Source organism: Phytobacter diazotrophicus, from assembly GCF_052061655.1.
Lineage (GTDB): Bacteria > Pseudomonadota > Gammaproteobacteria > Enterobacterales > Enterobacteriaceae > Phytobacter > Phytobacter diazotrophicus.
Genome location: NZ_CM125428.1, coordinates 4,574,659 through 4,690,001, shown reverse-complemented (window position 1 = coordinate 4,690,001; position 115,343 = coordinate 4,574,659). Strand labels below are relative to the sequence as shown.

The window sequence follows — 115,343 nt, the reverse complement described above, 5'->3', positions numbered from 1 at the left end:
TTCACCTGGCGCGGCGGTGTTAACTACCTGTTCGACAATGGTGTAACACCGTACTTTAGCTATAGCGAATCCTTCGAACCGGCATCCACGACGGGCCAGAATGGCAAGATTTTCGCACCGTCTAAAGGTAAGCAGTACGAAGCGGGCGTGAAATACGTACCGAAAGATCGTCCTATTGTGCTGACCGGTGCAGTGTATCAGTTGACCAAAACCAACAACCTGATGGGCGATCCGGCAGGATCTTTCTACTCGGTTGAAGGCGGCGAAATCCGTGCGCGCGGCGTTGAGCTTGAAGCGAAAGCGGCACTCTCTGCCAGCATCAATGTGGTCGGTTCTTATACCTATACCGACGCTGAGTACACTACCGATACCAACTACAAAGGCAACACCCCTGCCCAGGTGCCAAAACACATGGCATCTCTGTGGGGCGATTACACCATCTTTGATGGCGCGCTCTCTGGTTTGACGCTGGGTACCGGCGCTCGCTTTACCGGTTCCAGCCAGGGCGACCCGGCGAACTCTTTCAAAGTGGGAAGCTACACGTTAGTTGACGCACTGGTGCGTTACGATCTGGCGCGTGTAGGCCTGGCGGGCTCGAATGTGGCGTTACATGTGAATAACCTGTTCGATCGCGAGTACGTCGCAAGCTGCTTTAATACCTATGGTTGCTTCTGGGGGGCTGAGCGCCAGGTGGTGGCGACAGCAACCTTCCGCTTCTAATCTCTCTTCGGGCACGGTTCGCCGTGCCCTTTTAAAAGTTGGCACTCATGCAGGAAAACAACGCGCTTCCCGATACCACGTTTCAACTCACCGACGTCACATTCAGTGTGCCTGGCCGCACGCTGCTGCATCCCCTTTCTCTGACCTTTCCGGTTGGCAAAGTCACTGGCCTTATCGGGCATAACGGTTCAGGGAAATCCACACTGCTTAAAATGCTGGGGCGTCATCAACCGCCTTCGCAGGGAGATGTTCTGCTTGACGGACAGCCGCTGGCAAGTTGGAGCAGTAAATCCTTTGCCCGTAAGGTGGCCTATCTGCCGCAGCAGTTGCCGCAGGCAGAAGGTATGACGGTACGTGAACTGGTGGCGATTGGTCGGTATCCGTGGCATGGCGCGCTGGGCCGTTTTGGCGTGGCTGACAGAGAGAAAGTGGAAGAGGCGATAGCGCTGGTTGGACTCAAACCACTGGCGCATCGTCTGGTTGATAGTCTGTCCGGCGGCGAACGTCAGCGTGCATGGATTGCCATGCTGGTGGCACAGGATAGCCGTTGTCTGCTACTGGATGAACCGACCTCGGCACTGGATATCGCTCATCAGGTGGACGTGCTGGCGCTGGTGCATCGTTTAAGCCAGCAGCGCGGGCTGACGGTAATTGCCGTGTTACACGATATCAATATGGCGGCGCGCTATTGCGATTACCTTGTTGCATTACGCGGCGGTGAAATGATTGCCCAGGGGACCCCGGATACACTCATGCGTGCGGAGACTCTCGAACAAATTTACGGTATCCCGATGGGGATTCTTCCTCACCCGTCAGGTGCTGCCCCGGTGAGCTTTGTCTATTGATGGATGGCCTGAACCTGATTAGCCGTCGTCGCCTGTTGACGATGATGGCGCTCTCTCCTTTGCTGTGGCAGATGCGCAGCGCGCAGGCCGCGGAAATCGACACGCAGCGGATTGTCGGTCTGGAGTGGCTGCCGGTCGAACTGCTGCTGGCGCTGGGGATTAAACCTTACGGCATTGCCGATATTCCCAATTACAACCTGTGGGTGAATGAACCTGCGCTCCCCGCCGGAGTGATTGACGTTGGGCTGCGCACGGAGCCCAATCTGGAACTGCTTACGCAGATGAAACCTTCTTTCCTGGTCTGGTCTGCCGGCTATGGCCCCTCTGCCGATGTACTGGCGAGAATCGCGCCGGGGCAGGGGTTCAATTTTAGCGACGGTAAGAAACCGCTGGCGACGGCAAGAAAATCCCTCAACGAGATGGCACAGCTGTTCCATATGGAAGCGGCGGCGAAAGCGCATCTGGATACCTTCGATAGCTTTATTGCCGACAGAAAACCGCACTTCAGACCGCGTGGCGAACGCCCGTTGCTGATGATGACGCTGCTGGATGCACGCCACATGCTGGTCTTTACTCGCAACTGCCTGTTCCAGGAAGTCCTGGATGAGTTTGGTATTCAAAACGCCTGGCAGGGGGAAACCTCGTTCTGGGGGAGCACCGCCGTGGGGATTGATCGCCTGGCGATGTATAAAGACGTCGATGTTCTCTGTTTTGACCACGGTAATGATGCTGATATGCGTAAGTTGATGGCGACTCCGCTGTGGCAGGCGATGCCATTTGTTCGCGCGGGCCGATTCCAGCGCGTACCTGCCGTCTGGTTCTATGGCGCGACGCTCTCTGCCATGCACTTTGTGCGTGTTCTGGATAACGCACTCGGGGGCAAAGCATGAGAAGACCGTTTGCGTTACTGCCGGGCCTGCTACTGGCAGTGTTATTCATTGCTGGCGCCTGGCTAACCTGGCTGAATTTAAATGCCGCGCTTCCCCGCGTACAGTGGGGACAGGCTATCTTTTCGCCCAACGTTGATGTGATTGAACAGATGCTGTTCCATTACAGCCTGCTGCCACGACTGGTGATTTCGCTGTTAGTCGGGGCTGGCCTGGGGCTGGTGGGGGTACTGTTCCAGCAGGTCTTACGTAACCCGCTGGCAGAACCTACAACGCTCGGGGTTTCTACCGGCGCGCAACTGGGCATCACCGTCGTCACGCTCTGGGCGCTTCCGGGCGCGTTAACCACGCAGTTTGCCGCGCTGGCCGGCGCCTGTGTGGTTGGCGCGCTGGTGTTTGGGGTTGCCTGGGGCAAACGGCTTTCTCCGGTGACGCTCATTCTGGCAGGGCTGGTGGTGAGCCTCTACTGCGGGGCGGTCAACCAGTTGTTGGTGATTTTCCACCACGATGCGCTGCAAAGTATGTTCCTGTGGAGCACCGGTACGCTTACCCAGACCGACTGGAGCGGCGTGCAGCGCCTGTGGCCGCAGCTGATCGGCGGCGTGGTGCTCACCCTGCTGTTGCTGCGACCATTAACGCTGATGGGGCTGGATGATGGCGTTGCCCGCAATCTTGGTCTCGCGTTATCAATGGCGCGTCTGGCCGCGCTTACGCTTGCGATCGTACTCAGCGCACTGCTGGTGAATGCGGTCGGGATTATCGGCTTTATCGGCCTGTTTGCACCTTTGTTGGCGAAAATGCTCGGTGCGCGGCGTCTGTTGGCGCGTCTGATGCTCGCCCCCCTGATTGGCGCCCTGATTCTTTGGCTATCTGACCAGCTTATCCTGTGGCTCGCCCGCGTATGGAGAGAGGTCTCCACAGGATCTATGACGGCGCTGATTGGTGCGCCGCTGTTACTGTGGCTGCTGCCGCGTTTGCGCAGCATGAGCGCGCCTTCGATGGATGTCGGGGACAATGTCCCCACGGAACGGCAGAACGTGCAATGGTTTGCGCTGGCCGGGCTGGTTGTATTGCTACTGGGCGTACTGGTGGCTCTTTCGTTCGGACGCGACGCGGAAAGCTGGCGCTGGATTAGCGGTACGATGCTCGACGATCTAATGCAGTGGCGTTTGCCGCGGATTATCGCCGCGCTGACCGCCGGGATCATGCTGGCGGTAGCCGGGTGTATTATTCAGCGCCTGACGGGGAACCCGATGGCAAGCCCGGAAGTGCTGGGGATCAGCTCCGGAGCGGCCTTCGGTGTTGTGGTCATGCTGTTCTTCGTGCCGGGGAATGCGTTTGGCTGGCTGATGCCAGCCGGCAGTCTCGGTGCGGCCATTACGCTGCTGATCATTCTGATTGCCGCCGGTCGCGGGGGCTTTTCGCCGCACCGTATGCTACTGGCCGGGATGGCGCTCAGTACCGCGTTCACCATGCTGTTGATGATGTTGCAGGCAAGCGGCGATCCGCGTATGGCGAAGATCCTGACGTGGATTTCCGGTTCGACCTATCACGCGACCTTTGAGCAGGTGATGCGTACGGGGCTGATGATGGTCGTGCTCCTGGCGCTGGTGCCGTTATGTCGTCGCTGGCTGACGGTATTGCCGCTGGGCGGTGATACGGCGCGTTCGGTGGGGATGGCGTTGACCACATCACGTATTGGGTTGTTGCTGCTGGCGGCGGCGTTAACGGCAACCGCAACGATGACCATTGGCCCGCTGAGTTTTATCGGCCTGATGGCACCGCATATCGCGCGTATGATGGGTTTTCGCCGTACCATGCCGCATATCGTTATGTCTGCGCTGACGGGGGGGCTTCTGTTGGTGTTTGCCGACTGGTGCGGGCGGATGATGATGTTTCCCTATCAGGTCCCGGCAGGACTGCTGTCGACCTTTATCGGCGCGCCGTATTTTATCTATTTGCTGAGAAAGCAGAGCCGATAAGCGGTGGATCGTCGGTGCGGCCCTAATTAGTAGCCCCGGTAAGCGTTGCGCCACCAGGGCGTGTCCCGGGTGACGGCGCAAGCGCCTTCTCCGGGCTATGATTCTGACTGAACAGGTGCCACGCAAGGCGACACCTGTTTCGTCAGGGATTACAGTTTCGCAAACACGCGGCGTGCTGCATCAACCGTATTGCGGATATCTTCTTCGCTATGCGCGATTGACATAAAACCTGCTTCGAAGGCTGACGGCGCAAAATAGACACCCTCTTCAAGCATCAGATGGAAGAAGCGCTTAAAGCGTTCCACATCGCAGGCCACCACATCCTGATAACAGGTGACTTCCGGCGCATCGGTAAAGAACAGACCGAACATGCCGCCTACGTGGTTGACCACCAGTGGAATACCCTGGCCGCGCGCCGCATCAATCAAGCCATCCGCCAGCAATGCCGTCAGATCATTGAGAGTTTCATGCACGCCCACTTGCGACACTTCGGTCAGGCAGGCATAACCAGCGGCCATGGCAATGGGGTTGCCAGAAAGCGTACCGGCCTGATAGACCGGGCCTGTCGGCGCGAGGGCTTCCATAATGTCGCGGCGGCCACCAAATGCGCCCACCGGCATCCCGCCACCGATGATTTTACCCAGGCAAGTCAGGTCCGGCGTGACGTCATAGTAAGATTGCGCCCCCGCCAGCGCGACGCGGAAGCCGGTCATCACTTCGTCGATAATCAGCAACGCGCCAAACTCATCACAGAGCGCGCGCAGGCCCGGCAGGAAGTCATCTTTCGGCGGAATACAGTTCATGTTACCTGCGACCGGCTCAACGATGATACAGGCGATATCCTGCGGATATTGCTCGAAAGCGTCGCGGACGCTCGACAGATCGTTATAGGTGCAGGTCAGAGTATGTTTGGCGAAATCCGCCGGCACGCCCGGAGAGTTTGGCTGGCCCAGCGTCAGTGCGCCGGATCCCGCTTTGACCAGCAGGCAGTCTGCGTGACCGTGGTAGCAGCCTTCAAATTTGATGATTTTGTCGCGACCGGTAAAACCGCGAGCCAGACGAATCGCACTCATGGTGGCTTCGGTACCGGAGTTCACCATACGCACCATATCCATGGTCGGTACCAGTTGAGTCACCAGTTCGGCCATTTTCACTTCCATCTCGGTCGGCGCACCAAAACTCAGACCGCGCTGGGCGGCTTCAATTACCGCATTGCGAATAGCCGGATGGTTGTGACCCAGCACCATCGGACCCCAGGAGCCGACGTAATCAATGTAAGCTTTGCCATCGGCGTCGTAGAGGTAAGCGCCGTCAGCGCGCTCAATAAACAGCGGCGTGCCTCCTACGCCGGTGAAGGCGCGTACCGGCGAGTTAACGCCGCCGGGGATAAGTCCGCGTGCGGCGCTGTAGAGGTTTTCTGACTTACTCATGAAATCGTTCCTGGTTTGTTAAAAACAATGGGGGTTATTCTAAGGGATTCCTCGAAGAGGATAAAAGTATTGCGCACGGAAAGGATAGCCACCCCAGAGGGAGAATACTTGAACGAATAACCAGGGTAATAGATAATAGCCAAAATGATCGGGTTATTATTTGCCCAGATCGCAGTATGAATGGGAGCGAAAAATGAGTGACGATGTAGCGCTGCCGCTGCAGTTTACCGACGCAGCAGCCAGTAAAGTGAAAAACCTGATTGCGGATGAAGACAATCCGAACCTGAAACTGCGTGTCTACATTACGGGCGGCGGTTGCAGTGGCTTCCAGTATGGCTTCACGTTTGACGACCAGATCAACGATGGCGACATGACCATTGAGAAACAGGGCGTAGGCCTTGTTGTTGACCCGATGAGCCTGCAATATCTGGTGGGTGGTTCGGTTGATTATACCGAAGGTCTGGAAGGTTCCCGTTTTGTGGTGACCAACCCGAACGCAACAAGCACCTGCGGTTGCGGATCCTCATTCAGCATCTGATCCCTGTTCGGATGCCACAAAAAAGCCGTGTCAGTGACACGGCTTTTTGCTACCTGCCATTCTCATCCAGCGCGAATGTCGGTAGCTTGAGATGCCAGCGTATGGCGGCAAGGCGAATGCCCAATGTGACCACCATTCCAAGCATCGCGGCGTTTTCCAGCGGTACATCAAAAGAATAAGCCGCTGTTGAATGGACAATACCGCCAATGATACAAGCGGTGGCGTAGATTTCCGTTCGCAGGATCATCGGTACTTCGCGTGCCAGCACATCACGAATAATCCCACCGCCAACACCGGTCAGCACCCCCATACCCGTTGCGACCAGCGGCCCGGTGCCAGCCATAAACGCTTTGTTTACCCCAATACCGACAAATACGGCCAGCCCGACGGCATCAAGCACTGGCAGCACCCACTTCGGCAGACGTCTTGGCTGGCGAACCAGCAAAATCGTCAGCATACAGGTGACCATTGCCACCACCAGGTCGGTTGGATCTTTCACCCAGAATACAGGGCCATGGGCGAGCGCCATATCGCGGATCGTGCCGCCACCGACGGCGGTTACCACGCCTAATACCAGCACACCAAAAGGATCCATCCGGAGTTTTCCGGCAAGCAGCACACCTGAGATGGCAAAAACAGCGGTACCGACAATATCCAGCCAGTAGACGAGCATGGTTTAATCCCCGGTTATTTCACCTGCGCCAGGGCAGGGCAGAGTTGTTGAGCGGCGAGGATAATACGCGGACCGGCGCGCTCAAACCAGTCGCTGGTTAGCGGAATGACCGGAATATCGAGCTGTTTGTGCCAGAATTGTTCGATTTTAGGAATTTCGCTCACATTTCCTGCTACCACGATCGCATGGGGTTCGCGCGCCAGCACTTGCTCACGACTCACCTGTGGCCAGGGAACCCGGCTGGCGGCAAAGATATTCTCGCCTCCGCACAGTTCCAGCACTTCGTTTTGCAGCGAGCCTTTACCGCTGGTGAAAAGCGGTTCTCCGCCAAACTGCAGAAACACCCGTTTTTTCGTCTGCCCGGCATACTGTTTTTTCAGCGCCTGATACTGGGCCAGCAGCTCAGTTGAGGCCTGCTGTGCTTGTTTGGGGTGTGGACTGTATTGTGCGAGCCCGGCTAAAGATTCTGCGACTTGTTCGATGGTTACCGAATCCAGCCACAGCACCTTGATACCCAGCCGTTCCAGCTGATCGACCTGACGTTCCGCATTGCCGCCGCGCCAGGCGAGGACGACGTCGGGTTTTAACGCCACAATCCGCTCGATGTTGAGCCCTTGCCAGGTGGCAACCTGCTCGATTTTTTTCGCCTCAGGGGGAAAGTCTGAATAGCTGCTGACGCCCACAGGCGTGATGCCAGCGGCAAAGGCCATTTCCGTATTCGCAGGAGAGAGGGAGATCACGCGCGGCGCGGCGTTAAGCCACGCCGAAGCAAAAATAAGCAGGGCGGCCAGCGCCCTGAACAAATATTTAGCCACGTGCCAGGTTCTGCACCAGTGTCTCAACCATCAGGCTGGACTGTTTCGCGGCAACCACGAGGAACTCATCAAAGCTCAGGTGGGATTGCTGGTCGGCCACGTCAGAGATGGCGCGCACCACCACAAAGGGTACGCCAAAGTTATGGCAGACATGCGCAATGGCGGTTGCTTCCATTTCAACGGCTACGGCTTGCGGGAAGTTATGGCGAATTTTGGCCAGACCCACGGAGCCGTTAATAAAGGCATCGCCGCTGACAATCAGACCGCGAACCGCGTTCAGATTGAGCTGCTTAATGCAGCTTTCTGCCGCAGTAACCAGTTTTTCATCTGCTTTAAAGCCAGCCGGGCAACCGGGCAACTGGCCGAACTCGTAGCCAAATGCTGTGACGTCCGCGTCGTGATAGCGTGCTTCGTCAGAGACCACGATATCGCCGACTTTCAGGGTTGACGCCAGACCACCAGCGGAACCTGTATTGATAATCACATCCGGCTTGAAGCGTTCCAGCAACAGTGTTGCGCCCATTGCGGCGGCCACTTTGCCGATGCCTGATTTCAGCAGGGCGACTTCTGTACCATTCAGCGTACCGGTGTAAATTTCACAGCCGCCAATGGTCAGCGTCTGACGATTTTCGATTTTGTCACGCAACAGCGTAACTTCTTCTTCCATTGCACCAATAATGCCAATTTTCATGGAGATACTCGCTAATGTGATAAGACAGGGTTACGTTTACAGGGCATAGTCTATCATGGCATACACAATTGCATGATACCCCGTGACGCCTCGCTGACAGGAGAGGAAATGGCTGAGATCGATTTTCGCAAAAAAATAAACTGGCATCGTCGCTACCGTTCGCCACAAGGCGTGAAAACTGAGCGCGAAATCCTGCGCATTTTTGAAAGCGATCGCGGGCGGATAATCAACTCGGCGGCCATTCGCCGTCTGCAGCAGAAAACGCAGGTCTTTCCTCTGGAGCGTAACGCGGCGGTGCGCACGCGGTTGACCCATTCGCTGGAAGTGCAGCAGGTTGGGCGTTACATCGCCAAAGAAGTGTTAAGCCGCCTGAAAGAGCTTCGTCTGCTTGAAACCTATGGCCTGGATGAACTTACCGGGCCTTTTGAAAGCATTGTTGAGATGGCGTGCCTGATGCACGACATTGGTAATCCGCCATTTGGTCATTTTGGCGAGGCGGCAATCAATGACTGGTTTCGTCAGCGCCTGGCGCCAGAGGATGCTGCAAGCCAGCCGCTGACGGATGATCGCTGCGAAGTGGTGGCGCTGCGTCTGCGAGAGGGGGAAGATGCCCTCAATGCGCTACGCCGCAAGGTGCGCCAGGATCTTAGCCATTTTGAAGGAAATGCGCAGGGTATTCGTCTGGTTCATACCCTGATGCGCATGAATCTGACCTGGGCACAGGTGGGCTGTATTTTAAAATATAACCGGCCTGCCTGGTGGAGTGGTCCACCGCCATCCACCCACAGTTATTTAATGAAAAAGCCGGGTTTTTATTTTTCCGAAGAGACGTATGTCGCCCGGCTGCGTAAAGAACTTGAGCTTGATACTTACAGTCGTTTTCCACTGACCTGGATAATGGAAGCCGCTGATGATATTTCCTATTGCGTTGCTGACCTTGAAGATGCGGTGGAAAAGCGCATTTTTACCGCAGAGCAACTCTATCAGCATCTCTACGACGCCTGGGGTGAACACAGTAAAGGTTCGTTGTTCTCTCAGGTAGTGGAGAACGCCTGGGAGAAATCCCGCGCAAATTCATTAAGCCGCAGCGCCGAAGATCAGTTCTTTATGTATTTACGTGTAAATACCTTAAATAAACTTGTGCCTTATGCCGCGCAGCGATTTATTGAAAACCTACCGCAAATATTCAGCGGAGAATTCAATCACGCCCTGCTGGAAGATGACAGCGATTATAGCCAGCTCCTTGAACTTTATAAAAATGTCGCCATTAAAGAGGTGTTTAGTCATCCCGATGTTGAACAACTGGAGTTACAGGGATATCGCGTAATCAGTGGGCTGCTGGAGATTTATCGTCCGCTACTGCAATTATCGCTGGCGGATTTTTCAGAGCTTGTGGAAAAAGATCGCGTGCGACGTTTGCCGATTGAATCACGCTTGTTCCAGAAGTTATCTACGCGCCATCGACTGGCTTACGTTGAAGCTGTGAGCAAATTATCCCGGGAAGGGACCGACTTCGCGATAATGGAATATTATCACCGTTGTCGGCTCATCCAGGACTATATCAGCGGAATGACAGATTTATATGCATGGGATGAATACCGCCGCTTGATGGCGGTGGAATAATCGGTTGGGAATTGTAAAGACGGACAATAAATTTTTACTTTTTCCAAAAACTTAATCCCGGAACTTCACGCTATAAAGCGACTCTGAGTGATACATACACAGCCGTTTGCGTTACCAGTAAAGAGATTGAGAGACATGAAAAAAACGACTTTAGCAATGAGTGCACTGGCGTTGGCTTTAAGCCTGGCGCTGTCCCCTGTTTCCGTGATGGCTGCTGAAACCGCCTCATCGGTGTCGACTTCGCAGCAGATGCCAAGCCTGGCGCCCATGCTGGAACAGGTCATGCCATCCGTTGTAAGTATTAACGTAGAAGGCAGCACCACGGTTAATACGCCGCGTATGCCGCGGAATTTCCAGCAGTTCTTCGGTGATAACTCCCCGTTCTGCCAGGACGGTTCCCCCTTCCAGAGTTCGCCTTTCTGTCAGGGCGGTGGTGCTCCGGGCGGTCAGGGTGGCCCCGGGGGGGATGGCGCTCAGCAACAGAAATTTATGGCCCTGGGTTCCGGTGTCATCATTGACGCAGCTAAAGGCTATGTCGTGACAAACAACCACGTGGTGGATAATGCGACCTCTATCAAAGTTCAGTTGAGCGATGGTCGTAAGTTCGATGCCAAAATCGTTGGTAAAGACCCGCGTTCCGATATCGCACTGGTGCAAATTCAGGATCCGAAAAACCTGACGGCTATTAAGCTGGCTGACTCTGACGCTCTGCGCGTCGGTGATTATACCGTCGCTATCGGTAACCCGTTTGGCCTGGGTGAAACCGTGACCTCAGGTATTGTCTCTGCGCTGGGTCGCAGCGGCCTGAATGCGGAAAACTATGAAAACTTTATCCAGACCGATGCGGCGATCAACCGGGGTAACTCCGGCGGTGCGCTGGTTAACCTGAATGGTGAACTGATCGGTATCAATACCGCCATCCTCGCTCCGGATGGCGGCAACATCGGTATCGGCTTTGCTATCCCAAGTAATATGGTGAAAAACCTGACGGCGCAGATGGTGCAGTATGGCCAGGTACGTCGTGGCGAGCTGGGAATCATGGGTACTGAACTGAACTCTGAGCTGGCGAAAGCGATGAAAGTCGATGCGCAGCGCGGTGCCTTTGTCAGCCAGGTCATGCCAAATTCTGCGGCTGCGAAAGCAGGTGTGAAAGCCGGTGATGTGATTACTTCGCTGAATGGCAAACCGATCAGCAGCTTCGCCGCGCTGCGTGCGGAAGTGGGTTCTATGCCTATCGGCAGTAAAGTGCAACTTGGTCTGGTTCGCGACGGTAAACCGGTGAATGTGAGCCTTGAACTGCAGCAGAGCAGCCAGAATCAGGTCGAGTCCGGCAATATTTTCAGCGGCATTGAAGGCGCTGAAATGAGCAACAATGGTAAAGATGAGGGCGTTGTCGTGAACGTGGTGAAAGCCAACACGCCTGCTGCGCGCATTGGCCTTAAGAAAGGGGATATCATCGTGGGGGCTAACCAGCAACCGGTGAAAAACCTTGGCGAGTTGCGCAAAATCATCGACAGCAAGCCTTCGGTCCTTGCTTTGAATATTCAGCGTGGTGATACTTCAATCTATCTGCTAATGCAGTAACCCGCTTAAGCCCTCTTCTTCCATCCGGGAGAAGAGGGCGCTCTCCTCAGATTTTGTGAGGCCTTCCACAACTCCATACTTCCACCGCCTGCTTTGTGCATTTGCACAGTGCGCACCGTAATTATCTCCCATATGCTTGTGCTCTGCTCACGGGAGGGTTACATGGCTGGCTGGCATCTTGATACTAAAATGGCGCAGGATATCGTGGCGCGCACTATGCGCATCATAGATACAAACATTAACGTGATGGATGCTCGTGGCCGCATTATTGGTAGCGGCGATCGCGAGCGAATTGGGGAATTGCACGAAGGCGCGTTGCTTGTGCTGGCGCAGGGGCGCGTGGTGGATATCGATGATGCGGTGGCCCGTCACCTTCATGGAGTCCGTCAGGGCATCAACTTGCCGTTGCGTCTGGAAGGTGAAATCGTCGGCGTTATTGGCCTGACGGGGGAGCCTGAGTCGCTGCGCAAATATGGCGAGCTGGTGTGCATGACCGCCGAAATGATGCTGGAACAATCCCGGCTGATGCACCTGCTGGCTCAGGACAGTCGTCTGCGCGAAGAACTGGTAATGAACCTGATTCAGGCAGAAGAGCATACGCCAGCACTCACCGAATGGGCACAGCGTCTGGGTATCGATTTAAATCAGCCGCGTGTGGTTGCCGTGGTGGAGGTCGATAGCGGGCAGTTGGGGGTGGACAGCGCGATGGCGGAACTCCAGCAACTGCAAAATGCCCTGACCACGCCTGAGCGTAACAACCTTATAGCGATTGTCTCGTTGACCGAAATGGTGGTGCTTAAACCGGCCCTGAATCAGTTTGGTCGCTGGGATGCCGAAGATCATCGTAAGCGCGTTGAACAACTGATTCAGCGTATGAAAGAAAACGGTCAGTTGCGTTTTCGCGTTGCGCTGGGTAACTACTTTACCGGGCCGGGCAGTATCGCTCGTTCCTACCGTACTGCGCGCACCACCATGATGGTGGGGAAACAGCGTATGCCGGAAAGCCGTAGTTACTTCTATCAGGATTTGATGCTGCCGGTGCTGCTCGACAGTTTACGCGGTGGCTGGCAGGCGAATGAGCTTTCCCGCCCTCTGCAGCGTCTCAAAGCGATGGATAATAATGGCCTTTTGCGCCGTACGCTTTCTGCATGGTTCCGCCACAATGTTCAGCCGCTGGCGACGTCAAAGGCGTTGTTTATTCATCGTAATACGCTGGAATATCGTCTGAACCGTATTTCTGAACTCACCGGGTTGGATCTGGGGAACTTTGACGACAGGTTGCTGCTTTATGTAGCACTGCAACTGGATGAACAGAGGTAAATGAAAGCAAAAAGGCAACCTGAGTTGCCTTTTTAGTGTTTGCGCCCTTTCCAGCCAGGAGAGGGACGGGGTGAGGGCATCAGAATGCATCACTCCCGCATTATTTATTGCGCGTCAGTTTTTCCAGATCGGATTCAATTTCGCTGATCTTATTCGCGACAACGCTTTCCAGATGGCGGAGATCGTCCAGGATCTTCCGTTTCAGATCCACGTCTGTCCGATCACGCTGACAGATTTGATCTAACTCGTCTATCACGTAGCGCAGGTTTGGACTGATCTCCTGCACTTCTTTATATCCCTGACCGATACCATCCGCGACCACCGTTTTGCGCTGACGAGGATATTTAAACTTTACGCTTTTCGCAAAAAACTCGCCTTTGTCCTTGTGGAAATAGATTTTCAGAATGTCGTTGTTTGCTTCCTGACGAAGGCTGTAGCGATCGATTTCATCAGGATTGGTGATGCCTAAACTTTTCAGATTATCGTACATAGCGGTACCCTTAAGCTCAACATAACCTATGAATAATTAACGAAAAAATCTATTTTCGCCACCTGGAAATGCAAAAAAGGCGGGATATGTCACCCTCTCCCGAATCAGGAGAGGGTATGACTTAGTCGATGGTGCGCAGCAGTTCGTTGATGCCGACTTTACCACGCGTTTTGGCATCGACTTTTTTCACGATGACAGCGCAGTACAGGCTGTATTTACCGTCTTTAGACGGCAGGTTGCCTGAAACAACAACGGAACCCGCTGGTACGCGGCCATAGTGAACTTCGCCCGTTTCGCGGTCATAAATACGCGTACTCTGACCAATGTACACGCCCATGGAGATCACCGAACCTTCTTCAACGATAACACCTTCTACTACCTCGGAACGTGCGCCGATAAAGCAATTATCTTCGATAATGGTCGGATTCGCCTGCAATGGCTCCAGAACGCCACCAATCCCGACACCGCCAGAGAGGTGAACGTTTTTACCGATCTGCGCGCATGAACCGACAGTCGCCCATGTATCGACCATGGTGCCTTCGTCGACGTAAGCGCCGATATTCACATAAGACGGCATCAGCACGGTGTTACGGGCAATGAACGCGCCCTGACGCACCGCCGCGGGTGGCACGACGCGGAAGCCTTCTTTCTGGAAACGCGCTTCGTCGTAGTCAGCGAACTTCATCGGTACCTTATCGAAGTAGCGGCTTTCCGCACCTTCGATAACTTTATTATCGTTAATGCGGAAAGAGAGCAGCACGGCTTTCTTCAGCCATTGGTGAGTGACCCACTGACCATCAATTTTCTCTGCGACGCGCAGCGCGCCGGAATCTAACAGGGCAATAACCTGGTTAACCGCTTCACGGGTAACGGTATCTGCGTTTGCCGGGGTGATCTCTGCGCGACGCTCGAAAGCGGCTTCAATAACGTTCTGTAACTGCTGCATTGTTAAACTCTTTCCATATAAAAAAACACGTCACCCTTTATCGTTTGGATTGAGGGCCTCTGTCAACCGTTGTTGTACCTCCTTTTGCAGCTCATTATTAAGGCCACGCCGGTCGGCAGTCGCGATTATAAATAAATCTTCTACTCGCTCACCAATTGTCGTAATTCTCGCCCCGTGCAGCGAAATACCAAGGTCCGCAAACACTTTGCCCACGCGGGCCAGCAGCCCTGGCTGATCCAGCGCGATGAGCTCCAGGAAACTTTTTCGGTCTGTATGCGTCGGCAGGAAATTCACTTCCGTATCGACGGTAAAGTGGCGCAACTTTGCCGGTTGACGACGCGGCTGCGGTGCCTGCCAACTGGGCTGTGTAATCGCCTGTTCCAGGCCAAAGCCGATGGCGTCATGACGATCCGGCGACAGCGGGCTACCGTCTGGCTCCAGGACGATAAATGTATCCATCGCCATGCCATCACGGGTCGTGAAAATCTGTGCGTCGTGTACGCTCAGGTTGCGCCGGTCCAGCTCGGCGCAGACGGCGGCAAACAAATAAGGCCTGTCCGGACTCCAGATAAAAATCTCCGTACCGCCGCGCGTGGCCTGCGGGCTGAGCAGGATCAATGGTTTACTCAGGTCGTGTTGCAACAGATGCCGCGCGTGCCAGGCAAGCTGGTTTGGACTGTGGCGGACGAAGTAGTTGGCGCGACAGCGTCCCCAAATCTGATGCAGTTGTTCTTCATTTATATTGTCCATACGCAGCAGCGCCAGTGCCTGGAGCTGATGGTGCCGCACGCGTTCGCGCATATCCGGCGTGTTTTGCATGCCGCGACGCAATTGTTTTTCCGTGGCGAAATAGAGTTCGCGTAGCAGGCTTTGCTTCCAGCTATTCCAAAGGGTTTCATTAGTGGCGCAAATATCAGCCACTGTCAGGCACACCAGGAAGCGCAGACGGTTTTCTGTTTGTACTTCTTCGGCGAACTGTTTGATCACCTCCGGATCCTGGATATCACGGCGCTGTGCGGTGACAGACATCAGTAAGTGGTGACGCACCAGCCAGGCAACCAGTTGTGTTTCCCTGGAGTTGAGGCCGTGTAATTCGGCGAATTTCAGCACATCCTGTGCGCCAAGTACGGAGTGGTCGCCTCCGCGTCCTTTGGCGATATCGTGGAACAATGCAGCGATCAGGATAAGCTCGGGATGTGTCAGGCGAGGCCACAGTTCCACGCAAAGTGGATGGCGCTGCCGCGTCTCTTCACTGGCGAAACTTTCCAGTTTCAGCATTACCCGGATGGTGTGCTCGTCTACGGTATAGGCATGGAACAGGTCGAACTGCATTTGCCCGACAATGTGCGACCACTGCGGCATATAAGCCCACAAAACGCTATGACGATGCATTGGCAGCAGGCCACGCTTCACGGCTCCGGGATGGCGGAGCATGCTGAGAAATATTGACCGCGCTTCGGGGATATAGCACAACGGCTGCGTCAGGTGGCGTCGCGCATGGCGCAGATGGCGCAAGGTGGTCGAATAGATACCGGTGATACTGCTGTTACGCACCATGATGTAGAACATACGCAGGATGGCCTGCGGCTCGCGGATAAACAGATTGTCATCGCGCAGGTCAATCAGCGTGCCGCGTAGTTGGAATTCATCATCAATAGCGCGCGGCTTTTCATCTTCGGTGAGCGCCAAAATCGCTTCATCAAAGAGCTGTAACAGCATATGGTTCAGTTCGGTCACGCGACGAGTGACGCGGAAGAAATCCTTCATCATATGCTCGACCGGTTGATTCCCCTCACCGATGTAATTCAGCCGTTGAGCGACGCTGAGCTGGCGGTCAAATAGCAGACGGTTGTCATAGCGGTTGAGTTCAAGGTGCAGGGCGAAGCGAATACGCCAGAGCAGGTGCAAACACTCATTAAGTTCGTTGCGTTCGGCTTCGGTTAAAAAGCCAAACCCAACCATCTCATCCAGGGACGTTGCGCCAAAGTGGCGACGTGCGACCCATTGCAGGGTGTGGATATCGCGCAGGCCGCCAGGGCTGCTTTTGATATCGGGCTCCAGATTGTAGCTGGTGCCGTGATAACGCTGGTGGCGCTCATTTTGTTCGGCCACTTTTGCCGGGAAGAATTTTTCCGATGGCCAGAAATCTTCGCTGAAAATATGCTTTTGCAGTTCAAGAAACAGGGCAACATCGCCAATTAACAGGCGGGATTCAATCAGGTTGGTGGCGACCGTTAAATCGGAAAGCCCTTCCTGTAGACACTCGCTTAGCGTACGCACGCTGTGGCCGACTTCCAGTTTCACATCCCATAAGAGCGTGAGCAGTTCACCGATTTTTTGTGCCTGCTCGTCAGGCAATTTCGTGCGGCTCAAAATAAGGAGGTCGATATCCGACAGCGGGTGCAGTTCGCCGCGACCGTAGCCCCCCACGGCAACCAGCGCGGTATCGCCGATGTCGCCGAAACCATACTCCAGCCACAGGCGTTGCAGGAGCTGATCGATAAATTCCGTGCGGGCTTCTATCAGTTGTTCGGCAGAAAGGCCGGCGTCAAAAACATGCCCCAGCCATTGCTGAAATGTATCGATATGCGCCTTGATGGAGGCGCAATTCAGTTCGTCCTGTGGCCAGTTCCCGGGATAGTCCGGTTGGCCCGGAAGGGTGGGTTTCACCGTACTGATGAATTGTTCAGAAAATGTATTGCTCATTAACAGGCCACCCATAAGTTGAAGGCAGGACGCGACATAGCCGAACCAGAGAGCGTTCGGGATGCGAAGACATATGCGACAAATTAGAAGAGATAACGAGAAATGAAAAGTCGTTTATATCTATGACGTAGAGCGGGGCGGGGGGAGAAAACAACGGCCCGCGACGCGGACCGTTAAATACTATCAAGCGGCGGTTAACACAGCGTCGATAGTGTCATCTTTACGCAGGGTCAGAATTTCGCACCCTGTATCGGTAACCACAATCGTGTGCTCGTATTGTGCGGAAAGGCTGCGGTCTTTGGTTTTTACCGTCCAGCCATCTTTCATGGTACGAATGCGGTAATCGCCTGCGTTAACCATCGGTTCAATGGTGAAGGTCATACCGGCCTGCAGCACCACGCCACCGTCATCCGCATCGTAGTGCAGCACCTGCGGCTCTTCGTGGAAAACGCGACCAATACCGTGGCCGCAATATTCGCGGACGACAGAGAAACCTTCCGCTTCCACGAATTTCTGAATGGCTGCACCGAGGGTACGCAGACGGATGCCTGGTTTCACCATTCTCAGCGCCAGATAGAGGCTCTCCTGCGTGATACGGCACAGACGCTCGCCCAAAATAGTGGGTTTGCCGACGATAAACATTTTCGACGTATCGCCATGGTACTCATCTTTAATCACCGTCACGTCGATGTTGACGATATCGCCATCTTTGAGCTGTTTTTCGTCGTCCGGAATGCCGTGACAAACCACTTCATTAATAGAGATGCAAACGGATTTCGGGAAGCCGTGATAGCCAAGGCAGGCGGAGATGGCGTGCTGTTCGTTAACGATATAGTCATTACAGATACGATCCAGCTCACCGGTGCTTACGCCGGGCTTAATGTACGGCTCGATCATTTCCAGCACTTCGGCGGCGAGACGGCCGGCGATGCGCATTTTTTCAATTTCTTCTGGAGTCTTTATTGAGATAGCCATGAATTCTGTCCATCAGTGTCGAATTTTTCGACAATACTAGTCTAAGTGCTGTCAATGGTAACAGTCTGACGAGTCCTGTGCCAAATTGAGAATCATTCTGAACTTCGTCTTTCGTGCCGCTCGTGTACTGAAATGCCCCTGTAACAGGAAATTCATCGTTCAGTACCGTGCGTAGCGCCAACAATTATTGGAGTCTGGCGCCTGTTTATGGTATAAAGCGCGCCGGACTTCCGTTCCTCTTCGGAACTGAGGCGACCAAATCTCACTTTGTGTAATAACACACACGTATCGGCACATATTCCGGGGTGCCCTTCGGGGTCGGTAATATGGGATACGTGGAGGCTTAACCCCAACTTTATCTATAGAGGTTTTTACCATGGCAACTGTTTCCATGCGCGACATGCTCAAGGCTGGTGTTCACTTCGGTCACCAGACCCGTTACTGGAACCCGAAAATGAAGCCTTTCATCTTCGGCGCGCGTAACAAAGTTCACATCATCAACCTTGAGAAAACTGTACCGATGTTCAACGAAGCTCTGGCTGAACTGAACAAGATCTCTTCTCGTAAAGGTAAAATCCTTTTCGTTGGTACTAAACGCGCTGCAAGCGAAGCGGTAAAAGAAGCTGCAAACAGCTGCGATCAGTTCTTCGTGAACCATCGCTGGTTGGGCGGCATGCTGACTAACTGGAAAACCGTTCGTCAGTCCATCAAACGTCTGAAAGACCTGGAAACTCAGTCTCAGGACGGTACTTTCGACAAGCTGACCAAGAAAGAAGCGCTGATGCGTACTCGTGAGCTTGAGAAACTGGAAAACAGCCTGGGCGGTATCAAAGACATGGGCGGCCTGCCGGACGCACTGTTCGTTATCGATGCTGACCATGAGCACATTGCTATCAAAGAAGCGAACAACCTGGGTATCCCGGTATTCTCTATCGTTGATACCAACTCTGATCCAGATGGCGTTGATTTCGTTATCCCGGGTAACGACGATGCAATCCGTGCTGTGACCCTGTACCTGAATGCTGTTGCTGCGACCGTCCGTGAAGGCCGTTCTCAGGATCTGGCTACCCAAGCGGAAGAAAGCTTCGTAGAAGCTGAATAATAAGGTTTGCTCTTTTAGAGCCCTTATTAACCAGGTAGTTACAAGTTTGGTTAGGGGGCCTGTCTCAGGCCCCTTTTTTACTTTCATATCTGTGCGGTTCTTCGAACCGGGCAGGTCAAATTCTCCCGAGGAATAAAGAATGGCTGAAATTACCGCATCCCTGGTAAAAGAGCTGCGTGAACGTACTGGCGCAGGCATGATGGATTGCAAAAAAGCACTGACTGAAGCTAACGGCGACATCGAGCTGGCAATCGAAAACATGCGTAAATCTGGTGCAATCAAAGCTGCGAAAAAAGCAGGCAACGTTGCTGCTGACGGCGTGATCATCACCAAGATCGACGGCACCTACGGTATCATTCTGGAAGTTAACTGCCAGACTGACTTCGTTGCGAAAGACGGTGGTTTCCAGGCATTTGCTAACAAAGTTCTGGACGCAGCTGTTGCAGGCAAAATCACTGACGTTGAAGTTCTGAAAGCACAGTTCGAAGAAGAACGTGTAGCGCTGGTTGCTAAAATCGGTGAGAACATCAACATCCGTCGTGTTGCTTCTCTGGAAGGCGAAGTGCTGGGTTCTTACCTGCACGGTGCACGTATCGGTGTTCTGGTTGCGGCTAAAGGCGCAGACGAAGAGCTGGTTAAACAGCTGGCTATGCACATCGCTGCAAGCAAACCAGAATTCGTTAAGCCAGAAGACGTGTCTGCTGAAGTGGTAGAAAAAGAGTACCAGGTTCAGTTGGACATCGCCATGCAGTCTGGCAAACCGAAAGAAATCGCTGAGAAAATGGTTGAAGGCCGCATGAAGAAATTCACCGGCGAAGTTTCTCTGACGGGTCAGCCTTTCGTTATGGATCCGAGCAAAACCGTTGGCCAACTGCTGAAAGAGCAGGGCGCTGATGTGACTAACTTCATCCGCTTCGAAGTGGGTGAAGGTATCGAGAAAGTTGAGACTGACTTCGCAGCAGAAGTTGCTGCAATGTCCAAGCAGTCTTAATTGTTAAAGCAGCCGCCTGAGGGCGGCTTCTTTTTGTTCCCGTCAGAGTAAAATCAGCCGATCGCTATAGTGTTTGCGCTGACAGGCGACGTATCATATCGCCGGATTTAAACCCGTCTAATTGTTGACAGTCTCAGGAAAGAAACATGGCTACCAATGCAAAACCCGTCTATAAACGCATTCTGCTTAAGCTGAGCGGCGAAGCCCTGCAGGGTTCCGAAGGTTTCGGTATTGATGCAAGCATCCTTGACCGCATGGCGCAAGAAATCAAAGAACTTGTTGAACTGGGTGTTCAGGTTGGGGTGGTAATTGGTGGCGGTAACTTGTTCCGTGGGGCTGGCCTGGCGAAAGCGGGTATGAACCGCGTGGTGGGTGACCACATGGGCATGCTGGCTACGGTCATGAATGGCCTGGCAATGCGCGACGCGCTGCATCGCGCCTATGTGAATGCCCGCCTGATGTCCGCATTTCCGCTGAACGGTGTGTGTGACAATTACAGCTGGGCTGAGGCGATCAGCCTGCTGCGTAACAATCGTGTTGTGATCTTTAGTGCCGGTACGGGTAACCCGTTCTTTACGACTGATTCCGCTGCCTGCCTGCGCGGCATTGAAATAGAAGCGGATGTCGTACTGAAGGCCACCAAGGTTGATGGCGTGTTTACTGCCGATCCGGCAAAAGATCCGGCTGCGACCATGTACGATCAACTTAGTTATACCGAAGTTCTTGATAAAGAACTGAAAGTAATGGATCTTGCCGCCTTTACCCTGGCTCGCGACCATAAATTACCTATCCGCGTGTTCAACATGAACAAGCCGGGCGCACTGCGTCGTGTGGTAATGGGTGAAAATGAAGGCACTTTGATTACGGAATAATTCCCGTAAGCAACAAATAAGGGTAAGATTCCGCCTTAATTTATTTAGCAGTTCTGTCAGGCATCTTCACGGTGCCTTGTACTGAACGAGACTATACTAACCACTCAAGTGGCGTATGGTTTGCCTGAGACAAGATTTCAAGGATTCGTAACGTGATTAGCGATATCAGAAAAGATGCTGAAGTGCGCATGGAAAAATGCGTAGAATCATTCAAAACCCAAATCAGCAAAGTGCGCACTGGCCGTGCTTCCCCGAGCCTTCTGGATGGTATCGTCGTTGAGTATTACGGTACTCCGACGCCGCTGCGCCAGTTGGCGAACGTAACGGTAGAAGACTCCCGTACGCTGAAAATCAACGTGTTCGATCGTTCTATGGGCCCGGCCGTTGAGAAAGCCATTATGGCGTCCGACCTAGGTCTGAACCCAAGCTCAGCCGGGACCGACATTCGCGTTCCGCTGCCACCGCTGACTGAAGAACGTCGTAAAGATCTGACTAAAATTGTTCGTGGCGAAGCTGAACAAGCGCGCGTTGCTGTTCGTAACGTCCGTCGTGATGCGAACGATAAAGTCAAAGCGCTGCTGAAAGATAAAGAAATCAGTGAAGATGATGACCGTCGTTCTCAGGAAGACGTGCAGAAACTGACTGACGCTGCAATCAAAAAAGTCGATGCGGCGCTGGCGGATAAAGAAGCAGAACTGATGCAGTTCTGATTCGAAAACCGACGAAAAACGCCGTACAGAGAGCCGCCAAGGGGGCTTTGCTGGCGGCGTTTTGCTTTTAATCTGCACAATATTGTGAGCGTTTCATGAAGCATTTAACCCTTCTGGGCTCAACAGGTTCTATTGGTTGCAGCACGCTCGATGTGGTTCGCCACAATCCCGATCGCTTTTCCATTACTGCCCTGGTTGCGGGTAAAAATGTTACCCGTATGGTGGAACAATGCCTGGAGTTCACCCCGCGTTTTGCGGTGATGGACGATGAAGCCAGCGCGCGTCAGCTAAAAGCTGAATTACAGCAACAGGGCTGCCCGACGCAGGTCATGAGTGGTCAGCAGGCGGCCTGTGAGATGGCTGCGCTCGATGATGTCGACCAGGTGATGGCGGCGATTGTTGGCGCTGCTGGCCTTGTGCCTACGCTTGCGGCTATCCGCGCGGGTAAAACCGTGCTGCTTGCCAATAAAGAGTCGCTGGTGACCTGCGGACGTCTTTTTATGGACGCAGTGAAAGAGAGCAGGGCGCAGCTCCTCCCGGTGGATAGCGAACATAACGCTATTTTTCAGAGTTTACCGGAAACAATCCAACACAACCTGGGGTACGCTGATTTAGAGCAGAATGGCGTTTCGTCTATTCTGCTTACCGGGTCTGGTGGCCCGTTCCGTGAAACGCCTATGTCCGAACTGGCCTCAATGACGCCGGATCAGGCATGTCGTCATCCGAACTGGTCGATGGGGAGAAAGATCTCCGTTGATTCCGCCACCATGATGAACAAAGGTCTGGAATACATTGAAGCGCGCTGGTTATTCAACGCATCTGCCCGCCAGATGGAAGTGCTTATTCACCCGCAATCGGTGATCCACTCCATGGTGCGTTATCAGGACGGCAGTGTTTTAGCGCAGCTTGGTGAACCGGATATGCGTACACCGATTGCACATACTATGGCCTGGCCTGAACGTGTGCCCTCCGGCGCCAATGCCCTCGATTTTTGTAAATTGAGCGCGTTGAGTTTTGCCGCACCTGACTATGACCGCTACCCTTGCCTGAAACTGGCGATAGATGCGTTTGCACAGGGGCAGGCAGCAACGACGGCGCTGAATGCGGCTAATGAGGTAACGGTGTCAGCATTTCTGGCTTCCGCTATCCGTTTTACGGATATTGCTGCGCTGAATCTGTCTGTTCTGGAACAGATGGTATTAAGCGAACCACAAAGTATTGATGATGTATTGGCTGTAGATCGGCTTGCACGTGACGTAGCGCAAAAACAAGTGACGCGCTTCGCAAGCTGGTGATAATCCAGCCACTAACAGTCATGCTATTTGTTAGCGTTGGGCTTCGGTGATATAGTCTGCGCCATCCATCAGCCTGTTTAATTTCGGGCTGTCAGGGGAAGCCGTGGTTGACACGGCTTTTTTGCGTAAAGGCTTTTGTATTCCTGAGTACCGCTAAATCCTTTTCAGGGACTAAAACGCGTTATGTTGTCTGCGAATCAACCAATGAGCGAAAATTTGCCAGCACATGGCTGTCGCCATGTAGCAATCATTATGGACGGCAATGGTCGCTGGGCGAAAAGACAAGGAAAGATACGGGCATTTGGACACAGAGCGGGTGCGAAATCAGTCCGCCGGGCCGTTTCTTTTGCTGCCAACAGCGGGATTGATGCGTTAACGCTTTACGCGTTCAGTAGTGAGAACTGGAATCGTCCAGCGCAGGAAGTCAGTGCGCTAATGGAATTATTTGTCTGGGCGCTGGACAGTGAAGTTAAGAGCCTGCACCGACATAATGTGCGTTTGCGCATTATTGGTGATACCAGCCGTTTCAACGCGCGTCTGCAAGAGCGTATTCGTAAAGCAGAAGCGTTGACTGCCCAGAATACGGGGCTGACGCTAAATATCGCGGCGAATTATGGCGGACGCTGGGATATCGTACAGGGAGTACGGCAATTGGCCGTTCAGGTTCAGGAAGGGGTATTGCATCCTGACCAAATTGATGAAGATTTGCTGAGTCAGCAAATCTGTATGCATGAACTGGCACCTGTAGATTTAGTGATTAGGACGGGTGGGGAACATCGCATAAGTAACTTTTTACTTTGGCAAATTGCCTATGCCGAACTTTACTTTACGGATGTTCTTTGGCCCGATTTTGATGAACAAGACTTTGAAGGTGCGCTGCATGCCTTTGCCAATCGAGAGCGTCGTTTCGGCGGCACCGAGCCAGGTGGCGACAAAGCCTGATGGGGGTAGCTTTTGCTGAAGTATCGCCTGATTTCTGCGTTTGTATTAATACCCATTGTCATTGCTGCATTGTTCTTATTGCCGCCTGTGGGTTTTGCGATTGTTACGCTTGCCGTTTGCATGCTGGCAGCATGGGAATGGGGACAACTGAGCGGTTTTACGTCACGGACACAGCGTGTCTGGCTGGCGGTATTATGCGGGCTAGTGTTGGCACTGATGTTGTTTATGCTGCCGGAGTACCATCATAATATTCATCAGCCAGTAGTCGAGGTTTCACTTTGGGCTTCGCTTGTCTGGTGGGTTATCGCTCTGGTGCTGGTGCTGGGTTATCCTGCATCTGCAGCAATTTGGCGTAATTCGAAACCTATACGGTTGATTTTCGGCATTCTCACAATTATTCCTTTTTTCTGGGGTATGCTGGCGCTGCGGTCATGGCATTACGCTGATAATCACTACAGCGGGGCGTTATGGTTGCTGTATATCATGATCCTGGTATGGGGCGCAGATTCCGGTGCGTACATGTTTGGCAAACTGTTTGGCAAACATAAGCTGGCACCGAAGGTGTCACCGGGAAAAACCTGGCAAGGCTTTATTGGTGGCTTGTTTACCGCAGGAATTATTTCCTGGGGATACGGTGCGTGGGCAAATCTCGAAGTTGCGCCATCAACATTATTACTCTGTTCTGTGATCGCGGCGCTGGCCTCGGTGTTGGGCGATCTGACGGAAAGCATGTTTAAGCGTGAAGCCGGTATTAAAGACAGTGGTCATTTAATCCCTGGTCACGGTGGTATACTTGACCGCATCGACAGCCTGACGGCGGCGGTTCCTGTATTTGCCTGTCTGCTGTTACTGGTTTTCAGGACGATTTAACGGACGGTTTTATGCTGAGCTTTCTCTGGGATTTGGCGTCGTTCATTGTTGCGCTTGGTGTTCTTATCACCGTGCATGAATTTGGCCATTTCTGGGTTGCTCGCCGTTGTGGCGTGAAAGTCGAGCGTTTTTCCATTGGTTTCGGCAAAGCGCTCTGGCGTCGCAAGGACAAGCAAGGTACGGAATTTGTTATTGCCGTCATTCCGCTTGGTGGTTACGTCAAAATGCTGGATGAGCGTGTTGAGCCGGTGACGCCGGAAATGCGCCATTACGCCTTCAACAATAAAACCGTTGGCCAGCGTGCCGCGGTTATCGCGGCGGGACCGATCGCCAATTTTCTCTTTGCTATCGTGGCTTACTGGCTGGTGTTTATCATCGGTGTACCGGGTGTTCGCCCGGTTATTGGTGAAATTGCGCCCAATTCCATCGCGGCAAACGCGCAAATTACGCCAGGAACGGAACTTAAAGCGATTGATGGCATCGAAACGCCTGATTGGGACGCAGTGCGTTTGCAACTGATCGCCAAAATTGGCGACAAGCAAACCACACTCAGCGTGGCTCCGTTTGGGAGCAATAACCGCCAGGACAAAGTTCTCGATTTACAACAGTGGAATTTTGCACCTGATAAAGACGACCCGGTAGCGTCATTAGGGATTCGTCCTCGCGGTGCGCAGATTGAACCGGTATTAGCTGAGGTACAATTAGGCTCGGCTGCAAGCAAAGCAGGTTTGCAAGCTGGCGACAGGATCGTTAAAGTCGATGGTCAGCAACTAACGCAGTGGATGACGTTTGTCACCCTGGTGCGCGATAATCCGGGCACACCGTTAGCACTGGACATTGAAAGGCATGGGAGTCCCTTGTCTTTAACGCTAATACCGGATGAGAAACCCGGTAACAAGGCGGAGGGTTTTGCCGGCGTTGTGCCGAAAATTATCCCGCTGCCGGATGAATATAAGACAGTACGCCAATACGGACCATTTAGCGCCATCGCTGAAGCTACGGATAAAACGTGGCAATTGATGAAGCTGACGGTCAGTATGTTGGGGAAATTGATAACCGGTGACGTAAAACTGAACAACCTCAGTGGGCCGATCTCGATCGCTCAGGGGGCTGGGATGTCAGCAGAGTTCGGGTTGATTTACTACCTGATGTTCCTCGCGTTGATAAGCGTGAACTTAGGTATCATCAATCTGTTCCCATTACCTGTCCTTGACGGGGGGCATCTGCTGTTTTTAGCGATTGAGAAGCTGAAAGGCGGACCGGTATCCGAGCGGGTTCAAGACTTTAGTTATCGCATTGGCTCGATTTTGCTGGTGTTGTTAATGGGGCTTGCACTTTTCAATGATTTCTCTCGGTTGTAAGAGAGTTTGTTAGGAAGAACGCATAATAACGATGGCGATGAAAAAGTTGCTCATAGCGTCGCTGCTGTTTAGCAGCGCCACCGTATACGGTGCTGACGGGTTCGTAGTGAAGGACATTCATTTCGAAGGCCTGCAGCGTGTCGCCGTTGGTGCGGCCCTCCTCAGTATGCCGGTTCGCCCAGGCGACACGGTGAATGATGAAGACATCAGTAACACCATCCGCGCCCTGTTTGCCACTGGTAACTTCGAGGATGTTCGCGTACTCCGCGACGGTGATACCCTTCTCGTTCAGGTAAAAGAACGTCCGACAATCGCCAGTATCACTTTCTCCGGCAACAAGTCGGTGAAAGATGACATGCTCAAGCAGAACCTTGAAGCTTCAGGCGTACGTGTTGGTGAATCTCTGGATCGGACCACACTGTCTGATATCGAAAAAGGTCTGGAAGATTTCTATTACAGCGTCGGTAAATACAGTGCCAGCGTGAAGGCGGTCGTTACGCCTCTGCCACGTAACCGTGTTGACCTTAAACTGGTCTTCCAGGAAGGCGTATCAGCCCAGATCCAACAGATCAACATCGTCGGGAACCATGCGTTCAAGACCGAAGAACTGATCTCCACCTTCCAGTTGCGCGATGAAGTGCCATGGTGGAACGTGGTGGGCGATCGCAAGTACCAGAAACAGAAGCTGGCGGGCGACCTTGAAACCCTGCGTAGTTACTATCTGGATCGCGGTTATGCGCGTTTTAATATTGATTCCACGCAGGTGAGTCTGACGCCGGATAAAAAAGGTATCTACATCACCGTCAACGTGACCGAAGGGGATCAGTACAAACTCTCTGGTGTTGAAGTCAGCGGCAATCTGGCGGGTCACTCCGCTGAGATTGAAAGCCTGACCAAAATCCAGCCGGGCGAGCTGTATAACGGCACCAAAGTGACCAAAATGGAAGATGACATTAAAAAGCTTCTTGGTCGCTATGGTTATGCCTACCCGCGCGTTCAGTCGCAGCCGGAAATCAACGATACAGATAAAACCGTTAAGCTGCATGTAAACGTCGATGCGGGTAACCGTTATTACGTGCGTAAAATTCGCTTCGAAGGTAACGATACTTCGAAAGATGCCGTTCTGCGCCGCGAGATGCGTCAGATGGAAGGTGCCTGGCTGGGCAGCGACCTTGTAGACCAGGGTAAAGAGCGTCTGAACCGTCTGGGTTACTTCGAAACGGTAGATACCGATACGCAGCGTGTGCCGGGCAGCCCGGACCAGGTTGACGTCGTGTACAAAGTTAAAGAGCGTAACACTGGTAGCTTCAACTTCGGTGTCGGCTACGGTACAGAGAGCGGTGTGAGCTTCCAGGTGGGTGTCCAGCAAGACAACTGGCTGGGTACGGGCTACTCCGTGGGTATCAACGGTACGAAGAACGACTACCAGACCTATTCCGAATTCTCGGTGACCAACCCGTACTTTACGGTGGATGGTGTGAGTCTCGGCGGGCGTATCTTCTACAATGACTTTAAAGCAGACAATGCTGACCTGTCCTCCTACACCAACAAAAGTTATGGTCTGGATGGCACGTTAGGTTTCCCGGTTAATGAATACAATACCCTGCGTATGGGCTTAGGCTATGTCCATAACGATCTGTCGAAGATGGAACCGCAGGTGGCGATGTGGCGTTATCTGGACTCCATTGGTCAAAGTGCCGGTAAAACCGACGATAATAACGGTTTCGCGGCAAACGACTTCACCTTCAACTATGGTTGGACATACAACAACCTTGACCGTGGTTACTTCCCGACCAAGGGATCGCGTGTCAACCTGAACGGTAAGGTGACGATTCCAGGCTCTGATAATGAGTTCTACAAAGTTACGATTGATACGGCTTCCTACTTCCCGATCGATGACGATCATAAATGGGTTGTTCTGGGACGTACGCGTTGGGGTTACGGTGACGGCCTGGGTGGTAAAGAACTGCCGTTCTATGAGAACTTCTATGCCGGTGGTTCAAGCAGCGTTCGTGGCTTCCAGTCCAACAACATTGGTCCGAAAGCCGTTTACTACGGTCACGCTGGTCTTGATAACTGTAACCAGAATGGCGGCTATTGTCGTTCTAATGACGCCGTGGGCGGTAACGCAATGGGCGTGGCAAGCGTAGAGTTCATTACGCCGACGCCATTTATCAGTGAAAAATATGCGAATTCTGTGCGCACATCGTTCTTCTGGGATGCAGGTACCGTTTGGGATACCAACTGGCAAAATACTGCTGATATGAAAGCGTTAGGCGTACCGGATTACAGTGACCCGAGCAATATCCGTATGTCCGCGGGTATCGCCTTACAATGGATGTCCCCATTGGGGCCGTTGGTTTTCTCCTACGCCCAGCCGTTTAAGAAATACGATGGAGACAAGGCAGAGCAGTTCCAGTTTAACATTGGTAAAACCTGGTAACTTGCCACAGCGAAGGAATGCATAAGTAGTGTCGTGATGGTGAGGCAGTGCGCTTCGTACTGCCTGCCAACGCAAAGAACGGTACCTCCGGGTACAAACGGGATGGTGAGGAGTTAATTGTGAAAAAGTGGTTATTAGCTGCAGGTGTAGGTTTGGCAATGGCAACGTCTGCTCAGGCGGCCGATAAAATTGCGGTCGTAGACATGAACAGCCTGTTCCAGCAGGTTGCGCAGACTTCTGGCGTTTCTCAGACAATGAAAAACGAATTCAGTGGCCGTGCCAGCGAACTGCAGCGTATGGAATCTGACCTGCAGACTAAAATGCAGCGCTATCAGCGTGACGGTTCCACAATGAAAGCGGCCGATCGTACTAAGCTGGAAAAAGATATCCAGGCTCAGCGTCAGGATCTGGCACAGAAAGGTCAGGCTTTCGAGCAGGATCAGGCTCGTCGTTCTAACGAAGAACGTGGCAAGCTGATGACCAAAATCCAGGCTGCTGTGAAGAAAGTTGCTTCCGATCAGGGCGTGGATCTGGTTATTCCTTCTAACGCCGCTATCTACAACAGCAATGACGTTAAAGACATCACTGCTGATGTACTGAAACAGGTTAAATAAGTAATGCCTTCAATTCGACTGTCTGATTTAGCTCAACAGTTGGATGCAGAGTTACACGGTGATGGCGATATCGTCATCACCGGCGTTGCGTCCATGCAATCCGCTAAAGCAGGGCAAATCACCTTCATGGTAAATCCAAAATACCGTGAAAGCTTAGCTGCCTGTCAGGCGTCTGCTGTCGTCATGACGCAGGACGATCTTCCTTTTGCCACGAGTGCGGCACTGGTAGTGAAAAACCCCTACCTGACATACGCACGCATGGCCCAAATTCTTGATACCACGCCGCAACCGGCCCAGAACATCGCCCCAGGGGCGGTGATCGATCCCGATGCGACGCTGGGAAACAACGTGGCGATTGGCGCAAACGCGGTCATCGAATCCGGCGTGACGCTTGGCGATAACGTCGTTATCGGCCCGGGCTGCTTCGTTGGGAAAAATACGAAAATTGGTGCGGGCTCCCGTTTATGGGCCAATGTGACCATTTACCATGAAATCGAGATCGGTGAGAATTGCCTGATTCAATCGGGCACAGTGATCGGTTCTGATGGTTTTGGTTATGCCAACGATCGCGGCACCTGGGTTAAGATCCCACAGCTTGGTCGTGTCATCATCGGCGATCGCGTTGAAATTGGTGCATGTACCACTATCGATCGCGGTGCGCTGGATGATACCCGCATTGGTAACGGTGTCATCATTGATAACCAGTGCCAGATTGCACATAACGTCGTGATTGGCGACAATACCGCGGTTGCTGGTGGCGTCATCATGGCGGGTAGTTTGAAAATTGGCCGTTATTGCATGATTGGCGGTGCCAGCGTTATCAACGGGCATATGGAAATCTGCGATAAAGTCACCGTGACGGGAATGGGGATGGTGATGCGTCCTATCACCGAGCCAGGAATTTATTCCTCCGGCATCCCGCTACAGCCGAACAAGGTGTGGCGTAAAACCGCAGCCCTGGTGATGAACATTGATGACATGAGCAAGCGCCTCAAAGCTATTGAGCGTAAAGTCAATAAAGAAGACTAATAGCTCGCTCGCTACGTTTAAACTTCCCGGCCTGTCGGCATTCTTACGATTGCCGCGGGCCGTGTTATTATGGCCTTTTAGTATATTTAGACAGGAAGAGTATTTTGACTACTGACACTCATACTCTGCACATTGAAGAGATTCTGGAGCTTCTGCCGCACCGTTACCCGTTTTTGCTGGTAGACCGTGTGCTGGACTTTGAAGAAGGTCGTTTTCTGCGCGCAGTTAAAAATGTTTCGGTAAATGAACCGTTTTTCCAGGGGCATTTCCCAGGCAAACCGATTTTACCTGGCGTGTTGATTCTGGAAGCGATGGCGCAGGCAACCGGTATTCTGGCGTTCAAAAGCGTCGGTAAACTGGAACCAGGCGAGCTCTACTACTTCGCAGGTATTGATGAAGCGCGCTTTAAGCGTCCGGTTGTGCCAGGCGATCAAATGATCATGGAAGTAACTTTCGAAAAAACGCGCCGTGGCCTGACTCGCTTCAAGGGTGTCGCGCTGGTAGACGGTAAAGTTGTTTGTGAAGCTACTATGATGTGTGCACGTAGCCGGGAGGCCTGATACGTGATTGATAAAACCGCCTTTATTCATCCTTCTGCCATTGTTGAAGACGGTGCCGTTATTGGTGCTAACGCTCACATTGGTCCGTTTTGTATTGTTGGCGCTAACGTCGAAATCGGCGAAGGCACCGTACTGAAGTCTCATGTTGTTATTAATGGCCATACCAAAATTGGTCGTGATAACGAGATTTATCAGTTCGCTTCTATCGGCGAGGTTAACCAGGATCTGAAATATGCTGGTGAACCGACCCGCGTGGAAATTGGCGATCGCAACCGCATCCGCGAAAGCGTCACCATTCACCGTGGCACGGTACAAGGCGGTGGGTTGACGAAGGTGGGCAGCGACAACCTGCTGATGGTCAATGCGCACGTTGCGCATGATTGCACCGTTGGCAGTCGCTGCATTCTGGCGAATAACGCCACACTGGCAGGCCACGTTTCCGTTGATGATTTCGCGATCATCGGCGGTATGACCGCGGTGCACCAGTTCTGCATTATCGGTGCGCACGTTATGGTTGGCGGCTGTTCTGGTGTCGCACAGGACGTTCCACCGTTCGTGATTGCTCAGGGTAACCACGCCACTCCGTTTGGTGTGAATATTGAAGGTCTTAAGCGTCGTGGCTTTAGCCGCGAAGCGATCACCGCAATCCGTAACGCGTATAAACTGCTGTACCGCAGCGGAAAAACGCTGGATGAAGCGAAACCTGAAATTGCCGAGCTGGCAGAACAGCATCCGGAAGTGAAAACGTTCATGGCGTTTTTTGAACGTTCCACGCGTGGTTTAATTCGGTAATGGTCGAACGTCGTCCGTTAACGATTGCCCTCGTCGCCGGAGAAACCTCCGGCGATATTCTTGGTGCGGGTCTCATCCGCGCACTGAGAGCGCGTATGCCCGATGCGCGCTTCGTAGGCGTTGCCGGGCCACGTATGCAGGCCGAAGGCTGCGAGGCCTGGTACGAAATGGAAGAGCTGGCGGTGATGGGGATTGTCGAGGTGCTTGGTCGCCTGCGACGTCTGTTGCATATCCGTGCCGACCTCACGCGTCGCTTTAGCGAGCTTAAACCCGATGTCTTTGTCGGCATTGATGCACCCGATTTCAATATTACCCTTGAAGGGAACCTGAAAAAGAAGGGCATCAGGACCATTCATTATGTCAGCCCTTCGGTATGGGCCTGGCGCCAAAAACGCGTTTTCAAAATAGGCAGAGCCACCGACCTGGTGCTCGCATTTCTGCCTTTCGAAAAAGCGTTTTACGATAGATTCAATGTTCCCTGCCGTTTTATCGGTCATACCATGGCGGATGCGATGCCGCTTGATCCGGATAAAAATGCAGCGCGGGACACATTAGGCATTCCCCATGATGCGCACTGCCTTGCGTTACTTCCGGGCAGCCGTGGCGCAGAGGTTGAGATGCTGAGCGCTGACTTTTTGCGTACGGCGCAACTGTTGCGTAAGCATTATCCGGACCTGGAAGTTGTTGTGCCGTTGGTGAATGCAAAGCGTCGCGAGCAGTTTGAACGCATCAAAGCGGATGTTGCCCCTGATCTGCGCGTGCATATGCTGGATGGCCAGGCGCGGGAAGCGATGATTGCCAGTGATGCTGCATTGCTGGCATCCGGCACAGCCGCGCTGGAGTGCATGCTGGCGAAATGCCCGATGGTGGTGGGGTATCGGATGAAGCCGTTTACCTTCTGGCTGGCGAAGCGTCTGGTTAAAACCGATTACGTTTCGCTGCCCAATTTACTGGCGGGGCGTGAGCTTGTTAAAGAGCTGCTGCAGGATGACTGTCAGCCTCAGGCGCTGGCTGATGCGTTACTCCCCCTGTTGGCAAATGGCAAAACCAGCCATGCGATGCACGATATTTTCCGGGAACTGCATCTGCAGATCCGCTGTAATGCCGATGAGCAGGCCGCAAATGCCGTACTGGAGTTGGCACAATGATGGAATTTATTTACCCCCATACACACCTGGTTGCCGGTGTGGATGAAGTTGGACGCGGCCCGTTGGTTGGCGCAGTGGTGACTGCTGCTGTTATCCTCGATCCGGCGCGTCCTATTATCGGTCTTAATGACTCGAAAAAATTATCTGAGAAACGCCGTCTGGCATTGTTTGACGAGATCAAAGAGAAGGCGCTGGCCTGGAGTCTGGGCCGTGCAGAGCCGCACGAAATCGACGAGTTAAATATTCTGCATGCCACGATGCTGGCAATGCAGCGTGCGGTCGCTGGTTTGGGTATTATTCCGGAGTATGTTCTCATTGATGGCAACCGTTGCCCCAAACTGCCGATGCCTTCGCTGGCGGTTGTAAAAGGTGACAGTCGGGTGCCTGAAATCAGCGCCGCCTCCATTCTGGCGAAGGTCACCCGTGATGCAGAAATGGCCACGCTCGATCTGACTTTTCCTCAATACGGCTTCGCGCAGCATAAAGGCTATCCAACCGCTTTCCATCTGGAAAAACTGGCTGAGCATGGCGCAACGGAACATCATCGGCGCAGCTTTGCGCCCGTTAAACGTGTGCTGGGCCTTGTGTCCTGATTCTGTGACGTGAAGAGATCTGAAAATGGCTGAACCACGTTTCGTACACCTGCGGGTGCATAGCGACTACTCCATGATAGACGGGCTGGCGAAAACCGGGCCGCTGGTGAAAAAGGCGGCCGCGCTCGGCATGCCAGCGCTGGCGATCACCGATTTTACCAACCTGTGTGGCCTGGTGAAGTTCTACGGAACGGCCCATGGCGCGGGGTTAAAACCGATTGTGGGGGCCGATTTTCATGTTCAGAGCGAACTACTCGCGGACGAACTGACGCAGCTCACTGTACTGGCAGCAAACAACGTCGGCTATCAAAACCTGACGCTGCTAATTTCTCGTGCCTATCAGCGTGGATACGGGGCGGCAGGGCCGTGGATTGACCGCGACTGGCTGGTTGAGCTGAAAGACGGGCTGATCCTGTTGTCTGGTGCCCGGATGGGGGATGTTGGTAAAAGCCTGATGCGCGGTAATAGCGCGCTGGTTGAGCAGTGCGTGGCGTTTTACGAAGAGCATTTCCCCAACAACTATTATCTCGAACTGATTCGTACCGGTCGCGCGGACGAAGAGAACTATTTGCATGCGGCGGTACGGCTCGCCGAAGAACGCGGTCTGCCTGTTGTGGCGACCAATGACGTGCGTTTTATCGATGCGGGCGACTTTGATGCCCATGAAATCCGTGTCGCGATTCACGACGGCTTTACCCTTGATGACCCCAAGCGTCCGCGTAATTACTCTGCGCAGCAATATATGCGCAGCGAAGCCGAGATGTGTGAGCTTTTCTCTGACATCCCGGAAGCGCTCGAAAACACGGTAGAAATCGCCAAACGTTGTAACGTCACGGTGCGTCTGGGCGAGTACTTCCTGCCCCAGTTCCCGACCGGGGATATGACCACCGAAGATTTTCTTGTTGCGAAGTCAAAAGAGGGCCTGGAAGAGCGTCTGGCATTCCTTTTCCCGGATGAGGCGGTCCGTAAAGAGAAACGCCCTGAGTATGATGAACGTCTGGATATTGAACTCCAGGTGATTAACCAGATGGGGTTCCCGGGCTACTTCCTTATCGTTATGGAATTTATCCAGTGGTCGAAAGATAACGGTGTGCCGGTAGGCCCGGGGCGAGGCTCCGGTGCGGGTTCGCTGGTAGCCTATGCGCTGAAAATTACCGACCTCGACCCACTGGAATTCGACCTGCTGTTCGAACGTTTCCTTAACCCGGAACGTGTCTCCATGCCCGACTTTGACGTCGACTTCTGTATGGAAAAACGCGATCAGGTTATCGAGCACGTAGCAGATATGTACGGGCGTGATGCGGTATCGCAGATCATCACCTTCGGTACGATGGCGGCAAAAGCGGTTATTCGCGACGTAGGCCGCGTTCTGGGGCACCCGTACGGCTTTGTGGATCGTATTTCTAAGCTGGTTCCACCTGATCCTGGTATGACGTTGGCGAAAGCCTTTGAAGCGGAACCGCAACTGCCAGAAATCTACGAGGCTGACGAGGAAGTCAGAGCGCTAATTGATATGGCGCGTAAGCTGGAAGGCGTCACGCGTAACGCCGGTAAACACGCCGGCGGTGTGGTTATCGCGCCGACCAAAATCACCGATTTTGCACCGCTCTATTGCGATGAAGCGGGGCAACATCCGGTCACCCAGTTTGATAAGAACGACGTGGAATACGCGGGTCTCGTGAAGTTCGACTTCCTGGGGCTGCGTACGCTCACCATCATCAACTGGGCTCTGGAGATGATCAACGCCCGCCGTGAGAAGAACGGCGAGCCACCGCTTGATATCGCCGCTATCCCGCTTGATGACAAGAAAAGCTTCGACATGCTGCAGCGCTCGGAAACCACAGCGGTCTTCCAGCTTGAATCCCGCGGCATGAAAGACTTGATCAAACGTCTGCAGCCTGACTGCTTCGAAGATATGATAGCCCTGGTGGCCCTGTTCCGTCCGGGCCCACTGCAATCGGGAATGGTGGATAACTTTATCGACCGTAAGCACGGGCGCGAAGAGATTTCCTACCCGGACGTACAGTGGCAGCATGAGAGCCTGAAACCGGTACTGGAGCCGACCTACGGCATCATCTTGTATCAGGAACAGGTGATGCAGATAGCTCAGGTGCTTTCTGGCTATACCCTCGGCGGCGCGGACATGCTGCGTCGTGCGATGGGTAAGAAAAAGCCGGAGGAGATGGCCAAGCAGCGTGGGACCTTCGAGGAAGGGGCGAAGAAAAACGGCGTTGACGGCGAGCTGGCGATGAAAATCTTCGACCTGGTGGAGAAATTCGCCGGGTACGGATTTAACAAATCGCACTCTGCTGCCTATGCTTTAGTCTCATACCAGACGCTGTGGCTCAAAGCGCACTATCCGGCAGAGTTTATGGCGGCGGTAATGACCGCCGATATGGACAACACCGAGAAGGTGGTAGGCCTGGTGGACGAATGCTGGCGCATGGGGCTCAAGATCCTGCCGCCGGATATCAACTCTGGTCTGTACCATTTCCACGTGAATGACGACGGTGAAATTGTTTACGGCATTGGGGCTATCAAGGGTGTAGGTGAAGGCCCGATTGAAGCGATCCTCGAGGCTCGTAATAACGGTGGCTATTTCCGGGAACTGTTTGATCTCTGCGCCCGTACCGACACCAAAAAACTCAATCGCCGGGTGCTGGAAAAACTGATAATGTCCGGGGCGTTTGACCGCCTTGGGCCGCATCGTGCCGCGCTGATGAACTCGCTGGCCGACGCGTTGAAAGCCGCCGACCAGCATGCGAAAGCGGAAGCGATTGGTCAGGCGGATATGTTCGGTGTCCTGGCAGAAGAACCCGAACAGGTGGAACAGTCTTACGCCAGTTGCCAGCCGTGGCCAGAGCAGGTGGTGCTGGACGGTGAACGTGAAACCCTGGGGCTGTACCTGACCGGGCATCCGATCACCCAGTATTTGAAAGAGATCGATCGTTACGTCGGTGGTTACCGACTAAAAGACATGCACCCGACCGAACGTGGCAAGGTCACCACGGCGGCGGGGCTGGTGATTGCTGCGCGGGTTATGGTCACCAAGCGCGGCAATCGTATTGGCATCTGTACTTTGGATGACCGTTCCGGGCGTCTGGAAGTGATGTTGTTCACGGACGCCCTGGACAAATATCAGCAACTGCTGGAAAAAGACCGCATACTGATCGTCAGCGGACAGGTCAGCTTTGATGACTTCAGCGGGGGGCTTAAAATGACCGCCCGCGAAGTGATGGACATTGACGAAGCTCGTGAAAAATATGCGCGCGGGCTTGCTATCTCGCTGACGGACAGGCAAATTGATGACCAGCTTTTGAACCGACTCCGTCAGTCTCTGGAACCCCATCGCTCGGGGACCATTCCAGTACATCTCTACTATCAGAGGGCGGATGCACGTGCACGATTACGTTTCGGCGCAACGTGGCGTGTCTCTCCGAGCGATCGTTTATTAAACGATCTCCGTGGCCTCATTGGTTCGGAGCAGGTGGAACTGGAGTTTGACTAATACAGGAATACTATGAGTCTGAATTTCCTTGATTTCGAACAGCCGATTGCCGAGCTGGAAGCGAAAATCGATTCTCTGACGTCAGTAAGTCGTCAGGATGAAAAACTGGATATTAACATCGATGAAGAAGTGCATCGTCTGCGTGAAAAAAGCGTAGAGCTGACGCGCAAAATCTTTGCCGATCTTGGTGCATGGCAAGTCGCTCAGCTGGCACGCCATCCGCTGCGTCCATACACCCTGGATTATGTCCGCCTCGCATTTGATGAATTCGACGAGCTGGCTGGCGACCGCGCTTATGCGGACGACAAAGCTATCGTCGGTGGTATCGCTCGCCTTGACGGTCGCCCGGTGATGATTATCGGCCACCAGAAAGGACGTGAAACCAAAGAAAAAATTCGCCGCAATTTTGGTATGCCGGCACCGGAAGGGTATCGCAAAGCGCTACGCCTGATGGAAATGGCTGAACGTTTCAATATGCCGATCATTACCTTTATCGACACCCCAGGCGCATACCCTGGCGTGGGCGCGGAAGAGCGTGGTCAGTCTGAGGCGATCGCGCGTAACCTGCGTGAAATGTCCCGTCTGAGCGTACCGGTCATTTGTACCGTTATCGGTGAAGGTGGTTCTGGTGGTGCGCTGGCCATTGGCGTGGGTGATAAAGTGAATATGCTGCAATACAGCACCTATTCGGTTATCTCGCCGGAAGGCTGTGCGTCCATTCTGTGGAAAAGCGCAGACAAAGCCCCATTGGCTGCCGACGCAATGGGTATCATTGCACCGCGTCTGAAAGAGTTGAAACTGATCGACTCGATCATTCCGGAACCGTTAGGCGGCGCACACCGTAACCCGGAAGCCATCGCGGCCTCTCTGAAAGCGCAGTTGATTGCGGATCTGGCGGATCTGGACGTGTTGAGCAAAGACGATCTGCGTAATCGCCGTTACCAGCGTCTGATGAGCTACGGTTACGCCTGATAAGCATTGAAAGATCATTCTGAAAAGCCACACAGTGTTGTGGCTTTTTTTATACCCCCTGTTTACCTCAGCTATGATTAACTTAGGTTTTTTTCAGGAGGTAACCGTGAATATTATTGCCATCATGGGGCCGCACGGCGTCTTTTACAAAGATGAGCCGATCAAGGAGCTTGAGAAGGCGCTCCAGGCACAAGGGTTTCAGATAATCTGGCCACAAAACAGCAGTGACCTGCTGAAATTCATCGAACACAATCCGCGTATCTGCGGCGTCATTTTCGACTGGGACGAGTACACGCTCGATTTATGCAGCGATATCAACCAGCTTAACGAATATCTTCCCCTTTATGCCTTTATCAACACCCATTCGACGCTGGATGTTAGCGCACAAGATATGCGGATGGCGCTGTGGTTTTTTGAATATGCCCTGGGGATGGCCGATGACATTGCAACACGTATCGGGCAGTACACAAAAGAGTATCTCGATAACATCACGCCGCCCTTTACCAAAGCGCTCTTTACCTATGTGAAAGAAGGAAAATACACCTTCTGCACGCCAGGCCACATGGCGGGTACGGCCTACCTGAAAAGCCCGGTTGGCTGCCTGTTTTATGATTTCTTCGGCGGCAACACACTAAAAGCGGATGTGTCTATCTCGGTCACGGAACTGGGCTCGCTTCTGGACCATAGCGGGCCGCATCTGGAAGCCGAGGAGTATATTGCCCGCACCTTTGGCGCTGAGCAAAGTTATATGGTCACCAACGGCACCTCCACCTCCAATAAAATTGTGGGTATGTACGCCGCACCGGTGGGCAGTACGCTGCTGATTGATCGCAATTGCCACAAGTCACTGGCCCATCTGTTAATGATGAGCGACGTTACGCCGCTGTGGTTAAAGCCGGGACGTAACGCGCTGGGGATTCTGGGCGGTATTCCGCGCCGGGAATTCACCCATGCCAGCATTGAACAAAAGATTGCTGCAACCGCAGGTGCAACCTGGCCGGTGCATGCGGTAATCACCAATTCCACTTACGATGGGCTGCTATATAACACTGACTGGATTAAAAAAACGCTGGATGTGCCTTCTATTCATTTCGATTCCGCCTGGGTGCCGTACACCAACTTTCATCCGATTTATGCCGGGAAGAGCGGCATGAGCGGTGAGCGGGTACCGGGGAAAGTGATTTTCGAAACGCAATCGACGCACAAAATGCTGGCGGCGTTTTCGCAGGCCTCGCTTATCCATGTGAAAGGTGAGTATGACGAAGATACTTTTAACGAAGCCTTTATGATGCACACCTCCACCTCTCCAAGCTACCCGCTGGTGGCCTCCATTGAGACCGCGGCGGCAATGTTGCGCGGTAACCCCGGTAAACGGCTGATTAACCGTTCGGTTGAGCGCGCTTTGCATTTCCGCAAAGAGGTACAGCGGTTAAAAGATGAAGCCGATGGCTGGTTCTTTGATATCTGGCAGCCCGAGGAGATCAATGAGGCCGATTGCTGGCCGGTAGCGCCGGGAGAAAGCTGGCACGGCTTCCGCGATGCTGACGAAGACCACATGTTCCTCGACCCGGTCAAGGTGACTATTCTGACGCCGGGTATGGATGAGCAAGGCAATATGAGTGAAGAGGGGATCCCGGCGGCGCTGGTGGCGAAGTTTCTTGATGAGCGCGGCGTGGTAGTTGAAAAAACGGGTCCTTACAATCTGTTGTTCCTGTTCAGTATCGGGATCGACAAAACCCGTGCCATGGGCCTGCTGCGTGGGTTAATGGAGTTCAAGCGTGCCTACGATCTCAATTTACGCGTGAAGAACATGCTGCCGGATCTGTATGCCGAAGATCCCGACTTCTACCGCAATATGCGGATCCAGGATCTTGCGCAGGGCATCCATAAATTGATCCGCCAGCACGATCTGCCGCAACTGATGCTGCGGGCGTTTGATGTGTTGCCGGAAATGAAGCTGACGCCGCATCAGGCGTGGCAGCAGCAAATCCGTGGTGATGTTGAAACCATTGAACTGGAAAGACTTACGGGGCGTATCTCCGCCAATATGATCTTACCTTACCCGCCGGGCGTGCCGTTATTGATGCCAGGGGAGATGATCACCGAAGCGAGCCGCTCGGTTTTGGATTTCCTCTTAATGCTCTGTGCGATAGGGCGGCACTATCCGGGTTTTGAAACGGATATCCATGGCGCGAAGCGGGGAGAAGATGGCGTCTATTGGGTACGTGTCTTAAAAAGACCGTAACCTCTTGCGGGTTACCTGTCACAACGGTAACGTGCGCAAAGACAAAAGGAGACACTATGCTGGGTTTAAAACAGGTACATCACATCGCCATCATCGCGACGGATTATGTAAAGAGTAAAGCGTTCTATTGCGATATCCTGGGTTTTACGCTGCAAAGCGAAGTTTATCGTGAAGAGCGTGACTCCTGGAAAGGAGACCTGGCGCTGAATGGCCAGTATGTCATTGAGTTGTTTTCGTTTCCCTTTCCGCCAGCACGTTCGAGTGGGCCGGAAGCCTGCGGATTACGTCATCTGGCCTTTAGCGTTGTGGATATCGATCAGGCGGTTGCTCACCTGCAAGCGCACAATGTCTCGTGCGAAGCGATTCGTGTTGACCCTTACACCGGTAAGCGCTTTACCTTTTTTAAAGATCCTGACAACCTTCCGCTGGAACTCTATCAGCAGTAAGCCTTGCCAGTCACAGGAATGCCCGGTAACGTGCCGGGCATGATTTCCGTTTCGGTTAATGCCATGATCATGCCCTTACTTTCTCGCTTGCCTGCCCATCAACGCCAGTTTTTGGTGGCGTTTAGCGGCGGGCTCGATTCGACAGTACTGTTGCACCGTCTGGTGCAGTGGCGTCGTCAGCAGCCGGGCATTTCCCTGCGTGCGATTCATATTCACCACGGATTAAGCCCCAATGCGGATGCCTGGGCTGCTCATTGTCAGCAGGTCTGCGATGGCTGGCAGGTGCCGATTGTTATTCATCGGGTACAACTGGTGGATGAAGGCAATGGAATTGAAGCGCAGGCGAGAAAAGCCCGCTATGCCGCCTTTACTCAGGCGTTAGTCCCTGGAGAATTGCTGCTCACCGCCCAGCATCTTGATGACCAGTGCGAGACGTTTTTACTGGCGCTTAAGCGGGGGAGTGGTCCAGCCGGTCTTGCGGGTATGCCAGAAACGCTGCCGTTTGCCGATACTATGCTCCTCAGACCGTTGTTGAACGAAACACACGAAGCCCTTCTTCGCTGGGCGCAGCAATATGGGTTGTCATGGATTGAAGACGAGAGTAATGCTGATGATGCCTATGACCGCAACTTCCTGCGTTTACGCGTTCTGCCTGCATTGAATGCCCGCTGGTCGCATTTTGCCGATGCGGTCGCCCGGAGCGCGGCCTTGTGCGGCGAGCAGGAGCAATTGCTGGATGAACTGCTGGCAGACGAGCTTGCGGCGGCGACGCACCGTGACGGTGGGCTGTCGATTGCGGCGCTGGAAACGTTAAGTGCGGCACGGCGTGCCGCTATCTTACGGCGTTGGCTTTCCGCGCAGCAGGCACCGATGCCTTCCCGGGAAATGTTGCTACGGGTCTGGCAAGAGGTGGCGTTAGCCAGAGAGGATGCAGCGCCATGCTTGCGTCTTGGCGATCATGAAATCCGCCGTTATCAGGGTTATTTGTGGTGGGTTAAGGCGCTTGCGGGCCAGCGCGAAAAAGTTCTGCAGTGGACTGATCCTTTTTTGCCGCTGACGTTGCCGGATGGGCTTGGCGTTCTGCGCCTTGTACCGGGCGATGAACTGAGGCCACCGGGCGCTGACGAAGTGGTATCGGTACGCTTTCAGGCGACGGGAACCTTGCACATCCAGGGGCGTAACGGTGGCCGTAAACTTAAAAAGATCTGGCAGGAGTTGGGCGTGGCACCCTGGCGTCGGGATACAACACCACTACTGTTTTACGGTGAGTCGCTGATTGCTGCGGCAGGCGTGTTTGTCACGCAGGAGGGGAAAGCAGAAAATGGGCAGCCTGGCGTACGGCTAATGTGGCAGAAGTAACGGGCAGTCAGCGCTGCCCGAAAGTGCTGTCAGGATTCGCTCACCACGACGGTGCCGATTTCCGGATGACTAAAGCTGGCAATTTTGTCGAGACGCAGTTCGCGCGTTGTTCCTGCAATTTCAACAACCAAATATTCCACATTTTTGCGAGATACTAAATCGCTGGCCTTTGCCTGCAAAGTTTCGCCATCTTTGAGCTCGAGCGTCAGTAGGAGATGATGCTGACAGGCGAGTTCCAGGTTGTCATAGTCGTCGCAATTGATGGGTTGATAGGTATCATTCATTGACATAATCGCTCACCAGTAAGTTCGCGGCAGCATACGCCGCCTTTTCCCTGACCGACTCTGAAACGGCATCGTCCGAAGCCACTTCATTCAAAACTTTCAATACGCACCCCAACGCATCCGGGATATACCCTAAGTCTCCGCTGGCAATTTCCGCATACCGCTGGCGTATTAACTCACAATAATTTCCCACACGTCCTCCTGTCAGCACCCTGGCTTTACTGTGAGATACCATTAAGCCTACGAAGATTAACTCTGTTTAGCAAGGTGACTATACCATACCCGTCGGGTCATTATCAGAGTGATGAATTAACCGCAGAATAAGAGATAACAGCACGTTATATCTTTATTCGCTACAATAGCCGCTGTTATGCAAAGGAGGCGGTATGGCGCTCAAAGCAACCATTTATAAAGCTACTGTGAATGTGGCGGATTTAGACCGGAATCAATTTCTCGATGCCACATTGACGCTTGCCCGTCATCCTTCCGAGACGCAGGAGCGCATGATGCTGCGCCTGTTGGCATGGATTAAATTCGCCGATGAACGGCTACAGTTCACCCGTGGGCTGTGTGCGGATGACGAGCCCGAAGTGTGGCTGCGCAACGATCATCTGGGTATCGATCTGTGGATCGAACTCGGATTGCCGGACGAACGGCGATTAAAGAAAGCCTGTTCGCAGTCGAAAGAGGTGGCGCTATTTACCTATAACTCGCGTGCGGCACAAATCTGGTGGCAGCAGAACCAGAGCAAACTCGCTGGATTTAAAAATCTGAGTATCTGGTACCTGGATGATGAGCAACTGGCAATGCTGAGTGGTCTGGCGGAGCGGACAATGTCGCTGCAAGCTACTCTCCAGGAAGGAACTATCTGGCTGAGCGACACTCAAACCAATCTGGAAATCCACCTGACGACCTGGCAACAGCACGCATGATTGAGATATCCCGCCAGGTCAGTATTCCTGATGAAGAATTGGAGATTACGGCGATTCGTGCGCAAGGGGCGGGTGGGCAGCATGTAAATAAGGCCTCTACGGCGATCCATCTTCGTTTTGATATTCGTGCGTCCAGCTTGCCCGAGTTTTATAAAGAGAGGCTGCTTTCAGCGACGCATCATCTCTTAACGGCCGAGGGCGTCGTGATCATCAAGGCGCAGGAATACCGCAGCCAGGAAATGAATCGCGAAGCGGCGATTGCCCGGCTGGTGGCGTTAATCAGGGAACTGACGGTGGTGCAAAAAAGCCGTCGGGCCACCCGTCCAACGCGGGCATCGAAAGAGCGGCGTCTGGCAGGAAAAGCGCAGAAATCTTCTGTAAAAGCGCTACGAGGGAAGGTCCGTCGCCCACAGGAGTGACGGACGAGATAAGAACTGTTTATAAGGAAGAAAGAGTGAATAAAGCGATTGTATCTTTGGCTGTGGCAATGACACTCTTTGTGCTGATGGGGTGCAACAATCGGGGAGAGGTGGAAACCGTCTCCCCCGTGCGAGCTGAAAAGCTCAAGCCAATGCAACAGAGCTGGCGCGGTATTCTGCCGTGCGCAGATTGTGAAGGCATCGAAACCTCACTGTTCCTTGAAAAAGATGGCACCTGGGTGATGAATCAGGACTATCAGGGTGGCAAAGCGCCATCAAATTTTGCCTCCTACGGGCGATGGGCACGCACCGCGGACAAGCTGGTGCTGACAGATGCAAGTGGCGAGAAGCTTTACTTCCGCGCGAAAGGCAGTGCGCTGGAAATGTTGGATCGTGAAGGGAACCCGATTCACTCACAGCTAAATTATGTCTTGCAGCCTGTCAAGGCGACCTTACCGACAACGCCGATGGCGATGCGTGGCATGTATTCGCGTACTGCTGGTGTGGCAGAGTTCGCTGATTGTATGACGGGCAAACGGATTGCAGTCCGCAACGATGCGCGGCTCGAACAGCAATATAAAGCAGCGGCAGGTCAGGCTTCGCAGCCGGTATTGCTGGAGGTAGAAGGACATTTCACGCTACAGCCGAAAACGGATAACGGTGCGATGGAGAAGGCGCTGGTGGCGGATAAAAACGCGAAATTTATAGCCGGAAAAGATTGTAATCACCAATAAAAAAAGCCTCGCATTTGCGAGGCTTTTTACTGTTAGCCCTTGATGGCGCTGACAAGGTAATTCAGGATATCACCCGTCTTGATCATCTGTTTTTCGCCAGTGCGACGGTATTTGTATTCGATATCGTCGTTGTCGAGGTTACGGTCGCCCAGCACGATGGTGTGCGGAATACCGATCAGCTCCATATCAGCGAACATCACACCCGGACGCTCTTTACGGTCGTCCATCAGCACGTCGATACCCTGTGCGCGCAGTTCGTTATAGAGCTTCTCTGCCAGTTCCTGAACACGGTAAGATTTGTGCATGTTCATTGGCAGAATTGCCACCTGGAACGGTGCAATCGCTTCAGGCCATACAATACCGCGGTCGTCGAAGTTCTGTTCAATCGCCGCAGCCACAACACGCGTTACCCCGATCCCGTAGCAGCCCATGGTCAGGATCTGGTTACGACCATCTTCACCCTGAACGGACGCCTTCAGCGCTTCAGAGTATTTGGTACCTAACTGGAAGATGTGACCCACTTCGATACCGCGTTTGATCAGAAGCGTACCCTGACCGTCCGGGCTTGGGTCGCCGGCAACCACGTTACGGATATCGGCGATTTCCGGGGTTGCTACATCGCGGTCCCAGTTGATACCGAAGTAGTGCTTACCATCAATGTTAGCGCCAGCGGCAAAATCGCTCATTGCCGCAACGGTACGGTCGATAACGACCGGAATCGGCATGTTTACCGGCCCCAGCGAACCCGGACCCGCATTTACCACGGCGCGAATTTCAGCTTCGGTCGCGAAAGTCAGCGGGCTGGCAACCTGTGCCAGTTTTTCGGCTTTTACTTCGTTCAGTTCGTGATCGCCACGCACCAGCAGGGCGACCAGCGGGTAGCTGCTGCCTTCAACGGCTTTGACCAACAGTGTCTTGACGGTTTTTTCAATCGGCAGGTTGAACTGCTCAACCAGCTCGGCGATGGTTTTCGCGTTCGGCGTATCAACCAGCGTCATCTCCCGAGTTGCCGCCGCACGCGGTGCTTTCGGCGCCACAGCTTCTGCCAGTTCGATGTTGGCGGCATAGTCAGAGGTATCAGAGAAAACGATGTCATCTTCACCGCTTTGCGCCAGTACCTGGAACTCATGAGACGCGCTACCACCGATAGAGCCGGTATCTGCCTGAACCGGGCGGAACTCCAGCCCGATGCGGGTAAAGATCTTGCTGTAGGCAGCATACATCGCGTCGTAGGTTTCCTGCAGCGATTCCTGAGAAGTATGGAAAGAGTAGGCATCTTTCATCAGGAATTCACGGGAACGCATCACGCCGAAACGCGGACGTACTTCGTCACGGAACTTGGTCTGGATCTGGAAGAAATTCAGCGGTAGCTGTTTGTAAGAACTGAGCTCGTTACGAATCAGATCGGTGATCACTTCTTCGTGAGTCGGGCCGAGTACGAACGGACGCTCGCCACGGTCAGAAATACGCAGCAGTTCCGGGCCGTACTGCTCCCAACGACCACTCTCTTGCCACAGTTCAGAAGGCTGAACGACCGGCATTAACACCTCAATTGCACCGGCGTTGTTCATCTCTTCACGCACGATGTTTTCGACTTTTTTCAGGACGCGCACGCCGGTCGGCAGCCAGGTATACAACCCGGAGGCCAGCTTGCGGATCATCCCGGCGCGCAACATCAACTGATGGCTGATGACTTCGGCGTCGGCAGGTGTCTCCTTCAGAGTGGAGAGCAGGTATTGGCTAGTACGCATGTTGTTACGGTTCCATTTGGACGATTGGAACAGACTCAAAAGGAGCCTGATTCAAAAAAAGTGATTCAGTTTACCAGCGAGAAAGAGATGCCAAAAGTAGAGGGAGGAGAAATTAACGGCCTTCCAGCGCAAACACTTCAAAACCTGCTGCAGTCACGCGCCAGCGCACGTTGAAATCCACCAACAAGACCGCGTACGTTTTCCCCATTTCCTCATCTTTACGGTATGCCGGGCGCGGATCCTGCGCCAGGACGTCAATAATAAACGATCTTAGCTGCGGGTAACGCTTTTCTAACTGTGGAAATGCCGCTTCGAGCTCCGGCGTGAAGTACACCGCCATCTCCGCGACGGGGGCCTGCTGCGCATAACTGGCGCTGGCATGCGGCAGAGCCTCAGCAAAGGGTAAATAGGGTTTGATATCCACGACGGGCGTGTCGTCGACGAGATCAAGACTGCCCAGTTGCAAAATGACACGCTCTTTCTCGCAGTGAATGCCTTTAAGCTCCACCAAAGACATACCAATTGGATTAGGACGGAAGGTTGAACGCGTGGCAAAAACTCCCATCCGCGCATTACCCCCGAGCCGGGGAGGGCGTACCGTAGGACGCCAGCCGCCAGCCATCGTCTGGTGGAAAATGAACACAATCCAGAGATGGCTGAACGCCTCAAGCCCGCGGACGGCTTCGGCCTGATTATAGGGAGGCAGCAGATGAAGTTCGCCGCCTCCATGTTTAACCAGACCAGGCTGGCGGGGAACGGCAAACTTTTCTTTATAGGGGGAGCGGATGACACCTATCTGCTCAATGGCAAATGTGGTCATTTCGCCGTGACGTTCAGCGCTGAACCTACGCATACAGCCTGACGGTAGCAACCCGGCGTGCCGCTGGTGATTTCACAGCTGTGGAGCAGAACCGCATTCGCTTTCATTTTTGATGCGTTGATTTGCATGCGTTTACGGGCGGTCGGGATGTTCGGTGGTGAATCCTGATTGGTTGCCTGGCAAGAGTCACCGGTTACTTCACCTAAATCACGGAACGGTTTACCCACCAAATCTTCAGCATTGGTAATGATTCGAACCGGAGTCGGACGCGGCGGTTTCGGTTTTGCTGGTTCTGTTTTAGGCGGGGTTGCTGTGCTTTGAACAGGTTCGACAGGAGATCTGCTTAGCATTGAACAGCCGCTCAGCATGAGTGCTAAAAAACAGATCGGTAAAGCACGCATAATATATCCTCAAAAAATGATCTTAACGCCGCTTATTGAATCAGGAGCTTGCACAAATGACAAGACGGGCATGAGCCCGTCCTGAAGGATATTACTGACGAGCCGGATTACCAGCCTTTCACCGCACCGCCATTGAAGACTTTGTTCGCTGCTTCGTAGACTTCGTCAGACTGATAGGCCTGAACGAATTTCTTCACGTTTTCTGCGTCTTTGTTGTCTTCGCGGGTAACGATCAGGTTAACGTACGGAGAGTCTTTATCTTCGACAAAGATACCATCTTTTGCTGGCGTCAGATTGATCTGGCTGGCGTAGGTAGTGTTAATAACGGCCAGCGCGATTTGTGCATCGTCCAGAGAACGCGGCAGTTGCGGGGCTTCAAGCTCAACAATTTTCAGGTTTTTCGGGTTCTCTGTAATATCCAGAGCGGTCGGCAGCAGGCCAACACCATCTTTCAGTTTGATCAGGCCCTGTTTCTGCAACAGCAGCAGGGAACGGCCGAGGTTAGTCGGATCGTTCGGTACAGCGACCTGAGCGCCTTCCTGCAATTCATCAATAGATTTAATTTTTTTGGAGTAGCCTGCGATCGGGTAAACAAAGGTATTGCCAACAGCAACCAGTTTATAGCCACGATCTTTGATCTGCTGATCCAGGTACGGTTTGTGCTGGAAGGCGTTCGCATCAATGTCGCCTTTGCTCAGCGCTTCGTTCGGCAGAACGTAGTCATTAAAGGTTACCAGCTCAACGTCCAGACCGTATTTCTCTTTTGCGACTTTTTGTGCAACTTCGGCAACCTGCTGTTCAGCACCGACGATGACGCCGACTTTAATGTGGTTCGGATTCTTTTCGTCCTGACCACAACCTACCAGAGCCAGAGAACCAATCAGGGCACCCACTGCCGCAAAGGTCTTGAATTTAAAAGCCATGTGTTTTTTCCTTTCTTTCAGAGTCGTTGTGTTGTGAGCAACGTTATTTATGCGTAACAGAGCGAACGATACGATCGCCTGCAAACTGAATTAAGTAAACCAGAATCACCAGCAGTGCCAGGACGGTATTCATCACAATAGCGTTATAGCCAATGTAACCGTACTGGTAGCCAATCTGCCCCAGACCGCCAGCACCCACGGCACCACCCATTGCGGAATAACCCACCAGGGTAATCAGGGTAATTGTTGCTGCATTGACCAGACCCGGCAGTGCTTCCGGCAGTAGCACCTTACGGATGATCTGCATCGGGGTTGCGCCCATTGCGCGGGAGGCTTCAATCAGGCCGGTCGGGATCTCCAACAGGGCGTTTTCCACCATGCGGGCAATAAAAGGTGCTGCACCGACGGTCAGAGGCACAATCGCTGCCTGCAGACCGATGGACGTTCCCACGATAATACGGGTGAACGGGATCATCCAGACCAGTAAAATAATGAACGGGATCGAACGGAAAATATTCACCAGCGCCGAAATGGTACGGTAGAGTTTTGCATTCTCCGAAATTTGTCCAGGACGCGAGACATACAGCAGCACGCCAACCGGAAGACCCAGCACAAAGCCGAAGAAACCGGATACGAAGGTCATTGCCAGCGTTTCCCAGACGCCACGCGCCAGTAACCACATCATTGCCTCAGACATAACCCAGCACCTCTACTTTCACATGGTGTTCCTTAAGCCAGGCAATAGCGGCTTGTGTATCCTGCGGCTCACCGTGCATTTCTGTCAGCATAATGCCGAATTTCACGCCACCAGCGTAATCCATCTGCGCACTGATAATATTGTTGTTCACGTTATAGCGTCGTGCGGTCTCAGAAAGCAGTGGGGCATCGACCGATTGACCGGTGAATTCCATGCGTAACATCGGCACGCTGCCTGCCAGTGGCTGATCTTTCAGGCGCTGCTGGTAATCCTCAGGGATATCCAGGTGCAACGTTGACTGAATAAACTGCTGGGCCAGCGGCGTTTTGGGATGAGAGAACACTTCACTTACTGTGTCCTGTTCGATCAGTTCACCATTGCTGATGACGGCAACGCAGTCGCAAATGCGTTTTACGACATCCATTTCGTGGGTAATGAGCAGAATTGTCAGACCCAGGCGACGGTTGATGTCTTTCAACAACTCCAGAATGGAACGTGTAGTTGCCGGGTCCAGTGCACTGGTGGCTTCATCACACAGCAGTACTTTCGGGTTGCTCGCCAGTGCGCGGGCAATGGCCACACGCTGCTTTTGACCACCGGACAGATTCGCCGGATAGCTGTCGTGTTTGTCGCCCAGTCCAACCAGGTCCAGCAATTCTTTGACGCGACGGTTAATCTCTTCGCGCGGCGTGTTATCCAGCTCAAGTGGCAATGCGACGTTACCAAACACGGTGCGGGAAGAGAGTAAATTAAAGTGCTGGAAGATCATGCCAATCTGGCGGCGAGCTTTAGTGAGTTGTGCTTCTGAAAGGGCTGTCAGCTCCTGGCCGTCAACCTGGACGCTGCCCTGGGACGGGCGCTCGAGCAGGTTAACGCAGCGAATAAGCGTACTTTTACCGGCGCCAGAGGCACCAATGACGCCATAAATTTGCCCGGCAGGAACATGCAGGCTGACATTGTTCAACGCCTGAATGGTGCGAGTTCCCTGCTGGAATACTTTGGTTATATTGGAAAGTTTAATCATCAGATTATTTTTATCGTATGAGAGTTAGCCGTGGCATTTTGTTCTGCCTGTTACGGGTGATGACCGTAAACAAGGCGGATGTTAAGGCATCCAGACGTCTAAATCAATCGAACCCTGCGCGATGAGCACTTTCCTGTGCGGTGAAACATGAGATACTACGCCCACATGCCTTTTTCAGGAGCAACCCGGTGGCAAAATCAGTACCCGCAATTTTCCTCGACCGTGATGGCACTATTAATGTCGACCACGGTTATGTGCACGAAATTGATAACTTCGAATTTATAGACGGTGTCATTGACGCCATGCGCGAACTGAAAACCATGGGTTTCGCGCTGGTGGTTGTGACCAATCAGTCCGGTATCGCGCGCGGTAAATTCACCGAAGCGCAATTTGAAACGCTCACCGAATGGATGGACTGGTCGCTGGCCGATCGCGATGTCGAGCTGGATGGTATCTACTATTGCCCGCACCACCCTCAGGGGACGGTAGAAGAGTTCCGCCAGGTGTGTGACTGCCGTAAGCCACATCCGGGCATGCTCATTTCTGCTCGAGACTATCTGCACATTGATATGTCTGCTTCTTATATGGTGGGTGACAAACTCGAAGATATGCAGGCGGCTACCGCTGCTGATGTGGGAACGAAAGTATTGGTGCGTACCGGCAAGCCCGTCACGCCAGAGGCGGAAAATGCGGCAGATTGGGTGATTAATAGCCTTGCGGACCTGCCTGCGGCTATCAAAAAGCAACAAAAGTAACCGTTATGATGAAAAGATGAGCGGTTGAAATAAAAATGCATTTTTTCGCTTGTCATTCATCGTGGGCTGCCTATAATGCGCCTCCATCGACACGGCGGATGTGAATCACTTCACACAAACAGCCGGGTCGGTTGAAGAGAAAAATCCTGAAATAACGGGTTGACTCTGAAAGAGGAAAGCGTAATATACGCCACCTCGCAACGGTGAGCGAAAGCCGCGTTGCACTGCTCTTTAACAATTTATCAGACAATCTGTGTGGGCACTCAAAGTGACATGGATTCTTAACGTCCTCGGACGATAAATGAATACCAAGTCTCAACGAGTGAACACGTAATTCATTACGAAGTTTAATTCATTGAGCATCAAACTTTTAAATTGAAGAGTTTGATCATGGCTCAGATTGAACGCTGGCGGCAGGCCTAACACATGCAAGTCGAACGGTAGCACAGAGGAGCTTGCTCCTCGGGTGACGAGTGGCGGACGGGTGAGTAATGTCTGGGAAACTGCCCGATGGAGGGGGATAACTACTGGAAACGGTAGCTAATACCGCATAATGTCGCAAGACCAAAGAGGGGGACCTTCGGGCCTCTTGCCATCGGATGTGCCCAGATGGGATTAGCTTGTTGGTGAGGTAATGGCTCACCAAGGCGACGATCCCTAGCTGGTCTGAGAGGATGACCAGCCACACTGGAACTGAGACACGGTCCAGACTCCTACGGGAGGCAGCAGTGGGGAATATTGCACAATGGGCGCAAGCCTGATGCAGCCATGCCGCGTGTGTGAAGAAGGCCTTCGGGTTGTAAAGCACTTTCAGCGGGGAGGAAGGCAGTACGGTTAATAACCGTGTTGATTGACGTTACCCGCAGAAGAAGCACCGGCTAACTCCGTGCCAGCAGCCGCGGTAATACGGAGGGTGCAAGCGTTAATCGGAATTACTGGGCGTAAAGCGCACGCAGGCGGTCTGTCAAGTCGGATGTGAAATCCCCGGGCTCAACCTGGGAACTGCATTCGAAACTGGCAGGCTTGAGTCTTGTAGAGGGGGGTAGATTCCAGGTGTAGCGGTGAAATGCGTAGAGATCTGGAGGAATACCGGTGGCGAAGGCGGCCCCCTGGACAAAGACTGACGCTCAGGTGCGAAAGCGTGGGGAGCAAACAGGATTAGATACCCTGGTAGTCCACGCCGTAAACGATGTCGACTTGGAGGTTGTGCCCTTGAGGCGTGGCTTCCGGAGCTAACGCGTTAAGTCGACCGCCTGGGGAGTACGGCCGCAAGGTTAAAACTCAAATGAATTGACGGGGGCCCGCACAAGCGGTGGAGCATGTGGTTTAATTCGATGCAACGCGAAGAACCTTACCTGGTCTTGACATCCACGGAATTTGGCAGAGATGCCTTAGTGCCTTCGGGAACCGTGAGACAGGTGCTGCATGGCTGTCGTCAGCTCGTGTTGTGAAATGTTGGGTTAAGTCCCGCAACGAGCGCAACCCTTATCCTTTGTTGCCAGCGGTCCGGCCGGGAACTCAAAGGAGACTGCCAGTGATAAACTGGAGGAAGGTGGGGATGACGTCAAGTCATCATGGCCCTTACGACCAGGGCTACACACGTGCTACAATGGCATATACAAAGAGAAGCGACCTCGCGAGAGCAAGCGGACCTCATAAAGTATGTCGTAGTCCGGATTGGAGTCTGCAACTCGACTCCATGAAGTCGGAATCGCTAGTAATCGTGGATCAGAATGCCACGGTGAATACGTTCCCGGGCCTTGTACACACCGCCCGTCACACCATGGGAGTGGGTTGCAAAAGAAGTAGGTAGCTTAACCTTCGGGAGGGCGCTTACCACTTTGTGATTCATGACTGGGGTGAAGTCGTAACAAGGTAACCGTAGGGGAACCTGCGGTTGGATCACCTCCTTACCTTAAAGAACCTGCCTTTGTAGTGCTCACACAGATTGTCTGATGAAATACAGCAGTAAAAAATCTCTGCAGGCTTGTAGCTCAGGTGGTTAGAGCGCACCCCTGATAAGGGTGAGGTCGGTGGTTCAAGTCCACTCAGGCCTACCAAATTCCTGCTGATGCTGCGTTGCGGCGACACTCACATACTTTAAGTATGCTTCGTGTCACCACGCCTTGCCTCAACAGTAATTAAGGTTGGTGAGATTTACCTACGATGGGGCTATAGCTCAGCTGGGAGAGCGCCTGCTTTGCACGCAGGAGGTCTGCGGTTCGATCCCGCATAGCTCCACCATCTTTTACTGCGAACACAAGAAAACTTCAGAGTGAACCTGAAAAGGTGCACTGCGAAGTTTTGCTCTTTAAAAATCTGGATCAAGCTGAAAATTGAAACGACACACAGTGTCTGTTCTCCGTAATAAGAACAGATGACGGTGTGTTCGAGTCTCTCAAATTTTTGCAGCGCGATGATGAATCGAAAGAAACATCTTCGGGTTGTGAGGTTAAGCGACTAAGCGTACACGGTGGATGCCCTGGCAGTCAGAGGCGATGAAGGACGTGCTAATCTGCGAAAAGCGCCGGCGAGGTGATATGAACCTTTGACCCGGCGATGTCCGAATGGGGAAACCCAGTGTGATTTGTCACACTATCATTAACTGAATCCATAGGTTAATGAGGCGAACCGGGGGAACTGAAACATCTAAGTACCCCGAGGAAAAGAAATCAACCGAGATTCCCCCAGTAGCGGCGAGCGAACGGGGAGCAGCCCAGAGCCTGAATCAGCTTGTGTGTTAGTGGAAGCGTCTGGAAAGTCGCGCGATACAGGGTGACAGCCCCGTACACGAAAGCACACAGGTTGTGAGCTCGATGAGTAGGGCGGGACACGTGGTATCCTGTCTGAATATGGGGGGACCATCCTCCAAGGCTAAATACTCCTGACTGACCGATAGTGAACCAGTACCGTGAGGGAAAGGCGAAAAGAACCCCGGCGAGGGGAGTGAAAAAGAACCTGAAACCGTGTACGTACAAGCAGTGGGAGCCTCTTAATGGGGTGACTGCGTACCTTTTGTATAATGGGTCAGCGACTTATATTCTGTAGCAAGGTTAACCGAATAGGGGAGCCGAAGGGAAACCGAGTCTTAACTGGGCGTTAAGTTGCAGGGTATAGACCCGAAACCCGGTGATTTAGCCATGGGCAGGTTGAAGGTTGGGTAACACTAACTGGAGGACCGAACCGACTAATGTTGAAAAATTAGCGGATGACTTGTGGCTGGGGGTGAAAGGCCAATCAAACCGGGAGATAGCTGGTTCTCCCCGAAAGCTATTTAGGTAGCGCCTCGTGAATTCATCTCCGGGGGTAGAGCACTGTTTCGGCTAGGGGGCCATCCCGGCTTACCAACCCGATGCAAACTACGAATACCGGAGAATGTTATCACGGGAGACACACGGCGGGTGCTAACGTCCGTCGTGAAGAGGGAAACAACCCAGACCGCCAGCTAAGGTCCCAAAGTCATGGTTAAGTGGGAAACGATGTGGGAAGGCACAGACAGCCAGGATGTTGGCTTAGAAGCAGCCATCATTTAAAGAAAGCGTAATAGCTCACTGGTCGAGTCGGCCTGCGCGGAAGATGTAACGGGGCTAAACCATGCACCGAAGCTGCGGCAGCGACACTAAGTGTTGTTGGGTAGGGGAGCGTTCTGTAAGCCGTTGAAGGTGTGCTGTGAGGCATGCTGGAGGTATCAGAAGTGCGAATGCTGACATAAGTAACGATAAAGCGGGTGAAAAGCCCGCTCGCCGGAAGACCAAGGGTTCCTGTCCAACGTTAATCGGGGCAGGGCGAGTCGACCCCTAAGGCGAGGCCGAAAGGCGTAGTCGATGGGAAACAGGTTAATATTCCTGTACTTGGTGTTACTGCGAAGGGGGGACGGAGAAGGCTATGTTAGCCGGGCGACGGTTGTCCCGGTTTAAGCATGTAGGCTGGTTATCCAGGCAAATCCGGATAATCAAGGCTGAGGTGTGATGACGAGTCACTACGGTGATGAAGTAACAAATGCCCTGCTTCCAGGAAAAGCCTCTAAGCATCAGGTAACATCAAATCGTACCCCAAACCGACACAGGTGGTCAGGTAGAGAATACCAAGGCGCTTGAGAGAACTCGGGTGAAGGAACTAGGCAAAATGGTGCCGTAACTTCGGGAGAAGGCACGCTGATATGTAGGTGAAGCCCCTGCGGGTGGAGCTGAAATCAGTCGAAGATACCAGCTGGCTGCAACTGTTTATTAAAAACACAGCACTGTGCAAACACGAAAGTGGACGTATACGGTGTGACGCCTGCCCGGTGCCGGAAGGTTAATTGATGGGGTTATCCGTAAGGAGAAGCTCTTGATCCAAGCCCCGGTAAACGGCGGCCGTAACTATAACGGTCCTAAGGTAGCGAAATTCCTTGTCGGGTAAGTTCCGACCTGCACGAATGGCGTAATGATGGCCAGGCTGTCTCCACCCGAGACTCAGTGAAATTGAACTCGCTGTGAAGATGCAGTGTACCCGCGGCAAGACGGAAAGACCCCGTGAACCTTTACTATAGCTTGACACTGAACATTGAGCCTTGATGTGTAGGATAGGTGGGAGGCTTTGAAGCGTGGACGCCAGTCTGCGTGGAGCCAACCTTGAAATACCACCCTTTAATGTTTGATGTTCTAACGTGGACCCGTGATCCGGGTTGCGGACAGTGTCTGGTGGGTAGTTTGACTGGGGCGGTCTCCTCCCAAAGAGTAACGGAGGAGCACGAAGGTTGGCTAATCCTGTCGGACATCAGGAGGTTAGTGCAATGGCATAAGCCAGCTTGACTGCGAGCGTGACGGCGCGAGCAGGTGCGAAAGCAGGTCATAGTGATCCGGTGGTTCTGAATGGAAGGGCCATCGCTCAACGGATAAAAGGTACTCCGGGGATAACAGGCTGATACCGCCCAAGAGTTCATATCGACGGCGGTGTTTGGCACCTCGATGTCGGCTCATCACATCCTGGGGCTGAAGTAGGTCCCAAGGGTATGGCTGTTCGCCATTTAAAGTGGTACGCGAGCTGGGTTTAGAACGTCGTGAGACAGTTCGGTCCCTATCTGCCGTGGGCGCTGGAGAATTGAGGGGGGCTGCTCCTAGTACGAGAGGACCGGAGTGGACGCATCACTGGTGTTCGGGTTGTCATGCCAATGGCATTGCCCGGTAGCTACATGCGGAAGAGATAAGTGCTGAAAGCATCTAAGCACGAAACTTGCCCCGAGATGAGTTCTCCCTTGTCCTTTAAGGACACTAAAGGAACGTTGAAGACGACGACGTTGATAGGCCGGGTGTGTAAGCGCAGCGATGCGTTGAGCTAACCGGTACTAATGAACCGTGAGGCTTAACCTTACAACGCCGAAGATGTTTTGGCGGATTGAGAAGATTTTCAGCATTGATTCAGCGTTAAGTACGCAATAATTTGCGCAGCAGCAAGGCGGCAAATGAAGCGACGGAAGGAGCATACATGAGTATGTGACTGACGTTCGCGAATGCAGCCAACGCGGCTGATGCGATAAAGAATTGCGTACCGAGCACAAAGAATTTGCCTGGCGGCTTTAGCGCGGTGGTCCCACCTGACCCCATGCCGAACTCAGAAGTGAAACGCCGTAGCGCCGATGGTAGTGTGGGGTCTCCCCATGTGAGAGTAGGGAACTGCCAGGCATCAAATTAAAAGACCTGCACCAGTCTTCGGGGCAGTTCGCTACTCGACAGAGAGTAGGACAAAAGCGAAAGCTTTTGAACGTTGCGCAGCAACGGCCCGAAGGGTGAATCACAACGTGATTCATAAACTGCCAGGCATCAAATTAAGAAGTAAACCGGTGCATTAATCCGGTGGTTACAAAAGTATTCGGTGGAGCGGTAGTTCAGTCGGTTAGAATACCTGCCTGTCACGCAGGGGGTCGCGGGTTCGAGTCCCGTCCGTTCCGCCACTCATTAAGAGCCGCATCTCAAACGAGATGCGGTTTTTTTTCGTCTGCTATTTATCACTAAAGCAGGCAAAACAAAGGGCACACAGCCCTTTGTTTCATTATTATTGTAAGACTTCCCATCGTTTTAACAGCAGGCTGGCATTCACGCCGCCAAAACCAAACCCGTTTGAAAGCGCGTATTCCATCGTTAGCGGCTGCGCAGTGAGCGCTACAAGGTGCATACCCACTGCAGCAATATCCGGATTATGCAGGTTCAGGGTAGGTGGGGCTACTTGATCACGTAACGCCTGAATGGTGAAGATCGCTTCAATACCGCCTGCCGCACCCAGCAAATGTCCGGTGGCAGATTTTGTTGATGTGATGGCAACCGGATGTTCAGCAAACAGTGCGCGTATTGCCGCCAGCTCGCCTTTATCTCCAACCTGAGTTGAAGTGGCGTGTGCGTTGATATGCTGCACTTGCTCTGGTGAAATCCCGGCCTGTTGTAATGCGGCTTCCATTGCGCGTCGTGCGCCATTGCCATCTTCCGGTCCTGCCGTAAGGTGGTAAGCATCTGCACTGGTGCCATAGCCCACCAGTTCTGCCAGCGGTGTTGCTCCACGGGCCAGCGCATGTTCAAGCGATTCAATCACCAGAAGACCAGCCCCTTCTCCCATTACGAAACCATCTCTGTCCTGGTCAAATGGTCGTGATGCCTCCGTTGGATTATCATTAAATCCACTCGAAAGCGCCCTGGCCGCCGCAAAACCAGCCAGACTAACGCGATGGATTGCGGCTTCACTGCCTCCACATAGTGCAATGTCTGCTTCACCGGCCCGGATTAACCTTGCCGCATCCCCGATAGCCTGCGCTCCGGCAGCACAGGCGGTCACCGGCGCACCAATGGGGCCGCGAAAACCATGCGCGATAGAAACATGGCCTGCCGCCAGGTTTGCCAGGAAAGAAGGGATCGTGAAGGGGGATAACTTGCGTGGACCGCGGTGCTCGGTTGTCTGGACTGCCTCGGCGATTTGATTAAAGCCACCAATGCCTGTCGCAATGATGGTCGCAGTACGATCTTTTAATGCCTGCTCTTGCGGAAACCATTTTGCCTGATGAAGCGCTTCCTGTGCCGCTACCAGCGCAAATTCAATGAAACGATCCATCTTCTTGCGCTCTTTTGCCTGAATGACGGATAGTGGATCAAAACCGTGTTGGGGATCATCTTCAATTCCTTGAACCTGTCCCGCCACTTTGCAGGCGATATCTTCGACAATCGATTCAGGCAGTGACCGGATACCCGACTTTCCTGCCAGTAGCGATTGCCAGACATGTTGGACGCCGCAACCCAGCGGGCTGACAATGCCCATCCCTGTCACGACAATGCGTCTTTGTAGACTGCTCATAAAACTCTCCTGATGTTGTCATGCTATGCCTGCGGTTTCTTCATAAAAGGAACCAGCGCAGCGGCAATTAAGAATCCGATCATGATCAAATAGAACGCGTCGGCGAATGCCTGCGTCCTTGCTTCTCTTAGTGCTAATGCGGCCAGATTTTTCAGGCCGGCTGTCTGTGCCGAACTGGCGTCCATCCCCTGAGCCGCTAATGCCGCGGCGCGGGTCTGAACAAAATCGCTTAAATTGAGGTTTGTACTATTAAGATGATCGGCAAGGCGGCTGTAATGAAGATTTGTACGATCATTGATAACGGTGCCGCAAAGCGCGATACCGATGGCACCACCCAAATTACGCATCAAATTAAACAGTCCTGATGCTAGTTTTAGACGTGCGGGAGGCAAACTGCCAAGCGTAAGCGTGACAGTCGGAGCAACGGCGAATTGCTGTGCGAGACCGCGAAACGCCTGCGGTAAAAGGAGTTCTTTCGCTCCCCAGTCGTGGGTGAGCGGAATAAAACTATACATCGAGAAGGCGAATCCCAGCAGCCCGACCATGAGCAGCCAACGCAAGTCTACTTTGTTGGCAAGCCAGGAGTAAAAAGGGATCGAAAGCACCTGAAACAAGCCAGTGGAGAAGATAGCAAGGCCTATATCCAGCGCGCTAAAACCGCGGACCGTACCCAGAAAAAGGGGTGTCAGATAAATAGTTGAGAAGATCCCGACCCCGGCCATAAATGAAAAGTAACAGCCCAGAGTAAATGTACTATCGGAAAGCGCGCGTAGATCCATGACCGGCTGGGAATGGCGCAATGTCCGTATGACAAACGCTATCCCACACAGTAAAGCCAGCCACCCCGTGATGGTCAGAGTGCCGTCATCAAACCAGCCCCAACGCGGTCCTTCCTCAAGTGTATATTCCAGGCAACCGAGCGATATAGCCAAAAGCACGATGCTAAGGTAGTCCGCGCCGCGCAATAACCCTGGGCTGGGCGTATCGATATTGACCAGCAAAGGTACCGTTACCGCAATATAAATGCCTGGCAAAATATTGATAAAAAACAGCCAGTGCCAGCTAAAATTTTCCGTGATCCAGCCCCCTACAGTAGGGCCCAGCGTCGGTGCCAGCGAAGCAAGACCACCAATCGTAGCCGCGGCGATAACGCGCTGTTTACCCTGAAAAAAGGCAAATGCAGTCGTGAATACCAACGGGATCATTGAGCCCCCGGCCAGCCCTTGCAATGCGCGAAAAGCAATCATGCTCTGAATATTCCACGCCCATCCACACAACAAACTCATCAGCGTAAAACCGGCAGCCGACGCGGCGAAAAGCCAGCGGGTTGACATCACCCTGGCAAGCCATCCCGACAGGGGAATGATAATGATCTCCGCGATCAGATAGCTGGTTTGCACCCAGACCGTTTCATCATCGCCAGCAGAAAGGCCCCCGCCGATATCCCGTAGCGATGCCGATACGATCTGAATATCCAGCAGTGCAATGAACATTCCCAGGCACATTGTGGCGAAAGCAAAGAGCTTTTGGTTCATTGGCAGCGCCGTACCCTGCAGCTGCGCTGGGGCTGTTGCGCTACTCATTGGCGACTCTTTTCATCCACGGTGACAGCGACAGACAAACCGGGGCGCAAGAGTCCTAATGTTGACGCTTCGCCATCCAGAGCGATGCGAACCGGGATGCGTTGAACAATTTTGGTGAAATTACCGGTCGCGTTTTCAGCAGGGAGAAGACTGAAGCGTGAACCGGTTGCCGGGGAGAGGCTCATGACATGCCCGGTAAAAGTGCGTCCTGGCATAACATCCGCAACCACAGTTGCTGCTTGACCGGGGCGCATATTCGCCAGCTGGTTTTCTTTGAAGTTAGCGTCTACCCACAAATCGTGGCTGGGGACCAGAGAAAGTAATTGCGTACCGCTACTAACGAATGAGCCAGACCATGCGCGCCGGTTGCCAACAATGCCATCAAAAGGGGCGCGGATCTCTGTATAACTAAGATTAAGACGGGCCATATCCAGCCCTGCCTGCGCCTGAGCGAGGGCCGCGCGGATTTGTTTTTCCCGTGCATCAAGCACCAGTAACTGGCGTTCGGCAACCGCTTTATCTGCCCGGGCTTTGCCTTCTTCTGCCCTGGCACGATGGTAGTCTGCCTCAGCATTTTCTCGCACCTGTGCCGAAATAGCGACCGTCTGCGCCAGCGCATTATAGCGGCGACTGTCGCCCGCCGTTTTTAGCGTGGTAGCCTGTGCGGCCCCGAGGCTGGCCGCCGAGCCTTCGATGGTCGCCAGTTGTAATTGTCGGGTAGCAATAAGGTCAGCCATCGCCGCTTGTTGAGCGGCAACTTCACCTTCCGCTTTTGCCAGCGCCGCCTGATAGTCCCTTGCATCAAGGCGAACAAGTAGCTCACCTTTTTTCACGGGCATATTGTCTTTTATGGCGATCTCCTGAATATAACCAGAGACTTTCGCCGAAATGGCGCTGATATCCCCTCCGACGTAGGCATCGTCCGTCGATTGCAAAAAACGCGCATTTGTATACCACCAGGCACCATAACCTACGACACCTAATACAGCGATAACGGATAACAATAAGGTAAAGGTGCGTTTTTTACTCTTGAGATTCATGATGCTGATCCAGATGTAATTGCGGCGCAAATTTTTGCGTGTTGTCACCCGCACGCTTGCGTTGCAGGTAGTCGTGGCGATAACGAATCATAGGGGAGGCGGCAGGGCCGGGAACCAAAGCGTATTTCTCGGGCGTCAGGGGATGGCCGGTTTCGGCATCAACCATAATGGCGTGAACCAGACGCTGGGTCTCTTTCTCGACCAACTGAATCTGACGGCCTTCAGTTGCAAAATGACGATTACCCCATTCGGCAAGCGCGATGATCACCGGTCGGAAATCACGTCCACGCTCAGTTAAATGGTACTCATAGCGGGGGGGCGTACTGCTGTAACAGACTTTCTCCAGTAAACCGTCATCCACCAACTCTTTCAGGCGTCGTGAAAGAATATTGGGCGCCACGTTTGCGCTTTTTTGAAATTCATCGAAACGGGTAAAGCCTGCGAAAGCATCACGTAGAATTATTATGCTCCAGCTATCACCAATGCGGCCAAGGCTTCTGGCGATGGGGCAAGGAGCTTCGCAAAGCGGTTCGTTTTTCATTTTTTCTCTCCAGAACTTATCTGGAAAGCACATTCGCACAGTAACTATCAAAATGCAAGTTACTATGGTTGAGCCGATTTATTCTGACAAAAAGGAACGAGATAAAGCGTTTGAATGCACGCACGAGGCGTACCGGAGGAGATCAGGAGAGATATTCGCTAATGAAATCAATAAAAGCACGTATGCGCGTACTAACGGCTCTGTCACTGTAATAAACCGCGCTGAATGGCGTTTCAACCGGTAGACGCTTGCTTGCCAGGACTTCCACCAGTTCACCGCTTTCCAGCTCTTTTTCGATCATAAAATCAGACAGGCTGGCGATACCGTTGCCGTTCAGGCAGAGATGTTTAAGCGTCTCACCGCTGTTAGAAGAAATATCACAGTTGATTTCATAGAGTTGGCCATCCTGGGCGGCGACGGGCCAGGTATTCAGCGAGACTGGCTCGGTAAAACCGAGACAGGTATGATTTTTGAGGTCTTCTGCGGTTTCGGGTACACCGCAGCGGGCGAGATAATCTGGTGATGCAATCAGTTTGCGGTAGCTGGTAAAAATTGGCCTGGCCCGTAGGCTGGAATCGGTCAGCTTACCCACGCGGATCGCAACATCCACTTTACGCTCAATTAAATTGATAAAGGTTTCACTGGAAACCAGCGACAATGTAATTTCCGGGTAGCGTTCGCGAAAAGGCTTAATCATCGGCATCACAAAATGCAGCATCACAGGGGTTGCGGCATCGATACGTAGAACGCCGCGAGGTGTCAGTTTCGCCTCCATTACCTCGGTCTCTGCAGCGGCCATCTCCTGCAGTACACCCTGAATGCGACGAAAATAGCGCTCACCTTCTTCCGTAAGACTCAACTGACGAGTTGTGCGATTAAGCAGGTTAACCCCCAGTTTACTCTCCAGTTTTTTTATCGCCCGGCTGATAGCTGAATTAGCCTGACCCAGGCGCTCTGCGGCACGGCTAAAGCTGCCGCTTTCCACGACTGCGACAAATATCATCATTTCTTCTGAGGTGGCTTTCATTCTTGCGCCTGTAGCAATAGTTGATATCGATTATGATCGTTTGGCTATTTAATCATCCCGCCAGCTTCCCTGCCATACTCTCTTTACTCATTATGGTTATTGAGTGCTTACTAACTTTTACTTGAGGCTTTTCTGCCCATTGCCGTTGAAACTCTGCGCTAAAATCCCTATAACTGAATGACCCCTTTTGTTGTTCCGGGGCTTAAAACGAAGAGGTTTAAAACCGAAAGTGCCCAAAAATACCTATGCCATGCGATATGTTGCCGGACAGCCTGCGGAGCGCATTATGCCGCCGGGGTCCTTCGCGAGTATTGGTAAGGCATTGCCAGCCGGTGTCCCCCTGAGTAGTGATGACAAAATCCGGGTTCTGGTATGGAATATCTTCAAACAGCAGCGCGCTGAGTGGCTCTCCGTTTTGCAGAGTTTTGGCAAAGACGCGCATTTGGTCTTATTGCAGGAAGCGCAAACCACGCCTGAGCTGGTCAGGTTTGCGACCACTAACTATCTCGCCGCCGATCAGGTTCCCGCGTTTGTTTTGCCTCAGCATCCATCTGGTGTGATGACGCTCTCTTCTGCTCATCCGGTCTATTGCTGCCCGTTGCGAGAACGGGAACCTATCCTGCGTCTTGCCAAATCAGCGCTGGTGACGGTCTATCCGCTGCCGGACATGCGAAACCTGATGGTGGTGAATGTGCATGCGGTGAATTTCAGCCTTGGTGTTGATGTTTACAGTAAACAGCTTCTGCCAATTGGTGATCAGATCATGCGCCACAATGGCCCTGTTATCATGGCCGGTGACTTCAACGCCTGGAGTCGTCCACGTATGAATGCGCTTTATCGCTTCTCGCGTGAGATGTCGCTGCGCCAGGTACGCTTTACTGATGACAATCGCCGCCGGGCGTTTGGTCGTCCTCTTGATTTCGTCTTCTATCGTGGTCTGAACGTGCAGGAAGCCTCCGTGTTGGTTACGCGCGCGTCCGACCACAACCCGCTACTAGTAGAATTCAGTCCCGGCAAACCTGATCAATAATGGTTGTGTCAGGTCTGCCGTGGGGCAGGCCTGATCCGAGGTGCTGCCCTTTATTTCAACTCAATTAAGGACAACACAATGACCACAGGTTCCCATCATGACAACGTCGAAAAGCAGTTTGGTGCACAAGCCAGTGCCTATTTAACCAGCGCAGTACATGCTTCTGGCCGTGATTTACAACGGCTGGCGGAACGGCTTAGCGCATTTCCAGAAGCCCATGTTCTGGATTTAGGCTGTGGAGCAGGACATGCCAGCTTTGTGGCCGCAGGGCAGGTTGCACAGGTCACGGCATATGACCTTTCCAGCCAGATGTTAGATGTCGTGGCCAAAGCAGCAAAAGAACGCAACCTGAACAATGTGACGACACGTCAGGGGTATGCTGAGATTCTGCCTTTTGATGACCGCGCGTTTGATGTGGTGATCAGCCGTTACTCTGCTCACCACTGGCATGATGTTGGGCAGGCGCTGCGCCAAGTAAAGCGTGTGCTTAAGCCCGGTGGAACGGTCATTATTATGGACGTGATGTCTCCGGGTCATCCGGTGCGGGATATCTGGCTGCAGACGGTCGAAGCGTTACGCGATACGTCACATGTACGCAATTATTCCAGCGACGAGTGGCTCTCTCTGTTTAATGACGCAGGCCTGACGACGCGTAATCTCATCACCGATCGCTTGCCATTAGAATACAATTCGTGGATTGCCCGTATGCGTACGCCGCAGGCGCTGAGCGAAGCCATCAGACTGTACCAGCAAAGTGCATCGCAGGAGGTGAAGCGCTACTTCGAATTGACAGAGGATGGCTCTTTTACCAGCGACACTATCATGGCAGAAGCGCAGAAAAGCGCATAACAAAAAAGGCACCGGGGGAAACGGTGCCTTTTTATATTTCTTGCTGTCAGGAGTCTGGCGACGCGCTGTTTTTGACAAACAACGTTAGCTGATCGCCAGGCTTCAGATTGTCGGTATCACTGTTCCAGCGCATGACATCACGGATATTAACGCCGTGGCGTTTAGCGATGCTGGAGAGTGAATCGCCTTTGCGTACGCGATAGGTAATGCTATCGCTATTATTCGCAAGGCGCGATGCACTGCTGCCTGCTCCAACCGTCAAGTTCTGGCCCACTTTCAGGTTAGCTCCGCGCAGGTTATTCCACTGCTGGAGATCTTTTGTCGTCACGCCAAGACGTGACGCAATGCCTGAAATAGTATCACCTGAGCGCACTTTGTAGCTGCGACTGGCAAGCGGCGTTGTGTCCGCAACCAGCGTTGGCTGAACGGCGGCGATTTCACCTGATGCCAGAGACTCACGCAGTTGGTCGGCGTGTTTCTGAGGCACCATGACATATTGCGGCCCGCTTTCACCTAAGGTTGAACCTTTAACGCCCGCGTTGAAGGTCTTAAGTTTGCTAACCGAAATACCCGCCATGTCCGCCAGCTGATCCAGTTCTACCGGATTGCTCAACCTGACACGCGCCAGCGCACGGCTTTCGTCTGACGTTGGCAGACTAACGCCGTACCGTTTGCTGTTCTTGAGTATGTCACTCAATGCCAGCATTTTTGGCACGTAAATTTTGGTTTCCTGTGGCAGTGAAAGTGACCAGAAGTCCGTGGGTTTACCCCGCGCCTTATTCACTTTCATTGCCTTCAGTACTCGCCCTTCACCGCTGTTATAGGCGGCAACGGTTAATAACCAGTCACCGTCAAACATACGGTTCAGACGCTGCATCATGTCGAGGGCAGCCGTTGTGGATGCAACCACGTCACGACGCGCATCGTAGCTGCGAGTCTGTTTTAAACCATAGTTACGACCCGTGCTTGGAATGATCTGCCAAATGCCTGCGGCATTGCGACCAGACGTTGCATGTGGGTCAAAAGCGCTCTCCACTATGGGTAGTAGTACCAGTTCCATGGGCATGTTACGTTTTTTAACTTGCCCTGCTATCCAGTACATATACGGCTCTGCCCGTAAAGTTACATCGTGGAGATAGCTCTTATTGCTTAAATACTTTAGTTTCTGTTCGCGAATCCGGGTATTTTCCGGAATTCCCATCTTTAGCTCGTCGCTTATGGAAGCCCACAAGTCTTGTTCCTGCCCGGAGAATGTTCCATCGTCCATCCACCGCGCCTGACTTGTAAACTTCCCTGCTTCCCCTTGACCAGCTGCAGAAAGGCTCTGTGCGTGCTGTTGTACGGTGCCGTCGTGCTTAGACGCCTGGCATCCCACAAGCAGGACAGAGGCGAATAATATCGCTTTTGCCTTCATGTGTGTGTCAATAGTTGCTTAAAAGACGAGCGATCATAACGGCGAAGTTTTAAAAAGGCAACCCGCAATTGTCAGAAGTTATCTTTCTTTGACCTTAACCAGGCAAAACGCGCACTAGCTTGTTGCAACGTTGTTTCTTTATTTATTACTTCAATTAAATCAGTATCTTGCGTGCGTAAAAAAACATTAATGCGACGCTCATTTTTCAGAGTTGTGGGGAGTGTTTTTTGGTTTTTTGCACGTAACTCATTAACTTTACGATAATATTCGTTAAGGTCAGGATCCTGAGGTAAAAGGCTAAGAGCAAACTTAATATTTCCTAAAGTATACTCATGTGCGCAACAAATCAGTGTATCTTCGGGAAGCGCATCAATCTTACAAAAAGAGTCAAACATCTGATCTGCCGTGCCTTCGAAGAGTCTTCCGCAGCCGCCAGAAAACATCGTATCGCCACAAAAAAGATAAGGTGCGCTAAAGTAACAGATATGTCCTAAAGTGTGACCTGGCGTGTGAAATACGCTGAATTCATGACCCAGAATCTGCAACCGATCCCCTTCACCGACGATTTTTGTCGCTCCCTTATGTTGTGTCTCTGCCGGTCCGTAAACCACAACATTCGGATATTTCTGGCTCAGTTCCTGCACGCCGCCAACGTGATCATTATGGTGATGAGTAAGCAGGATCGCAGTCGGCTGCCAGTTATTCTCTTCAATAGCGTTTAAAACGGGGGCAGCCTCGCCGGGATCGACGATCAGGCAGCGGCCGTCATCTTCACTTAACACCCAGATGTAATTGTCCTGAAATGCGGGAATACTGGTAAGATTCATAGTTACCTCTCAAAGCGTAATGGAAGGTTGTGATGAAACCGGCAAGGACTCCCCGTAAGTACATAGCACCGACGCATTGGGCTGAGTTGCCTAAGGGCGAGTATTACCGCGAAGCACTGGAGCAGGAGCTCAAGCCGTGGTTTGCAAAAATGTATGGATTTCATCTGCTTAAGATTGGCAATCTCAGCGCAGAAATCAATGCCGAAAGTTGCGCTATTTCACATCAGGTTAATGTTTCACTCACCGGCGACCCTGTTCACGTTCGCGCAGATCCGTTGCATCTTCCCTTTGCGGTAAAATCTGTCGATGCCTGTCTGCTGGGCCACACGCTACCCTGGTGCCCGGATCCGCATCGTCTGTTGCAGGAAGTCGACCGTGTGCTGATCGATGATGGCTGGCTGGTGATCAGCGGTTTTAATCCAGTCAGCTTGCTGGGAATAGGCAAAGCTATTCCATTTTTACGCCGTTCGCCTGCAATCAGCAGCCGTATGTTTACCCTGATGCGCCAGCTTGACTGGCTATCGCTGCTGAATTTTGAGGTGCTTCATTATAGCCGTTTTCGGGTCATTCCCTGGACGAAGCAGGGGGGGAAACTGTTAAACACCCACCTGCCCGCATTGGGTTGCATGCAATTGATTGTGGCGCGTAAACGTACGATCCCGTTAACGCTCAATCCGATGAAGATGCGCCGGGCAAAACCCAGCGTACGGCAAACCGTCAGCGCAACCCGCCAGACACGTCAGCCCTGATCGGTCAGATAGCCGATATCCTCCTGCGTTGGCTTCGATGCCGCAGCGCGTGCGAGTTCATCGCAGCGTTCGTTTTCCGGATGACCGGCGTGGCCTTTTACCCATTCCCAGCGGATTTTATGCTCGCCGAGGGCGGCATCCAGGCGTTGCCAGAGATCGACATTTTTCACCGGTTTTTTTTCTGCCGTTTTCCAGCCACGCTTTTTCCAGTTGTGGATCCACTGGGTGATCCCCTGGCGAACGTACTGGCTGTCGGTGCTAAGAATCACTTCGCAATGTTCTTTGAGGGCTTCCAGCGCGACAATAGCAGCCATCAGCTCCATCCGGTTGTTGGTGGTCAGACGATAGCCTTCGCTGAATGTTTTTTCGCGGCCGCGAAAGCGTAAAATCGCGCCATAGCCACCGGGCCCTGGGTTACCCAGGCAAGAGCCATCGGTGAAAATTTCTACCTGCTTAAGCATCTCTGGTAGACTTCCTGTAATTGAAATCGAACTGTAAAACGACAAGTCTGACATAAATGACCGCTATGAGCACTGCAATTACTCGACAGATCGTCCTTGATACCGAAACCACCGGTATGAACCAGATCGGCGCACACTATGAAGGGCACAAAATCATTGAGATCGGTGCCGTGGAAGTGATTAATCGTCGTCTGACGGGGAATAACTTCCACATTTATCTCAAGCCCGATCGTCTGGTGGACCCGGAAGCCTTTGGCGTCCACGGTATTGCTGATGAATTTTTGCTCGATAAGCCCACGTTTGGGGATATCGCCGATGAGTTTATTGAATATGTGCGCGGTGCTGAGCTTGTCATCCATAACGCATCGTTCGATATCGGCTTTCTTGATTACGAATTCAGCAAACTGAATCGCGGCATTCCGAAGACTGAGACGTTCTGCAAGGTGACGGATAGTCTGGCGCTGGCACGACGGATGTTCCCCGGTAAGCGTAATAGCCTCGATGCGCTTTGTTCACGTTACGAAATAGATAACAGCAAACGTACGCTACACGGAGCATTACTCGATTCCCAGATTCTGGCCGATGTGTATCTGCTGATGACCGGTGGCCAGACGTCCATGGCCTTTTCGATGGAAGGCGAGGGGCAACAGCAACAAGGCGAGGCCGGTATTCAGCGGGTTGTCCGTCAGGCAAGCAAGTTACGGGTTGTTTTAGCCAGTGATGCAGAGCTGGCGGAGCATGAGTCACGTCTGGATCTGGTGCAAAAGAAGGGTGGAAGCTGCCTCTGGCGCGCGTAACCCCTTAACTTTTGATGATAAAATGGCTCTTTGGGTGATTTTTGCAGCAAACGATACAAATCATCAGAAAAAGCGTTGACGGCTCTAAGCACAATCCGTAATATGCGCCTCGTTCCCCAACGGGAACATCGCGGAGCGGTAGTTCAGTCGGTTAGAATACCTGCCTGTCACGCAGGGGGTCGCGGGTTCGAGTCCCGTCCGTTCCGCCAACATTCAGTTCAGGTGTTTATGACATCTGATAAGTAAAAAAACCGCAACGTTGCAAAACGGATGCGGTTTTTTTTCGTCCCGTTGAGATCTCCCTTCCTGCTAAATGCTACGAATTTTATATAACTCGCCTGAATAATATTCATCTTCCTTTATGTCATAAGCTCTTGCGACGATTAGCTCAATTCATTCTGATTTATCGAGCTATTAAATATAGCTGATACGAGGAGCGAGGTATTTATAAAAAAATCAACAAGCATATTTCTTATACATATAAAAATATTATTGTTATTGTCTTGATTATAAATATTATATAAATTTTTCATATGAATGAATTTATAAGTTGTAAAGTCGATTTCCTAAAGTGTTTACTCTGTGAGTCTCATTGAATTTTTGACCTTTTAATGGAGATATTAACATCACCCCGTAATGTCGATTAAGCCTTACAGGCTCGCGTTTTCATGATTTTTATTGTTGTTGTCTTATTGTTTTTGTACTTTTCCGTACCTTGCCTTTTAATGGGGGAGAATGTTAGCTTTAAAAATGATTATTACGCTACATCATGTGATTCATTTAAGGAAAATATTAACCCAGGGAGAGATAAAATGGCAGACAGTTTTCAAAATGAAGTTCCACCCGCCCGCGTCAATATTAAGCTTGATCTTCATACCGGAAATACAAAAAAGAAAGTTGAACTACCGCTCAAGTTGCTCGCCGTTGGTGATTACAGCAATGGCAAAGAGCAACGACCGCTCTCAGAAAGAAGCCGGATCAACATTGATAAAAACAACTTCAATGGCGTCATGGCTGAACTGGCACCAGAAGTAAATTTTACCGTTGAAAATACGATAGCCGCAGAGGGAAGCGAGGAACGAATCAGGCTTAGTTTCTCTGATATCAAAGATTTCGAGCCTGAGCAGGTCGCCCGCAATATCCCTCAACTTCGCGCGTTGATTGCCATGCGCAATTTATTACGCGATCTCAAATCCAACCTTCTGGATAACACGGAATTCCGCCGCGAGCTGGAGAAAATCCTCAAAGATACTGAGCTGAGTAATGAGCTTCGGGCAGAGCTGACGGCACTGGTGCCTGAGTAATACATCTATTCAGTCGTATTCAGAAAGGACAATAAATAAGGACTTTAAGAAGGGAATGTTAATGTCTGTACAGGAAACCGCTTCACCGGGCGCATCAACGCAAACAGTCACAAAAGAGAATATCTACCAGTCGTTGTTTGAAAAAATTCACTTAACGCCCGTCACATCGTTAAAAGAAATTGGGGAATGGCAAAGTAATGAAGCGATGGCTGAAGCCAGCACCGATGAACGTGTCTCAGCTGCTATTCAGGTTCTACTTTCTTGCGTTGCCTCATCCGGTAAGAATATAGAGAAGTTGGATAAATCACTGCTGGATTTTCATATCAGTCAGCTTGACCGAAAAATTAGCGCGCAGCTCGATGCTGTCATGCATCATCCTGAATTTAAAAAGGTTGAATCCCTGTGGCGCGGGACATGGTCGATGGTTAGCGGTATCGATTTTCGTAAAAACGTCAAAGTTGAATTGCTGGATGTCAGTAAACAGCATCTGCGCGAAGATTTTGACGATGCGCCAGAAATCATTCAGAGCGGGTTTTATCGGCACACCTACATTGAAGAATATGACACGCCAGGCGGCGAGCCCATCGCGTCTGTCATCTCGAGCTATGAGTTTGACAATAGCCCACAAGATATTGCCTTACTGCGCAATATTTCCCGTGTAGCCGCGGCATCTCACATGCCATTTATCGGGGCCGTCGGGCCGGCATTTTTCCTCAAAAACTCAATGGAAGAGGTTGCCGCGATTAAGGACATCGGCAACTATTTTGATCGTGCCGAATATATCAAATGGAAAGCATTCCGCGAGACCGATGACGCGCGTTATATCGGCCTGACGATGCCGAATGTGCTGGGTCGTCTGCCTTATGGGCCAGATACCGTACCTGTTCGTAACTTTAATTATGTTGAGGCAGTCAAAGGGCCGGATCACGATAAATATCTGTGGACCAGCGCTGCATTTGCGTTTGCCACTAACATGGCAAAAAGCTTCATTAACAACGGCTGGTGTGTGCAAATTCGCGGGCCGCAGGCTGGTGGTGCCGTCACCGATTTGCCAATCCATCTGTATGATTTGGGCACGGGTAATCAGGTCAAAATTCCGACCGAAGTGATGATTCCAGAAACACGCGAGTTTGAATTTGCAAACCTGGGTTTTATCCCGCTTTCTTACTATAAGAATCGCGATTATGCCTGTTTCTTCTCCGCAAACTCCACCCAAAAACCTGCGCTTTACGATACTGCGGATGCCACAGCCAATAGCCGTATCAACGCCCGTCTGCCTTATGTTTTCTTGCTGTCGCGCATTGCCCACTACCTCAAAATTATTCAGAGAGAAAACATCGGTACAACCAAAGATCGTCGTTTACTGGAACTGGAATTAAACACCTGGATCCGCAATCTGGTAACGGAAATGACCGATCCTGGCGATGAATTGCAGGCTTCCCATCCGCTGCGTGATGGAAAAGTGGTAGTAGAAGATATCGAAGATAACCCTGGTTTCTTCCGTATCAGACTCTATGCGGTGCCGCACTTTCAGATTGAAGGGATGGACATCAACCTGTCGCTGGTTTCCCAGATGCCGAAAGCAAAAGCCTGATCTGCCGGTGGTATGATTTATGAAGATTTATCGTCCACTATGGGCTGAGGGGACATTCCTGTCCTCTCAGCAGTTTCAACAGCAGGCCCGCTGGGAAACATTCAGTAATTACAGCATTGCGCATATTGGTGCTCGCCATCCATGGGGCGTTGCTTGCGCTGAATTTGACGAAGGTGCCTTAGCCCTGGGAAAACTCAAAGCGCAATCCTTGCGTGTCCGTTTTCCTGATGGCGTGCTGGTGGATACCGCTGTATCTGATGTGCTGCCACCTGCCTGCGATTTGACCAACGTTGCCGGAATAAACGTGCTTACGGTATTGCTGGCATTACCGCTGGAGCATAGCAATGGCGGCAACCTGGGGCAGGATGCGTTAACGGACAGGCCGCTTCGCTATCGTCAGGAATGGCAAACTGTACAAGATATCTATGGCAGCGACAGCGAAGACATCGCCGTTGAACGCTATGCGCTGTCATTGCGTTTTGCACATGACAACAATGCCGATTATGTCACCTGTCCGCTGGCGCGCCTGATTCGGGATAGTCAGGGCAACTGGGCGCTTGATGACAGCTACGTCCCGCCGTTACTGGCGTTTAACGCGCACCAGGCCGGGATGCAATGTCTGGAAATGCTGCAACTGCAATTACAGGCCAAAAGCCGTCGCCTGATGGCGATGCGCCGGGAGAGCAACCAGCGTATGGCGGATTTTGCCGTAGCGGATGTGTCCCTGTTCTGGTTATTAAATGCGCTGAACTCCGTCGAACCTATCCTGGCTGATTTCCTGCGCTACCCCGCCGTTCATCCTGAGCTTGTATGGCGTGAACTGGCACGCCTTGCCGGATCGTTATTAACCTTTTCACTGGATCACTCAGTCAGCGCGATACCTGCTTATATCCATGATTCACCATCGCAGACGTTTCCACCTTTGTTTACCTTGCTTAACACCTTACTTGAAGCCAGTCTTCCGTCGCGCGTGATCGCACTGGAACTGGACGCGCTACCCGGCAACCGTTGGAAGGCCGATCTTCACGATCCGCGCTTGCGAGAAGAGGCTGATTTCTACCTGTCGGTACGTTCTTCGCTCGCCGCGCATCTGGTGATAAATCAGCTACCACGGGTGTGCAAAATTGGCGCGCCGGATGATGTCACCCATCTTATCAATGTGGCGCTCAACGGCGTCCCGATCGTGCCCCTGACTCAGGTGCCTGCAGCACTCCCGTTGCGGCTGGAAAATCACTATTTCGCTCTGGATATGCACTGTGCACCTGCCAAAGCCATGCTGGAGTCCGGGTGCTGCATGATTTACGTGCCTGGCACCATGGGTGATTTAAAACCCGAACTTTTTGCGGTGTTGCGCGCATGAAAAACGATACGGAAATCAACATAGACGTACTGCTCCGTGATACCTGGCTAACGGTTGTTGAGCTACGACAGGGGACACCTGCCCGACGGGGCGTGGCGTTATATCACCACTGTCAGCAACAGGTTGAGTGGGTTCGTCAGACGTTGCTCAATGCAGGGTTTAGCCAGCAGGACGCAGAACATATTACCTATGCCCAGTGTGCGCTGTTGGATGAAACAGTACTCAGCCGGAAGACGCCGGACGATGGGCAAAAGGTCTGGCTGGAAACCCCTCTCCAGGCGCATTTCTTCAATACCCTTCAGGCGGGCGAGTTGCTGTATGAGCGCATACGGCAGGTTCTGCATGAGCCTGCTCCTGTTCCTGCCGTGTTGACCTGTTTTCATCGGGTATTGCTGCTGGGGTTTCGTGGACGTTATCAGGAGCCGGTATCGACGGATCGTGAAAAACTGATTGCGATGCTGAGTGAGCGCGTCATCCCGTTTCGAGTTTCGCCGGAGACCGCGTTGCTCAATGCGGCGCGATCCACGCGAAAATCACGCGTGTGGTACTCGCCTCTGTTCTGGTTAAGCACGGCTGTGATTGTTCTTGTTGGTGTGTGGTGGGGACTTGATAGCTGGCTTGACATGCTGGTGGATGAACTTTTACCACCCAGGCAGCGTTGAGGGAGTGCAGAGTGAAAAACACGCACAAACAGGCTGTTTTGCTATGGGGATTGTTGCTGCTTCTCGCGCTGTGGACCGTTTTTTCTCCCGTTTCAACGGCAGTGAAATACAGCCTGGTGGCCGTGGTTCTCATCGGTGTCGTTATCGTCTGGTTCTTCTGGCGGCAGAAAACGCCACAAAAAGGGGCCGATGTTAGGTGGTTGGCCTGTCTGCCAGGGGAGAGTTACCAACAGCCCGTCGTGCTGGTCTGTGGTGACGGGGCGAGGCAACTTTTCGCTGACAGCACGCTGCGGCAGGTTCCTGTGGGGCTTTATCTGCATATCGCTGATGAAGAACAGCTTGTTTCATTCTCGGAATCCCTGTTGTCCCGCCGCCCGGCATGGGGCTCACAGCTCTGCGTGGCCCGTACGGTGATACCAGTTCAGCATCAGGACATCGCCGTCCTTGCCGGGCAACTGCAACGTTTTTCCCGAAATTTGGTGCAATTACGGCGCAGGGTGGGTGCGAAGGTGCCACTGATCCTCTGGAGTTATCAGACCGAACCTGCAATAGAGGAATCTTCGCCATGGTTGATCTGTACCGGACGTGATGTCCTGGTCATGACATCGGACGATGAGAACGCACCGTCTGAGTGGATTGCTCAGGGCAGTATAGCGACAGGCAGTCAACGGCTGGGCCAGGTACTTCGGGCTGAGAATCTGCTGCTTTGGATGAAGCAAATTGTGATGCCAGCGCTAAACAGGCAGGAGAGCGCAAGTTTACCGCTGGCGGTGGGGGCAGGCTTTGCGCCTTCTCTACCGGAAAAGGACGGCAATCTATGGCAGCAATGGATAACTGACAAAACGTGTCTGACGCCAGATGTATCGCAACAAACCGGTGCCAGTTACGCGTTGCACTTTCCGGACGCGATGTTGCCGTTACTGCCGCGTCAGTCGGGGCCTGGGCCCGTGCGGCGAGTATGGACGGCCTGGCTGGCAATGACTACCGTCGCCGGGCTTATCGCGCTTTGCCTGTCGGCAATGTCGAACCGCAATTTACTGCGGCAGGTCAGCGATGATCTGCACAAATACACCATTACCCCGATGTCCGACGCGGTGGCCAAAAGCCGTTATTTGTTGGTGCTAAAAGAAGACGCACAGCGGCTGGATGACTATTACCGCGAAGGAGAACCGCTGCGTCTTGGCTTTGGGCTTTACCCTGGCGAACGTCTACGCCAGCCAGTGTTGCTGGCGATACGTGGCTACCGCCCGCCGGAACCAAAGGGAGAAATTGTATCTGGTGGAGCGGTTCAGACTGTGCGCCTGGACGGTATGGCGCTGTTTGATGTGGGGCAGTCGAGGTTAAAAATCGGCTCGACAAAAGTACTGGTTGAGGCGCTGGTCAATATCAAAGCGAAGCCCGGATGGTTGATCCTGGTGGCTGGTTATACCGATTCCACCGGCGATGAAAAATCCAACCAACAGTTGTCGTTGCGGCGTGCCGAAGCGGTGCGTGACTGGATGTTGCAAACCAGCGATATCCCGTTCACCTGTTTTGCCGTGCAGGGGCTGGGCGAAAGCCAGCCTGCGGCGACGAACGATACGCCAGAAGGCAGGGCAACCAACCGGCGTGTCGAAATCAGTCTGGTTCCGCGTTCAGACGCCTGTCAGGACGCGAAACAGCAAATACCGCCGGAGTTGGCGGTGTCTCAATTCAATCAACAAGGAGAGTAATTCTCATGGCTATACCAGTTTATCTCTGGCTGAAAGATGACGGTGGTGCGGATATCAAAGGGTCCGTCGATGTTCAGGGGCGTGAAGGCAGCATCGAAGTCGTTGCGCAGGAACATACGCTCTACATCCCAACCGATAACAACACAGGCAAACTGACGGGCACCCGTATTCATACCCCGTTTCTTTTCACCAAAGAGATCGATTCGTCCAGCCCCTATCTGTACAAGGCAGTTACCACCGGTCAGACCCTGAAAACCGCTGAGTTCAAATGGTATCGCATCAATGATGCGGGCCAGGAAGTGGAGTATTTCAATACCACGCTTGAGAACGTCAAACTGGTGAAAGTTGCTCCGCTGATGCACGACATCAAAGATCCGGCGAAAGAGAAGCACAACCACCTGGAACGCATTGAATTGCGCTACGAAAAAATCACCTGGACCTACAAAGACGGCAACATCATTCATTCCGATTCCTGGAATGAGCGCCCCTCCGCCTGATAACTGCGGCAGACAGGAAACTGTCTGCCTTTTTATTACGTTTGCTGAATGCCGGATGGAGTCGGCACTGAGCAAACTCTGTCAATCCGCTGATGAAACCAGATGGGCCTGTGGTGATGGCTACGGGCGGTAGCATGGGGGAACGGCGGTTGCAGGAACTGAACATAAATACGTCAAGAAGGGACATCTATGACCGTAAACCACCCCGCGGCGCTGCTGCGCCGTCTTAACCCTTTTTGCGCACATGCGCTGGAAGCGGCCGCATCACTCTGCCAGACCCGTGCGCACGCAGAGATCACCATTGAGCACTTACTGCTGAAACTCCTGGAGCAAGGGGAAGGTGATCTCACCGTTATCTCCCGGCGTTATGAATGGGACCTGGACGGTGCCTGGCAGTCTCTACTGGCGCATCTGGCAACCCTTCAGCGCTCTGTTCATACTCGCCCGCGATTATCTGATCAACTCATCACACTGCTGACTCAGGCATGGCTAATTGCCTCTCTTGAGGTTGATGCTCCGCAAATCCGCAGCCAGCACCTGCTGATGGCGCTGACAGAAAAACCTGCGTTACTGGCGGCCAATGATCTATGGATCCTGCTCAGCCTCGGGCGTATGCAACTGGACCGGCTACGTCCCTTGCTTGATGCGCAATCGGAAGAAAACCCGGGGCGGCAACGTCAGGCCAATGAACCGCTTATGGCTGATTTACCCGGCATTGCTGCGAATGAGCCGGGTTTAACCGAAAACGGAAGCAGTGCTAAATACGACGATCAACACCGCGTCGTTCTGGATCGCTTTACGGAGAATCTCACGCAGAAAGCGCGTGATGGTCGCATTGACCCGGTATTTGGCCGCGACACGGAGATCCGCCAGATGGTCGATATTCTCTCCCGACGCCGCAAGAACAACCCCATCCTGGTTGGCGATCCCGGTGTGGGCAAAACGGCGCTGGTGGAGGGACTTGCGCTGCGTATTGCAGAAGGCAATGTGCCGGAGAGTCTGAGAAAGGTCCACATCCATACTTTGGATCTGGGTCTGTTGCAGGCAGGAGCTGGCGTCAAAGGTGAATTTGAACAGCGGCTAAAAAACGTTATTGATGCGGTACAAAAATCACCGGAATCCGTGCTGCTGTTTATCGACGAAGCGCATACCCTCATTGGCGCGGGGAATCAGGCGGGCGGTGCAGATGCGGCGAACCTGTTGAAACCTGCATTAGCCCGGGGCGAGCTGCGTACCATTGCGGCTACCACCTGGAGTGAATACAAGCAGTACTTTGAACGCGACGCCGCACTGGAGCGTCGTTTCCAGATGGTGAAAGTGGACGAACCGGACGACACCACCGCCAGTCTCATGCTCCGTGGCCTGAAAGCGCGTTATGCGCAACATCATGGTGTGCACATCACGGACGACGCGGTTCGTGCGGCGGTAACACTTTCCCGACGTTATCTCACTGGACGCCAGTTGCCGGACAAAGCTGTCGATCTGCTGGATACGGCTTCCGCCCGCGTGCGTATGAGCCTCGATACATTACCGGAACCCTTAACGCATATTCGTGCTTCACTCACCGCGCTGGCCCTGGAAAAACAGGCGTTACAGGATGATAGCACGGTGGGGGACTATTCTTGTGGTGAACGGCTTGCGGCTATCGAGCGGGAAGAGAACGCATTGATCGTGCAACTCGATACCCTTGAAACCCAGTATCAACAAGAGCAAGACCTTACCCGACAACTGCTGGCCTGTCGCAGCGACCTCTCGCGTCAGGCGGATATTGTCGCTTTACAGTCACAGCTTCACCTTGTGCAACATGCCAGCCCGCTGCTGGGGCTGGACGTTGATGCCCGAACCGTTGCCACAGTGATTGCTGACTGGACAGGGGTTCCGCTCTCGTCATTGCTGAAAGATGAGCAGACGGCGCTGTTAAGCCTGGAAGAGAATCTCGCAACACGGGTCGTGGGCCAGGATGCCGCGCTGGGTGCTATTGCCCGGCGATTACGTGCCGCGAAAACCGGTCTTACGCCAGAAAACGGTCCACAGGGGGTATTCCTGCTGACGGGGCCAAGTGGTACAGGTAAAACGGAAACTGCGCTTGCCCTTGCGGACACCCTCTTCGGCGGCGAGAAATCGCTCATAACTATCAACCTTTCCGAATATCAGGAACCCCATACTGTCTCTCAACTTAAAGGTTCTCCCCCCGGCTATGTGGGGTATGGGCAGAGCGGTGTACTGACCGAGGCTGTCAGAAAGCGTCCCTACAGTGTGGTGTTGTTGGACGAAGTAGAAAAAGCGCACCGCGACGTAATGAACCTCTTCTATCAGGTTTTTGACCGGGGATTTATGCGCGACGGTGAAGGGCGTGAAATTGATTTTCGCAATACGGTCATTCTGATGACCGCCAATCTCGGCAGCGAGCATGTGATGCAGTTGCTGGAAGAGAAGCCTGATGCCACGGAAAGCGAGATGCAGGCATTGCTCCATCCTCTTCTGCGCGACCATTTCCAGCCCGCATTGCAGGCGCGTTTCCAGACGATCATTTATCGCCCGCTCGGTCCTGCCGCGATGCGTGTCATTGTGATGATGAAGCTGGAACAGGTTATTCGTCGCCTGCGTGAACACTACGGCATGGAAACTGAGGTGAGTGAAGACCTCTATGACCAGCTCACCAGCGCATGTTTGCTGCCTGAGAGCGGCGCGCGCAATATCGATAGCCTGCTCAATCAACAAATTTTACCCGTACTGAGCCAGCAGTTGCTGGCACATCAGGCCGCGCAGCAGAAACCTGTACATTTGAGACTGGGCTGGAATGACGATGAGGGTATTTCCCTTGAGTTTGACCTGGACGCAGGAGGCACCGCATGAATGCGCTCAGTTTTGACCACTCCCACCACAAATTAAAAATTCGAGGCCTGAGCAGCCCGCCTGATGTGCTCTCCTTTGAAGGCCGCGAGCACCTGAGCCAGCCGTTCTGTTACGACATTCAGTTCACCAGCCGTGATAAAACCCTGGAGCCGGAAGCGCTGCTGATGCAGGACGGCGCGCTCAGCCTCTGCGCCCCGCCGGTTCAGGGGATGCCGGTACAGGTGCCGATGCGCACCCTGTACGGCGTCATCACTGGCTTTAAACAGCTTTCCACCTCGCGCGATGAATCGCGCTATGAAGTGCGCCTTGAGCCCCGTCTGGCGCTGCTCGCCCGCAGTCATCAGAACGCCATCTACCAGAACCAGAGCGTGCCGCAGATTGTCGAGAAAATCCTGCGTGAGCGCCACGGGATGCTCGGCCAGGACTTCGTATTCACCCTGAGGGGGGAATATCCGTCGCGCGAACAGGTGATGCAGTTCGGCGAGGATGACCTGACTTTTATCTCCCGGTTGCTGTCGGAAGTGGGGATCTGGTTCCGGTTCAGTACCGACGTGCGGCTGAAAATTGAAGTCATTGAGTTTTATGACGACCAGAGCGGCTATGAACGCGGTCTGATGCTGCCGCTGCGCCACCCTTCGGGGCTGAGCGACAGCGGCACGGGATTCGTCTGGGGGCTGAACACGGCATATCATGTGGTGGAAAAAGCGTCACCACGCGGGACTACAACTACCGTGGCGCGACCGCCGACATGACGTCGGCGTTTGATGCGACGGGCGGGGACAGCACCACCTGTGGCGAAGCCTGTCATTACGCGGACAACTTCCTGACGGCAGGCGACCCGGACACACCGGAAAGCGGGGCGTTTTACGCGCGTATCCGCCACGAACGTTACCTTAATGGCCGGGCCATTCTGCAGGGGCTGAGCACCAGCGCCCTGCTGATGCCGGGGCTGGAGATAAAGGTACCGGATGAAGACGCCCCGGCGGTGTTCCGCAGGGGCGCATTGATAACCGGGCTGACCGCCAGCGCGGCGCGAGACCGCAGTTATGAACTGACGTTTACCGCCATACCTTATTCGGAACGCTACAGCTTTCGCCCGGCTCGCATCGCGAAACCGGTGATGGCCGGAACGCTGCCCGCGCGGGTGACCAGCACAACGGCAAACGATATCTATGCCCATATCGATAAAGACGGGCGCTACCGGGTGAACCTCGATTTTGACCGTGAGACCTGGAAGCCGGGTTACGAGAGCCTGTGGGTACGGCAGTCCCGCCCTTATGCGGGTGATACGTACGGACTGCACCTGCCGCTGCTGGCGGGCACGGAGGTCAGCATCGCGTTTGAGGGAGGCAACCCGGACCGGCCCTATATCGCCGGCGTGAAGCATGATTCCGCCCACCCCGACCACGTGACGATTCAGAACTACAGACGCAACGTGCTGCGTACCCCGGCAAACAACAAGCTGCGCCTCGATGACGAACGCGGCAAAGAGCATATCAAAATCAGTACGGAGTACGGCGGCAAGAGCCAGCTCAATCTCGGCCATCTGGTGGATGCGGGAAAACAGCAGCGCGGGGAAGGTTTTGAGCTGCGCACGGACATGTGGGGTGCCATCCGGGCGAAAAAGGGGATATTCATCAGCGCTGACGGTCAGGAGCGGGCGCAGGGGCAGGTGCGGGAGATGGCGGCCATTATCAGTGAGCTGAACAGCCTGAGCGACAAAATCAAGAAACTGTCTGATGACGCGGTGACTGCCAGTGCGGAGTCGGCAGATATGGCCGCGCAGGTTGCGTTAATCGCTAACCGGATAAGCGAGCTGACGGCATCAGTCATCCTGATGCACGCGCCAAAAGGTGTTGCGCTGGCAAGTGGTGAACATATGCAACTGGCGGCAGTAAAAAACCTCCAGATAAACGCGGGGAATAACATCGATATCGGTGTTGTGAAGAATATATTTATCGGTGTGGGGCAGGCTCTGAGTGTATTTGTACGCAAAGCGGGGGATTAAGCTGTTTGCCAATAAAGGTGCGATCTCACTACAGGCGCAGAACGATCTGATGGAATTACTGGCGAAAAAATCGATAGAGATCACCAGTACGGAAGATGAGATCACTAATCCTATCCCTACATATGAGCAGGTGTGGAATTGGAAGAAAAATATAGATGGAGGCTCTGACCTATATATAAAAAAAAGGAAAAATGCTCAAAATTATCTCGGTAAGGATGGAAGAACTTATACAGAAGAGCAATTGCAACATGAAAAAATTAGCCGTTGGAATGGTGGCGCATACCATGAATGGAATGAAAGTGAGCAACAATGGCAAAGGAAGAGTAACATTTTGTGTGATTCTCAAACAGGAAATATAGGATGGGATATTACAAATCCATCAAATCAAGATAGGACAGAAGAAGAATTACATGATCGGGATCATGAGCAGTACAGTATGGGAGGTGCGGGACAGGATGATGAGCATCCGTGGCGATATTCTGGGGTTTGCTATGCGGATCATGTCATTGATTAGCATTGTGTTTTTTTTACTAAATACTCAAATGGCATATTCAAGAAATACCCATTCTCTGCAGGTATTATTTGATGTTGATCCTGTACTGAATTTTTTTTCATTAGAAAATAATTTATTTTTGGTTAATACAAGAGATATTTTTTTCTATAAAAAGATCGGCACTGTGAATGGAATACGCTATTTTGTCTTTTTTGAAAAAAAACCGAGTCAAGTTGGCACACCTGAGGGTTTCTGTGGATCTGGTAATGAAATCTGGCTGAATCTTTATAAAGTAGGTGAAAAAGCTAGTATTTTTATTGATCAGGTTTTGATCAGCAGTTGTAAGGAAAGCTTTTCAATGGATAGTTTGGAATCTGGAGCGGGAAATAGTGAAAGTGATTATAGCTCTTTTTCATGGAATTCATTGGGGTTCAATATTAAATGGTTTTCTAAATATGACCAGAAAGGGATGGTTGTTGATAGTACAAATTATATAATAGAGAGTGAAGGTCTGTTTAAAAAAGATATTCTTCGTCCTGTGATTTATGAAAGATAATTATGACTGTTTTAATTCTTATGGGCTGTATTTGGCAAGGGTAATTTTTTATACTTTTCATTGTCTTTTTTTTCTATCATTTTCTAATGACGTAATTATATAGCGCAGGGTCATGAAAAGGAAAGTGTATTATTTATGGTGATGCAAAGGGGGGCGGTGAAAGAGTATGTTTATCAGATTTTTTTTGATTGAAGATAATCATAGTGGTTTTTATATAAGAAGTAGGTGAAATTTACATGGTAATAAGTGGGTGTGATTTTTATTTTAATGGGTATTCTTATGTCGGTTCGTCTTAATACTATTCCTGATGCAAAGGATTACCCCAAAAAAACTGGTTGTGTTAAATGGATAATGGTTTCTCTGTTGCTGCCACCTACAGTTTTAGTGTCAGTGTTTCTTCCATTTAGAAATGAATTTGCAATAAGTGGTTGGTACTTTTGGGGGGCGGTTTCTGGTATTTTCATTTTTATATGGTCACTCGCCGTATCAGTCTATTGGTTGGTTTTTATAACACAATGTATCCGAGTGGAGGCGTGGAATAAGCGTCGTGAAGAAGTGATTTTACGGGAAACTCAACGGGGGCGACGTGCGTTGCAAATATTAAACCTTTCTTTGCACACGGCAATGAACGGTGATTCTTTAGTTGAAACCACGATGAACTTTTTGACCCGCCAGTCGCGGTTAAGTACTTATTCTGTACTGCGTGGTGAAAATATGGTTCGCCGTAGTGTAATTCCAGTGTTAACGGATCAACCCATAACCAGTCGTTTACCGGAAATTATTTCCCGTCTTTTCAGTGACATCAAACCCCAACTATGTCGATTACCCGATGATTTTCACATCAACGTGTTTTTTGAGATTAATACATCACTATCCGTGCCAATTGTTATAGATATCTGCAAGGACGAGTGGCAAAAAGCCGGATTTTCCAGAACATGTTTATTTTCAAATTCCGCGAGGGGATTAGCTGTCATAGACGACTGGCTTGATAACGACATTCACAAAAAAGCTGTTTTGCTGGTCATTTCCTTACATTTGGAACCAGAGCAACCAGAACTCACTGCTGAGTCTGCCTGCGCTTTGTTGATGGCTAACAGGTTAACTCAACAGGCAATTACACCACTGGCACTGTTGCATCGCCCTGAGCGACTTATTGACACAACCGCCATGGTCGAAGGGATTAAACAGGCGCTTGACTGGATGCCTGTAAAACCTGATGCCCTGTCGGGTACGTGGACTGCGACGTTGAATGCGGAACAGCGGGTTGCCTTGCTGTCACTTAACGAGCCATTTATTCAGGAAGCTTCGCTCTATGAACTTGACGCTTTTCTGGGGCGTTCAGACATGGCTGCACCGTGGTTATCAATTGCAGCTGCCACACTGGCAGCAATGCATTTACACCAACCCCAGTTGGCGCTTAGTGGCGAACAGGGCGGGGATTCTTTGTGGGCGGCGGTGGTATCACCGCATGCTTTAGCTCAGGAGGCATCATAGTGGTTACGGAATTAAACCGTCTTCGGCCTCGTTCGTTCTCTCGGCCGATAATGTTTTTCACCGTTACGGTAGTCATTGCGTTATGTACGTTAATTTACCGTAAACCTATGCTCGTGGGAGTCGAGTCGGGCAGCCTACAGCAGACATACTGGATGGCGGGTGTGATTGCTGGCGGTCTGATTTTTCTCATCATTATGGGCGCTTACAATTTGTTAAACCGCCGCTCGGCTATACAAGATTTTGAAATTCGCAGACAGCTTGCTGCCGGGGATGACTATCGACCTGTGACGGAGAAAAAAGTAGATAACTGTCATCCGGTATGGGGGGAAATGGCTTCTTTCATACGCACCCGCTACGGCTTCTTCTGGCGCTATAAAATCCGTCTGCTCCTGATTATCGGTGAGCCCGCCGAAGTGGAATCCATCGCACCGGGTTTAACAGAACAGCACTGGCTTGAAGGCGACGGTATCGTACTGATCCATGGCGGCAGAACGTTAGCCGAACCGGATGCCGAACTGTTGGCGTCATTGCGAAAACTGCGCCGCCACCGCCCACTGGATGGGGTTGTCTGGCCGCTGACGGCGAAACAGAGCCAGCAGAGTGCGCAGATGGATAAGGCCTGGCGCGGGCTGACCGACAGCGGAAAACGACTCGGGTTTCAGGCCCCGCTCTATTTATGGCAGATCTGCGACGATGGCGGTTATCAGACCGAACGCACCACACAGGCGGTGGGATGCCTGCTGCCTGAACATTGCACGGCAGAACACCTGGCTTCCATGCTGGAAGCGCAAACCCCTCAACTGACAGAGCAGGGGATGCAGCAGTTACTGCGCGATAATCGCCACGATTTCCTGCTGCGCCTTGCACATTCCCTGCAAAAAGAGGGCATTGCTCACTGGCAAAACACATTGAAACCACTGTTGTCGGGTGGAGCATATTCCCTCTCATTACGTGGCCTGATGTTCAGTCCGAAGCATGTGGCCGGAGCAGATACCGCGCCTCACGCCTGGCTCCCCTCTCCGGTATGGGCGGGGATTACGGATGATAAGGTCCGGGGTCGTAAGGTGGGGTTCCCGTGGGCACGTGCAATGATGGCGATGCTGGGCATACTGGTGATGGTGTGGGGTACCGGACTTCTGACGTCTTTTCTGACCAACCGCACGCTAATTCAGGATACCGCCTCGCAGACAGCACACGCACTGAACACTCGTCTGCCGCTTTCAGAACAACTGATAGCACTGCATACATTACAGAACGAACTGGAGCGCCTGCAATACCGCGTTCGCCACGGTGCGCCGTGGTATCAGCGTTTCGGACTGGAGCGTAACACGCAATTGCTTGATGCGGTATTTCCCGGTTATGCGCAGGCTGCCAGCCGCCTGGTACGCGACGTCGCGGCCACGTATTTGCAAAACCAATTGAAAGCGTTTGTTGCCCTGCCTCCTGACAGCCCTCAGCGTACGGCAACAAGTGAGCAGCGATATAAACAGCTTAAAGCGCTGCTGATGATGTCCCGTCCGGAAAAAGCGGATGCGGCCTTTTTCAGCGCCACGCTGATCGCCGATGGTCTGCGCTATCCAGGGGTAGCGGAAGGTCTCTCGCAGAGTATCGTCCCTTCGCTACTTGCCTTCTGGGCCACGAATCTGGCTGAACATCCGCAATGGAAGGCGGCGTTGCAACCGGAACTGACCGCCACCGTGCGAAAAATCCTGCTGCGTCAGATTGGCGTACGGAATGCGGAAAACACGCTCTACCAGAATGTGCTGAAACAGGTTTCCCGAAACTATGCAGATATGACGCTGGCGGATATGACCAGCGACACCCAGGCCGATGCGCTTTTTAGTACTGAACAGATCGTACCGGGGATGTTCACCCGCCAGGCGTGGGAAGGGCAGGTAAAAGAGGCGATAGAGCAAGTTGTGGCGGCCCGACGCGAAGAAATTGACTGGGTGCTCAGTGATCGCGAGAAGGGCGCGTCATCCGATGTATCGCCGGAGACGCTACGCGCCCGACTCACTGAGCGTTACTTCATCGACTTTGCCGGAAGCTGGCTCTCTTTTCTTAACAGCCTTCGCTGGAAAAAGGAAGGAACGCTGTCCGGTGTACTCGATCAACTGACACTCATGGCTGATGCTCACCAGTCGCCGCTCATTGCCCTGATGGATACGCTGGCGTGGCAGGCGGCAACGGGGCGACCGAACCGTGGATTGTCGGATTCATTGACGACATCGGCAAAGGCACTCTTTAACGGCGAAGAGCAAGGCCGTCAGGACGAAACTCCTCCCGGCCCGCTGGATAAAACCTTTGCCCCGCTGCTGCGGCTGGCGGGGGAACGCGCTGCCGGTAGCGGAGACGCGACGCTCAGTCTGCAGACTTATCTGACGCGCGTTAGCCGTGTGCGGCTCAAGCTGCAACAGGTCATCAACGCCCAGGATCCGCAGGAAATGACGCAACAACTGGCGCAGACGGTGTTTCAGGGTAAAACCGTCGATCTTACTGATACCCGCGACTATGGTCGTCTGGTTGCCGCCAGCCTTGGAGAGGCATGGAGCGGCTTTGGTCAGGCGCTGTTTGTTCGCCCGGTTGAGCAGGCATGGCGACAGGTGCTGACACCCGCGGCAGAAAGTCTCAATCGGCAGTGGCAGCGTGCCATTGTCAGCCAGTGGGAACAGGATTTCGCGGGGCGCTACCCCTTTAGTGCCACGCAGAATGATGCCTCGTTGCCTTTGCTGGCGCAGTACCTGCGCGACGGTGGCCGTATCCATCAATATCTCGCCACGCACCTTGGTGGCGTGCTGAGACGCGAAGGGCGAGACTGGGTGACCGATGCCACGAACACACAGGGTTTGGTAGTAAATCCGGCGTTTTTGCGTTCCCTGAATCAGCTTGGCGATATCACGGATGCCGCCTTTGCCAGCGGAGATGCCGGAATACATTTTGATCTGCGCGCCAAACCCGCGCGCGATGTGATGAAAACGCAGCTGACGGTTGACGGGCAAATACTGGAATATTTCAACCAGAAGGAGCGCTGGCAGCGCTTTACCTGGCCTGGTGAGCAATGGCACCCCGGTGCGTCGCTGAGCTGGACCAGCACGCAGAACAGCGAGCGTATTCTGGCAGATTACCGGGGAAGCTGGAGCCTCATCCGCTTACTGGAACAGGCGGAAATTACACAACTGGACAGCAGCAGCTATAAGGTGCTGTGGCGCGCTCCGGACGGCCTCCCGTTGCATTACCTGATGCGCGTTGAGCAGGGAAAAGGGCCGATGGCACTGCTGGCACTGAGAAATTTTCGCCTGCCACAGCAGATCTTCCTGACCGGGAACGTCATGGCAGAGTCGCAAGAACAGGGAGAGCACGAGGATGAGTGAGTTGCTACAGCAGTTAACCCGTAGCTGTTTTAGCGATGGCGATGTCCTGCAGGCCGCGCGCGAGCAGACCGCGTTATGGCAGAAATGGTTATTGCCAGTAAAAGAAGACGCACCCGTGGGCGAAGACCCGGGCTATCACGACGATTTTCTGCTTATGCGCGATGAGATGAACAAGCTGTCGGGCGCAGACACCGCATTGATTTGTACGCTGGCGGAATCCCTCATTCTGACACAGGCAAAAGATCTGCGTATCGTGACCTATTACATCTGGGCACGGCTACATCGCGACGGCGAGCGTGGCTTAGCTGAGGGGCTGGCGTTGCTGGCCGGGCTGGTTGAACGCTTTGGTACCGCGCTACTACCCTCCCGCCCGTCGAGTCGAAAACTGGTGCTTGAGTGGCTGGCCGGAGACAAAATTCTTGATAGCCTGGCGCGATTTCCGGAAGTGGCAAAGGCGGATTTTTCCAGGATCGTCGCCGCGCTGAATTTGCTATCAGTATCATTTGCAGCATGGACAGAAGACCAACAGCCGCCTTCGCTGATGCCGCTTATTCACGCGTTGGAGTCACGTCTGGCGCAATCGGGCGGGATGAATGCCGTTGTACCTCAAAATAGCGCGGCCCTCTCGCCGCCTGTCGCTTCTTCCCTTATCGACTCGCCGTCGTTGCAGGTTATTCATTCCGGACGCGATTTGCTGGATCAGGCCAAAACGCTGTCCCGTTACCTGAATGAACAGCCCCGGGGCTGGCTGGCGGCACATCGCCTGATGAAAACCCTGCGTTGGGACACCGTTCATGAGCTTCCGCCCGATGTCGACGGCAAAACGCGGCTGTCTCCACCGCGCACGGAATCGCGTAATCAACTTAAACGATTGTATACACAGCAGAACTGGACAGAACTACTGGAACAAGCCGACCGGATGTTTGGCGAAGGTGTGTGTCACTTCTGGCTGGATATTCAGTGGTATCTGCACCAGGCGTTAGGCAAGGCAGGGCCGCCGTGGGACAGGTGGACATCTGTTGTCCGTCAGGATCTGGCGTTGTTGCTGGAACGGTTGCCTGGGCTGGAGCAGCTTGCATGGAGTGACGGTAGCCCGTTTGCGGATGACGTAACGCGAAGCTGGATTGCACAGCAGGTTATACCGCGGGATGAAGGGGCATGGCTGGCAGGCGGGGCGGCTCTCTCTGGCGAACCCCCCCACGATGATCTTTTGGCGCTGGAACCTGAAGCGCAGGAGCGTGCCGACAGTGAAGGGGTCGACGCCGCGCTGGGCTGGCTTCAGTCACGGCCGGGGATTGTTACCGCGCGACAGCGGCTGCAATTGCGTTTACTCATGGCCCGGGTCGCGGAGCAATACGGCAAAACAGAGATGGCGCTGTTGCTGTTAGATGAACTGGACGGGAGTTCGCAGGGGCTGACGCTGGCCCAATGGGAACCCGAGCTGATCTTCGAGATCAAAGCCCGGCAGTTGAAGCTGCTGCGTTTAAGGGCATATCGCTATGCGGATAAAGCGCTGCTGGCGCGAAAAATGGAAACCCTGCTCGGCACGCTGGTGGCGATAGATCCCGCACGTGCTGCCGTATTGTGCGATTCGCAACATAAGGATTGAAGACGATGGGACGAGGCTATTTTCTGGTCAGAGGTGATATAACCACCTGTGGCGGCAGGATCATTGAAGGCGCGGATGACCATACCATTATGGGTATACCTCAGGCACGCGATATGGATAGAGTGACCTGTGGCAGATATCCAGGAATGTTTATTATCGTAGGAGGTGTTCCGCAGACAGATATTCACGGCCGGCTGATGGCAGGAACTCTGGACAGTAAAAGCTCCTGCCCATGTCAGTCGCGATTTATCGCGTCGATGATGAATGATGTTTATGAGACGGAGGTGAAGGACGGAATAATAGAAGTAAAACGGCCCAAACCATTAACCGAAGAGGACTTTTCTCAGGGTAAAGTTTATGGGAGAAAAATTATAGTGCTGGATTATGAAAACGAAAAACCTGTGCAAGGATTGAAAGTGAAAGTTAAAACAAATAGTGGTGAGTATAATTATTTTCCTGATGGTAATGGGCGAGTAAATACTGTTATCACAGAAAATAAGGATGAAGATTTTATGGTTGATATATATTGTTTGTTTCATTAATAGAAGGTGTTTTCAGTGAGTAATTATAAAGAGCCTGATAGTGCATATGATAATTTAATGCAGAAAGGATATTTATATAAAATCAATTCTGTAGCAGAAATAGATAAACAGCCAGTTTTTTTGCTGGTTGGATGTTTTTGCAAGGAGCCAGTAGATAACTATCCTTTTCAAGAGCCTGTGTTTACTTGGTTAAGTAATATCTCTCATTTAATCATGAAGTACTCGAATAAATTCTCAGTTCCGCCCATTGCTGTAGCTGGTGCATTGGCTGATGAATATAACACGAGATTTATGCCTGATTATTCATATGCAAAAAAAAGGTTAGATTACCTACAGGATAACGTTATACCAAAAGGGAAATACACCGAGTTCGAAGAGACCGTGAATAATAAGAAAAGTAGTGATGATCTTGAGAAACAATATCAGACTATTAAAAAAAATGATCCGGATGATATAAAAAGAACTACATGGGACAGGGTTAGCAACACCGTGGCAGGTGATTATGGGAAGGGTAACATATCATTACGCACAGCCTATGATATGTATGATGACAAGCTGGATTCATTTCCAAACATGTCAAGGTTAGATATATTAAGATATTTGGTTACAGATGAAGGAACGGTTCACTTTGCTGCCTTGATGATCAAAAAAGCGAAAGATATTATGAGTGGTTATGTAATTGATTTACCTCAAAGAAAGCAGGAAGCCATTTTAGTGACATATTTTAAACAAGGGGACAAATATCGCCGGAAATTTATATCAATATCACTGAAAAATAACCCGGAAGCCAGGATAAAATCTGGGGAAGGCTGCAGGACTTGTTTTCAGAGGAAAAAAATATCCGATGCTATTGGTGTGAAAGTTAAAGATTTTAACGTAACGCAGAAAACATCATAATTTTATTCTATTAGCAATAATATGATTAATGATATTTTGCTATTTTTTAAGGTTTTTTCTTTTTCATGATAATGAATGACAATTAAAGAGTAATATTATGTTTGTCTTTCGAATTGTATCTGGTGTGGTTTCTTGGTTTTTAGCTAGCATAGTATTCAATGTATTATTCATGTTTCACGGTTATAATATGGCATATATTTCATTGGTTATGGCACCCGGGATCCTCCCTTTTATACCATTTTTTTTATCTAAGCCACATTATGGATATCGATGGGTTTATATATTATTAGGTATTGTGATTCAAGTCTTGTTTAATTTCTTTGATTTGTTATGGGGTAATATTGAAGTGTTACTTATTGGTGTTTTAGGTATATCACTTTTTTATTATTCATTCTTTGTGAGTGTTTCCAGGTCTGCCTCAGTAATCTACTGCGTTGTGATTTTTAATTTTCTATTTATTTTGCTTTTGGCCCAGCAGATTTACATTTATAATGAATTTCGCTCAAAAAATATATGCTTTATATCTGAGTGGTATTGTGGGTCTGAATGTTATAAAGATTATATTCAGATTTCATGTAAAACCAAGGAGTGGCAATCGGAAGTTTTTCATGGATTACCGGGTAGTACTTATAATTTTGGAATGAAAGATAATAATATTTTTGTAAAATTTGAAGATCACCATAAGAAGCGTGTGTTTATTTTAAAGGATGGGCGGTTCGAAGAACATTAAGATCTGAATTTTTTATTATTAGATCTCTCCGGTTGATTTTACAAGATTATTAGTCAAGCATATATTTTAAAATGGACTACCTGCAATATTATCAATAATCCCCAAGCCTGCTCTTAACAACTCACTCCACTTTAATCATTACCTATTTACCACAGGATTTTCATGGACGATTTAACCCAACGCTACTACGAAGCCGAAATGCGCTACCTGCGCGAAGCCGGTAAAGAATTCGCGCAGGCATATCCCGACCGCGCGGCAATGCTGAACCTCGACAAACCTGGTGCTCGCGATCCGTATGTGGAGCGTCTGTTTGAGGGGTTCGCATTCTTAATGGGGCGGCTGCGTGAAAAACTGGATGACGATTTGCCGGAGCTCACCGAAGGGCTGGTCAGTCTGCTCTGGCCGCACTATCTGCGCACCATTCCCTCACTGTCTATTATTGAGCTGGCAACCGATTTTCGGCTGATGAAGCAGAGCGAAACGCTCAGCCATTTTCAGGTGCTGTCACGCCCGATTGGTGAGCGCAAAACCCGCTGTCGCTACACCGCTACGCGCGATGTCACGCTCTATCCTCTGGCTTTGCCTGACGTGTCACTGCAGTACGAGCCGGACGGACGTTCTGTCATTCGCCTGCGTTTCGAATGCAGCCCGCTGGTCGGCGACTGGTCGCAAATTGATTTATCACGACTACCGTTGTATCTGAATGCCGACAGCCCGATAGCCTGTGCCTTACACCGGGCGCTAACGCTGGGTACGCAACAGATCTGGCTGTGTTTGCCGGGGCAGGAGCGGTGTGTGCTGGAGGGCCATTTTTCTGCGCAGGGATTGGGGGATGATGACAGACTGTGGCCCAAAGGAGAATCCGCATTTAGCGGCTATCAGCTCTTACTTGAATATTTCACTTTCCGTGAAAAATTTATGTTTGTAGCGCTTCATGGGCTGGAAAACATCGCCAGGCCGGAAGGAATAAAGGGTTTTGAGCTGGATGTTGTGCTGGTGGAAAGTTGGCCCCACGATTTGCCCTTCAATGCCGACACTATCCGCCTGCATTGTGTTCCGGTTATCAACCTGTTCCCACTAGAGGCTGACCCGCTGCATCTCTCTCCGCTGGAAAACGAGTATCTCCTGCGCCCCATGCGTATCCAGGATGGGCATACTGAAATCTATTCTGTTGATCGAATCGTCTCCTCACGCCACACCGGCAATCAGGCGTATGTCCCGTTTTCCAGTTTTCGCCATCGGGGCGGCATGTTGCGTCACGATGCCCCCGAACGCTATTACCACACGCGGGTGAAGCGTGGCCCCTCGGGGCTGCATGATAGCTGGTTGATTTTGGGGGGCGATGCGTTTGACGCGGACAGGCTTCTGGAAGATGAAACCTTGTCACTGAGCCTGACGGGCACCAACGGCCAGCTTCCGCGCAAGGCGTTGCAAAGCACGCTTCTGGACACCCCCCTCCATGCGGCGCAAAACAACCTGCGGGTCCGTAATCTCTGCGCGCCGACGCAGCCTTGTTATCCCCCTTCGCGTGACCGTTTCCACTGGCGGGTACTCAGTCATCTTGGCTCAAACTTTCTGTCGATGATGGATAACGCGGAGATCCTGCGCGGCACGCTGGCGCTCTATGACTGGACGGAGAGCGAGATGAATCGTCGTCGTCTTGAGGCGATTGTTGATGTTCAGCACCATCTCATTCAGCGTTTCGAAAAAGGCTTTCTGCTGCGCGGAGTGGACATTCAGGTCACCCTCGACAGCAAAGGTTTCGCCGGGGAGGGGGACATCACCCTGTTTGGTGAACTCCTTCATCGCTTCTTCGCGCTCTATGCTGATATCCATCTTTTCACACAACTCACCGTAATATTGCAACCCACAGGGAAGTGCCTGCAATGGACCGAACACCACAGCCAGCGCGTACCGGGCTGATACATCGACTGACGCCGCACATTTCGCGGATTAATTTTTACCGTTTTTGCCAGTATCTGGAACAAGCTGCGCCACACGCCCCGCCGTTAGGCAGTAGCGCGAACCCTGCAGATGATCCCGTGCGTTTTCGCCCTCATCCGGGGATGGGATTCCCTGCAAGCGAACTTAAAGCGGTCAAGTACGATGCGCAGCAGCCTGAGGCGCCGCCGACGATCCGCACTACTTTTCTGGGGCTTTACGGCGTCGATTCCCCTCTGCCGACGGCTTACCTGGACGACATCGCACAGGGAAAGGACGGGCATGAAGCGATAATGGCGTTTCTGGATATCTTCAACCACCGTTTTACCACGCAGTACTACCGCATCTGGCGCAAATACAACTACCCGGCGTCGTTTGAACCGGGGGCCAGGGATGCGATTTCATGTTGCCTGCTGGGGCTCATTGGTTTGGGCATTCCCGGTAGCGAAAACCATATCGCCACGCCCATTTCTCGTTTTCTGGCACTGTTGAGCGTGATGCGCCTGCCAACGCGTACAGCGGAAGGCGTGACAGCGTTAGTGACACTGCTTGCGCCAAAGACCCAGGCAACGGTGACACCACACGAACCGAAGTCTGTTGTACTGCAAACGCGGGTCTGCTTGTCCCGAACGTCCCGCGTTGACCTGACAACGCGCGCTCTGTTGGGGCGAACCGGCACGGACGTTAACAGTCAACTGTTACTGCAACTCTATACCGAAGAGGCTGACGAAGTGCGCGGATGGCTGCCGGGAGGGCAGTTGCATACCGATCTTCTGGTGCTGCTGCGTGTATATCTTGGCTGGCGTTGCCAGGCTCGGTTACAGCTCACGCTGCCGCTCAGCCTGCTGCCGGCGGCACAGCTAGGGAAACAGCGCGTTCAGATTGGCCTAACCGGCATTTTACGAGCCTCAGGTTCCGCGCCAGACACCGGGACTGTAACGGTGAAACTTGGCCGCTATCAGGGACTCATGCCTGGTTCAACACGATGGGAGAGGGAGAGAATCACGCATGTTCATTATCCACTGTAAGCGCCGGGCGTTGGCCTGCGCGATGGCGTTGTCGGTTTTCCTGACAGGCTGCGGGCTGGGGCAAAAGGTGGTTGAGGGCTCGAAAAGTATGGCGAGCGCCATCTTCTATAAACAGATCCATACCTTGCATCTGGATTTCATCTCGCGTGGCGCGCTCAACACGGACGCGCAAGACACGCCGCTTTCCACCATGGTGCATGTCTGGCAACTCACATCGCGCGCCCGCTTTGATAAAGCAGATTACGACACCTTGCTCATGCAGGAAGAGTCGGCACTCAACGGCGATGTTCTGGCGGAACATTCAGTCTGGATGAAACCCGGGGGTGCGGTTTCGCTGGATGTGCCGCTCGATAAAGAGACGCAGTTTATTGCCATTGCCGGGCAGTTTTATCAGCCTGATGAAACGCGTAATAGCTGGCGGTTGATCCTGAAACGGGACGAGTTGGATGCGGATAAACCCCGCACTATCGAGCTTTTGCGCAGCCAGTTAACGCTGCTTCCTGTGCAGGACAATTAATCCATGCCGACTCCTTCCTTATACGAAATGTTGATGTCTGGCTTCAGTGGCGAATTACCGCTGGAACAGGTCGGCGAGCGGGACCAGCTTATCCTTTCCGTGATGGATAACATGCAGCGCATTATCAATTGTCGGGCGGGTACGCTGGCGCACCTGCCGGATTACGGGTTACCGGATCTTAGCGTGATACATCAGGGAATGACGGCGGGTATTCACGGGTTAATACGCCAGATTGAGGAGACGCTGCGCCGTTATGAACCTCGCCTGAGTCAGCTCCGCGTGGAGCTACTGCCGCAACCGCGTCCCGGACATCTGAATTACCTGATTCATGCCGAACTTCCCGCCAGGGGATGGATCCGTTTTGACGGGGTCTTCTCGCCGGAAGGGCGGATAGTCCTGCGTCATCTTAAGCAACAGGAGCGTGCATAACCTATGACGGACCATTCGTTATTTATCAGCCAGTTTCGTGTGGGTGGCGATCCCTGTACCTTTCGCGAAGCGGGTGAGTTACAGGCCGAAATGGGTAAACTCACCCATCCGGCGCGCCCGGACGTGGACTGGCGTCGGGTCGAATCGTTGTGTCTGGCGTTGTTCAGACAAAATGGCGTGGAGCTGCAAACACTGGTCTGTTACATCCTGGCCAGAACAAAGCAGCAGGGGCTGGTGGGTATGACCGAAGGGCTGGAGGCGTTACAGACACTGATGACGCGCCACTGGGGCGATTTCTGGCCCGTGCAGGTACATTCAAGAGTCACTCTGCTCAGTTGGCTGGCGGAAAAGATACAGCAGTCGCTACGGACAATGGAGGTTCAGTATCAAGCGTTGGCGCGGGTCTATCGCTGTGAGCAGTACCTGGCTGTACTTGAAAAAGTACTGCGTCAGTGCGAACTCTGGCATCTGACCCGAATGGATATCGTTGCCGGTCAGTTGCGTAATGTTGCGCTGCGACTGGAGCGGCTCACGCCGCAGGAGACAGAAGCAAGCGTAACGCCGATAACCGCAAGCGCCATAGCGCCCTCCGAACCAGAAGACGTTGTGCCGCTTGCCGCACCGCCAGAGCGGCAGACAACGGTCACGCCATCCCGACGTTCATGGCCGATGTTTTTTGCCGGAATGATGACCGCAGTGTGTTTGAGCGGTATCGGGGGTGGGGTATGGACATTTCTGAATCAACCTGATTTACGGGAACGAGAGCGCAATGCGCTGCCGGTTTCTGAGCTGTCTCATTACGCGCAGGCACAGGAGCAGTTGCAGCGTCTTTCTCAGCAACTTGACACCCTTGATGAACGTAAAGGGAAATATTTAACCGCATCGGAACTGAAATCAGCCGTTTTCGCGATTCGCCAATCCCTGCAAACGCCACCGCTGGAAGAACTGCTTCGGCAACTGGATGAACAGACGCGATCGGGGGAGGTGGCGCCTGCGCTGATCGTACAAATCGAGACCCGATTTCAACAGTTGCTCAACCGCTATGCCCTGTTAAGCAACCCTCGTGCGAACAACTCAGGGGAGGATAAGACGCCGTAGACGTTGCCTGTTTTCTTCTTAATCTTCTGTCAGCAACAGGCCCGGACCACCCCAGTCCGGGCCTGATGCGTTTACTCTTTCGCCGTTGCGCGACGCGGAGCAAACCCTTCGCTAACCCCTTCACGATCGTGGCGTGCAATCCAGCGGTAGCTGCCTGCGCCCAGGAACACACCGATAAACCAGCTAAAGTTCGCCACTTCGTGCAGTGACGGAATAAAGCTGATTACCAGGCACACGGCGACCGACGGCACCAGTGCGGCAACCGCTTTCGGGTTGATGCCATTTTTGTACCAGTAGCGGCCGTTCGGGGAGACGGTAAACAGATCATCGACAAACACTTTCCCGCGTTTAATCAGGTAGAAGTCCGCCAGGAGAATACCGAACAGTGGCCCAATAAAGGAGCCCAGCACATCCAGTGTGTAGTGGATCAGTTCCGGTGACTGGAACAGGTTCCACGGCGTCAGCAGCACGGAGCCAACGGCGGCGATCATCCCGCCGGTGCGGAAGCTGATCTTCTGCGGCGAGCAGTTTGAGAAATCGAACGCCGGGGAGACGAAGTTAGCCACAATGTTGATCCCAATGGTGGCGATAATCATGGTCAGCAAACCAATTGCCATGGCCAGGCTGTTGCCCACGTGGCTGACGGTCTCGATAGGATCAGTGATCATTTTGCCGAACAGCGACTGTGTACCCGACACGATCACCACGGTCACGATGGAGAACAGCAGGAAGTTAAACGGCAGACCCCAACGGTTGCCGCGACGAATTTCCTGCATGCTTTTGCCGTAGCGAGAGAAGTCGCCAAAGTTCAGCAGTGGGCCGGAGAAGTAAGAAACCACCAGCGCCGTTGCGGTAATCATCTGCCAGGTTTGCTCGCCCGCGGTTAGCTCTTTGCTGGCAAGGGTAAACGAGATACCGCTAAAGCCGGTTTGCGACAGGATCCATACCGCCAGCGCCAGCATCACCACGTAGACAGCCGGGCCTGCGATATCGATAAAGCGTTTAATCGCGCTCATCCCGTGCCAGAACACCAGTGCCTGCAATACCCACATAATGCCGAAGCAGACCCAGCCCAAATGCGACAGACCAAGGAAATGCCCTTCGGTCATCGGGGCCAGAGAAGGCCAGAATTTCAGCATCACCAGCATTAACGCGTTAGCGGCCAGATAGGTTTGTATACCGTACCAGGCAAAGGCGATAAGACCACGGATGACGGCCGGAATATTGGCACCGAACACGCCAAATGCCTGGCGACAGATAACCGCATAGGGCACGCCAGCCATTTGGCTTGGTTTGGCAACAAGGTTTGCGCACAACTGCACAATACAGATGCCCAGCAACAGGCACAGTAATACCTGCCAACTGGCAAGGCCGAGCGCAAAGAAGCTGGCCGCGACCACGTATCCGCCCATGCTATGAACGTCGGACATCCAGAAAGAGAAGATGTTGTACCACGTCCAGTTCTGGTCGCGCGTCGGGGCCAAATCGTTGTTAGTGAGTCGTGGGCTGTAACTGTCTTTGTAATTTGGTTCAAGGTTTGGCATGGAATCTGCTCCTCTGAATACAGATTGTGACGTTATGTCTGCCATCCTGTATTGCATGAACCAGGCCAGGTTTTAATTTTATGTATACAAAATATTTTAATGATGTATACAAAAAGATAAGAACCAGGTAACAAAGGAATTTCCCAATGAAGCAGCCAACGGGGCTACAGACCCCAGCAGATCTGGAAGATAAAGAAAATTTCATCTGGCAGTCGCTGATGACCGCCATTGTCGAACATCAATTACCGCCCGGCAGCAAATTACCCGAAGAAGCCCTGGCCGAAGTGTTTGGCGTTAGCCGCACGGGGATCCGCAAGGTTCTGACGCGCCTTGCGACGGTGCAAATGGTCACGATGACGCCCAGACGTGGTGCATTTGTTGCCAAACCGGATATCGACGAATCGAAAGCGATCTTCTCTACCCGCAAAATGATCGAGCGTGCCAACCTGCCGCAGGTGCTTGAGCATCTACAGCCGCCACATATTGCTGGGCTCGAGAAAATCATCGCGCAGGAAGAAGAGGCGCATCAGAACCACGATGGCGCGGCGGCGATTCGTTATTCCGCGGCATTTCATATCCAGTTGCAGGCTATCTCTGGCAATGCCGTAGTGACCGATATTGTGACCACGCTCGCGCAACGTTCGTCGCTGGTGATTGCCGCCTGGGGCGCCCCCTGGCAGCGTGGGTGCCGCTGCGACGACCACGACAGGCTCATCGAACTGCTGCGTAAGAAAGATGGCGCGGCGCTGAGCCATGCTATGGCCCACCACTTCGATCATATTGTCTCAAGCCTCAGCTTTGAGCGCGGCGGCGACATCCTCCCCGATTTTGCCCGCCTGTTTGGCGCGCCAGGAGAACAGGCATGACACAATTCTGTATACAGGTGATCAACCCCAATACCAGCCCGGAAATGACGCACACCATTGCCAGCGCTGCCCGCAGTGTCGCCGCACCGGGTACGACAATCCTCGCCAGTTGTCCGAGCCAGGGCGTGGAGTCGATTGAAGGGCATTTTGATGAGGCGATTGCCGCCATTGGCGTGCTGGAACAGATAAAAAAAGGCATGGCGCAGGGGGCGCAAGGCCATGTCATTGCCTGCTTTGGCGATCCGGGGCTGCTGGCTGCCCGCGAACTGGCAAGCGGGCCCGTCGTGGGAATTGCCGAAGCGGCGATGCATGTCGCCACCCTGGTCGCGACGCGTTTTTCCATCGTCACCACCTTGCCGCGCACGCTGATCATCGCCCGTCATTTACTGCAGCAATATGGCTTCGGACATCACTGCGCCGCACTGCATGCGATCGATTTACCGGTACTGGCGTTAGAAGATGGCACGGGTCTTGCTCAGCAGAAAGTACGCGAGCGTTGTATACAAGCCAAACGGGAAGATAATAGCGGCGCTATTGTTCTTGGCTGTGGCGGGATGGCGAACCTTGCCAGCGAGCTGACGCAGGAGCTGGATATTCCGGTGATCGATGGCGTCACGGCAGCGGTGAAAATGGTGGAATCCCTCCTGGCACTGGGGCTTGGTACCAGCAAGTACGGCGATCTGGCGTATCCCAATAAAAAGCCGCTTTCAGGATGCTTTGAAATGCTGAGCTGAAAGCGGCCCCAAAATGAGGTCGAATCAGCATGCATTCAGATACGGACAAGCCTGTCTGGCACTTTACCGATAACTACCCGCGCGATATGGCAGGGTATGCCGGAAAACCCCCTCATGCGCAATGGCCCGGAGGGGCGCGCATTGCCGTGCAGTTTGTCCTCAATTTCGAAGAAGGTGGCGAGAACCACGTCCTGCATGGCGACACCGGGTCTGAACAGTTTTTGTCAGACATTATTGGTGCGGCGAGTTACCCGGCAATACATATGTCGATGGACTCGCTGTATGAATACGGTTCCCGCGCAGGTTTCTGGCGCATCCACAATGAATTCCAGAAGCGCGGCCTGCCTTTAACGGTGTTTGGTATCGCAATGGCGCTGGCGCGTAACCCGGAGATCGTCGCTGCGATCAACGCCGCGGAGTATGACGTGGTGAGCCACGGCTGGCGTTGGATCCACTATCAAAATATGGATATCCAGACCGAGCGTCAGCATATGCAGCAGGCGCTGGAGATCCTCACGACGCTGTTTGGCAAAGCGCCGCTCGGCTGGTATACCGGGCGCGATAGCCCGAACACCCGCAAGCTGGTGGTGGAGCAGGGCGGTATGCTGTATGACAGCGATTACTACGGCGACGACCTGCCGTTCTGGACAACGGTTGACGAGAAGCCTCACCTGATTGTGCCTTATACGCTGGATGCGAACGATATGCGCTTTGCCACCGCGCAGGGTTTTAATACCGCTGAGCAGTTCTATACCTACCTGAAAGACAGTTTTGATGTGCTGTATGAAGAAGGTGAAACGGCGCCGAAGATGATGTCGATTGGCATGCACTGTCGGTTATTGGGGCGCCCCGGCCGTTTCCGCGCATTGCAGCGTTTCCTGGATTATGTGCAGAGTCACGAAGGTGTGTGGATTTGCCGCCGTCAGGATATCGCCGAGCACTGGGTGAAGACGCATCCGTATACTCCGGCGTGAGTTTATCCCCGCACCCCGGACCGTACCCCCTCAAAGAAGAGGGGGCATCCTGTAGCCCCGGTAAGCGCAGCGCCACCGGGGATAATTCCCGGATGGCGGCGCAGGCACCTTATCCGGGCAACGTTTTCCATGCGAGCAGAGAGGGGTTTTCTCTCTCTCCCTGTGGAAGAGGGCATCCAGCCGCACCCATCTTTCCCTTTTATCCCATCAAACTGACATGCGCCGCCACAATCCGCCAGCCATAGGGGAACTTCACCCAGGTCTGCATCTGGCGGCCCACCCGTTCACTGTTCTCGCGCGTAAACTCTGTGCTCGCGACAGCCATATCCTCACCGTAGGTGGTGATCGTGGTATTACGCAGCAATCTGTCCAGCCCCGCTGAGGGGCGTGCATTACGAAACTCGCGGATCGCCTCAATGCCGTACAAGTTCTCTGTTGCGCCGTAGCGCACCGTGCGCGGGTCCGCCCAGAAAAGCTCATCCAGCACTGCCACATCGTTACTGATAAGCGCCTGCTCATAACGATAAAACGCAGCGGTGACTTCATTCAATACAGTCGGACGGTCGATATTGTCTCTGTTCATCATGCTTCCTGTGGGTAAAGAACGCCCGCCTGCTCCAGTCTCCACGCCGCCTGCAGACAGCGTGACTCCTGCCAGGGGGCGGCAATAATCTGTACGCCAATCGGTAAGCCCGAGGCGGTTTTTACGGGCACGGTCACCACCGGCAGGCCTAAAAACGAGATGGGCTGCGTCAGCATCCCCATACTGGCTTTGATCGGTAAATCGGTATGGTTAATGCGCATGGTGTTCTCGCCAATCGGCGTTGCACTACAGGGCGTCGCCGGGGCAAGAAGCAGATCGACATCGTTAAACAGCGGTAGCGTTTTATCGCGAAACCAGGCGCGAAAACGCTGTGCCTGGGTATACCAGGCCGAGGGGGTCATTGCGCCTGCCAGCAAGCGCTCGCGGGAGTTCAGCTCAAACGTATCGGCATCCGTTCGTAGCGCAGGAAGATAATGGTTACCCCCCTCTGCCGCAGAAAGCAAAAACGCGGCTGAACGCGCCAGCTCCGCTTCCGGCAATACCCGCGTCTGGTTTGCGCCCAGAGCTTGTGCCACTACGTTGACGGCGGCGCGGGCATCAGCATTACACCAGGTGGTGAAATAGCCCTCCAGCACGGCACAGCGTAGCGCCCCCGCATTGGATAACGTGGGCAGCGTGGCGGCAGGTTCGTGTGGTGATTGCCAGTTGTCTTCCATGTCATGTCCCTGGAGCGCGTCATAGACACAGGCCAAATCCTCCACGTTACGTGCCAGCGGGCCGATGTGATCCAGACTGGCGACAAACGGATGGCTACCGCTGCGTGATAAGCGTCCAAAGGTGGGCTTTAGCCCCGGCACGCCGCACAGCGAGGCGGGAACGCGAATAGAACCGTTGGTGTCGGTGCCCAGCGCAAAATTGACCATCCCGGCAGCAACGGCCGCCGCTGAGCCGCCCGATGAACCACCCGCCACCCGGGTGAGGTCTCGCGGGTTACGCGTCGCACCATAGTGGCTGTTTTCGGTAGTGAAGCCATAGGCATAGGCATCCATGTTGAGCGTGCCGGCCAGCGTTGCACCCGCATTCGTAAGCTGGCGAATGGCGAATGCATCTTTTGTTGCGGGGGGCTGAGTGCTGAACAGCTTTGCCCCCGCCAGCGTGGTAACCCCCTCCACATCGAACAGATTTTTCACCGCATAGGGCACGCCTGCCAGCGCAGGCAAGGTTTCGCCCGCAGCACGCCGGGCGTCGATGTGCGCGGCTTCGGTGAGCATGCGCGTCGCCGTTACGCCGGTGAAGGCGTTGATGCCGGGGTTTCCCTGTTCAATCAACGCCAGTGATTGCTGTGCCAGTTCGCGCGCGCTAAAGGTTTTGCTACGCAGTCCTTGCTGAATGTCCCGAATGGATAAGCTCATAGCCGATATTCTCCTGCGCCTTCCTGGCGGTGAGGCAGTGGGAAAGCCATCAGCGGCTGCGCCATGGCCGCGATGCGGGTGAGCTGAACTTCGAGTTCGGCCCGGCGTTCATCGTCCAGCGGTACCGCCAGGAGTTGTTCCATCAACCGGATGTATGTCGGCCAGTCGAATTTGTTATCGCTCATAATGACTCCTTAAAAACCGGCTGCGCTGCCGTTACTGCGTGGATCAAATGCCCCTTCGAGCATCCCGTTGGGATGACGCACAATCGCCCCGGCGTGCCCGGTGGCTTCGCTCAGCCCCGGCAACCATTCAACGTCATGGCCCAGGTCACGCAACGCCTGATACGTGGCCTCGCTGAATCGCCCCTCCAGCTTCAGGCTATCGGACGTTTGCCCCCAGGTGCGGCCCAGCAACCAGCGGGGGGCGCATACTGCTTCCTGCAAAGGCATGTTTTGCATCACGTGGCGGGTAAATATGGCGGCCTGTGTTTGCGGTTGACCGTCGCCCCCCATCGTGCCGTAGACCATGGTGCGGCCATCTTTCAGCCGTGCCGCCGCCGGGTTGAGGGTGTGGAACGGTTGTTTACCTGGCACCAGCGCCAGCAAATGATCCGGGTCGAGACTGAATGCCGCGCCCCGGTTTTGTAACAGCACGCCGCTCTCTGGCAGCACCACGCCGCTACCGAACTCGTGATAAATGCTCTGAATAAACGACACCGCCAGCCCGTTTTTATCCATCACGCCCATCCAGACGGTATCCCCCGGTCCTTTGCCCTTGCCCCAGGGGGCGGCCCGCTTGTCATCGATGCTGGCGGCCAGCCGTTGCAGTGGTGCCTGCTCCAGCAGGCTTTGTACCGGCAGCGTGACGTGGCGTGGATCGGTGATGTAGCGATCACGCAGGCCAAAGGCCTGCTTGGTTGCTTCGACAATGCGGTGAATGGTCTGTACTTCACTGGCCTGCGCCATATCCAGATGGTCGGTAATGCCGAGGATGGCCAGCGACACCAGCCCTTGCGTTGGCGGCGTCATATTGAAGATGTCGCCCTGGCTGTGGCTCAGACGAAGTGGTACCCGGCGGTGGGCACGATGAGCCGCCAGATCCTGAGCGGTCAGTGGCAGGCCGAGCGCGCTCATTTCCGCCGCCATCTGATCGGCGAGCGCTCCGCGATAAAAACTGTCCAGTCCGTCGGTGGCGAGGCGGGTTAATGTGCGGGCGAGGCGCGGCTGGCAGAAACGGCTGCCCGCCTGTGGGACTTCCCCCTGAATTAGAAAGGTCTCGCTAAAGCCCGGCACATCCACCAGTTCCGGGTATTTACTTTGCGTGGCGTTGGCCTGCGACTGTGTTACCGGGATCCCTTCGCTGGCGTAACGGATGGCGTCGGCCAGCAGGCGGGAGAGCGGCAATTGCCCGCCGCCCAGTGACGCTGATACGTTCAGCGCCTCGTCCCAGCCGCTCAGCGTGCCGGGAACCGTGAGCGCCGCCAGCGGGCCACGATGGGGAATATGGCTATGCCCGCGATAGAAATCACGTGTCGCCAGTTGCCCGGCGGCGCCGCTGGCGTCAATGGCGAGGGGCGCGCCTTCGGGCGGCACTATCAGCCAGAAACCATCGCCGCCGATGCCATTCATATGGGGATAGACCACCGCAATGGTGGCGGCTGCGGCGATCATCGCCTCAATCGCATCACCGCCGTGGCGCAACACCGATAATGCCGATTCGCTGGCAAGGTGGTGGGGCGTTACCGCCATACCGGAAGGGGCAATATTACTTTGCATCGTCATGCTCTCTTTGTTCGGGTAAGTCAGAGAGCTAAGCAAGAGCTGTTCCAGATTGACGGCAAGCGTTTCACTGTGTCAGCTTAATGTGAAACGAAAGTTGCAGGAGGGTCTATGCAGCAGTTAGATACGCGCTTACGTGAGTGCTACAACGAATTATCCCCGCAAGAACAGCGAGTTGCCTCATTTATCATGGATCATTTTGATGATCTAATGAGCTACAACAGCGCCGAACTGGCCCGTCTGAGCGGCGTGTCAAAAGCCACTGTCAGCCGTCTGTTTAAACGGCTTGGCTATGATCGTTTCAAGGAGATGCGCGATGAGGTGCGTACGCTGCGCCAAAGCGGCATGCCGCTGACGGAAAACCGCGATGCCGTACAGGGTAACACCTTGCTGGCGCGACACTACAAGCAGGAGATGGCGAACCTGACCCAGTGGGTGAATGCGCTGGATGCCGTGCAGTTTGCCGATGTAGTACAGGCATTGGGCGCAGCGCAGCGCGTCTTTATTCTTGGCCTGCGTAACAGCGCGCCGGTGGCCTTGCATCTGCGCCAACAACTGATGCAAATCCGTGGTCAGGTCTGTCTGATGCCTCAACCGGGGCAGACACTGGCAGAAGAGTTAGTGGATATCACCCCACAGGATGTGGTGGTGGTGGTCGCTTTTCGCCGTCGTCCACGGGTCATCCGCCCGGTACTGGAGGCGCTGCACAAACAGGGCGTGCCGACTGTTGCCATCAGCGAACCGCAGGCGGCGGGCATTACCACGCTTGCCCGCTGGCACTTCGGCCTGCCGCTCGACAGCGTATCGGCGTTCGACAGCTACAGCAGTGCCATGAGTCTGGTGAATTTACTGGCAAATGCGGTACTGCACAGCGCCCTGACCGAGGGACGTCAGCGTATCCATAACATCGCATCGCTGTATACAGAACTCGACGAACTGGAGCAGCGATAATGCACCATATTGGTGCTTTTGCACCCGTTCAGGGGATCGTTGTGGTGCGGTCGGATAACGTTAATCCGCGCTGAAAAAGGACGAAATCAGCGCAATAGCAGGCTGGTGTCTTCATTTTCTCTGTGGCACATTAGTTGCAGAAAGTATCACTAAGAATCTTTTGTTTCATGACGATCACTTTTGTATACCAAAGGATGTGTCCATGTTCGACTCTCAGCACTCTGCACAAATTAACCCACCCCACCGTTTACTGATGGGGCCGGGACCTATCAACGCCGACCCGCGCGTTTTACGTGCCATGGCGAGCCAACTGGTGGGGCAGTATGACCCGGTTATGACCGGCTATATGAATGAGGTAATGGCCCTCTACCGCGAGGTATTCCGTACGCAAAACCGCTGGACCATGCTGGTAGATGGCACCTCGCGCGCCGGGATCGAAGCGATCCTCGTCTCTGCGATCCGCCCAGGCGACAAGGTGCTGGTACCGGTCTTTGGCCGTTTCGGGCATCTGTTATGTGAAATCGCCCGTCGCTGCCGTGCGGAAGTACACACCATCGAGGTGCCCTGGGGTGACGTTTTTACGCCGGATCAGATTGAAGACGCCATCAAGCGTGTTAAGCCTCGCCTGTTACTGACGGTGCAGGGCGATACCTCTACCACGATGCTGCAGCCGCTGGAAAATCTGGGTGAGATCTGTCGCCGTCATGGCGTGTTGTTTTATACCGATGCCACTGCATCGCTCGGCGGTAACGCGCTGGAGACCGATGCCTGGGGGCTGGATGCGGTCTCCGCGGGTTTGCAGAAATGCCTGGGCGGTCCGTCGGGCAGCTCGCCCATCACCCTGAGCCCACAAATGGAAGAGGCCATTCGCGCACGCAAATGCGTGGAGCAGGGGATCCGTACCGATACGCATCAGGACGGCGATGACGAGATGATCTACTCCAACTATTTCGATCTCGGCATGGTGATGGACTACTGGGGGCCGGAACGCCTGAACCATCATACCGAAGCCACCAGCATGCTGTTTGCCGCCCGTGAGTGCGCACGCATCATGCTGGAAGAGGGGATGGACGCGCTGATTGCCCGCCACGAATTACATGGTCGCGCCATGCTGGCGGGGATCCAGGGAATGGGGCTGGAGGTGTTTGGCGATATTCATCACAAGATGAATAACGTACTAGGGGTGATGATCCCATCGGTTGTGCATGGTGAAGAGGTGCGTAAGCGCCTGCTGGATGATTTCCACATTGAAATCGGCACCTCGTTTGGCCCGCTACAGGGCAAGATCTGGCGTATTGGCACTATGGGGTATAACGCGCGCAAAGATTGTGTGCTGCAAACCCTCACAGCTCTGGAAGCGGTGCTTAACCGTCTGGGCCTGCGCACTGTACAGGGCGTGGGAATGCAGGCCGCCTGGGATGTCTACGAAGGGGTGGCATGATGATGACTGCCGATGAGGCTGACCGCGCTGCGCACCGGGTAATGACGCGTTGCGATGCGCTGGCAGAGATCAGTGAAACGCCGGGTCAACTTACCCGGGTTTACCTCTCTTGCGAACATCTGCGGGCGAACGCGCAGGTGGCGCAGTGGATGCAGGATGCGGGAATGCTCACCTGGCAGGATGCGGTAGGCAATATTTGCGGACGCTACGAAGCGGCAAGCGACGGTGCACAGGCGGTGTTGCTTGGGTCGCACCTGGACACCGTTCGTGACGCCGGACGCTACGACGGCATGCTCGGCGTGCTGACTGCCATCGAAGTGGTGGACTGGCTGCACCGTCAGGATCTGCGTGGTTCACAGGCCATTGAGATCGTCGGGTTTGCTGATGAAGAGGGTACGCGCTTTAACATCACGCTGTTAGGAAGCCGGGGCCTGACCGGCACCTGGCCGCAGGGCTGGCTGGATTGCGAAGATGCGCAGGGGATAAGCGTGGCGCAGGCGATGGTGGATGCCGGTCTGGATCCTACGCGTATCGCCACGGCGGAACGTGCCCGTGAGGATTTTTCCGCGTATCTGGAGCTGCACATCGAGCAGGGGCCGGTACTTGAGCAAGAAGATCTGCCGCTCGGCGTGGTCACCGCGATCAACGGTGCGCGCAGGTTGACCTGTCGGTTTAGCGGGGAAGCAGGGCATGCGGGCACCGTGCCGATGAGCCATCGTCACGATGCATTAACCGCCGCCGCCCAGTGGATCGGGTTTGTTGAACAAAAAACGCGGGAGTCTGGCCCGGAGCTGGTGGCAACGGTCGGTACGCTGCAGTGTGAGCCCGGTGCGGTGAACGTGATCCCTGGGGCGGTGACGTTGACGCTGGATATCCGCAGCCCGAACGATGCTCTGCGGGAGACGCTGTTAAACGCCCTGCTGGATGAGGCCTTGCGTATTGGGCAGGAACGTGGCGTTGGTTTTAGCTACGATATTTTTTACTCCATTGCGGCAACACCTTGTGATACGCATCTGCGTAATGTGCTTGCTGGTGCCGTTGAGGCGGTACAGGGGCGCGTGCTGTTGCTGCCAAGCGGTGCAGGGCATGATGCCATCGCAATTGCGGAACGCTGGCCATCGGCCATGTTGTTTGTGCGTTGTGACAGAGGGATCAGCCATCATCCGGCCGAGAGCGTGCAGCAGCAGGATGTGGCCCACGCGTTGCGGGCATACAGTGAAGCGGTGAGAGCGTTAATGTAATTCAATGTTTCCCTGAAAGAGGGGAAATATCGTGTAGCCCCGGTAAGCGTCAGCGCCACCGGGGACAATTCCCGGATGGCGGCGCAGGCGCCTGATCCGGGCTACGACCGGTTTTCTCTCTCCCCTGGGGCTGAGGAATCCCCACAAAAATGCGAGCACGAACGGTCCCCTCTCCTCTTTGGGGAGAGGGTCAGGGTGAGGGGGAAAATGCGGCTCTGATGGTCATTCCGTTCACCTTATGTTCATGGCGACATGTCAACTTCGGACACGTGAACGGGTAAAGGGGAACACCGCGTTCGCCTCTCGCCCCTTTAGTGATAGGGGGAGGGGAACGTCATATCACCCAAGCGTAAACGGATCGGCGTCCTGCCAGGCGGGAAACTTCTCGCGGTACTCTTTTAATGCGGCCATCGACAACTCGGCATCAATGCGGATAGCCTGGTGTGGCTCGGCGGTGGCGATAACCTCGCCCTGCGGGTTAATGACCCGGCTGTCGCCACGATAATGATGCCCATTGCCATCGGTACCCACACGGTTGCAGCCCGCGACATACGCCAGGTTTTCAATAGCGCGTGCCACCAATAGCGATTGCCAGTGCAGCGAACGCGGCGCAGGCCAGTTGGCGACATACAGCGCCAGATCGTAATCATCGCGATTGCGCGACCAGACCGGGAAGCGCAGGTCGTAACAGACCAGCGGTAAAATACGCCAGCCGCGCCACTCAAACACCACGCGCTCGTTACCGGCTTCGTAATGGTGATGTTCATCGGCCATACGGAACAGATGGCGCTTATCATAGAAATGAACAGCCCCTTCCGGCTCGACCAGCAGGAAACGGTTAACCGGGCCGCGCTCTGTTTGCAGCGCGGCACTGCCCGCGACCAGCGCGTTCGTCTGGAGCGCTTTGGCCTGCATCCACGCCACAACGTCTTCTTGCGGCATCGACTGCTTCGCCGCTTCCATCGCAAAACCGGTGGTGAACATTTCCGGCAGGACTATCACATCACGCCCGGTGATATCTTCAAGCTGGCGGTCGAAATGGCGCAAATTGGCCGGACCGTCCATCCAGACTAAAGGTTGTTGCAACAGCGTAATTTTGAAACCAGGCACGATTTAAGCTCCCCTTAAACAGCATTTTTACACTTTAGCACGAGAAAAAGGGAATTTGTGGTAATAAAAAACCCCGCACGAAGCGGGGTCAGGGTCTCCAGAGGGGGGCGTTATGCAGCCTGAGGCTTACGCACCTTTTCCGGCGTTTTTACCGGCTGTGTTGCCAGCTCTTCCGGTTCGAAATCGTCGACATTGATACTACGCAGACGGCTGGTTTCGGCTTTTGTCAGGATCTCAGCTTCATCCTGATTGATAAGCCCGCCGGCCAGCGCCTCTCTTGCCAGCACGTCCAGACGTGTGAACGGCAGGTTTTTACCGAGCTCTTTACAAATGCGCTGATGAATCGGGTCGGCGGCGATCACGTCAAGTAGCGCCTCTTCCAGCAGACCGACCGGGTTATGTTCGCTCGGCGTCAGGTACTGACCACGACCAATACGCGAACGGGTGGCACACGGCGTTTGCAGAATCTTAGCGACCTGATGATCCAGCTTATCGGACGGTGCCAGATAGTGACGACCGGTCGGGAAAATCACCACCCGCAGCAGACCCGCGACCACACGGTTCGGGAAGTTGGCCAGCAGATCGTCCATCGCCTGTTCAGCCTGATACAGCGCGTCCTGTACGCCCCAGTGCACCAGCGGCAGATCCATCTCATGGCGGCCTTCATCGTCATAGCGTTTCAGCACCGCAGAGGCGAGGAACACCTGACTTAAGATATCCCCGAGACGTGCCGAGATACGTTCACGACGTTTCAGGCTACCGCCCAGTACCGCCATCGACACATCCGACAGCAGCGCGAGGTTGGCGCTTAAGCGGTTGATATGTTGATAGTAGCGTTTGGTTGAATCGCTGGTCGGGGCCGAACTGGTCAACCCGCGCGTCAGCCCCAGCCAGAAGCTACGCATCTTATTGCTACCCACATGCCCGATATGTTTAAACAGCAGCTTGTCGAACGCATCCACGTCATTGTTTTGCGCGGCGGCCATTTCATCCAGCACGTACGGATGGCAGCGAATCGCGCCCTGACCGAAGATCATCATGCTGCGGGTCAGAATATTGGCCCCCTCAACGGTGATGGCAATCGGTGCACCCTGATAGGCGCGAGCCAGGAAGTTGCCTTCGCCGAGCATAATGCCTTTACCGCCAGCGATATCCATTGCGTCAATGATTGACTGCTGGCCACGGTGAGTACAGTGGTACTTCACGATGGCGGAGAGTACCGCCGGTTTCTCACCGAGCATAATGCCGTACGTAATCAACGCGGCAGCGGCATCCATCACATAGGCGTTACCCGCGATACGTGCCAGAGGTTCTTCGATCCCTTCCATCTTACCGATAGCAACTTTGAACTGACGACGGATATGGGCATAGGCGCCAATACCCAGCGCCACCGATTTCAGGCCGCCCGTGGAGTTGGATGGCAGGGTGATACCCCGGCCCACGGACAGACATTCCACCAGCATACGCCAGCCCTGTCCGGCCATTTTCGGACCGCCGATGATGTAATCAATCGGTACGAAGATATCCTGACCACGCGTCGGACCGTTCTGGAACGGGACGTTCAGCGGGAAGTGACGACGACCAATTTCAACGCCCGGGGTGTTGGTAGGGATCAGCGCACAGGTAATACCGAGATCTTCTTCGCCACCCAGCAGTTTTTCCGGGTCAGAGAGTTTAAACGCCAGGCCCAGTACGGTCGCGATAGGCGCCAGCGTGATATAGCGTTTGTTCCAGGTCAGGCGCATACCGAGCACCTGTTCACCCTGCCAGTCGCCCATGCAGACGACGCCTGTGTCCGGGATGGCGCCCGCATCAGAACCGGCTTCCGGGCTGGTCAGTGCGAAGCACGGAATTTCCTGTCCACGCGCCAGACGGGGTAAGTAATGATTTTTCTGCTCTTCGGTGCCGTAATGTTGCAGCAGTTCGCCCGGCCCTAAAGAGTTAGGTACGCCGACGGTGATCGCCAGGATACCGGAAACCCCGGAGAGTTTTTGTAATACGCGGGACTGGGCGTAAGCAGAGAATTCCAGGCCGCCGTACTCTTTTTTAATGATCATCGCGAAGAAGCGATGTTCTTTCAGATACGCCCACAGTTCTGGCGGTAAATCGGCCATTTCATGGGTAATCTGAAAGTCGTTAGCCATACGGCAGGCTTCTTCCACCGGGCCATCAATAAAGGCCTGTTCTTCGGCGGTCAGGCGCGGCTGCGGGTAGTTGTGCAGTTTTTTCCAGTCAGGATTACCGCGGAACAGATCGCCTTCCCACCAGGTTGTACCGGCATCGATAGCTTCTTTTTCCGTACGGGACATCGGCGGCATCACTTTACGAAAGCCGCGGAAGACTGGCGCAGAGATCAGCGATTTACGCATCGGCACAAAGTTGAAGGGCACAAGGATAATGGCCAACGGCACCAATACCCAGATGGACCACAGACCTGAAGCGCCAAGCGCGGCAGTCCATGCCAGGAGGATTACGCTGCTGAGCAGCAGACTCACCCGGTGATAGAACAACACGCCGAGTAGGACAACAGTTGCGAGAAGACTCAAAATCATCATAGAGAAAAGCTCCCTTGCTTGTAGGAGGTCTGACCACTTGTGATGATATGGTTGTAGTGGATGTTATTTCTTTTAGCAATGTGTTTACAAAATAATTACAACCTGGTTCACATTGTTGGGGAGGAATGTGGCACGAAAAACGAAAACCCCCGACGATCCCTATGGCTTTAGCTTCTCGCTTGCCATGCTATCCGGTAAACTGCGCGCGAGAATTTATATTCATACTGCTTTCCTACTGAAGGATATCCTCATGTACCAGGATCTGATTCGTAACGAACTGAACGAAGCAGCGGAAACGCTGGCAAACTTTTTAAAAGACGATGCCAATATTCACGCCATTCAGCGTGCAGCGGTTCTGCTGGCTGACAGCTTCAAAGCCGGTGGTAAGGTATTGTCCTGCGGCAATGGTGGTTCCCACTGTGATGCGATGCACTTTGCCGAAGAGTTAACGGGGCGCTATCGTGAAAACCGTCCGGGTTATCCGGGGATTGCGATTTCTGATGTGAGCCATCTCTCCTGCGTTAGTAATGACTTTGGTTACGACCATGTTTTCTCTCGCTATGTTGAAGCCGTTGGCCGTGCAGGGGATGTACTGTTAGGTATTTCTACTTCCGGTAATTCTGGTAATGTCATTAAAGCGATTGACGCGGCGCGCGCGCAGGGCATGAAAGTCATCACGCTGACCGGTAAAGATGGCGGCAAAATGGCAGGTACTGCCGACGTTGAAATCCGTGTACCGCACTTTGGTTACGCCGACCGTATTCAGGAAATCCACATTAAAGTGATCCATATCCTGATTATGCTGATCGAAAAAGAGATGGTAAAAGCGTAAGAAGGCTATTTTATTCGCCATCTTGAACCAGGGCAGTGCTCAGAATCCTCACGTACCCGGTGTACGCTCCGGTTCTTACGCGCTGTCCGTGTTCAAACTGGCTGCAACAATTACGCCTTCTCCATATTTGGGCGTTAGGGGGTGTTGAATGTGCGAACTGCTCGGGATGAGCGCCAATGTGCCAACCGATATTTGCTTTAGTTTCACCGGGCTTGTTCAGCGCGGTGGGGGAACCGGGCCGCATAAAGATGGCTGGGGTATCACCTTTTACGAAGGCAAAGGCTGTCGTACGTTTAAAGACCCGCAACCCAGCTTTAACTCTCCGATTGCCCGTCTGGTGCAGGAGTACCCGATAAAGTCCTGCTCGGTGGTGGCCCATATTCGCCAGGCGAACCGTGGTGAAGTGGCGCTGGAAAACACGCACCCCTTTACCCGTGAACTCTGGGGACGCAACTGGACCTACGCTCATAACGGGCAGTTAACCGGGTATAAATCGCTGGAGACCGGCAACTTTCGTCCTGTCGGGGAAACCGACAGCGAAAAAGCTTTCTGCTGGCTACTGCACAAACTCACCACGCGCTATCCGCGTACGCCGGGCAATATGGAAGCGGTATTTAAATACATCGCGACGCTGGCGACTGAACTGCGTGGGAAGGGTGTTTTTAATATGCTGCTGTCGGATGGGCGTTATGTCATGGCGTTCTGCTCGACCAATCTGTTCTGCATTACCCGTCGGGCACCGTTTGGCGTGGCGAAACTGCTGGATCAGGATGTGGAAATTGATTTTCAGCGGGAAACCACACCTAACGATGTGGTTACCGTGATTGCTACCCAGCCGCTAACGGGCAATGAAACCTGGCAAAAGATTATGCCAGGCGAATGGGCATTATTTTGTCTCGGGGAGCGTATAGTTTGACGCCAACTGCGGGTGAATAACTTCGTGGCTCAGCGGTTTGCTGACCACGTAGTTCCCGTCAACAACAGAGACCACAGGCGGTTTCTGTGTCTGCTGGAAGAAGTCATAACCCGGTTTTAACTGTTCCCAGAATTTCGCATAGGTCGAATATTTGTGACGCTGCATATTCGCGTCCGTCATACGGAACGGGTAGATGCTCAGTTGCACGCTTTCCTGACCAAACACCAGCGCGGCGGTGACAAACTGGAAAATCTCGTCGATTTGCGAATCGGTCATGGCGTAGCAGCCAATCGACACGCACGCGCCGTGGATCATCAGGTATTTCCCTTCATAACCGTGGGCACGGTCATAGGCGTTAGGAAAACCAATATTGATGGCTTTATAAAAACGGCTATCCGGTTTTAGCTGGCTGCGCTGAATGGAATAGAACCCTTCCGGGCTTTTGAAATCGCCCTGACGCTGTTTCGGACCCAGGCCGCCGGAGTAGTTACAAATTTTGTAACTATTGAGGAGCTGATATTGCTCACCCATTTTGACGTAGAGATCAAGGGTACGCTCTTCTTTGAAGATCTGGATGTATACCGGCGATCCCATCAACTGCTGCTTATATTCTTTGCTGATCGGCGTTGTTGAACCATTGCTGCTTAATAAGCTGGCAAACGAGACGCACGGCATCAGAAGCATCGCAAGAAAAAATGCGATTTTGCGCATACTGCTTGTTTCCTTGATAAAACGGTTACCACATTGCCAGGACGGCAAAAGAATCCCATAAATTCAGATTAATCTGGATTGGGTGCGCCCACAGTAGCATCACGGTAGTTTTTCGCAAGCCCGGATCGCTGAGTTTACAAATTAGTTTTTTGCAGCGATCCCCCTGCTAAATATTGTCTGACGAAAACCCCAGAAATAACAGCGCTATTGGGCGTTTTTTTCACTGCGAACTCACTTTTTTCCTCACTCTTCTCATTCTGGGTAATGATGCTGTATACTTATCCAGTATCTGATAAGGTGAGCGTATGCGCAAAATCATACATGTCGATATGGACTGCTTTTTTGCGGCGGTGGAGATGCGTGATAACCCGGCTCTGCGGGATATCCCTATCGCTATCGGCGGCAGCCGGGTTCAGCGCGGCGTTATCAGCACGGCTAATTATCCGGCGCGTAAATATGGCGTGCGCAGCGCCATGCCCACGGCAATGGCGTTAAAGCTCTGCCCACATCTCACCTTATTACCGGGGCGCTTTGAAGCCTACCGGGAAGCCTCTCACCAGATCCGCGAAATTTTTTCCCGTTATACAAGCCTGATTGAGCCCCTGTCACTGGATGAAGCCTATCTGGATGTGACCGACAGCCCCCATTGCCACGGTTCGGCAACGTTAATGGCAGAAGAGATTCGCCGGACCATATTCCGCGAAACCCAACTCACCGCATCGGCTGGGATTGCACCGGTGAAGTTCCTGGCGAAAATCGCCTCCGATCTGAATAAACCTGACGGGCAATATGTCATTGCCCCTGCGGATGTACCGGCGTTTTTACGTACGCTGCCACTCAGTAAAATTCCGGGCGTTGGCAAGGTGTCGGCGGCAAAACTGGAAACGCTTGGGTTGCGTACCTGCGAAGATGTGCAGAACAGTGACCTGGCGATGTTGCTAAAACGCTTCGGTAAATTTGGCCGCGTGTTGTGGGAGCGCAGTCAGGGGATTGATGAGCGACATATCAGTAGCGACAGGCTTCGCAAATCGGTTGGCGTGGAGCGTACGCTGATAGAAGACATTCATGAATGGGAAGAGTGTGAAGCCATTATCAACCAACACCTTTATCCGGAACTGGAACGGCGGCTGGCAAAGATAAAACCCGATCTGTTGATTGCCCGACAGGGGGTTAAGCTCAAGTTTGCCGATTTCCAGCTCACCACCCAGGAACACGTCTGGCCACGCTTAAATAAAGACGACTTGCTGGCGACGGCGCGGAAAACCTGGAATGAGCGGCGCAGCGGGCGCGGCGTGCGTTTAGTGGGTTTGCATGTGACGCTGCTCGATCCGCAATTAGAGCGTCAGTTGGTGCTGGGGCTGTGATAATCGTGAAAATAAGAGCGTAACGGGAAGATAAAAGGGAAAGTGTCCGCACCAGTAAAAGGTGCGGACAGTACGACTTATTTCGCCGGAATAGCTTTCAGCAGCTCGGTCAGCAGCGTCCAGTAATGGCCCACGCTTTCGATATGTACCTGTTCATCCGGGGAGTGCGGACCGGTGATGGTTGGCCCAATAGAAACCATATCCATATCCGGGTACGGTTTTTTGAACAGACCACATTCCAGACCGGCGTGAATGATCTGAATATTCGGCGTCTTGTTGAACAGACGCTGATAGGTCTCACGCACCAGATGCATCACCGGTGAGTTCGCATCCGGCTGCCAGCCAGGGTAGCCGCCTTTCGGTGCGGTTTTTGCACCAGCCAGTTTGCCCAGCGATTCCAGCATGCTCACCACATAATCTTTGCCGCTATCGATCAGGGAGCGGATAAGACAGATGATTTCCACGCTGTCGTCCTGCATGGTGACCACGCCAACGTTCAGGGAGGTCTCGACCACGCCTTTGGCAACGTCGGAGTTACGGATCACACCGTTTGGCGTGGCGTTCAGCAATTGAATGAAGCTATCGCGGGAAGCAGAGGTCAGCACCTGTTTGTCGCTGGAAACGCTATCCAGCAATACCACCAGGTTTTTCTCTTTCATCGCCAGCTCGTTTTTCAGGATGTCCTGATAAGTTGCTGCCAGCGTTTTCAACTGCTCAGCTTTATCGGCCGGAACGGCAAACGTGGCGAAGGCTTCACGCGGGATAGCGTTACGCAGGGTACCGCCGTTGAAATCGGCCAGACGCAGGTCCAGCTCGGCCGCGTGGCCAGCCAGGAAGCGCGCCAGCAATTTGTTGGCGTTACCGAGACCCAGATGAATATCGCCGCCGGAGTGGCCGCCTTTAAGCCCTTTCAGGGTCAGTTTGAACGTCTGGTAGCCCGCAGGTACCGCTTCGCGGGAGAGCGGCAGGGTGGTGATGAAATCAATACCGCCGGCGCAACCCATGTAGATTTCGCCTTCTTCTTCTGAGTCAGTGTTGATCAGAATATCAGCCTGCAACCAGCCGGGCTGCAAACCAAACGCGCCATCCATGCCGGACTCTTCGGTCATGGTCAGCAGCACTTCCAGCGGACCATGCTCAACGCGGTCATCCGCCAGCACCGCCAGCGCGGATGCCATACCGATACCGTTATCGGCGCCAAGCGTAGTGCCGCGCGC

96 protein-coding genes, 4 tRNA genes, 3 rRNA genes and 2 pseudogenes (2 of these 105 only partly in view) are annotated in these 115,343 nt (G+C 53.2%); 72 read left to right on the top strand and 33 right to left on the bottom strand.

All coding sequences use genetic code 11. From position 1 onward, the window contains the following. The 4 genes in view from fhuA to fhuB are tightly spaced (at most 47 nt apart) and all read left to right on the top strand, a layout consistent with a single transcriptional unit that may run on beyond the window. On the top strand, positions 1–720 hold the end of the coding sequence (gene fhuA / locus ACS0RQ_RS22820) for a ferrichrome porin FhuA (protein ID WP_079497227.1). Its footprint begins 1,530 nt before the window's first position; 720 of the gene's 2,250 nt are visible here — the last part of the coding sequence; its start codon lies beyond the left edge, outside the window; it ends in the stop codon at positions 718–720. 47 nt (positions 721–767) lie between these two features. After that, a complete protein-coding gene (fhuC, locus tag ACS0RQ_RS22815; protein ID WP_039078417.1) occupies positions 768–1,565 on the top strand; it encodes a Fe3+-hydroxamate ABC transporter ATP-binding protein FhuC in 798 nt (265 codons plus the stop codon). Next, positions 1,565–2,455 carry a Fe(3+)-hydroxamate ABC transporter substrate-binding protein FhuD gene (fhuD, locus tag ACS0RQ_RS22810; protein WP_039078418.1) on the top strand — a complete coding sequence of 297 codons (891 nt, stop codon included), beginning with the start codon at positions 1,565–1,567 and terminating at the stop codon, positions 2,453–2,455. The genes fhuC and fhuD overlap by 1 nt, the downstream gene beginning before the upstream one ends. Then, positions 2,452–4,434: a Fe(3+)-hydroxamate ABC transporter permease FhuB gene (gene fhuB / locus ACS0RQ_RS22805; protein WP_271848850.1), complete on the top strand. Its 1,983-nt coding sequence runs from the start codon at positions 2,452–2,454 to the stop codon at positions 4,432–4,434. The genes fhuD and fhuB overlap by 4 nt, the downstream gene beginning before the upstream one ends. A gap of 149 nt (positions 4,435–4,583) precedes the next feature. Here fhuB and hemL read toward each other — a convergent pair whose 3' ends face one another. Next, a complete protein-coding gene (hemL, locus tag ACS0RQ_RS22800; RefSeq protein ID WP_271848851.1) occupies positions 4,584–5,864 on the bottom strand; it encodes a glutamate-1-semialdehyde 2,1-aminomutase in 1,281 nt (426 codons plus the stop codon). A gap of 193 nt (positions 5,865–6,057) precedes the next feature. Between hemL and erpA the strand changes: the two genes are divergently transcribed. Next, positions 6,058–6,402, top strand: a complete 345-nt coding sequence (gene erpA / locus ACS0RQ_RS22795; RefSeq protein ID WP_039078421.1) for an iron-sulfur cluster insertion protein ErpA — start codon at positions 6,058–6,060, stop codon at positions 6,400–6,402. Between the two features lie 49 nt (positions 6,403–6,451). Here erpA and ACS0RQ_RS22790 read toward each other — a convergent pair whose 3' ends face one another. From ACS0RQ_RS22790 to mtnN, 3 genes are read right to left on the bottom strand one after another with little or no spacing between them, the layout of a single operon-like run. After that, entirely contained in the window at positions 6,452–7,075 is a 624-nt protein-coding gene (locus tag ACS0RQ_RS22790; protein WP_039078422.1) for a TRIC cation channel family protein, read from the bottom strand. Positions 7,076–7,089: 14 nt separating this feature from the next. After that, on the bottom strand, positions 7,090–7,890 hold the full coding sequence (gene btuF / locus ACS0RQ_RS22785; protein ID WP_271848852.1) for a vitamin B12 ABC transporter substrate-binding protein BtuF: 801 nt from the start codon (positions 7,888–7,890) through the stop codon (positions 7,090–7,092). After that, a complete protein-coding gene (gene mtnN / locus ACS0RQ_RS22780) occupies positions 7,883–8,581 on the bottom strand; it encodes a 5'-methylthioadenosine/S-adenosylhomocysteine nucleosidase (RefSeq protein ID WP_271848853.1) in 699 nt (232 codons plus the stop codon). Before mtnN ends, btuF begins: the two co-directional genes overlap by 8 nt. Positions 8,582–8,689: 108 nt before the next feature. Between mtnN and dgt the strand changes: the two genes are divergently transcribed. From dgt to cdaR, 3 genes are all read left to right on the top strand, one after another. Next, entirely contained in the window at positions 8,690–10,204 is a 1,515-nt protein-coding gene (gene dgt, locus ACS0RQ_RS22775) for a dGTPase (protein WP_271848854.1), read from the top strand. A gap of 135 nt (positions 10,205–10,339) precedes the next feature. Then, complete coding sequence (degP, locus tag ACS0RQ_RS22770; RefSeq protein WP_039078426.1) at positions 10,340–11,788, top strand: serine endoprotease DegP; 1,449 nt, start codon at positions 10,340–10,342, stop codon at positions 11,786–11,788. 162 nt (positions 11,789–11,950) lie between these two features. Continuing rightward, positions 11,951–13,108, top strand: a complete 1,158-nt coding sequence (cdaR, locus tag ACS0RQ_RS22765; RefSeq protein WP_039078427.1) for a DNA-binding transcriptional regulator CdaR — start codon at positions 11,951–11,953, stop codon at positions 13,106–13,108. Between the two features lie 100 nt (positions 13,109–13,208). Here the strand turns inward: cdaR and ACS0RQ_RS22760 are convergent, their stop codons facing one another. The 4 genes from ACS0RQ_RS22760 to map form a co-directional block, all read right to left on the bottom strand. Further along, positions 13,209–13,598 (bottom strand): DUF3461 family protein, encoded by a 390-nt coding sequence (locus ACS0RQ_RS22760; RefSeq protein WP_039078428.1) that lies wholly within the window; start codon positions 13,596–13,598, stop codon positions 13,209–13,211. Between the two features lie 121 nt (positions 13,599–13,719). Then, positions 13,720–14,544, bottom strand: a complete 825-nt coding sequence (dapD, locus tag ACS0RQ_RS22755) for a 2,3,4,5-tetrahydropyridine-2,6-dicarboxylate N-succinyltransferase (protein ID WP_039078429.1) — start codon at positions 14,542–14,544, stop codon at positions 13,720–13,722. 30 nt (positions 14,545–14,574) lie between these two features. Beyond that, positions 14,575–17,250 carry a bifunctional uridylyltransferase/uridylyl-removing protein GlnD gene (gene glnD / locus ACS0RQ_RS22750; RefSeq protein WP_271848855.1) on the bottom strand — a complete coding sequence of 892 codons (2,676 nt, stop codon included), beginning with the start codon at positions 17,248–17,250 and terminating at the stop codon, positions 14,575–14,577. Between the two features lie 183 nt (positions 17,251–17,433). Continuing rightward, positions 17,434–18,225, bottom strand: a complete 792-nt coding sequence (map, locus tag ACS0RQ_RS22745; protein WP_039078431.1) for a type I methionyl aminopeptidase — start codon at positions 18,223–18,225, stop codon at positions 17,434–17,436. A gap of 376 nt (positions 18,226–18,601) precedes the next feature. On the opposite strand from map, the gene rpsB reads away from it, so the two are divergent. From rpsB to tilS, 20 genes are all read left to right on the top strand, one after another. After that, positions 18,602–19,327 (top strand): 30S ribosomal protein S2, encoded by a 726-nt coding sequence (rpsB, locus tag ACS0RQ_RS22740; RefSeq protein ID WP_039078432.1) that lies wholly within the window; start codon positions 18,602–18,604, stop codon positions 19,325–19,327. A 139-nt stretch (positions 19,328–19,466) separates the two neighbouring features. Further along, positions 19,467–20,318 (top strand): translation elongation factor Ts, encoded by an 852-nt coding sequence (gene tsf, locus ACS0RQ_RS22735; protein ID WP_039078433.1) that lies wholly within the window; start codon positions 19,467–19,469, stop codon positions 20,316–20,318. 146 nt (positions 20,319–20,464) lie between these two features. Further along, positions 20,465–21,190: a UMP kinase gene (gene pyrH, locus ACS0RQ_RS22730; protein ID WP_039078434.1), complete on the top strand. Its 726-nt coding sequence runs from the start codon at positions 20,465–20,467 to the stop codon at positions 21,188–21,190. Positions 21,191–21,342: 152 nt separating this feature from the next. Further along, positions 21,343–21,900 (top strand): ribosome recycling factor, encoded by a 558-nt coding sequence (gene frr / locus ACS0RQ_RS22725; protein WP_039078435.1) that lies wholly within the window; start codon positions 21,343–21,345, stop codon positions 21,898–21,900. A 95-nt stretch (positions 21,901–21,995) separates the two neighbouring features. Beyond that, the gene (gene ispC / locus ACS0RQ_RS22720; protein WP_271848856.1) at positions 21,996–23,195 is read left to right on the top strand and encodes a 1-deoxy-D-xylulose-5-phosphate reductoisomerase; all 1,200 of its coding nucleotides are present in this window, start codon (positions 21,996–21,998) and stop codon (positions 23,193–23,195) included. Between the two features lie 183 nt (positions 23,196–23,378). Next, positions 23,379–24,137: a (2E,6E)-farnesyl-diphosphate-specific ditrans,polycis-undecaprenyl-diphosphate synthase gene (ispU, locus tag ACS0RQ_RS22715; protein ID WP_039078437.1), complete on the top strand. Its 759-nt coding sequence runs from the start codon at positions 23,379–23,381 to the stop codon at positions 24,135–24,137. A gap of 12 nt (positions 24,138–24,149) precedes the next feature. After that, positions 24,150–25,007, top strand: coding sequence for a phosphatidate cytidylyltransferase (gene cdsA, locus ACS0RQ_RS22710; protein ID WP_039078438.1), 858 nt, complete (start codon positions 24,150–24,152; stop codon positions 25,005–25,007). An 11-nt stretch (positions 25,008–25,018) separates the two neighbouring features. After that, positions 25,019–26,368 (top strand): sigma E protease regulator RseP, encoded by a 1,350-nt coding sequence (gene rseP, locus ACS0RQ_RS22705; protein ID WP_271848857.1) that lies wholly within the window; start codon positions 25,019–25,021, stop codon positions 26,366–26,368. Positions 26,369–26,399: 31 nt separating this feature from the next. Beyond that, on the top strand, positions 26,400–28,811 hold the full coding sequence (bamA, locus tag ACS0RQ_RS22700) for an outer membrane protein assembly factor BamA (protein WP_271848858.1): 2,412 nt from the start codon (positions 26,400–26,402) through the stop codon (positions 28,809–28,811). A 119-nt stretch (positions 28,812–28,930) separates the two neighbouring features. Next, the gene (skp, locus tag ACS0RQ_RS22695) at positions 28,931–29,425 is read left to right on the top strand and encodes a molecular chaperone Skp (RefSeq protein WP_039078473.1); all 495 of its coding nucleotides are present in this window, start codon (positions 28,931–28,933) and stop codon (positions 29,423–29,425) included. Positions 29,426–29,428: 3 nt separating this feature from the next. Beyond that, a complete protein-coding gene (gene lpxD / locus ACS0RQ_RS22690; RefSeq protein ID WP_039078441.1) occupies positions 29,429–30,454 on the top strand; it encodes a UDP-3-O-(3-hydroxymyristoyl)glucosamine N-acyltransferase in 1,026 nt (341 codons plus the stop codon). A gap of 104 nt (positions 30,455–30,558) precedes the next feature. After that, positions 30,559–31,014 (top strand): 3-hydroxyacyl-ACP dehydratase FabZ, encoded by a 456-nt coding sequence (gene fabZ, locus ACS0RQ_RS22685; RefSeq protein WP_004145858.1) that lies wholly within the window; start codon positions 30,559–30,561, stop codon positions 31,012–31,014. A gap of 3 nt (positions 31,015–31,017) precedes the next feature. Beyond that, complete coding sequence (lpxA, locus tag ACS0RQ_RS22680) at positions 31,018–31,806, top strand: acyl-ACP--UDP-N-acetylglucosamine O-acyltransferase (protein ID WP_039078442.1); 789 nt, start codon at positions 31,018–31,020, stop codon at positions 31,804–31,806. After that, positions 31,806–32,954: a lipid-A-disaccharide synthase gene (lpxB, locus tag ACS0RQ_RS22675; protein ID WP_271848860.1), complete on the top strand. Its 1,149-nt coding sequence runs from the start codon at positions 31,806–31,808 to the stop codon at positions 32,952–32,954. The genes lpxA and lpxB overlap by 1 nt, the downstream gene beginning before the upstream one ends. Further along, on the top strand, positions 32,951–33,547 hold the full coding sequence (gene rnhB, locus ACS0RQ_RS22670) for a ribonuclease HII (protein ID WP_039078444.1): 597 nt from the start codon (positions 32,951–32,953) through the stop codon (positions 33,545–33,547). Before lpxB ends, rnhB begins: the two co-directional genes overlap by 4 nt. Positions 33,548–33,572: 25 nt before the next feature. Next, positions 33,573–37,055, top strand: a complete 3,483-nt coding sequence (gene dnaE / locus ACS0RQ_RS22665) for a DNA polymerase III subunit alpha (protein WP_271848861.1) — start codon at positions 33,573–33,575, stop codon at positions 37,053–37,055. Positions 37,056–37,067: 12 nt separating this feature from the next. Continuing rightward, the gene (gene accA / locus ACS0RQ_RS22660; protein WP_039078446.1) at positions 37,068–38,027 is read left to right on the top strand and encodes an acetyl-CoA carboxylase carboxyl transferase subunit alpha; all 960 of its coding nucleotides are present in this window, start codon (positions 37,068–37,070) and stop codon (positions 38,025–38,027) included. Between the two features lie 106 nt (positions 38,028–38,133). Further along, complete coding sequence (locus tag ACS0RQ_RS22655; RefSeq protein ID WP_039078447.1) at positions 38,134–40,272, top strand: lysine decarboxylase LdcC; 2,139 nt, start codon at positions 38,134–38,136, stop codon at positions 40,270–40,272. 56 nt (positions 40,273–40,328) lie between these two features. Continuing rightward, on the top strand, positions 40,329–40,718 hold the full coding sequence (locus tag ACS0RQ_RS22650) for a VOC family protein (protein WP_271848862.1): 390 nt from the start codon (positions 40,329–40,331) through the stop codon (positions 40,716–40,718). Between the two features lie 63 nt (positions 40,719–40,781). Next, positions 40,782–42,077: a tRNA lysidine(34) synthetase TilS gene (gene tilS / locus ACS0RQ_RS22645; RefSeq protein WP_420372473.1), complete on the top strand. Its 1,296-nt coding sequence runs from the start codon at positions 40,782–40,784 to the stop codon at positions 42,075–42,077. A 29-nt stretch (positions 42,078–42,106) separates the two neighbouring features. On the opposite strand, the gene rof is transcribed toward tilS, so the two are convergent. Then, positions 42,107–42,367: a Rho-binding antiterminator gene (rof, locus tag ACS0RQ_RS22640; RefSeq protein ID WP_039078449.1), complete on the bottom strand. Its 261-nt coding sequence runs from the start codon at positions 42,365–42,367 to the stop codon at positions 42,107–42,109. Continuing rightward, complete coding sequence (locus ACS0RQ_RS22635; protein WP_039078450.1) at positions 42,354–42,554, bottom strand: YaeP family protein; 201 nt, start codon at positions 42,552–42,554, stop codon at positions 42,354–42,356. Before ACS0RQ_RS22635 ends, rof begins: the two co-directional genes overlap by 14 nt. A 193-nt stretch (positions 42,555–42,747) precedes the next feature. On the opposite strand from ACS0RQ_RS22635, the gene ACS0RQ_RS22630 reads away from it, so the two are divergent. Genes ACS0RQ_RS22630 through nlpE form a run of 3 tightly spaced genes read left to right on the top strand, consistent with a single transcriptional unit; the run spans position 42,748 to position 44,446 of the window. Continuing rightward, entirely contained in the window at positions 42,748–43,293 is a 546-nt protein-coding gene (locus ACS0RQ_RS22630) for a YaeQ family protein (protein WP_271848863.1), read from the top strand. Continuing rightward, a complete protein-coding gene (gene arfB / locus ACS0RQ_RS22625; protein ID WP_271848864.1) occupies positions 43,290–43,712 on the top strand; it encodes an alternative ribosome rescue aminoacyl-tRNA hydrolase ArfB in 423 nt (140 codons plus the stop codon). The genes ACS0RQ_RS22630 and arfB overlap by 4 nt, the downstream gene beginning before the upstream one ends. Positions 43,713–43,747: 35 nt before the next feature. Then, complete coding sequence (nlpE, locus tag ACS0RQ_RS22620) at positions 43,748–44,446, top strand: envelope stress response activation lipoprotein NlpE (RefSeq protein WP_271848865.1); 699 nt, start codon at positions 43,748–43,750, stop codon at positions 44,444–44,446. Positions 44,447–44,478: 32 nt separating this feature from the next. Here the strand turns inward: nlpE and proS are convergent, their stop codons facing one another. The 6 genes from proS to metN form a co-directional block, all read right to left on the bottom strand. Beyond that, positions 44,479–46,197, bottom strand: coding sequence for a proline--tRNA ligase (gene proS, locus ACS0RQ_RS22615; RefSeq protein WP_271848866.1), 1,719 nt, complete (start codon positions 46,195–46,197; stop codon positions 44,479–44,481). Positions 46,198–46,309: 112 nt separating this feature from the next. Further along, complete coding sequence (gene tsaA, locus ACS0RQ_RS22610) at positions 46,310–47,017, bottom strand: tRNA (N6-threonylcarbamoyladenosine(37)-N6)-methyltransferase TrmO (RefSeq protein WP_271848881.1); 708 nt, start codon at positions 47,015–47,017, stop codon at positions 46,310–46,312. After that, positions 47,014–47,418 carry an envelope stress sensor lipoprotein RcsF gene (gene rcsF / locus ACS0RQ_RS22605; RefSeq protein WP_039078456.1) on the bottom strand — a complete coding sequence of 135 codons (405 nt, stop codon included), beginning with the start codon at positions 47,416–47,418 and terminating at the stop codon, positions 47,014–47,016. Before rcsF ends, tsaA begins: the two co-directional genes overlap by 4 nt. A 107-nt stretch (positions 47,419–47,525) precedes the next feature. Next, positions 47,526–48,341, bottom strand: a complete 816-nt coding sequence (gene metQ, locus ACS0RQ_RS22600; protein ID WP_071193686.1) for a methionine ABC transporter substrate-binding lipoprotein MetQ — start codon at positions 48,339–48,341, stop codon at positions 47,526–47,528. A 43-nt stretch (positions 48,342–48,384) separates the two neighbouring features. Then, a complete protein-coding gene (locus ACS0RQ_RS22595; protein WP_039078458.1) occupies positions 48,385–49,038 on the bottom strand; it encodes a methionine ABC transporter permease MetI in 654 nt (217 codons plus the stop codon). Beyond that, complete coding sequence (gene metN / locus ACS0RQ_RS22590; protein ID WP_039078459.1) at positions 49,031–50,062, bottom strand: methionine ABC transporter ATP-binding protein MetN; 1,032 nt, start codon at positions 50,060–50,062, stop codon at positions 49,031–49,033. Before metN ends, ACS0RQ_RS22595 begins: the two co-directional genes overlap by 8 nt. A gap of 188 nt (positions 50,063–50,250) precedes the next feature. Here metN and gmhB point away from each other — a divergent pair, with 188 nt between their 5' ends. The 7 genes from gmhB (at position 50,251) to ACS0RQ_RS22555 (ending at position 56,749) form a co-directional block, all read left to right on the top strand. Then, positions 50,251–50,817, top strand: coding sequence for a D-glycero-beta-D-manno-heptose 1,7-bisphosphate 7-phosphatase (gene gmhB / locus ACS0RQ_RS22585; protein WP_271848867.1), 567 nt, complete (start codon positions 50,251–50,253; stop codon positions 50,815–50,817). Positions 50,818–51,189: 372 nt separating this feature from the next. Next, positions 51,190–52,730 (top strand): 16S ribosomal RNA (locus ACS0RQ_RS22580). 70 nt (positions 52,731–52,800) lie between these two features. Beyond that, positions 52,801–52,877 (top strand) — tRNA-Ile (locus ACS0RQ_RS22575). A gap of 108 nt (positions 52,878–52,985) precedes the next feature. After that, a tRNA-Ala gene (locus ACS0RQ_RS22570) sits at positions 52,986–53,061 on the top strand. A 206-nt stretch (positions 53,062–53,267) separates the two neighbouring features. Further along, a 23S ribosomal RNA gene (locus tag ACS0RQ_RS22565) occupies positions 53,268–56,168 on the top strand. 196 nt (positions 56,169–56,364) lie between these two features. Beyond that, positions 56,365–56,480 (top strand): 5S ribosomal RNA (rrf, locus tag ACS0RQ_RS22560). Together the 16S, 23S and 5S rRNA genes with 3 tRNA genes alongside form the textbook arrangement of a ribosomal RNA operon. Before the next feature lie 192 nt (positions 56,481–56,672). Then, a tRNA-Asp gene (locus ACS0RQ_RS22555) sits at positions 56,673–56,749 on the top strand. A gap of 101 nt (positions 56,750–56,850) precedes the next feature. Here ACS0RQ_RS22555 and fabF read toward each other — a convergent pair. The 5 genes from fabF to yafC form a co-directional block, all read right to left on the bottom strand. Further along, positions 56,851–58,134, bottom strand: a complete 1,284-nt coding sequence (fabF, locus tag ACS0RQ_RS22550) for a beta-ketoacyl-ACP synthase II (protein WP_271851893.1) — start codon at positions 58,132–58,134, stop codon at positions 56,851–56,853. Positions 58,135–58,157: 23 nt separating this feature from the next. Further along, complete coding sequence (locus ACS0RQ_RS22545; protein ID WP_271851894.1) at positions 58,158–59,717, bottom strand: DHA2 family efflux MFS transporter permease subunit; 1,560 nt, start codon at positions 59,715–59,717, stop codon at positions 58,158–58,160. Next, the gene (locus tag ACS0RQ_RS22540; protein WP_271851895.1) at positions 59,714–60,757 is read right to left on the bottom strand and encodes an HlyD family secretion protein; all 1,044 of its coding nucleotides are present in this window, start codon (positions 60,755–60,757) and stop codon (positions 59,714–59,716) included. Before ACS0RQ_RS22540 ends, ACS0RQ_RS22545 begins: the two co-directional genes overlap by 4 nt. Beyond that, positions 60,741–61,298 (bottom strand): winged helix-turn-helix transcriptional regulator, encoded by a 558-nt coding sequence (locus ACS0RQ_RS22535; protein WP_271851896.1) that lies wholly within the window; start codon positions 61,296–61,298, stop codon positions 60,741–60,743. Before ACS0RQ_RS22535 ends, ACS0RQ_RS22540 begins: the two co-directional genes overlap by 17 nt. 142 nt (positions 61,299–61,440) lie before the next feature. Then, positions 61,441–62,325 carry a DNA-binding transcriptional regulator YafC gene (gene yafC, locus ACS0RQ_RS22530; protein ID WP_271851897.1) on the bottom strand — a complete coding sequence of 295 codons (885 nt, stop codon included), beginning with the start codon at positions 62,323–62,325 and terminating at the stop codon, positions 61,441–61,443. Positions 62,326–62,554: 229 nt separating this feature from the next. On the opposite strand from yafC, the gene ACS0RQ_RS22525 reads away from it, so the two are divergent. Beyond that, positions 62,555–63,355, top strand: coding sequence for an endonuclease/exonuclease/phosphatase family protein (locus ACS0RQ_RS22525; protein WP_107224682.1), 801 nt, complete (start codon positions 62,555–62,557; stop codon positions 63,353–63,355). Positions 63,356–63,433: 78 nt separating this feature from the next. Beyond that, positions 63,434–64,204, top strand: a complete 771-nt coding sequence (locus tag ACS0RQ_RS22520; RefSeq protein WP_271851898.1) for a class I SAM-dependent methyltransferase — start codon at positions 63,434–63,436, stop codon at positions 64,202–64,204. 46 nt (positions 64,205–64,250) lie between these two features. Here ACS0RQ_RS22520 and mltD read toward each other — a convergent pair whose 3' ends face one another. Further along, positions 64,251–65,618 (bottom strand): murein transglycosylase D, encoded by a 1,368-nt coding sequence (gene mltD / locus ACS0RQ_RS22515; protein ID WP_071195939.1) that lies wholly within the window; start codon positions 65,616–65,618, stop codon positions 64,251–64,253. A gap of 71 nt (positions 65,619–65,689) precedes the next feature. Further along, positions 65,690–66,445 carry a hydroxyacylglutathione hydrolase gene (gene gloB / locus ACS0RQ_RS22510; protein ID WP_222556949.1) on the bottom strand — a complete coding sequence of 252 codons (756 nt, stop codon included), beginning with the start codon at positions 66,443–66,445 and terminating at the stop codon, positions 65,690–65,692. Positions 66,446–66,477: 32 nt separating this feature from the next. Here gloB and ACS0RQ_RS22505 point away from each other — a divergent pair, with 32 nt between their 5' ends. After that, entirely contained in the window at positions 66,478–67,194 is a 717-nt protein-coding gene (locus tag ACS0RQ_RS22505; RefSeq protein ID WP_334634666.1) for a class I SAM-dependent methyltransferase, read from the top strand. Here the strand turns inward: ACS0RQ_RS22505 and rnhA are convergent. Continuing rightward, positions 67,185–67,655, bottom strand: a complete 471-nt coding sequence (rnhA, locus tag ACS0RQ_RS22500; RefSeq protein ID WP_271851899.1) for a ribonuclease HI — start codon at positions 67,653–67,655, stop codon at positions 67,185–67,187. The two genes, ACS0RQ_RS22505 and rnhA, sit on opposite strands and share 10 nt — an antisense overlap. A 65-nt stretch (positions 67,656–67,720) precedes the next feature. On the opposite strand from rnhA, the gene dnaQ reads away from it, so the two are divergent. The 22 genes and pseudogenes from dnaQ (at position 67,721) to ACS0RQ_RS22390 (ending at position 95,150) form a co-directional block, all read left to right on the top strand. Continuing rightward, entirely contained in the window at positions 67,721–68,452 is a 732-nt protein-coding gene (dnaQ, locus tag ACS0RQ_RS22495) for a DNA polymerase III subunit epsilon (protein ID WP_271851900.1), read from the top strand. A gap of 132 nt (positions 68,453–68,584) precedes the next feature. Further along, a tRNA-Asp gene (locus ACS0RQ_RS22490) sits at positions 68,585–68,661 on the top strand. A 603-nt stretch (positions 68,662–69,264) separates the two neighbouring features. After that, the gene (gene tssB / locus ACS0RQ_RS22485) at positions 69,265–69,756 is read left to right on the top strand and encodes a type VI secretion system contractile sheath small subunit (protein WP_039076794.1); all 492 of its coding nucleotides are present in this window, start codon (positions 69,265–69,267) and stop codon (positions 69,754–69,756) included. Positions 69,757–69,817: 61 nt separating this feature from the next. After that, the gene (tssC, locus tag ACS0RQ_RS22480) at positions 69,818–71,350 is read left to right on the top strand and encodes a type VI secretion system contractile sheath large subunit (protein ID WP_271851901.1); all 1,533 of its coding nucleotides are present in this window, start codon (positions 69,818–69,820) and stop codon (positions 71,348–71,350) included. A 19-nt stretch (positions 71,351–71,369) separates the two neighbouring features. Next, the gene (gene tssK / locus ACS0RQ_RS22475) at positions 71,370–72,710 is read left to right on the top strand and encodes a type VI secretion system baseplate subunit TssK (protein WP_271851902.1); all 1,341 of its coding nucleotides are present in this window, start codon (positions 71,370–71,372) and stop codon (positions 72,708–72,710) included. After that, on the top strand, positions 72,707–73,372 hold the full coding sequence (gene tssL / locus ACS0RQ_RS22470) for a type VI secretion system protein TssL, short form (protein WP_271851903.1): 666 nt from the start codon (positions 72,707–72,709) through the stop codon (positions 73,370–73,372). The genes tssK and tssL overlap by 4 nt, the downstream gene beginning before the upstream one ends. An 11-nt stretch (positions 73,373–73,383) precedes the next feature. After that, on the top strand, positions 73,384–75,084 hold the full coding sequence (locus tag ACS0RQ_RS22465; RefSeq protein WP_271851904.1) for an OmpA family protein: 1,701 nt from the start codon (positions 73,384–73,386) through the stop codon (positions 75,082–75,084). A gap of 5 nt (positions 75,085–75,089) precedes the next feature. After that, entirely contained in the window at positions 75,090–75,581 is a 492-nt protein-coding gene (locus ACS0RQ_RS22460) for an Hcp family type VI secretion system effector (RefSeq protein ID WP_039076799.1), read from the top strand. Positions 75,582–75,770: 189 nt separating this feature from the next. After that, the gene (gene tssH, locus ACS0RQ_RS22455) at positions 75,771–78,437 is read left to right on the top strand and encodes a type VI secretion system ATPase TssH (RefSeq protein ID WP_271851905.1); all 2,667 of its coding nucleotides are present in this window, start codon (positions 75,771–75,773) and stop codon (positions 78,435–78,437) included. After that, positions 78,434–80,548: pseudogene (locus tag ACS0RQ_RS22450) on the top strand (type VI secretion system Vgr family protein); the annotation flags it as partial. The gene tssH and the pseudogene ACS0RQ_RS22450, both read left to right, overlap by 4 nt. Positions 80,549–80,900: 352 nt before the next feature. Beyond that, a complete protein-coding gene (locus ACS0RQ_RS22445) occupies positions 80,901–81,494 on the top strand; it encodes a hypothetical protein (RefSeq protein ID WP_271851357.1) in 594 nt (197 codons plus the stop codon). A gap of 279 nt (positions 81,495–81,773) precedes the next feature. Beyond that, positions 81,774–82,988 (top strand): KPHS_23130 family T6SS system protein, encoded by a 1,215-nt coding sequence (locus ACS0RQ_RS22440; protein ID WP_334312452.1) that lies wholly within the window; start codon positions 81,774–81,776, stop codon positions 82,986–82,988. Beyond that, the gene (locus tag ACS0RQ_RS22435; protein ID WP_271851361.1) at positions 82,988–86,359 is read left to right on the top strand and encodes an ImcF-related family protein; all 3,372 of its coding nucleotides are present in this window, start codon (positions 82,988–82,990) and stop codon (positions 86,357–86,359) included. Before ACS0RQ_RS22440 ends, ACS0RQ_RS22435 begins: the two co-directional genes overlap by 1 nt. Continuing rightward, positions 86,352–87,968, top strand: coding sequence for a type VI secretion system protein TssA (gene tssA, locus ACS0RQ_RS22430; protein ID WP_271851362.1), 1,617 nt, complete (start codon positions 86,352–86,354; stop codon positions 87,966–87,968). Before ACS0RQ_RS22435 ends, tssA begins: the two co-directional genes overlap by 8 nt. Positions 87,969–87,973: 5 nt before the next feature. Next, positions 87,974–88,265 (top strand): annotated as a pseudogene (locus ACS0RQ_RS22425) (PAAR domain-containing protein); the annotation flags it as partial. 260 nt (positions 88,266–88,525) lie between these two features. Continuing rightward, a complete protein-coding gene (locus ACS0RQ_RS22420) occupies positions 88,526–89,407 on the top strand; it encodes a hypothetical protein (RefSeq protein ID WP_271851363.1) in 882 nt (293 codons plus the stop codon). 97 nt (positions 89,408–89,504) lie between these two features. Continuing rightward, on the top strand, positions 89,505–90,137 hold the full coding sequence (locus tag ACS0RQ_RS22415) for a hypothetical protein (protein WP_334633918.1): 633 nt from the start codon (positions 89,505–89,507) through the stop codon (positions 90,135–90,137). Positions 90,138–90,299: 162 nt separating this feature from the next. Further along, the gene (gene tssF, locus ACS0RQ_RS22410) at positions 90,300–92,060 is read left to right on the top strand and encodes a type VI secretion system baseplate subunit TssF (RefSeq protein ID WP_271851364.1); all 1,761 of its coding nucleotides are present in this window, start codon (positions 90,300–90,302) and stop codon (positions 92,058–92,060) included. After that, a complete protein-coding gene (gene tssG, locus ACS0RQ_RS22405; protein ID WP_271851365.1) occupies positions 92,024–93,106 on the top strand; it encodes a type VI secretion system baseplate subunit TssG in 1,083 nt (360 codons plus the stop codon). The genes tssF and tssG overlap by 37 nt, the downstream gene beginning before the upstream one ends. Continuing rightward, positions 93,087–93,623, top strand: a complete 537-nt coding sequence (gene tssJ / locus ACS0RQ_RS22400) for a type VI secretion system lipoprotein TssJ (RefSeq protein WP_132441114.1) — start codon at positions 93,087–93,089, stop codon at positions 93,621–93,623. Before tssG ends, tssJ begins: the two co-directional genes overlap by 20 nt. A gap of 3 nt (positions 93,624–93,626) precedes the next feature. Next, positions 93,627–94,052, top strand: a complete 426-nt coding sequence (gene tssE, locus ACS0RQ_RS22395) for a type VI secretion system baseplate subunit TssE (protein ID WP_041852648.1) — start codon at positions 93,627–93,629, stop codon at positions 94,050–94,052. Positions 94,053–94,055: 3 nt separating this feature from the next. Further along, on the top strand, positions 94,056–95,150 hold the full coding sequence (locus ACS0RQ_RS22390) for a VasL domain-containing protein (RefSeq protein ID WP_271851367.1): 1,095 nt from the start codon (positions 94,056–94,058) through the stop codon (positions 95,148–95,150). A 71-nt stretch (positions 95,151–95,221) separates the two neighbouring features. Here ACS0RQ_RS22390 and ACS0RQ_RS22385 read toward each other — a convergent pair whose 3' ends face one another. Then, positions 95,222–96,694, bottom strand: coding sequence for an NCS1 family nucleobase:cation symporter-1 (locus ACS0RQ_RS22385; protein ID WP_041852646.1), 1,473 nt, complete (start codon positions 96,692–96,694; stop codon positions 95,222–95,224). A 146-nt stretch (positions 96,695–96,840) separates the two neighbouring features. On the opposite strand from ACS0RQ_RS22385, the gene ACS0RQ_RS22380 reads away from it, so the two are divergent. From ACS0RQ_RS22380 to puuE, 3 genes are read left to right on the top strand one after another with little or no spacing between them, the layout of a single operon-like run. Next, positions 96,841–97,560 carry a GntR family transcriptional regulator gene (locus tag ACS0RQ_RS22380; RefSeq protein WP_334633914.1) on the top strand — a complete coding sequence of 240 codons (720 nt, stop codon included), beginning with the start codon at positions 96,841–96,843 and terminating at the stop codon, positions 97,558–97,560. After that, positions 97,557–98,294 carry an aspartate/glutamate racemase family protein gene (locus tag ACS0RQ_RS22375; protein ID WP_271851368.1) on the top strand — a complete coding sequence of 246 codons (738 nt, stop codon included), beginning with the start codon at positions 97,557–97,559 and terminating at the stop codon, positions 98,292–98,294. Before ACS0RQ_RS22380 ends, ACS0RQ_RS22375 begins: the two co-directional genes overlap by 4 nt. Positions 98,295–98,323: 29 nt before the next feature. Beyond that, a complete protein-coding gene (gene puuE, locus ACS0RQ_RS22370) occupies positions 98,324–99,268 on the top strand; it encodes an allantoinase PuuE (RefSeq protein WP_271851369.1) in 945 nt (314 codons plus the stop codon). Positions 99,269–99,467: 199 nt separating this feature from the next. On the opposite strand, the gene hpxZ is transcribed toward puuE, so the two are convergent. Genes hpxZ through ACS0RQ_RS22350 form a run of 4 tightly spaced genes read right to left on the bottom strand, consistent with a single transcriptional unit; the run spans position 99,468 to position 103,002 of the window. Then, a complete protein-coding gene (hpxZ, locus tag ACS0RQ_RS22365; protein WP_223878735.1) occupies positions 99,468–99,854 on the bottom strand; it encodes an oxalurate catabolism protein HpxZ in 387 nt (128 codons plus the stop codon). After that, positions 99,851–101,224 (bottom strand): AtzE family amidohydrolase, encoded by a 1,374-nt coding sequence (locus ACS0RQ_RS22360; RefSeq protein ID WP_271851370.1) that lies wholly within the window; start codon positions 101,222–101,224, stop codon positions 99,851–99,853. Before ACS0RQ_RS22360 ends, hpxZ begins: the two co-directional genes overlap by 4 nt. After that, positions 101,221–101,409: an oxalurate catabolism protein HpxX gene (gene hpxX / locus ACS0RQ_RS22355; RefSeq protein WP_041852640.1), complete on the bottom strand. Its 189-nt coding sequence runs from the start codon at positions 101,407–101,409 to the stop codon at positions 101,221–101,223. Before hpxX ends, ACS0RQ_RS22360 begins: the two co-directional genes overlap by 4 nt. Positions 101,410–101,418: 9 nt before the next feature. Next, entirely contained in the window at positions 101,419–103,002 is a 1,584-nt protein-coding gene (locus tag ACS0RQ_RS22350) for a gamma-glutamyltransferase family protein (protein WP_271851383.1), read from the bottom strand. A gap of 114 nt (positions 103,003–103,116) precedes the next feature. On the opposite strand from ACS0RQ_RS22350, the gene ACS0RQ_RS22345 reads away from it, so the two are divergent. From ACS0RQ_RS22345 to hpxK, 3 genes are all read left to right on the top strand, one after another. Further along, entirely contained in the window at positions 103,117–103,956 is an 840-nt protein-coding gene (locus ACS0RQ_RS22345; protein WP_271851371.1) for a MurR/RpiR family transcriptional regulator, read from the top strand. 202 nt (positions 103,957–104,158) lie between these two features. Next, complete coding sequence (locus ACS0RQ_RS22340) at positions 104,159–105,397, top strand: pyridoxal-phosphate-dependent aminotransferase family protein (protein WP_271851372.1); 1,239 nt, start codon at positions 104,159–104,161, stop codon at positions 105,395–105,397. Then, positions 105,394–106,638, top strand: a complete 1,245-nt coding sequence (gene hpxK, locus ACS0RQ_RS22335; RefSeq protein WP_271851373.1) for an allantoate amidohydrolase — start codon at positions 105,394–105,396, stop codon at positions 106,636–106,638. Before ACS0RQ_RS22340 ends, hpxK begins: the two co-directional genes overlap by 4 nt. 339 nt (positions 106,639–106,977) lie before the next feature. Here the strand turns inward: hpxK and ACS0RQ_RS22330 are convergent, their stop codons facing one another. Together ACS0RQ_RS22330 and fadE are read right to left on the bottom strand one after the other, a co-directional pair. Beyond that, the gene (locus tag ACS0RQ_RS22330) at positions 106,978–107,748 is read right to left on the bottom strand and encodes an amidohydrolase (protein WP_271851374.1); all 771 of its coding nucleotides are present in this window, start codon (positions 107,746–107,748) and stop codon (positions 106,978–106,980) included. 110 nt (positions 107,749–107,858) lie between these two features. Further along, positions 107,859–110,303 (bottom strand): acyl-CoA dehydrogenase FadE, encoded by a 2,445-nt coding sequence (gene fadE, locus ACS0RQ_RS22325; RefSeq protein ID WP_107224466.1) that lies wholly within the window; start codon positions 110,301–110,303, stop codon positions 107,859–107,861. Between the two features lie 250 nt (positions 110,304–110,553). Between fadE and lpcA the strand changes: the two genes are divergently transcribed. Further along, entirely contained in the window at positions 110,554–111,135 is a 582-nt protein-coding gene (gene lpcA / locus ACS0RQ_RS22320) for a D-sedoheptulose 7-phosphate isomerase (RefSeq protein ID WP_041852634.1), read from the top strand. 148 nt (positions 111,136–111,283) lie between these two features. Next, entirely contained in the window at positions 111,284–112,051 is a 768-nt protein-coding gene (locus ACS0RQ_RS22315; RefSeq protein ID WP_041852633.1) for a class II glutamine amidotransferase, read from the top strand. Here the strand turns inward: ACS0RQ_RS22315 and dpaA are convergent. Further along, positions 112,022–112,762, bottom strand: a complete 741-nt coding sequence (gene dpaA, locus ACS0RQ_RS22310) for a peptidoglycan meso-diaminopimelic acid protein amidase (RefSeq protein WP_041852632.1) — start codon at positions 112,760–112,762, stop codon at positions 112,022–112,024. The two genes, ACS0RQ_RS22315 and dpaA, sit on opposite strands and share 30 nt — an antisense overlap. Positions 112,763–113,067: 305 nt before the next feature. Between dpaA and dinB the strand changes: the two genes are divergently transcribed. Beyond that, a complete protein-coding gene (gene dinB / locus ACS0RQ_RS22305; protein ID WP_041852631.1) occupies positions 113,068–114,126 on the top strand; it encodes a DNA polymerase IV in 1,059 nt (352 codons plus the stop codon). 77 nt (positions 114,127–114,203) lie between these two features. Here the strand turns inward: dinB and pepD are convergent, their stop codons facing one another. Further along, positions 114,204–115,343, bottom strand: partial view of a cytosol nonspecific dipeptidase gene (gene pepD, locus ACS0RQ_RS22300; RefSeq protein WP_271851375.1) — the 3' portion only. It continues 318 nt past the right edge of the window; 1,140 of the gene's 1,458 nt are visible here — the last part of the coding sequence; the start codon falls outside the window, past its right edge — the gene reads right to left on this strand; it ends in the stop codon at positions 114,204–114,206.

What these genes read in the sequence shown, in the direction of transcription:
- tilS (WP_420372473.1), top strand. Translation starts at nt 40,782, where the DNA reads ATGATCATGCCCTTACTTTCTCGCTTGCCTGCCCATCAACGCCAGTTT.
- mltD (WP_071195939.1), bottom strand. Translation starts at nt 65,618, where the DNA reads ATGAAGGCAAAAGCGATATTATTCGCCTCTGTCCTGCTTGTGGGATGC.
- lpxD (WP_039078441.1), top strand. Translation starts at nt 29,429, where the DNA reads ATGCCTTCAATTCGACTGTCTGATTTAGCTCAACAGTTGGATGCAGAG.
- ACS0RQ_RS22340 (WP_271851372.1), top strand. Translation starts at nt 104,159, where the DNA reads ATGTTCGACTCTCAGCACTCTGCACAAATTAACCCACCCCACCGTTTA.
- tssG (WP_271851365.1), top strand. Translation starts at nt 92,024, where the DNA reads ATGGACCGAACACCACAGCCAGCGCGTACCGGGCTGATACATCGACTG.
- ACS0RQ_RS22790 (WP_039078422.1), bottom strand. Translation starts at nt 7,075, where the DNA reads ATGCTCGTCTACTGGCTGGATATTGTCGGTACCGCTGTTTTTGCCATC.
- ispU (WP_039078437.1), top strand. Translation starts at nt 23,379, where the DNA reads ATGTTGTCTGCGAATCAACCAATGAGCGAAAATTTGCCAGCACATGGC.
- ACS0RQ_RS22760 (WP_039078428.1), bottom strand. Translation starts at nt 13,598, where the DNA reads ATGTACGATAATCTGAAAAGTTTAGGCATCACCAATCCTGATGAAATC.
- ACS0RQ_RS22360 (WP_271851370.1), bottom strand. Translation starts at nt 101,224, where the DNA reads ATGAGCTTATCCATTCGGGACATTCAGCAAGGACTGCGTAGCAAAACC.
- cdaR (WP_039078427.1), top strand. Translation starts at nt 11,951, where the DNA reads ATGGCTGGCTGGCATCTTGATACTAAAATGGCGCAGGATATCGTGGCG.
- arfB (WP_271848864.1), top strand. Translation starts at nt 43,290, where the DNA reads ATGATTGAGATATCCCGCCAGGTCAGTATTCCTGATGAAGAATTGGAG.
- erpA (WP_039078421.1), top strand. Translation starts at nt 6,058, where the DNA reads ATGAGTGACGATGTAGCGCTGCCGCTGCAGTTTACCGACGCAGCAGCC.
- rpsB (WP_039078432.1), top strand. Translation starts at nt 18,602, where the DNA reads ATGGCAACTGTTTCCATGCGCGACATGCTCAAGGCTGGTGTTCACTTC.
- ACS0RQ_RS22315 (WP_041852633.1), top strand. Translation starts at nt 111,284, where the DNA reads ATGTGCGAACTGCTCGGGATGAGCGCCAATGTGCCAACCGATATTTGC.
- dnaQ (WP_271851900.1), top strand. Translation starts at nt 67,721, where the DNA reads ATGAGCACTGCAATTACTCGACAGATCGTCCTTGATACCGAAACCACC.
- fhuC (WP_039078417.1), top strand. Translation starts at nt 768, where the DNA reads ATGCAGGAAAACAACGCGCTTCCCGATACCACGTTTCAACTCACCGAC.
- ACS0RQ_RS22345 (WP_271851371.1), top strand. Translation starts at nt 103,117, where the DNA reads ATGCAGCAGTTAGATACGCGCTTACGTGAGTGCTACAACGAATTATCC.
- dpaA (WP_041852632.1), bottom strand. Translation starts at nt 112,762, where the DNA reads ATGCGCAAAATCGCATTTTTTCTTGCGATGCTTCTGATGCCGTGCGTC.
- rnhA (WP_271851899.1), bottom strand. Translation starts at nt 67,655, where the DNA reads ATGCTTAAGCAGGTAGAAATTTTCACCGATGGCTCTTGCCTGGGTAAC.
- bamA (WP_271848858.1), top strand. Translation starts at nt 26,400, where the DNA reads ATGGCGATGAAAAAGTTGCTCATAGCGTCGCTGCTGTTTAGCAGCGCC.
- rof (WP_039078449.1), bottom strand. Translation starts at nt 42,367, where the DNA reads ATGTCAATGAATGATACCTATCAACCCATCAATTGCGACGACTATGAC.
- rcsF (WP_039078456.1), bottom strand. Translation starts at nt 47,418, where the DNA reads ATGCGTGCTTTACCGATCTGTTTTTTAGCACTCATGCTGAGCGGCTGT.
- fadE (WP_107224466.1), bottom strand. Translation starts at nt 110,303, where the DNA reads ATGATGATTTTGAGTCTTCTCGCAACTGTTGTCCTACTCGGCGTGTTG.
- ACS0RQ_RS22630 (WP_271848863.1), top strand. Translation starts at nt 42,748, where the DNA reads ATGGCGCTCAAAGCAACCATTTATAAAGCTACTGTGAATGTGGCGGAT.
- pyrH (WP_039078434.1), top strand. Translation starts at nt 20,465, where the DNA reads ATGGCTACCAATGCAAAACCCGTCTATAAACGCATTCTGCTTAAGCTG.
- ACS0RQ_RS22390 (WP_271851367.1), top strand. Translation starts at nt 94,056, where the DNA reads ATGACGGACCATTCGTTATTTATCAGCCAGTTTCGTGTGGGTGGCGAT.
- ACS0RQ_RS22385 (WP_041852646.1), bottom strand. Translation starts at nt 96,694, where the DNA reads ATGCCAAACCTTGAACCAAATTACAAAGACAGTTACAGCCCACGACTC.
- ACS0RQ_RS22380 (WP_334633914.1), top strand. Translation starts at nt 96,841, where the DNA reads ATGAAGCAGCCAACGGGGCTACAGACCCCAGCAGATCTGGAAGATAAA.
- tsf (WP_039078433.1), top strand. Translation starts at nt 19,467, where the DNA reads ATGGCTGAAATTACCGCATCCCTGGTAAAAGAGCTGCGTGAACGTACT.
- ACS0RQ_RS22350 (WP_271851383.1), bottom strand. Translation starts at nt 103,002, where the DNA reads ATGCAAAGTAATATTGCCCCTTCCGGTATGGCGGTAACGCCCCACCAC.
- map (WP_039078431.1), bottom strand. Translation starts at nt 18,225, where the DNA reads ATGGCTATCTCAATAAAGACTCCAGAAGAAATTGAAAAAATGCGCATC.
- tsaA (WP_271848881.1), bottom strand. Translation starts at nt 47,017, where the DNA reads ATGACCACATTTGCCATTGAGCAGATAGGTGTCATCCGCTCCCCCTAT.
- ACS0RQ_RS22440 (WP_334312452.1), top strand. Translation starts at nt 81,774, where the DNA reads ATGTCGGTTCGTCTTAATACTATTCCTGATGCAAAGGATTACCCCAAA.
- ACS0RQ_RS22460 (WP_039076799.1), top strand. Translation starts at nt 75,090, where the DNA reads ATGGCTATACCAGTTTATCTCTGGCTGAAAGATGACGGTGGTGCGGAT.
- lpcA (WP_041852634.1), top strand. Translation starts at nt 110,554, where the DNA reads ATGTACCAGGATCTGATTCGTAACGAACTGAACGAAGCAGCGGAAACG.
- proS (WP_271848866.1), bottom strand. Translation starts at nt 46,197, where the DNA reads ATGCGTACTAGCCAATACCTGCTCTCCACTCTGAAGGAGACACCTGCC.
- ACS0RQ_RS22375 (WP_271851368.1), top strand. Translation starts at nt 97,557, where the DNA reads ATGACACAATTCTGTATACAGGTGATCAACCCCAATACCAGCCCGGAA.
- ACS0RQ_RS22415 (WP_334633918.1), top strand. Translation starts at nt 89,505, where the DNA reads ATGTTTGTCTTTCGAATTGTATCTGGTGTGGTTTCTTGGTTTTTAGCT.
- hpxZ (WP_223878735.1), bottom strand. Translation starts at nt 99,854, where the DNA reads ATGATGAACAGAGACAATATCGACCGTCCGACTGTATTGAATGAAGTC.
- tssB (WP_039076794.1), top strand. Translation starts at nt 69,265, where the DNA reads ATGGCAGACAGTTTTCAAAATGAAGTTCCACCCGCCCGCGTCAATATT.
- lpxB (WP_271848860.1), top strand. Translation starts at nt 31,806, where the DNA reads ATGGTCGAACGTCGTCCGTTAACGATTGCCCTCGTCGCCGGAGAAACC.
- ispC (WP_271848856.1), top strand. Translation starts at nt 21,996, where the DNA reads ATGAAGCATTTAACCCTTCTGGGCTCAACAGGTTCTATTGGTTGCAGC.
- ACS0RQ_RS22595 (WP_039078458.1), bottom strand. Translation starts at nt 49,038, where the DNA reads ATGTCTGAGGCAATGATGTGGTTACTGGCGCGTGGCGTCTGGGAAACG.
- ACS0RQ_RS22505 (WP_334634666.1), top strand. Translation starts at nt 66,478, where the DNA reads ATGAAACCGGCAAGGACTCCCCGTAAGTACATAGCACCGACGCATTGG.
- metQ (WP_071193686.1), bottom strand. Translation starts at nt 48,341, where the DNA reads ATGGCTTTTAAATTCAAGACCTTTGCGGCAGTGGGTGCCCTGATTGGT.
- dgt (WP_271848854.1), top strand. Translation starts at nt 8,690, where the DNA reads ATGGCTGAGATCGATTTTCGCAAAAAAATAAACTGGCATCGTCGCTAC.
- mtnN (WP_271848853.1), bottom strand. Translation starts at nt 8,581, where the DNA reads ATGAAAATTGGCATTATTGGTGCAATGGAAGAAGAAGTTACGCTGTTG.
- metN (WP_039078459.1), bottom strand. Translation starts at nt 50,062, where the DNA reads ATGATTAAACTTTCCAATATAACCAAAGTATTCCAGCAGGGAACTCGC.
- gloB (WP_222556949.1), bottom strand. Translation starts at nt 66,445, where the DNA reads ATGAATCTTACCAGTATTCCCGCATTTCAGGACAATTACATCTGGGTG.
- degP (WP_039078426.1), top strand. Translation starts at nt 10,340, where the DNA reads ATGAAAAAAACGACTTTAGCAATGAGTGCACTGGCGTTGGCTTTAAGC.
- hemL (WP_271848851.1), bottom strand. Translation starts at nt 5,864, where the DNA reads ATGAGTAAGTCAGAAAACCTCTACAGCGCCGCACGCGGACTTATCCCC.
- fabF (WP_271851893.1), bottom strand. Translation starts at nt 58,134, where the DNA reads ATGAGCAGTCTACAAAGACGCATTGTCGTGACAGGGATGGGCATTGTC.
- tssE (WP_041852648.1), top strand. Translation starts at nt 93,627, where the DNA reads ATGCCGACTCCTTCCTTATACGAAATGTTGATGTCTGGCTTCAGTGGC.
- yafC (WP_271851897.1), bottom strand. Translation starts at nt 62,325, where the DNA reads ATGAAAGCCACCTCAGAAGAAATGATGATATTTGTCGCAGTCGTGGAA.
- ACS0RQ_RS22545 (WP_271851894.1), bottom strand. Translation starts at nt 59,717, where the DNA reads ATGAGTAGCGCAACAGCCCCAGCGCAGCTGCAGGGTACGGCGCTGCCA.
- dnaE (WP_271848861.1), top strand. Translation starts at nt 33,573, where the DNA reads ATGGCTGAACCACGTTTCGTACACCTGCGGGTGCATAGCGACTACTCC.
- rnhB (WP_039078444.1), top strand. Translation starts at nt 32,951, where the DNA reads ATGATGGAATTTATTTACCCCCATACACACCTGGTTGCCGGTGTGGAT.
- ACS0RQ_RS22650 (WP_271848862.1), top strand. Translation starts at nt 40,329, where the DNA reads ATGCTGGGTTTAAAACAGGTACATCACATCGCCATCATCGCGACGGAT.
- ACS0RQ_RS22535 (WP_271851896.1), bottom strand. Translation starts at nt 61,298, where the DNA reads ATGAAAAACGAACCGCTTTGCGAAGCTCCTTGCCCCATCGCCAGAAGC.
- tssA (WP_271851362.1), top strand. Translation starts at nt 86,352, where the DNA reads ATGAGTGAGTTGCTACAGCAGTTAACCCGTAGCTGTTTTAGCGATGGC.
- ACS0RQ_RS22445 (WP_271851357.1), top strand. Translation starts at nt 80,901, where the DNA reads ATGATGAGCATCCGTGGCGATATTCTGGGGTTTGCTATGCGGATCATG.
- ACS0RQ_RS22520 (WP_271851898.1), top strand. Translation starts at nt 63,434, where the DNA reads ATGACCACAGGTTCCCATCATGACAACGTCGAAAAGCAGTTTGGTGCA.
- tssC (WP_271851901.1), top strand. Translation starts at nt 69,818, where the DNA reads ATGTCTGTACAGGAAACCGCTTCACCGGGCGCATCAACGCAAACAGTC.
- hpxX (WP_041852640.1), bottom strand. Translation starts at nt 101,409, where the DNA reads ATGAGCGATAACAAATTCGACTGGCCGACATACATCCGGTTGATGGAA.
- tssJ (WP_132441114.1), top strand. Translation starts at nt 93,087, where the DNA reads ATGTTCATTATCCACTGTAAGCGCCGGGCGTTGGCCTGCGCGATGGCG.
- glnD (WP_271848855.1), bottom strand. Translation starts at nt 17,250, where the DNA reads ATGAGCAATACATTTTCTGAACAATTCATCAGTACGGTGAAACCCACC.
- fhuD (WP_039078418.1), top strand. Translation starts at nt 1,565, where the DNA reads ATGGATGGCCTGAACCTGATTAGCCGTCGTCGCCTGTTGACGATGATG.
- dapD (WP_039078429.1), bottom strand. Translation starts at nt 14,544, where the DNA reads ATGCAGCAGTTACAGAACGTTATTGAAGCCGCTTTCGAGCGTCGCGCA.
- tssK (WP_271851902.1), top strand. Translation starts at nt 71,370, where the DNA reads ATGAAGATTTATCGTCCACTATGGGCTGAGGGGACATTCCTGTCCTCT.
- hpxK (WP_271851373.1), top strand. Translation starts at nt 105,394, where the DNA reads ATGATGATGACTGCCGATGAGGCTGACCGCGCTGCGCACCGGGTAATG.
- tssL (WP_271851903.1), top strand. Translation starts at nt 72,707, where the DNA reads ATGAAAAACGATACGGAAATCAACATAGACGTACTGCTCCGTGATACC.
- tssF (WP_271851364.1), top strand. Translation starts at nt 90,300, where the DNA reads ATGGACGATTTAACCCAACGCTACTACGAAGCCGAAATGCGCTACCTG.
- puuE (WP_271851369.1), top strand. Translation starts at nt 98,324, where the DNA reads ATGCATTCAGATACGGACAAGCCTGTCTGGCACTTTACCGATAACTAC.
- fhuB (WP_271848850.1), top strand. Translation starts at nt 2,452, where the DNA reads ATGAGAAGACCGTTTGCGTTACTGCCGGGCCTGCTACTGGCAGTGTTA.
- dinB (WP_041852631.1), top strand. Translation starts at nt 113,068, where the DNA reads ATGCGCAAAATCATACATGTCGATATGGACTGCTTTTTTGCGGCGGTG.
- ACS0RQ_RS22540 (WP_271851895.1), bottom strand. Translation starts at nt 60,757, where the DNA reads ATGAATCTCAAGAGTAAAAAACGCACCTTTACCTTATTGTTATCCGTT.
- rseP (WP_271848857.1), top strand. Translation starts at nt 25,019, where the DNA reads ATGCTGAGCTTTCTCTGGGATTTGGCGTCGTTCATTGTTGCGCTTGGT.
- tssH (WP_271851905.1), top strand. Translation starts at nt 75,771, where the DNA reads ATGACCGTAAACCACCCCGCGGCGCTGCTGCGCCGTCTTAACCCTTTT.
- accA (WP_039078446.1), top strand. Translation starts at nt 37,068, where the DNA reads ATGAGTCTGAATTTCCTTGATTTCGAACAGCCGATTGCCGAGCTGGAA.